This window comes from Clostridium sp. CF012, from assembly GCF_018861755.1.
In the GTDB taxonomy this organism is placed as follows: Bacteria; Bacillota; Clostridia; order Clostridiales; family Clostridiaceae; genus Clostridium_AD.
Genome location: NZ_JAHLEF010000001.1, coordinates 115,344 through 230,686 on the forward strand (window position 1 = coordinate 115,344; position 115,343 = coordinate 230,686).

Here is a 115,343-nt window from a genome sequence, read left to right on the forward strand (position 1 = left end):
TCAATAACTTTAAGCAAGCTATGTACATGTTCATTTCCTTCTGTAACTGCAAGTTTCGTAAGGTAGTCTCTATATTCTTCATCCTTAATAGTCTCAGCAAAGCTATAATTATATATTAGTGAATTAATATAAAAACCAGTTCCACCAACTAACATTGGGAGTTTATTTTTATTAGTTATTAGTTCAATGGCAGTTTCAGCCTTTTCTTTAAATTCAGCCACACTAAAATTCTCACTTGGCTCTATTATATCTAGTAGATGATGAGGAACTCCATTCATATCCTCTTTCGATATCTTACCAGAACCAATATCCATAGATTTGTATATTTGCATTGAATCAGCTGATATAATCTCTCCATTTAGTCTTTGTGCAAGCTTTATAGAAATTTCTGTTTTCCCTATAGCTGTTGGACCTGCTAAAATAAATAAGTCTTTCATCTTTTCACCTTTTTTCTATTGTATTCTTTTAAATTTTTTTTCTAGTTCATTTAGTGTTATTTTTACTATTGTAGGTCTTCCATGTGGACACGTAAAAGGTTCGTCAATATATCTTAAATCATTAATCAGTTTATTTGTTTCCAATTCTGACAACTGATTATTTGCTTTTACAGCTGCTTTACAAGCCATTGACGCAATACGATTATACTTAATTTCTACAGTTTTACCCGTGCCCATATTTTTTAAATTATCCAAAATCTCATTAAAGAGATTTTTAATATCTGGTATGCCAAGTATAATAGGAACTTCCTTTATACTTATTGTGTTTTCACCAAATTCTATAATATCAAAACCAGAATTCTTAAACACCGCTTCATTTTCAATGTAGTGTGCATAATCATCTTGGCTAAGTTCTATTACTGTTGGAGTAAGCAAAATCTGGGATACCACTTCTGTTTTCATGATATCAATTTTATATTTCTCAAATAGTACTTTCTCATGAGCTGCATGTTGGTCAATTAAATAAAGCTCATTGTATGCTTCACCAATGATATAGGTTTTATTAAATTGCCCTATAATTCGCAGCTCAGGAAACTTTGAGATTTCAGGAATTTCATTTACTGAGGGAACCTTATGAGTATCATAATTAATACCATAGTTCTCTTTAATATTTTCACACGCATCTTCATTGGCTAATCCATTAGTAGTTACACTATGTGAATTATCCCACTCATTGTTTACTGTTTTATAATTAAAATCTAATGGGATTTGAACTTGTTTTTCTATTTCCTGCTTATCTCTTTCATCTATGACTATCCTGTTAAAATCATAAATTTGACTTCTCAAGGTATTTTTTTCTACTTCCTTTTCAACATAATTTTCATTTTCCTCTTCTGCTATAGTGAAATTACCTCGCAGGCTATCAGCAATTGCTGTATGCACTGCATCAAAAACAATTTTAAATACAGCTTTATCCTCTTGAAATTTAATTTCAGTTTTCTGTGGGTGAACATTTATATCTATATACTCAGGAAAAATGTCCAAAAATATAATAAAAAAAGGAAACTTATTTATAGTCAAAAAAGATTTAAAAGCCTGCTCTACCGCTGCGGTAATTAGACTGCTTTTAACATACCTTTTATTAACAAAAACACTTTGCCTATTTCTACTTCCACGACTTATTTCTGCATTACCGATGTATCCATGAACGGACATTATATCATTGAACTTTTCAAAACTTGTAATGTTATCTACAACCTCTTTGCCATATATATATCTAATGGTATCACAAAGATTTGTAGAGCTATAGGTTGCTATCCCCTTTTTACCATTATTCATTAGCTTAAAAGAAATTTCATTGTTGGCAAGTGCTAGTCTTCCCAAAATATCTGAAATTAAAGCTGCTTCTCTTTGTGGTGTTTTTAAGAACTTTTGTCTTGCAGGAACGTTAAAAAATAGATCCTTAACCTCTATAGTTGTACCAATATTACATCCTATTTCTTTAACGTATAGTATGTCCCCTGAGGACTGAGATATTTCTTTGCCCACCGTTGATTCCTTAGTTCTACTATTTAGTGTAGTTCTAGATACAGAGGCAATACTTGCTAATGCCTCTCCTCTAAAACCTAAGGTGTGTATATTATAGATGTCTTCAACATATTTTATTTTACTAGTGGCATGAGGTAAAAAGGCCTTTTCTATATCATCTATATGAATTCCAGCACCGTCATCAATTATTTTTATATTTTTTTGACCACCCTCGAAAATCTCCACGATAATATTTTTAGCACCAGCATCTATGCTATTTTCCACTAATTCCTTTACTACTGATGAAGGGCGCTCTACCACTTCACCTGCAGCAATTTTATTAGAAGTTTCAACTTCTAATATATTGATTCTCATGATAACTCACATCCTTCGCTATTTTATAGCATTTGCCATTATTATAGCAGCTTAGCTCTATTAACTAACTCATATAGCTTATTAAAGCCATCCATTGGTGTTAGATTAAGGATATTTATGTTTTTAATTTCCTTTAATATATTATCTTTCTCTATGTCCGTAAAATTAATTTGAATGACCTCACCTTCCAGTGTTTTAGGTGCATAAGCTATAGCCACTTCTTTCTGAGCAGTTTCGATAAGATTTTTATCATTCTTTTTATTGCTTTTTTTACTTGAAGTTTTCTTGTCAATTAAATCAATTTCCGTATTATTAAGATTCTCTAGTACTTCTAATATTTCATTTGCTCTGCTAATTACATCCTTTGGAAGCCCTGCCAGCTTTGCCACCTCTATACCATAGGATTTGTCAGCTCCCCCAGGTACGATTTTTCTTATGAACACAATTTCATTTTGGATTTTCTTTACAGCTACAGAATAATTTTTAACTCCTTTAATCATACCCTCAAGTTTTGTTAACTCGTGATAGTGAGTAGCAAATAAGGTTTTACTCCTCAAATTAGAATTCTTACAAATATATTCAATTACAGACCAAGCGATACTTAGTCCATCATAAGTACTAGTGCCCCTACCTACCTCATCAAGTAAAACCAAGCTTTTATTAGTTGCGTTTTGTAGTATATTGGATACTTCCCACATTTCTACCATAAAGGTACTTTTACCAGCAGCAAGATCATCTGAAGCTCCTATCCTAGTAAATATCTTATCACATATAGATATATCAGCTGATGCGCAAGGAACAAAGCTTCCTATTTGAGCCATAATAGTTATTAAGGCTACTTGACGCATATAAGTGGATTTACCAGCCATATTAGGTCCAGTTATTAATAATAGTTGATTATCCACAGTATCCATAATTGTGTCATTTTCAATAAAAGTATTGGTGGGCATCATTTTCTCAACTACAGGATGCCTTCCCCCTTTAATATTAAAAATACCCTTTGTATTTATTTCCGGTTTTGTATAATTATTTTCAAGGGCAATTGTAGCAAGGGAGCTTAAACAATCAATTTCTGATATTAACATCGCAGTATTTTTCATTCTTTCAACATGCTTTTCAATATCTTCCCGAATACCCGTAAATACCTCATATTCAATATTTACCAATTTTTCTTCTGCACCTAAAATCTTTTCTTCCATTTCCTTAAGCTCTGGAGTAATATATCTTTCTGCATTTGATAGTGTTTGTTTTCGTATATACCTGCCCTCAGGGATTAATGAAATATTTGCTTTTGTTATTTCTATATAATAGCCAAACACTCTGTTATACCCTACTTTTAAGGATCTTATTCCAGTTATGGTCTTCTCATCATTTTCTAAGGTAGCTATCCATTCCTTACCATTAGCCTTAGCAAGCCTTAACTCATCTATTTCAGCATTTAAGCCGCCTTTAATAATATTTCCTTCTTTAATAGAAATAGCCGGATTTTCTATAATGGACTTATCTAAAGTATCATATATATCTTTTAAGTCATCTAAGCCTAAAAATATTTTCCTCATTAATTTGCTATTAAGCCCTGCTAAGATGGATTTAACCTTTGGTATTTTTTCTATAGAATTTTTAAGAGAAATCAATTCTTTCGCATTAACATTTTTGGAAGAAATTTTTCCTACAAGTCTTTCTATATCATATATATCCGTAAGCACCTCTTTTAAATCTTCATGGGTGGATATATTACTTTTTAGTTCCGAAACAGTTTCTAATCTTTCTTCTATTAAATTTTTATTTATTAGTGGTTGATCTAGCCATTTACGTAGCCTTCTAGCCCCCATGGCAGTATTCGTTCTATCTAATACCCAAAGCAGAGAGCCTTTCTTAGTTTTATCTCTTAGTGTTTCCGTGAGTTCCAAATTCCTTCTAGAATTTGCATCCAGACTTACATAATCTAAAATATCATAATATTCTAAATTATCTATGTGTGACAGTGAATTCCTTTGAGTATCCATAATATAGCTGAGAAGTCCTGTAATACTCCTAAGTAATGCTTCTGACAGGGTGCTTTCACAAAAATTATGAAACTGGTTTTTTATTAAAGTATAGTCTTTGGTTATAAAATAATCATTTGGATAAGATGAATAGGATACACTAAATCTTTCTTTGATAGCACCCAGCATCTCTCCTGACATATCCTCTGATACAATAATTTCTTTCGGACTAAATTTTGAAATTTCATCTAATATATTAACAAGATTTAGTTTAGTATCTGTGCAACTAAATTCCCCCGTTGATACATCACAAAAACAGAGTCCACAGAAATTAGTTTTTTTATCAATGTAAATACTCATAACGTAATTATTTTTACTCTCTTCTAAAAAACCAGAATCAGTGTAAGTTCCTGGAGTAATTATTTTAATAATATCTCTTTTAACTATTCCCTTTGCCACCGCCGGATCTTCTACTTGTTCACATATAGCTACCTTATATCCTTTTGCAATTAGCCTACCCACATAGGTATTGGCTGCATGGTATGGAATTCCGCACATAGGTGCTCTCTTTTCTAGTCCACAGTCACGACCTGTAAGCACCAACTCTAATTCTTTTGCTGCAACTTCAGCATCGGTAAAAAACATTTCATAAAAGTCACCTAATCTAAAAAACAGTATACAGTCCTTGCAGGTTTCTTTTATGTCAAAATATTGTATCATCATTGGAGTTAATGCCAATTGAAATGCCCCCTTGCTTGTCTATGCGCCTAATATTTCTTCACCCATAAGTGAAAAAGAATGTGCATTGGTTATTTGAACTGATACCAGCTCTCCAATAGCTTTGTAATTACCTTCAAAGTTAACTAATTTTCCTGTTCTTGTTCTTCCAGTTAATTTACTTTTATCATTTTTACTAAAACCTTCAACTAGTACTTCTACAATTTTTCCTACATATTCTATATTTCTTTCTTTAGAAGTTCTATTAACAACTTCGATTAATCTATTAAATCTCTCATGCTTAATTTTATCCGGTACTTGCTCGAGCATTTCATCTGCTGGAGTTCCTTTTCTTTTAGAATAAAGGTACATAAATGCTAAATCAAATTTCACCTCTTCCATAAGACTTAAGGTCTCAGCAAAGTCTTCCTCTGTCTCTCCTGGAAATCCAACAATAATATCTGTACTTAGTCCAACACTCGGTAGTATATTTTTAATGTTTTTAACTAATTCCAAGTATTGCTCTCTATCGTAGTGTCTATTCATTTTATTTAGAAGATTAGTTGAACCAGATTGTACTGGCAAATGAACTTGTTCACAAATTTTATCACACTCAGCTATTACTTCTATTACTTCAATAGATAAATCCTTTGGATGAGATGTCATAAATCTTATTCTCTCTAAATCCTCAATATTGTTAATCCTTCTAAGTAACTCTGCAAAATTTATTTCAGGTATTAATCCCTTGCCATAAGAATTAACATTTTGACCAAGTACGGTTATTTCTTTATACCCATCTGAAACCAAAGTTTTTATTTCATTTATAATATCTTCTGGATTTCTACTTCTCTCTCTTCCTCTTACATAAGGAACTATGCAATAAGTGCAGAAATTATTGCAACCATACATAATAGTAACAAATCCTTTTATACTGCTTTCCCTGTCTATAGGCATTCCTTCTATGATATCTTGTTCTTTATCCCAAATTTCCACAATAGACGGTTCGCCGCCTTGTATTCTTTTTAAGTACTCAGGAAACTTATAAGCATTATGTGTTCCGATTATAATATCTACAAATGGAAATTTAGTGATTATATGTTTAGCCATGCCCTTTTGCTGCATCATACATCCAGTAACTGCTATTATAAGGTTTGGCTTTTGTTTTTTCATATTCTTTAAAGCTCCTATGTTTCCATCAACCTTTTGCTCTGCGTTTTCTCTAACACAGCAGGTATTAAATATAATTATATCAGCAGCTTCCTTATCCGTAGTTTTTTTATATCCCATAGGTATTAGCATTCCGGATAATTTTTCGGAGTCCTCATCATTCATTTGACAACCCCATGTTTCTATATAATAATTAAGTGTTTTATTCATTAGTTGATTCTCCTTTATAAAAAAAGTATTACCATCTTCCTATTATATATAATTTGTAGCTTTTTTAAAAGTCATTTTTAATAATTCAGAATATTTAATTATTAAAATAATTTACTTGAAATATATGTTTAAATAAGATTATAATAAAATTAGCTACTTTTGTATCATAATTCAATAAAATGTCACAATGTGGTTTTTTATATTCTATATATCTCCACCATTCGTTTTTTACTTCTACATTAAATTTCTATTCCTTGGGTAAACTACCTAAAAGGAGTGATTTTATATGTATGATGCAAAAAAAGATGAGTATTCTAGAGATAAACAATTACAATATGATTGTATATGTGACAGGAGTTATTTTTATATGTGCGCCCATAGCAATATGGTAAATATAAAAGTACCCTATGTACCTGTTGAAAACATAATAAGAGAATTTAAGTAGTTTTTAAATTTAGGACGGCAGGGTTGTGACCACATTTCGCTAGCTATTAAGCATTTTAATATGATACAATATTACAAAAGTTTAAATAGATTATATTTTTAGGGGGTATTTTTTATGAACAAACCAATACTATCAGAACATTTCAAGAAAAGGATGCCATCAGACGTCAGACTTGGGCAGATAAAATTTGGTGAGCGTATAATTAAGCCTGCGTTAGTCAATGTAGCAATTGGAAACGTTTCACTTCCAACAAATCCTGCTATGCAGAAAAGGATGTTTTCATTGGATTCACCCGAAAGTCCATTTTCAGAGGGTGTTGTAAGATATTCAGGTACTGCCGGTGTAGCTGAGGCTCAGGATGCATTTAAAAACATTCTTAAGTGTCAAGGTTTTGATACTAGTAAATTATTCGTTCAGGTAACCGATGGTGGATCCTCTGGTATGGAACTGTTATTACTGGGTGTTTGCGGAGCTGCTGGAACTGATGATAAACCTCTTATGATGATTGACCCAGCCTATACAAATTATATTTCTTTTGCAGAAAGGATCGGCCGTAAAACTATTACAGTAAAACGTCATTTAGGCGATGATGGCAAGTTCAGCCTTCCAGAGCTTGACAAAATTGAAGAGACCATTAAAAAGCACAATCCTTCAGCACTTCTTGTTATACCTTACGACAATCCTACAGGACAGCTCTACGACTATGCAACCCTTAAGGAGCTTGCTAAAATATGCGTAAAATATAATATGTGGATGATCAGCGATGAAGCTTATCGTGGACTGTTTTATGTTGATGGTGACCTGGTAAGCATCTGGGGAATCACTGATGCAGATGTACCTGGCATAGAAGGCAGAAGAATAAGCCTGGATACCGCATCAAAGGTATGGAGTGCCTGTGGTTTAAGGATAGGAGCTTTAATCACTGATAATGAAGAGTTCCATACTCAGTCAGTAGCTGAATATACTGCTAACCTTTGCGCCAATGTAATCGGTCAGTATATCTTCGGAGCACTGGCTCATGAAAGCAAGCAGCAGATTGATGATTGGTGCAAAGGCATTCGTGAGTATTACAAAAATATCATGTTTAAATTCTATAACGGCGTGAAGGAACTTGCCCCTGGCCTGATTGTTTCTAGCCCTGATTCAGCTATATATTCAGTAGTTGATGTCAGAAACATTGTAAAACCAGGATTTGATTCAATCGACTTTGTTATGTATTGTGCCCAGGAAGGCTCAGTGGACTTAAACGGAGTGGAAACAACTCTTCTGGTAGCACCTATGAAAGGCTTCTATGACATTAGACCAGGCGAGTCTAATCCTGGAAACACTCAGATGCGTATCGCATTCGTAGAAACTCCAGAAAACATGGAAAAGGTTCCTGAGTTATTCATTAAGCTTCTAAGTAAGTATGAGGAAGCACGCTAAATATGTATTAAAAAGGAGGTATCATTACCTCCTTTACTTTATTGAAATTTAGTTTTTTGCCAAGTATATAATTCCCTTTTAATATTAAATCCTAATGAACGATACAATTTAAACGCATCAACATTATTAGAATCTACCTTGAGGGATACTTTAGAAAATTCATTATCTCTAGCTATATTAAGCAAATAGCACAAAAGCACCTTTCCATAGCCCTCTTTTCTATACTTTCTTACGATTCCAAAATTTACTATGATTGCCACCTTATCTTCAACTATAATTTGACCATATCCAATGGGTATTCCGCCTAGTTCAATAAATATTGCACCCTTATCAAAATAATATTCCTGCGCTTCATCATAATAAATATCCTCTATATTTATTGGAATTCTATTATCGTTGTTAAATATCTCATTTTGTAATAGGCAACGTGCTTTTTCATCTTTATCCTTTTCTACTATAGAAAAAGTAATATTATTAGGAGCAGATGCAGTAACATATTCTGTACACTGCGTTTCTAGTTCTATAAACCCTTTAGCTCTTTTAAACCCTAGCTTACTTAAAATATCTATATTTACTTCATTATCTTCACATTCATAAGTTATTAAACTATCATTTTTCAGTGGATTAATTAAAGTTTCATAATAATAAATTAAATTGTTATCCTGGATTACATTTATTGAATTAATGGAACTATGATGTTTATTATGTTTTTCAAACCATATATAACCTATATAGTTATTCTTTTCTTTTTCTTTTTCTATTAGAAGGTTTACATTTTTCCTTAAAAATATTCTTTGTATAATATTACTATTATCATACAACTGAAAGAAATCTTTATTCGACAAACTAAAGTTAGTATTAAATTGAAAAATTTTTCTAAATTTATTAATGTTTTTTAAAGTTAGACTTATTGATTTATACATTTATCTTACTCCATTAAATTTTATTTTTTTGATTACCAATAAATTATAATACATTTCTAATTATAAATCTATTAATAATATTTTTACAATAAATTTATTATAATTTATAATTTATAAATATTCTTCTAAAAAAATCAAATAATCACCAAAAAATTTCTGTTGATTTTCATTATAACTTACTATCCTGTTTAATTTATGCAAATATTTACTCTCTGACCATTTTTTTTGATTTATATATCTTCTGTATCCAAGCTTCCAGAATTTTTGCGGAAAAATTATTAATGCAAACATTATCTCTAACTCTTCTTTACACAATCTATTTATGGAATTATAGGCTTCAATTAAAACTTTAGCAAAATTAAAATCCCATCCATAAGATTTTTTGAACATCAATCTCCTAATAAGCGTTCCTAAATCATTTATTTGCAAGTCAATCATAATATTATCAAAATCAGTTATGAAGTATTCTCCCTCCTTTTTAATTATATTCTGATTATTAAAACTATTAAGGCATATTGTCTTTTGATCATTTACTACTTTTGATAATTTATAATATTGTGACTCGTATAACATATTAATGGCTGACAACCCTCTACTATAGAAGTTATCAATTCCCTCTAGAAAAAGTACATCAAAATCATTCTTTATCCTTTTGCTAATAATTATTTTTTTAAATTTTTCAAGATTATTTAAATTACTAGAGAAAATCTTTGGCCAATTTTTTAAGTTTTTTTCTATGTGAATTTTGTTATGGTCAATCTTATTTGTTGTATTATGAAATTGCGCTAAGAGTTTTATACAATTTACAGCTTCATCAATATCAGTTAAATCACATTCATAGCCTTCTAGCCATTCTGTTAAGTAAAATATATTGCTTTTATAACTTACATAAAAAGATCCCTCTTTTGTTCTATAATACTTAGCTATATTTGAAAACTTATGAAATAAAAGCTCTTCTGTTAAAATACAACTGTTTTTAGCTTTATTTCTTCCATGTTTCATTTTCTTTAAACAGAAATTGCCAATATCTGTTGTAACTTTGTATTCCCCTCTAATTTTTTCAGCACTTACTAACTGGATATTATACTTATGCATTACAGTTCTTAATATTTGCATCTCTTTATTTGCAATTATTTTAATGCCCTCAGTTTTCCTTGTATTCCCTTTCAATTTTTTCTCTCCCTAATAATAGTGCTATTAAATTATATTAATTAAATTTATTTAGTATTCAATAATTTGCAAATAAGATATTTACTTATATTTTTTTACCTTCACAGCTCTACTAACACAATAAACTACAAAAAAATGTGTAGCATAATTTTATACTACACGTTTTTCGAGATTTTATTTTTATAAAAAATGTTATACTCTTATAAATCTATTTATCAGAATTCATTTTTATAATTGCTTCCTTAATAACCCAATCCGGTGTAGACGCTCCTGCTGTAACCCCTATATTTTTAAAATTTGCATCTTTTATAAATGCATCCGGGATACCTAACAAATTTTCTACATGTACTGTGTTTTCGCAATTTTTTTTACATATTTCATAAAGTTTTGTAGTGTTTGAACTATTAAACCCACCAATAACTACCATAGCATCAACTTTTGTTGAAAGTTCCTCTGCAGATTTTTGACGCACTTCTGTTGCACTACAAATAGTATTAAATGCAACTATTTCCTTACTGGTTTTTATAACCAAAGTTAATATCTCTTCCCAAGTAGCTTGCCTTTCAGTTGTCTGAGCTACAACACATACTTTATTGGGCATATTAAAATTTGGATCACCACTCTTAAGTATTAAAGCCGAATCATTACACCATCCATTAATTCCAATAACTTCTGGATGATTTTTATCTCCTACAATAATAATACTATATCCCAAATCGTAGTATTTCTTTACCTTCTTGTGAATATTTTCTACATAGGGACATGTTGCATCTATTATATTAAGCTTGTGCTTCTTTAAAATATTTAACGCTTCTTCAGATACTCCGTGTGATCTAATAATGATTGTATCATTTTCTTCTAAGCTATGAATATTATCAAGCTCTATAGGAAATATTAGATTTTCTTTTAAAAAATCTACAACATCATTATTATGAATAAGCGGTCCCAGTGTGTATATTACACTTTTGTACTTGTCTTTCATTTTTAAGGCTGTATCTACTGCTCGTTTAACTCCAAAGCAAAAGCCAGCTGAATCTGCAAGTGTTATTTTTTTCATTCTGACTCCTCCTTCTATAAGCTATTTCACAAAATACTAATCAATATTTTTAATATTTGAATTAATATAATGTATCATTTTTTGCGCTACACCATCAATGTCTAAATCATTAGAATCAATTTCTATAGCATCTATGGCTTTTTTAAGTGGACTAACTTCTCTATGGGTATCAATATAATCTCTTTTCATAATATCGCTTAAAATAGTGTTATAATCAACCTCTATATCCTTTGAAATTAATTCTTCATATCTTCTCTTAGCCCTTTCTTCACTACTAGCAGTTAAGTAAAATTTAAAAGTAGCGTCCACAAGCACAACAGTACCAATATCGCGGCCATCCATAATAACATTGAATTTTTTAGCTATATCTTGTTGTAATTTTACAAGAATCTCTCTAACTTTGGGAACCGCTGCATACTTTGAAACATTGTTACTTATAATCGGAAGATTTATCATATCTGTCAAATCTTCATTGTTAACAATTAAATGATCCCTCTCAAAATGCATTTCTAAGGATTCCACTATTTTAACTAATTCATCTATATTATTTTCTGATATATTTGCATTCATAGCTTTTACTGTAACTGCTCTATACATTGATCCTGTGTTAATATACATAAGATTGAATTTTTCACCTATTATTTTAGCAATAGTACTTTTCCCTGCACCTGCTGGTCCATCTATTGCAACTGAAATTCTCATTATATTCCACCCACCCTTTATAAACATGATAATATTAGTCCTTTCCTACATTATTTCCAGCCAAATATCCCGTGGACAATGCTATTTGAAGGTTATAACCTCCTGTATATGCATCTACATCTATCATTTCGCCTGCAAAATAAAGATTATCAATTACTTTTGATTTCATAGTAGACGCATCTATTTGCAGAGTGTCTACTCCACCACTAGTTATAATTGCTTCTTCAATTGGACGAAGACCCTTTATGTTAAGAGGCAAATTCTGAAGTAAATTCACTAAGACTTTTCTTTCTTCTTTAGTAATAGAATTCACCTTTTTATTTTCATCAATGTTAGATAATTGAATTATTGTATTAATTAATTTACTAGGAAGTAAATCATTTAATGAGTTCTTAAAAGCTTTGTTTGCATATTTTATGAAATCACTTTGAATTCGCTTATCAAGTTCAACTTCACTTAAAGCTGGTTTTAGATTTATGAAAGCTTTTAATTTTACTCCGTCTTTCACAAAACTACTGGCACTTAAAACAATAGGGCCTGAAATACCATAATGAGTAAAAAGCATTTCTCCAAACTCTTTATATACACACTTATTTTTACTATCAGTAATCCTTAATTCTACATTCTTTAGAGAAAGACCCTGTACCTCTGGAATCCAAGCCTCCTGAAGCTCTATTGGTACAAGAGATGGTCTAGGTTTAATTATATTATGCCCTAAAACGCGAGCATAAGATAATCCTTCACCAGATGAACCTGTTTGTGGATATGATAAACCACCAGTACATAAAATAAAGTAATCCCCTAATACAATACTTCCATCACCGAGCTCAACTCCAGCAATTTTTTGATTATCTCTAATTAACTTTTTCACTTTTGTGTTTAATAGTATTTCAACCTTTTTATTTTTTAATTCCATATTAAAAGCTTTTATAATATCTGAAGACTTATCTGACTGCGGGAATACTCTATCTCCTCTTTCAACTTTAAGGTTAACTCCCAATTCTTCGAAGAACTTCATTGTATCTTCGTTAGTAAAGGAATATAGTGAACTATATAAAAAATGAGGATTACATGGTATATTTTCAAAAAAATCACCGATATCCTTCGCATTTGTAATATTGCATCTACCCTTACCTGTTATATAAAGTTTCCTTCCTAATTTTTCATTCTTTTCAATGAGTACCACTTCGTGTTCTGATGAAGCTGTAACAGCTGCCATCATACCTGCTGGTCCTCCTCCAATAATAATTATTTTTGACACTTAATCACTCCCTTATAATACTTTCATTATAACTTAATATAATATATTAATCTATTAGCCACATTCAAAATAAATAAAATAATTTAAATAAATGCATAGATTTATGTAGTAAGTTTTCTTATAAAGGTAAAAACGTGGGAAAAGCAAAAGAGAATCCCAATAAAGGAATTCTCTTTTGCTTAATTATGAATTAATAGTTTCCTTGTGCATGCATTGCTTCTGCAACCCTTACAAATCCTGCAATGTTAGCGCCTTTAACTAGGTTATAACCAAATCCGAATTTTTCAGCAGAATCTCTACAATTTTTGTATATATTCAACATAATTGCATGTAATTTTGCATCAACTTCTTCATCTGTCCATGATAATCTCATACTATTTTGACTCATTTCAAGTGCTGATGTAGCTACACCGCCTGCATTTGCAGCCTTAGATGGTCCTACTTTAACTCCCATTTCTAAGAAGTAATCAACAGCTTCGTTAGTACATGGCATATTAGCACCTTCACAAACCATTGTTATTCCGTTTGCTACTATTTGTTTAGCATGCTGAATATGAATATCGTTTTGTGTTGCACATGGTATTACTATATCAACTTTTACTCCCCATGGCTTTTCTCCAGCGAAGAATTCACAACCATACTTGTCAGCATAGTCTTTAACTCTTGCGCCTTTGTTTACACGTAACATTTCAACCATGTAATCTACTTTTTCTCCTAGTACTCCAGCTGGGTCATATATGTATCCGTCTGGTCCAGAAAGTGTTACTACTTTACCACCTAATTGTTCAACTTTTTTACAAAGACCCCAAGCAACGTTTCCAAAACCTGAAGTAGCTACTGTTTTGCCTTTGAAATCTGTTCCTTCATGTTTAAGCATTTCTTCACAGAAATAAGCTATACCGAAACCTGTAGCACTTGGTCTTCCTAAACTTCCACCATAGGATAAACCTTTTCCTGTAAGAACTCCATTTTCGAAATTCCCTTTAATTCTTCTATATTGTCCAAATAAGTAACCGATTTCTCTTCCGCCAACACCAATGTCTCCAGCTGGAACGTCCACATCTGGTCCTATGTGTCTATAAAGCTCAGTCATAAAGCTTTGGCAGAATCTCATTATCTCATCATCTGATTTTCCTTTTGGATCGAAATCAGAACCACCTTTACCTCCACCTATTGGAAGTCCAGTTAATGAATTCTTTAATATTTGTTCAAATCCAAGGAATTTAATTATTCCTATGTAAACTGATGGATGAAATCTTAAGCCACCTTTAAAAGGTCCTATACATCCATTAAATTGTACTCTAAAACCACGATTGACCTGATTAACACCTGCATCATCTACCCATGGTACTCTAAACATAATTTGTCTTTCTGGTTCACAAAATCTTTCTAAAAGGTTTGCTTCAATATACTCTGGGTGTTTTTCTAAAACTGGCCCTAAAGATCCCAATACCTCTTCTACTGTTTGTATAAATTCAGGCTCATTAGAATTTCTCTTTTTAACATTGTCTATTACCTGTTGAATATAAGCTTTTGTCTCCATAACTTAATCCCTCCTAAAAATGAATGTTTAATTTCAGTTTAATATTTATTTTGCATATTAAACTGCTTTATAATTAGTATATTCTATATGTTTTTCGATAATCCTTCTTTATTTCTTAAAAAAAAATATTATTTCTAAAAAAAGAGTAAACATTTACATATACTTAGTCTAAAGGAATATTCTAGATAATTTATCTTTCATTTTTGTCTTTATATGAATAAACTTGATATTCTTCCCATATGCTCTCCAAAGTAGAAAATGTTCTTGAAATTTTTTCTTTTTCTCGAAGTCCTACAGCAATAATTAATGCATTTATTACACTAAGTGGTGCAACTAAAGAATCAACAAAAGAAGCCATATTACTTTGGGCTATTAATGTATAGTCAGCTTTAGCCGCAAGTGGAGATAATAAACTATCTGTAATTGCTACAACATCCGCATTTCTACTTTTAGCAAAGGCTAAAGCTTCAATTGTTCTTGTAGCGTACCTTGGAAATCCTATTCCAATCAATACGTCTTCTTCTGAAACATTAATTATTTGTTCAAATATATCACTAACACCATAGGCAACGACTTTAACATTATCTAAAATAAGATTTAGATAAAAAGCCAAAAACTCAGCTAGGGCAGAAGAACTTCTAAGTCCAATTATGTATATTTTTTTTGCTTTAAATAATGAATTTACTACATCCTCAAAGGTTTTATGATTAATCTTTTCAAGGGTAGCCCGAATATTTTCCATGTCAGCTTTTAATACACCTTTTAATGCATTTTCTTGTGTAATGAAGTCATTAGATAGCTCAATTCTTTGCACTGTTGTTAATTTATTTTTAATCAATTCTTGAAGAGATTTTTGCAGTTTTGGATAACCACTAAATCCTAACTCATTAGCAAATCTTACAACTGTAGACTCACTTACCCCTACACTAGATCCTAATTTTGCAGCCGTCATAAAGGCAGCCTTATCATAGTGCTTTAAAATGTATTCCGCTATTAATTTTTGTCCTTTGCTTAAACGCGGAAATTTTACTTGAATAGACCTCATTAAATCTTGTTTATTATTTTCCATAATAACCCCCAACCCTTCTATGTTAACTTCAAATAAATGAAGTAAATATTTCATTTGTTTATTTAATGAAATATTTACTTCATTTTATCATTTATTGAACATAGTTTCAACGAATTATTCATTTTTATAATATTTTAGCTGTCTTTTTATTTTAAACATCCGAAATTTCCTTGATATTACCTTGATTTCTTCAAATCACTACTGACATTTAATAATTATAGATTCTTCAAATATCTTATTTCTTCTTCAGTCAAGTTTCTCCATTCACCTTTTTCCATATTTCCAAGTGTAATCTCACCAACTGAAACCCTTTTTAATGCAATAACTGGATGCTCTATAGCCTCACACATTTTTCTAATTTGACGATTCTTACCTTCATGAATAGTAATTGTAACCTTGCTGTTAAATCCAATTCTCTTATTCGTTTCAAAGTTTGCTCCTGCTGTAATATATCCGTCAATATCTATACCATTACAGAACTTAAATATTTCTTCCTCTGTTGCGCAACCTTCTAATAAAGCTATATATACTTTATTAATTGCTTGTTTTGGATGAATTACCCTATTATAGATATCCCCATCATTGGTTAATATAATTAAACCGGATGTATCATAGTCTAAACGCCCTATAGGGTATATCCTTTCTTTTGTCTTCACTAAGTCTAAAATAGTTTTTCTTTCTTTTTCATCTTTTACAGTAGATACTATTCCCTCTGGTTTATTTAATGCAATGTAAACCTTATTTTCTTCTATATTGATAATTTTATTATCTACATATACAGTATCTTTATCAGGATCAACCTTTTGTCCAAGTTCTGTAACTACAAAATCATTTACTTTTACTCTCCCGCCTGTAATTATTTCCTCACATTTTCTTCTTGAAGCAACCCCACATCTAGCCATGAATTTTTGCAAACGTTCTTCCACTATACCACTTCCTAATATTATTTTAATTACTATATAAATAAGTCTTCATAAAGAAGTATATAAGTATATTAGTAAAAAATCAATTGTCGAAATATTTTTTCATTTTATTACCACCTCTAAAGTAGAAATTTGTAATATATTCAACTCCTATTTCTTTTAATTTGCCTAATGCTATAATATATACATAATACAATATTTAAATTGCAGAATAAGAGGAGGATATATTATGGATTTTATGAATTACTACATGCCAACAAAAATATTACTAGGTGAAGAGTTAGTATTAAAAAATAGCAGCTTATTTAACAATTATGGACAAAAGGCTTTAATTGTAACGGGTAAAACATCTTCAAGCATAAATGGTTCATTAAAAGATGTAACGAGTGCTTTAAAGAAGGAAGGCATTGTATATGATATTTTTAATAGTGTAGAAGAAAATCCCTCTTTAGAAACTGTAGAAAAAATTGCAGACCTGGGAAGAGCGCAAAACTCTGATTTCATTATCGGGATTGGAGGTGGCTCTCCCATTGATGCCTCAAAAGCAGCAGGCGTGCTAATAAATAATCCAGCTGCTACAAGATATAATTTGTTTGATAGTCCAAATTTAAAATCTATACCGATAATTGCCCTGCCAACCACAGCTGGAACTGGAAGTGAAACAACTCCTTATTCTATAGTTACAGATAATGAGATGCAAACAAAGCGTGGTATATGTCAAAGAGTATTCCCTGAATATGCTCTGCTAGATGTAAAATATCTAATGTACTTACCAGAGCAAATAACTATAAATACTTCAATAGATGCACTATCCCATTTAATAGAAGGATATCTGTCTTCAAATGCAAATGTATTAAGTGATGCCCTAGCCGAAAAGGGATTAAAATTGTTTGGAGAATGCTTAAATATGATAAAAGAAAAAGATTTTACTTATATAGTGAGAGAAAAGTTAATGCTCGCGTCTTCCATAGCTGGTATGGTAATAGCTCAAGCTGGAACATCTCTTCCTCATGGCATGGGTTATGCACTTACATATTTTCATAATATACCCCATGGAAAAGCAAATGGAGTACTTTTAAAATCCTATTTAGAATTTTGCTTGGATGAAAATAAGGTTCGAAAAATTTTATATCTATTAACCCTAGAAAATTTAGACGACCTGGGTAATTTCTTAAATGCTATGCTTGGGTATATAAATACTGTAAGTTTTGAAGAAATGTGTTCTTATGCAGTCATAATGGCTTTAAACAAGGATAAATTAAAAAATCACCCTGCACATGTGAAAAGAGAAGATATACTTAACATATATAAGGAAAGTTTAAAATATAAATAGTAAAAGCTTATATTACTAGATTCTTAAAAAAGCATTAGTAATCCTAAAGTAAATTAGAATTACTAATGCTTTTTTACTGGAATTTACACAGTATCCCTTTTTATTCAAGGTCCCTTTTTTAAGACATTAAAAATAATAGACACACTATCAGTACAATTCCAAATATAAATAATGAATAAGTTAAACTATTCATGTTATACCCTATTTCTTCTATTTTCCTTTTGATATTTATTAATTCTGACTTTTCCCCTTCAATATCAATTTTACATATGTTAGCTTTAGTACTAAATAACACAATAAATCTGCTTATCATTCTTCTTATAATAGATTTTCTATGATCAATTTCTATTTTACTAATTGAATCAATACCACTACCTATAAAAGTAACACTATTAACTACTGCACCGTCAATTAAATGAAATATAATTGAACTAACAAAAATGAAACTTTTCCCTAAAGGCACATATATATGTTTCTCTAAGCTGATCCAATTTAAAGAAGGGTTCACATAGTACCAATTAGTACCTTCACCTTTTTTTAACATTCTTCTTATAAATCCCATATAAATTATGATTCCAATTAATATTATAATCATGGAACTTTTAGTATTATCAAAAGTGTAGAAATTTACTACTAGTGGTTGTGCATTTCCAAAGGGCTTCAAGGCTTTATCTAACACGTGTAATATTACATTCGGGTTAAGTCCAATATAGATACTCATTAAACTAAGTATAACCATTGGAACTAGCGCCCTTTTGCTTATCCTTGCCTTTACCTTTTCAAAATCATGATTACTCTTTTCTATAAATACAGCTACAAATATCTTCAGCAAATAGGCTACAGTAAAACTACTACTTATTATAAACACAATTTCACATATTTTAAAAAATGCCCCACTATACATATGCTGCGCTTCTATAATTGCCTCATGTAACATAGTTTTACTGGTGAACCCATTGAAGCCTGGCATTCCTATAACTGATAAAACACCAATAAAAAATAATATCTTTAGTACATGTTTATGAATTCCAAAGCCACCAATTTTGTTTATGCTAACTTCATTTAGTATCAGATATATGGTTCCTGTACCCATAAATAGTAGAGCTTTAAAAATTCCATGGTTTATAACGTGATACAAGGTACCATAAATAGCTATAGTTCTATGCTCTTTCAAAATCCCTATGAGTCCTATTCCAACAAGAATATATCCAATTTGGCTCATGCTGCTATATGCAAGGATTCTTTTAATGTTTCTCTGCATCATGGCGAGAAAACCACCAATGAACATATTTAGAAAACCTAACACTAAAATAATAATAGAAATTATAAAATCTCCACTCATAATTACTTCAATAGTTACTATAATTCCAAATATACCGGTTTTAGCTAAAACTGCAGATAACACAATTGTTGCTGGTGTTGGTGCTGCAGTATATGCCTTTGTTAACCATATATGTAATGGTACCATTCCTGCTTTTACGCCGAAGCCTATAATAATTAAAGATACAATAAGATACTTTATATCGCCGAGGCTACTTACTAAAAGTCTCAATTCACTAATATCTAATGTCTGAGTATAATTATACAGTAAAAATAATCCCATAAGCAGAATAAGCCCGCCCGTCACCGCCATTACAATATATGTATTGCCTGCATCATGGGAATAGTCGTCTTCATCGTTAATTATTAATGCATAAGATGTAAAAGACATAATTTCAAAGAAAGTGAATAAGTTTAAAAAATTTTCTGATATGAAAATTCCAATAGTGCTTGCTAAAGTTAGCATAAAAAACAAATAATATCTATTTCTGTTTTTATGATTCACTAAATACTGCGTTGAATACAGTGTAGTTAAAAACCATATCATAGCTGTTAGCCAAACAAAAACATATCTAAACATATCTAATTTCAAATGAAGCCCTGTACCCATAACATAAGGTATAGATATTTCTATTTGTTGTACTACAACATATTTATATAATATAGTGGTAACCACAAACACAATAGTTGTCATTAGAACATTAAAAACATCCCTATATTTTTCATTTTTCCGGCCTATAGTAAAACCTATAAAAGAGCCGATCAATGGAAATAGCAAAATAAAAAGTAAATACATAGTTGGGTTCAATATAATACCCTCCTTTCTTAAATTACCTCACTAGCAATTTTCTGTATAAATGAGATAATCATATTCGGAAATAGTCCAAGTAAAATTACTAGGATGGTTATGGCAACTATAGGTACTAACATTTTCATTGGTGGTTCCTTAACTATAGTGTCCTCTCCTTTTTTGAAAAAAGCTTCAGTTATAACTGGTAAAAGGTATAGCGCCGTTAATAATGCACTTAAAAGCAAAATTGCGGGGAAAATCATTTTCCCAGCTGTAAGACCACCTTGAGCCAAATACCACTTACTAACAAACCCGTTTGTTGGTGGAATTCCGATTAATGATATAGCAGCTATACCAAAACACGCCATTGTGATTGGCATCTGTTTGCCAATACCTCTAATTTGACTAATATCCGTTTTGCCCGTGGTGTACATTATCGCTCCCACACAGAAAAAAAGTACAATTTTAATTAGTGCATGATTAATTAAATGAAGGAGACTTCCAACAAATGCATCTTCATTTAAAAGAACTATACCGAGTAAAACATATCCTAATTGGCTAATAGTTGAGTAAGCCAATCTCTTTTTTAGATTTTCTTGATGCAAGGCTAAGAAAGAGCCCAATAAAATTGAAAGTACTATTAAAATACTTAAAAATATATTTACATGAAGCGCCTTAATTATTTCCGTTCCAAAGATAAAATAGCTCAAACGCACAATAGCAAAAACCCCTGATTTTACAACTGCAACTGCATGAAGCAGGGCACTAACTGGTGTTGGTGCCACCATTGCTGCAGGTAGCCATGAATGAAAGGGTACCAGAGCTGCTTTAACTCCAAACCCTAAAAACATAACAACATAGCTTATTACGTATAGATTCCTATTATCATTTGTTATTGCTGGCAGAATGCCCCCAGCACTAAATGTGGTATCCTTTGTAATACTGAATAATAAAATCATTCCAAGCAAAACTAATGTAGCTCCTACAAAGGAATATATCAGATATTTTTTTCCGCTTTTTAGTGCTTCTTTAGAATCTGTATGTATTACAAGGGGAAACGTTGACAGGGTAAGCAGTTCATAAAAAGTGTAAAGTGTTATAAGATTTCCTGAAAAAGCAATTCCCATGGTTACCCCAAGTGTTGCAAGAAAAAAAGTAAAGAATCTTCTTTCCTTTCCTTCGTGCTTCATATATTCCATAGCATAAAAGGCAGTGAAAATCCATAAGATTGCTACTAATAAAGAAAACAAAATACTTAACTTATCTATTCTAAAATAAATATCTAAAAATTCATTTAATTTAAATAGATGAACTCTACTTTCCCCATATAAATAAAATATAGTAACTAGAAAAACAAAATTTAATGTAACACCTATACTGACAAAAATATTTCTTTGCTTTTCATCAAATTTTATAGTTGCCATAATTATTGCCAATATAAATGGAAATAAAATTGGTATTATTATTGTAATATTATTCAAACTATAAGTACCTCCTCTACTGAAGCCCTAGACTAATTAGATTTATAATACCTTTGGATGCTGCTCCCACGTAAATCATGGAAATCACTAGAAAAATTACGGGCATCAATTCTTTTAAAGGTTTACTTTTAGATTTATATACTTTACCTTGCAAATTTTCTTCTCCAAAAAATGCATTTATAACAATTGGAAAATAATATACTGCGTTTAATAAACTACTAAGCAAGATAACAGCAATTAAAATCGTATTACCAGCTGCTATGGTGGCCAGTGATAAGTGCCACTTACTTATAAATCCAGGCAATATTGGAATTCCTATCATAGATAGTGCACCTATAGAAAATAATCCTAGGGTTAAGGGCATTTCCCTACCTATCCCCTTTAAATGTTCTAAGGTTTTATGCCCTGTTTGTTCTATCATTGCTCCAACTAGTAAAAACAGTGCTGATTTAGTTACCGCATGCCCAATAATATGAAATATAGCAATGGAAATTCCTAAATCTGTTCCAATACCTATACCTAAAAATATATACCCCATTTGTGCCACAGTAGAATAGGCTATAACTCTTTTTATATTCTTTTGAAAGATAGCAAAAACTGAGCCCATTATCATACCTAAACTCCCTAATATAAGTATAATATTTAAAACTGAATAATGATTAAGTATTTCCATTCCAAAGACTCTATATAATACCTTAATCAAAAGTAATACAAAGGCCTTTAATACTAATGAAGATAAAATTGCACTTGAGGAAGTAGGTGCACTTGAATGAGCATCTGGAAGCCAATTGTGAAGTGGAAACATGGCACTCTTAACTCCCAGACCAATAATAAATAAAACTATAGCAATTAGCACTGCATTTGGGTAGTTTAAGTAGCCTTTAATTAATTCTCTATGAATGTAGTCTATATTCAAATGTCCAGTCATTGAGTACAAATATGCAATTCCCATAAGTACAAGACCAGATCCGAGGCAGCTCATAATTAAATATTTCATAGTTGCTTTCATGTTCTCCTTTTCATCTTTGACAATAATAGTGCCACAAGACGCTAGAGTTCCTACTTCTATAAATACAAAACAGTTAAACAAATCATTAGAATATACTACGCCCAGTAAAGAACCAATTAAAATGTTTATAAGCAAATAATATAAACCTACCTTGGACTCTTTTATTTCTTTTTCTATACTATAGATTGAATACCAAATTATCATAAGTGCGACAAAGGTAAATAGTAGTCCCATCATGGCCTCTATTATTCCAATGCGAAATTCAATTCCATAGGGTGCATTAAAATGTCCGATTCTATACAAATACCCGCCTTTATCAATAACAAAATTTAAATTTATAAGAGCGAGTATCATGACTATTGTCATTGATACTAAACTAATACCTTTAGCAATTTTTGTTTTTTTAATTAAAGGCATTATAAACGCTGTAATAAACAAAATCAATATAATAGTAAGTGGAAAACTTTCAATGAATCTCATTTTAATCACTCCTCTTCTTAATAATTTCATCTAGCTCAATGCTACCGTATCCCTCATATAACTTTACTGTTAGCGCAAGAGCAAATGCTGTTGTACTAACTGCTACAACTATCCCCGTAAGCATAAGTGCAGAAGGAACAGGATTGATGTATCCTTGAACTCCTTTATGTGCTCCTATAATAATGGGGGCATCGCGTCCGACAATATATCCTTTTGCAATAAAAAATAAGAAAATTGCTGTATCCATTATGTTCATGCCAATTATTTTTTTTATTAAATTATTATTTAATAACAATATTGCAAACCCAACCCCAAACAGTATAATTGCTCCAGTCTCATAATAATTATTTATTAGTCCTTCCATAATTAAATTTCTCCTCCGTCAAATAAAGTGAAAAAAAAGTATATAGTTATTGCTACAATAAGTCCTACTAATATGTTTAATGGTAATAAAAACCCACCACTAAGTATGTTACCTGGTGTTCCCAAACCTGGTTGTGGCAAGTTTAAATGATTTCCACCAGTTATAAAGCTATATCCTTTTAATAGTCCATAAAATATAATAGACCCACAGAGAAAGGTTATTAATTTTGAGTAGGGTAATAAGTTATCTGTAAACTCCCCACCATAAATTATTCTATATAAGATGAAACTAGTACCTATAATTGTTCCACCTGCAAATCCGCCACCGGGGCTTAAATGTCCATATATAATTATATAAATTCCAAAAATCTGAATACAAGGTATTAGAACTTTACTCACTTCTTTTAAAATAGTACTTTTAAAAACAGTTTCATAAGTTTCTGTATCCTGAGCTTTCTTTTCCTTCTTTAAAAGTAATAAAACTACAATTGAAGCGGTAAACAATACACTTGCCTCAACAAAAGTGTCAAAAGCACGGTAATCTAAAATAATACCTGTAACAATATTCATTGCACCAGTTTCTTTTGTTGTTTTCTCTATATAATAATTTGAAACTTCATTTTTAGCAGGATTATCGGCTTGTCCAAATTTCGGAAGTTCATTAACCCCCAAAAGTAAAATCATAATTAAAGTTATTGTAATTCCAATAGATAAAAGTTTTTTCATTTTCTTACTCCTTTAATCCTCTTTAGTGTAAGTATAAATAGAATTGTAGTAATACCTGCTCCTACTGCGGCTTCTGTTATTGCCAAATCTGGTGCATTTAACTGTTGCCATAGTATTGTCATTATAAGGCTATAAACCATAAATACTATTATTGCACCAAGCAAACTTTTTATAGTGGAAACGGCTACAGCAGAGCCTATTAAAAATATCAGCATTATCACACTAAACATCTTCATGTTTTTTCACCCCATTTATTTTTCTAAGGGAAGCTTGCCTTGCATACTCGCCTTTAGCAATTAAGTGTGTAGCTGTTGGGTTTGCGATCCACACAAAAACAAGAATTAATATAATTTTTAAGCTAACTAAACTTACCCCCTCCAATACTACTAATGAAGATAGGCATAATATAGCCCCTAAAGTATCACATTTAGCCGCGCTGTGGGCTCTTGTAAAAACATCTGGAAATCTTATAATACCCAGTGTTCCAACCATGAAAAAGAATAACCCCCCAAAGAGGAATATAGTTACTATAATATCCTTCATATATTTTCCCCTCCTGTATTTCCAATAAATTTAGCAATTATTATAGAAGATAAGAAACTAATCAAAGCATATACTATTGCTACATCTACAAAATAAGTTTCTTTTAGTAAAATTGAAACTATGAGAATAAGTACAATAGTTTTAGTACCTATGACATTAATAGCAATAAGTCTATCTGCTGCACTTGGTCCCTTGATTGCTCGCAGCATACAAATAAAAATTGTAGCTGATAAAAATAAAATAGAAAAAATTAATATTCTACTCATAAATACCCTCCTCTACTTTCAAAATTACATTTTCAAAATCTGAATTAGTTAGGCCGAGAGCAAACTCATCTTTCAAACAATGTACCACAATTTTATCCCTATCTAGTGATATAGTTAAGGTTCCCGGAGTTAATGTTATTGAATTCGCAAAAATTGTTTTATGAAAATCGGATTTTATTTTTGTTCTAATTATTACTACCTGTGGTGATATTACTATTTGAGGGCTCAGAACTATTTTTGCTACATTAAAATTGGATACCAATATTTCCTTTATCAACTTAATTGTGTAGGATATCCACAGTAAAATATTTCTTTTAAAGTTTAACTGTCTGTTACTATGAACTAAATTCACATTTAAACTTGTAACTAATAAACTTATTATTATGCCAATACAAAGAGTTTCTGCTCTTACGTTTTCTGATAAAACAATCCAAAATAATAGATATAAAATTACAGTTCTATAATACATTTTAGACCCCCTCTATAACATTTTAAATTACTTTACTAATAATTAGCAATAACCATGCCATAAATTCAACTACAAAAAAATCAAGCTTACAAGCCATTGATTGTCAACGGTTTATAAACTTGATTTTTTTTATATTTAAAATAGTGGTTTATGAAAAATATAATTTTTTATTTAAAAATGCTCTAAAACGATACACTATATTATTATCACTTATCATTTTCTGTACCTTTTTGGAACACTTGTATCGTATCGATACAGAATTCATTATTATATAAACCAGTATTGCATACTGTATTTTGCGTTAATCAATATTTAAGTAGAAAGTTATCTTATTTATTAATAATCTTATATTTTTCCATCTTTCTATACAGTGTGTTTCTCCCTATACCTAATATTCTAGAAGCTGCTGCTATATTATCATTTACATCAATCAGCGTTTGCATAACAGCATTTTTTTCCATCTGTTCTAAGGTAAACAATTGCTTTGCACTACTTATTTCACCAATGTTTTCCTTTTCTTTTACATAGCTTGGTAAATTCTTTCCTGTAAGTGCACTATTATTCTCAGCTACATTTAATACAAGTTGCATAACATTTTGTAATTCGCGAACATTGCCGGGCCAATCATAATTTATCATACCTTCATAAAAGCTTGCACTAACTTTTTTTATATGCTTTTTATTGGTTTCGCTGAATTTCTCATAAAAATAATCAATAAATATCTTGATATCCTCTTTTCTTTCTCTAAGAGGCGAAATATAAATTGGCATAACATTTATTCTATAAAATAAATCACTTCGGAATTTTTCTAGTTCAACTTCTTTTTTTAAATCTTTGTTTGAGGCCGCTATAACTCTAACATTTATTGGTATAACATCATTTCCTCCAACTCTTACTACTTTATGATCCTCTAAAACCCTAAGCAAACTTATTTGAGCATCTAGTGGCATATCTCCTATTTCATCAAGAAATATTGTTCCTCCATCTGCAAGTTCAAATTTCCCTGGATGTCCACCCCTTTTAGCTCCAGTAAAAGCACCCTCAACATAACCAAAAAGTTCACTAGAAACTAAATCGCGAGGAATAGCACCACAATTTAAAAATACAAAGGGTCTACCTTTTCTTCTACTTGCATTGTGAATTGCTTGTGCAAACATTTCTTTTCCTGTACCACTCTCACCTTGAAGTAGTATAGTAGCATCAGTCTTCGCCGCAATTGATGCAAGTTTGGTTGAACGAGATATATTTTCGCTTTTTCCTAATATATCATCAAATGTAAATCTTGCATTAGCTCCAACTATTTTATTAATCATACTTAGAACCGCTTTATTTTCTTTAAAAGTAATTACCCCTCCACCTAAATCCGTAGAAGTAAAAAGCTTTATAGGGGTAACATTAACTATACAAGTTTTATTTCTACCCATTTTCGTAGTAAAATTTATTTCTTCCTCCTTATATCCTTTTCGCTTATTTATAGCGTTTATAATATCCTTTTGATTATTAGCAGATAAGACATCACTTATGTGCATATTATGAATGCCTTTTTCACTATATCCTAACAGTTTTCTTGCAAATCTATTCATACTAGTTATATTGCCTTGATTATCTATTCTAATAATGCCCTCAGAGATTGATTCTGTAATTTGATAAAATTGTTCATTTACTATTTTCAGCTTTTTATTGGAATACTCTAGTTTCATTTCTTTTTCTATGGCCTTTGCTGCAGCTACTACCATACCTAAAGTATGCGGATGAACAAATTCGCAGTTGCCTGTTATGCTTAACACCCCTAAAATCTCGCTGTTTTCATCTTTTATAGGACACGCAGAAGAAGTCCACTTATGATACTTATGTAAATAATGTTCTCCACCAAGTACTTGCATTGGCTCACCGGATATTAATGAAAGTCCAATAGCATTAGTGCCTATTACTTCTTCTTTTATATTATATCCATCTTGTAATAACAGAAATTTTTGCTGCCGTATTAAGCTATCTTCTCCAATATGCTCTAATACATATCCATCTCTATCAGTTAAGCGAATCATAAAATCCGAATTTTGTATCAAGTTATAGAGTGTCTGCATTAGTGGTTTAGCAGTTTCCAATAGGGGGAGGAATTCCTTATACTTCTTTTTTAAGTCATCTTCAGTAAGTTCAATGGGAAAACTCTTTTTAAAGGGATCTATACCATATAGTTTACTTCTTTCCCAAGAATGTGAAATAATGTCCCTAAGTCCTCCTTTGCTTAGAACACCTCCTGAAACAAATAATTTCCATTTTTTTATAATATCTTCATCATTGTCAAGTAGTATTTTAGTTGGCAAATATATACTCCTCCCTCATAAGGATCATGATATAATTCTATTATTTTATTATACATATTACTATTTATTTTGTCTAATAGTTAAAATAGTTATTTGAAATTAATTCCAGTTTACTCAGCACTAAAATTTTAAAAAAATTTAAATAAAAAAAACTCCTTGGAAAACCAAGAAGTCTCTAAAGTTAATTTAAACTTATAGTTTAATAATTTTAACTTAAATATCATTTAAATTAATGTGGCAATACCCTCCAGGATTCTTTTGTAGATACTTTTGATGATACTCTTCAGCATCATAAAAACAAGATAAAGGTTGTATTTCTGTAACTATGGGTTTATTATATCTACTTTGGACTTCATTTTTTGTTTTTAATATAATGTCTAAATCCAACTTATCAGTATAATAAACACCACTTCTATATTGACTTCCTATATCAGGTCCTTGTCTATTTGAAACTGTAGGATCTATTATACCCCAAAATTTATCTAATATTTTTTCAAGGGATATTAGGTTTTCATCGTAACTTATTAAACATGCTTCTGCATGACCTGTGTTTCCAAGACAAACCTCATTATATGTAGGGTCCACCTTTAAACCATTAGCATATCCAACCACAGTTTCAATAATACCATTTATTCTTATCATATAAGCTTCTACACCCCAAAAGCATCCTCCTGCTACAACAATAGTCTTCATAAACGCACCTCCATATTATATAAACTAGTACATATATATATTACTACAAATGCATTTTCTTTTCTAACTAATTGTATAAAATTATTACTAATAATAAATTTATACTACTGTTAGTTTTAATAGAAGAATTATACTATCTCTTTCTTTTTATCTAGAAATTTAAAATCCTCTGCTACAACTTCTGTACTATATCTTTTGTTCCCATCTTTATCTGTGTAGCTATTACTACAGAGTCTACCAGTTAGGCCAATTTGGCTTCCTTTACCTAAATATTTGCACATGGTTTCAGCTAGTGCATTCCAAACCAAAACACTTATAAAATCTGCTTCCTGTTGTGAGTCCTTACGTGGTGTTCTATTAATTGCTAACGTAAATTTAGTATAAAAACCTTTCCCATCGTTAAACTCTTTTAGTTCCAAATCTTTTGTTATCCTGCCTATTAATGATACGTTATTCATAATATCTCTCCTTTTTATTTAATAACTTTTAAAATTATTGACAACAAAAATAAATTTTATACAAACAAATGTTTGCTTATAAATTTATTATTTTTGGGCAACAAAAAACTTTCGCTTTCCTAAAATGCATCTAGAAAAGCGAAAGTATATTTTCTGGCAAAAATTTATTTACTGTAGTAAGTGTCTTTAATATGTTTTTCAATCTTCACTTTATCTCTCTTATCAAATGGGTTATTTGATATTGCTGTAACAAATAAATATGGAAAATTATTTTTTAAATGCTTCATATACATAACCCATTGGCTTACGCTTGCTCCATATACTCTTTTTATATCAATTGCTAAGTGTTCTTTTTCATCATCCCGTAGTTCTGATAAATTCCTTGAAGATAACTCATCTTCTAAATGAAAAACTGCCGTTAACAAATGAGTGAAAGTTTCATGTTCCAATAAATTCGGATTTTCTAATAACCTAAGTAAAAATCCTCTTTTGCTTAATAGAAACTCATTCATTTTCTCTAAATCGATTTTGTGAAATAGTATATCATAATTATAACTTTTGCACTTTTCTAATGCTTTTTTAAAATCTCTTTCTTCCCAACTTGGTTCAACTATAAAGGAACTTGCTATTTCATTAACATTTGGATCAATGGATGTGCAATATTTTAAAATAGTAGTTCCTACTTCATTAAAATATACACCTATTATTAAATTGAGCTTTTCTATTAAGGCTTCTCTCTCTCTTATTTTAATAACTCCATCTATAACTAATGATACAAATAAAATCTCAATAGGTATAAATGCTACGTCCCCTACAATATATAAGAATATATGATGTGCATCTCTAAAAATAAAATAGTGAAAACAATATAATAATGCTGATAAAAGTATCAATAATATAGAAAGCTTTAAACGCCAATTCGATTTCTTCATGTTTGTCTCCCTTTGAAAGTAAGAATATATGTATAATACTTTATTTATAGTTATTTATCAAATAATCTAAACTTTTATGATTATTTACAATGAAATATTGAAGCTTTTATGATTTTAGTTTCTCCTTGGTAGCTACTATGAATTTTAACATCTGAAGTGATCTCTTGCACTGTTCTAGTTACTAATGCTAAGTCACCACTATTGAGACTTATTTTTTTATTTATCCCTGTATCTATTTCTATAGCACCTTTCACTACGTAAAACGCTTCTGTGATTCCAGAGAATTTTTCATCATCATCATTCACATTAACGTCTTTAAACTCTCCTGCATTAACTGAAATCGCCTCTAATTTTCCATTGTAACCTTGCGCCAACATTAAATTAAAATCTGTAACCTTGCCAAAACTTGTTGTTATCCAGTCTCCGCTAAAGCTATCCTGCTGAAATGCTTTTAACACGGCATTGTGATGATCTTCATGTTCAAGAAGTAGCTCCCCTTCAATAACCATAATAAGCCTAGATATTCCCTGCAAGGGAGTAAATGTAGAAGATTCTACTTCAACCTTCGCAGAACTCAGCCTCCATTTAAAATTACGTTGTTCATATAGTGAAGTCTCAGGATAAATATAAAGCTGGGTTGTTGTACCACCAGACCATTCACTTGTTTTATGTTGATTCTTTCTAATTATTTCAATATTATAAGACATTTATATTGCCTCCCTGTATAATCTATTTATGCTTTATTTAGAAATTCAAAAGCAAAAATGGTTATCTTCAATTTATCAAAAATCATTTGAAGACAACCATCTTTAAATCCCAAGAAACATTAATAAAAAAAATAATAAGAGCTAAGAATATATTCAGAATTATACTTATCACATAATTTTTTCAAATAAAGCTTAACCTTTTCTTTATGTTCTAGATCCATTAGAAGTTTTTTAAAATGCGCTTGCTCTTTATCAGAAGCACTATCTTTTATATACCCCCAAACATGTTCGCAAGTATTTATAAAACTTCCATCCTCTACATCTAAATTTATTATTTCATCTGTATATTCATAGAATTCTTGAATACTACAATTATCTTTTACAAGGTGGCTACACTCTTTATAATATTTATAATTTCTTTCCATTAGCAGATATTTATATTTCGCCCACTGCTTTTCTATAACTACATGTTTTAATTTCTTATTCATATTACTGACTACAAGGTTGCATTTTATAGCTGAAATATCCTTATCTTTTACTTCTAGCATAATATCAATATTAAATTCTTTAACTTCTTCAAAGTATTCTAAAAATTCTTTAACCATTATTGTCTTTGAATGAGCTCCTACATGTTTATATAAATCTTGTTGACTATAGTGGACTTTTGGATTGCCATCTTCTTCTTTCCATGTTTTAGCTACTTTATCCATTATTTCTTTTATAGGCATCTCTATTTCATGGTTACACTTATGGTGAAGATTATCAAATATCACTGGTATATTAATTTCACCACTTACGAAAAGTAAATCAACAATATTGAATGTTCTATCATCGTTTTCAATTACAAGCCTTTTCTTTACTGATGGTGATAACCTTCTAAAATTTTCTATAAACCTATTCATAGCTAAAGCCTTATCTCCATAACCCCCACCAATATGAAGTATTATCTTATTGCTCCCGTCTACACCTAAAGCATCAAGGAATCTTGCATGGTATTCCAAATCTTTAATTGCTTTTGCTACAATGTCTTCTTTTTCGGCATTGAGCACGGTATACTGACCTGGATGCATAGAAACCCTCATGCCACATTTTTTTACATATTCACCTATTTCATTTAATTCATTTTTAAAATATTTATGCCAAGCCATTTCATTAACACTATGGCTTCCGAGTGGCACTATATCTGAGCTTATTCTAAATAACTTTATGTTATACTTTTCATTATTCTCTAATATTTCTCTCAAATCTATTAGATTTTGCTCTAATATCTCTAAAAGCATCGTTTCCGAAAAGTTTTTTAGAGTTAATCTTCTATTTGTTCTTGCATCTATTGTAAGTGGTATGCATGCATATCCTATTTTCATATTTTCCTCCTGCCCTAGTTTTATACTTATAAAAGCTACATTCATTGTCCACTTAAACGGCTGCTACGTATTCTCAAACGCATGAAGTTATCCTAAAGGTATATGAATGACCTAATGTTATTGTCCGTCCATATAGACCTATTTTCCACTTATTTAAATTTTATAATCTAAAACAATTTTTAAAATAGATCAATTAGATCTCCTGCGTTATTTTTCAACTTATCTATAGAGTGAATATACCTATTAGTAGTGGCTAAATTCTTATGTGCCGCAAAGTCCCGAACTTTTTCTACAGTAGCCCCTGCGAGTATCGCCAGTGTAATAGCTGTATGCCTAGTAGAGTGAACTTGCAAATTTTTATCTATACCTGCATTTTTACATACTTTTTTTATCATGTAATTTAAAGTGCTTGCATCTAATTTTTCTTTATTCTTGCCATTAGTTGAGTGACCAATAAATAAATACTCCTCCCCACAAGATAATTTATTTCTTTTAGTAATCAGAATATACTCATTAATCATAGCAAGGACGTTTGGTTGAAGTTTCACTATGTCCTCTTTACCACCCTTTCTCCTCACTTTAACTATATCATAACCGGTGTAAGTGGTAATATGCTTTATTTTAATATTTATAATCTCAGATTTTCTTAGTGCAGTGGTTAATGCAAGTACTAATATAGTTTTATTTCTATGACCTAAGATATTAGTTGTATCTATACTATCTAATAAAACCACACACTCATCTTTTGTTAAAAACTCAGTTTCCTTGTTATTTATAACTGGTTTTTCTTCTTTTAGACTTCCAAAGGGATTATATTTAATTATATGAATATCAGTGGAATTATCTTGGTATTTTAATAACCATTTATATAGTGCACTCAACGATGATATTTTTCTGTTTATAGTAGCGGAGGACATGCTTTTATCCATTAATTTTATTATATAATTTTGTGTATTTAATATAGACACCTTTTTAATATCTTCTAAGGTGATATCAGAAATAGAGTCCGCGCTGAAAAAATCTTTTATATCTCGCTCATAGCTTTTAGCAGTATATTTACTTTTTCTAGATTTAATCTCAAGAAAATACCATATAAAATGTTTATTGTCTAAAAATATTTTAGAATTAAAATTGTATTCTATAAGCTTATTTATCATATATATTCTCCCTTAATATTTTCCTTTTTCTATACAATTTAAAAAGCTACCAACAGTAAGTTAGCAGCTTTTTAAAGTATACGGACTACAAGGCATCTTTGACTTATTATCTTTTAGATGCCTAATTACTCTTCTAAGGAGCTAATTAGGTTTATTATTTCTTCTAAGGCTAACTTTTCATCAGCACCATTAGCTATAACGTTTACAAGGTTGTTAGGACCAACCCCTAGAGATAAAATACCTATTAGACTCTTAATATTAGCTTTTTTACCCATATATTCTAAACCTATATCTGATTTGAACGAAGCGGCTTTTCTTACTAATAATGTAGCTGGCCTTGCATGCAAGCCTTTTGGATTACTAACCATAACTTCTCTTGTTACCAATTCACTTCACCCCAATACTTTAATAATAGCATGAGCTTATATTAAAAAGTTTATCATTAACTCATACCATTATAATATCATTAAAAAGTACGTAAATCAATTTTAAATATTCAGAGGTTTAATTATTATCAATATTAATGTTATCGACAAATCTTTCTATTCTATCAATTCCATTTTTTATGTTTTCCATTGAAGTAGCATAGGATAGTCTAATAAAACTATCTGCTCCAAATGCTATACCTGGTATAACCGCAACTTTTTCTTTTTTAAGTAAAAGGTCTGAAAAATCCAGTGAATCTTTTATAATTTTCCCATCTACGGATTTATTTAAAACTTTGCATAAATTGACCATAACATAGAAAGCACCTTCTGGTTTCATGCAAGACAAATTATTAATACTATTAATTCTTTCTACCATATAATCTCGTCTTAGCTTAAATTGATCAACCATAATGCGAACATCACCTTGCTTACCGTTTATTGCTTCAACTGATGCATATTGAGAAATGGAGCTTGGATTAGAGGTAGTATGACTTTGTATGTTGGACATTAATGCGATTATTTCTGTGCTAGCAGCAGCATACCCTATTCTCCAGCCTGTCATAGCATAAGCCTTAGAAACACCATTGATTACAATAGTTCTATTATAAGCATCCTCAGAAAGACTTGCTATACTAATATGACCATTATCTCCATATACTAATTTCTCATAAATTTCATCTGATATTATGATTAAATCATTTGTTTTTGCAAAATCAGCAATTTCTATAAGTTCTTCCTTTGAATATACTGTTCCTGTAGGATTATTAGGACTATTTATTACTATTGCTTTAGATTTAGGAGTTATTGCTCTATTTAGGTTTTTGATTGTTAATTTAAATTTATGTATTTCTTCTGTTTGTACATATACAGGTTCTCCATCTGCTAATTTAACGAGTTCTGGATAACTTACCCAATATGGAACTCCAATTAAAACTTCGTCTCCTGGATTTAGAATAGTTTGAAAAACATTAGCTAAACATTGTTTTGCTCCAGTTGAAACTATAATTTGAGATGGTATGTAATTTAAATTGTTATCGATCTTTAATTTATTAATTATTGCCTGCTTTAGCTCAATAATACCTGATGTAGCTGTATATTTAGTCTTACCTTCTTGAATTGCTTTTATCGCAGCGTCTTGAATATTTTTTGGTGTATTAAAATCAGGTTCACCAGCACCAAAACCTATGACATCTATACCCTCTGCCTTCATCTTTTTTGCCTTTGCAGTTATATCCAATGTTAAAGATGGTGATATTTGTTTAGCTTTTTTAGATAATACCATTTTTTTACCCCCAACGCTTATATTATTTGTATATTTTTACATAAATTTGACTTAAATTAGATAATTGAATTATTGCCTTCATTTATAATTAAAATGAAGGATATAATTCATCTACTACTAATATATCATCTTTTTTTTGTATTGTAAATAGTACAGATCTACTCTAAATAGTGTGCACATTTCTATAAAAAAATAAAGAGCTTGTACTACAAGCCCTTTAAATATCTATTATCTAGGTTGTACTATTAATTTAATTGCAGTTTTTTCTTCGCCATCTATTATTACATCCGTAAATGCAGGTATACAAACTAAATCAACACCACTAGGTGCAACAAAACCTCTTGCTATAGCAATAGCCTTGACTGCTTGATTAATTGCACCAGCACCTATTGCTTGAATTTCTGCTGCTCCTTTTTCTCTCAGTACTCCTGCTAAGGCTCCTGCTACTGAATTTGGGCTCGATTTTGCTGAAACTTTTAATACTTCCATAATAAACCTCCTATTAGCCAATTTAATTGCTACATTTGTACTATTCTACAAACAGAAAAAAAATCCTCTTAAAATTCAGAGTTTTCCTAAATTTTAAGAGGGTTTAATATTATGTTGGTTTATTTAGCATAATCAATAGCCCTTGTTTCTCTGATTACATTTACTTTAATTTGGCCCGGGTATTCTAATTCATTTTCAATTCTTTTAACTAGATTTCTTGCTAATTCAATAGCTCCTGCATCATCAATTATTTCTGGTTTGATCATAATTCGAACTTCTCTTCCAGCTTGAATAGCAAAGGACTTTTCTACGCCTTCATAGGAATTTGCAATTTCTTCTAATTTTTCTAGCCTTTTAATATATGCTTCCAGTGTTTCTCTTCTTGCACCTGGTCTTGCAGCTGATATAGCATCTGCTGCTTGAACTAGTATTGCTTCAAGAGATTGCAGTTCAACGTCACCATGATGCGCTGCAATAGCATTTACTACTATAGCTGATTCATGATGTTTCTTTGCTATCTCTGCACCAATAAGCGCATGCGGTCCTTCAACTTCATGGTCTACAGCTTTACCTATATCATGAAGTAGTCCACACCTTTTAGCGAGTGTTGGATCAATTCCAAGTTCAGAGGCCATAAGTCCAGCTAAATATGAAACTTCTATAGAATGCTTTAATACATTTTGTCCATAACTAGTTCTGTATTTAAGCCTTCCAAGTAACCTAATAATTTCTGCATGAAGACCATGTACTCCTGTTTCAAAAGTAGCTTGTTCTCCTTCTTCCCTTATATCGCTTTCAACCTCTTTTTTAGCTTTTTCTACCATTTCTTCAATTCTAGCAGGATGAATTCTTCCATCCACTATTAGCTTCTCAAGTGCTATTCTAGCAACTTCACGTCGTATAGGATCAAATGCTGAAAGAATTACTGCTTCAGGTGTATCATCTATTATTAAATCAACGCCTGTAAGTGTTTCTAGAGTTCGAATATTTCTACCCTCTCTACCTATTATTCTCCCTTTCATTTCATCATTCGGAAGAGAAACCACATGAACTGTCGTTTCTGCAACGTGATCAGCTGCACATCTTTGAATAGCATAAGTAATAATTTCTCGTGCTTTTTTATCGGCTTCTTCTTTTGCCTTAGTTTCAATTTCTTTAATCATAATTGCAGCATCATGTTTAATTTCTTTTTTAATTTCATCTAACAATACTTGTTTTGCTTCCTCAGATGTTAATCCTGATAGTCTTTCTAATTCTTCCCTTTGTTTAGTGTGTAAATCTTGAACACTTTCTTCTAACATCTCAATTTCCTGTTGCTTTTTAGTAAGATTTTCTTCTTTTCTCTCTAGCACATCACTTTTTTTATCTAAAGATTCTTCTCTTTGGATATTTCTTCTTTCCAACCTTTGAACTTCATTACGTCTTTCTCTTGATTCTTTTTCTAAATCAGTTCTAAGTCTGTGAACCTCTTCTTTGGCCTCTAAAATAGCTTCTTTCTTTTTTGATTCAGCATTTTTTTCACTTTCGTCAAGAATTCTTTTAGCTTCTTTTTCTGCCTTAGAAATATTTGCTTGAGATCTATTTTTTCTACTATAAATTACAACAAAAATACCTACGAAAACAACAACCAAAATAGCACAAACTATTAAAATCATTGCAATAGTTTTATCATCCATTGATTATCAACACCTCCTTTGCTTATTTTCCAGTCTATTTAAGAGTAAACATGAAAGCTAGAGAAGATGTAATATTTATTCAATTGGTAGCAATTTGAATATGCTAAACCAGTATTTGTATTTATTTTATATTACTTTTCAATTAATGTCAAGATTTTAACATTGAAATAAGTTATTTTACTTTTTTTTTAATCATAATTATCTAAACCATAATATTGTACACCTTAAAAAGCATAGACTACGCACCATAATAATAATAATAATAATAATAATAATATTCCACAGTTATATTTAAAATATACCAATTTAATTAAAATAGTAAATATAATTTAATAATGGAACAAATAGTTAATCGTAATTAAAGAAAAAAGCAAGTAAAAACTTGCTTTTATGCTTCTTTTTTATTTACTTCTTTTTCACTAACTTCTTTTGTTTCTTTTGCTTGTTTTGCTTCTTTTTTATCAATTATTGGAGCTTTTGATAAGGGTAGATTATATTTTTCCCTGATTTTATTTTCTATTTCGAACATTACCAGAGCATTATCTTTAAAGTATTGTTTTGCATTTTCTCTTCCCTGTCCAAGACGAATATCTCCATAGGCAAACCATGCTCCGCTCTTTTGTACAATTTCTTCTTTAACTCCTATATCTAAAACATCTCCCTCGCGAGATATGCCTTCACCGTACATAATATCAAATTCAGCTTGTTTAAATGGAGGGGCAACTTTATTTTTAACTATTTTTATTCTTGTTCTATTACCCATAAATTGATCACCTTGTTTAATTGTATCTATTCTTCTGATATCTATTCTAACAGAAGCATAGAACTTTAATGCTCTACCGCCAGGAGTTACTTCTGGATTTCCAAACATTACTCCAACTTTTTCTCTTAATTGGTTTATAAACACAAGAACACATTTTGATTTATTTATAGATCCAGCAAGTTTTCTTAGTGCTTGAGACATGAGTCTTGCTTGCAGTCCTATATGAGAGTCTCCCATTTCCCCTTCAATTTCGGCTTTAGGCACCAATGCGGCTACTGAATCCACAACAATAACATCTATAGCCCCTGAACGAACTAAGGCCTCTGTAATCTCTAAAGCCTGCTCACCGGTATCTGGTTGAGAAACTATTAAATCATCTATATTAATTCCTAGTGATTTAGCGTATATAGGATCTAGTGCATGTTCTACGTCAATAAATGCAGCTGTGCCTCCTTCTTTTTGCGCTTCTGCAACTATATGTAGTGCAACTGTAGTTTTACCTGAAGATTCTGGCCCGAAAATTTCAATCATTCTTCCTCTAGGCACGCCACCTATACCAAGCCCTATGTCTAGTCCTAAACAGCCAGTAGATATAGCATCTAAATTTAAAGTACTATGGTCTCCAAGTTTCATTATTGAACCTTTACCGAATTGTTTCTCTATTTGACCCATAGCTGCTTCTAGTGCTTTTAATTTTTCATTATTCATACATTTCCCCTCAGGGTTCACCATCCTTTTAATTGCGAACGTTTGTTCTAAATTAAGTATACACCATTTGTTTTGCATGGTCAATATGCAAAATAGAAGTTCCCACTTTTTACTCCTCTTGGAATGTTTTTGGAATATTATCGCTGGAACCCTTTTATTTGTATTATTAACAAACTATAATAAATTAATCACTTATCAATTCTAATTGAATCTTTATTTTTAACAAAATAGTCAACGCCTGATATTATTGTAATAATCACTGCAGCAGCCATAAATATATCTGTTAACACATTTAAAATTGGATGTACATAAGACAAATTTAATAATGCTGCAATTATAGCAACTATTTGAATAACAGTTTTTATTTTACCCCACCAGCTAGCTGCAATTACTTTTCCTTCTGAGGCAGCTATTGTTCTAAGTCCTGAAACCGCAAATTCTCTAGCAATTATAATCATAGCTACCCAGCTAGATACAATCTGAAGTTCCACCAATGAAACAAGAGCGGCTGTCACTAAAAGTTTATCCGCTAGTGGATCCATAAATTTTCCAAAATTAGTTATTTGGTTTCTACTTCTAGCTATATAGCCATCTAATTTATCTGTAAGAGAAGCTACTATGAAAATAATAGTAGCCACTTCTCTCCCATAAGGTATGTCTTTAACTGCCATAAATATTAAAAATATAGGTACTAGAAAAATTCTAAGCATTGTAAGTTTATTCGCCAGATTCATAGCACACAACTCCTATTAAATCGTATTCTAAAGCTTTTGTAACCTTCACCAAAGCAAATTCGCCCTTATTATAAACCACATCAGATTCAAAGAAAATAGTTCCATCAACTTCTGGTGCCATTTCATAACTCCTACCAAAATATGTTTTATTATTAACTCCTTCTACTAGAACCTTATATGTTTTTCCTATTTTTTTGCTATTTAGTCCTTTTGATATACTTTGTTGCATTAACATCAATTCTTCTTCACGTTTTACTTTTACATCTTCAGAAATTTGATTCTTCATTTCTGCAGCTAAAGTACCATCTTCCATTGAGTACTTAAATACCCCTAATTTATCAAATTTAATTTCTCTAATAAATTCTTTTAGCTGATCAAAATCCTCCTGCGTTTCACCTGGGAATCCAACAATAAGTGAAGTTCTAAGATTTACGAAAGGGATGCTTTTTCTCATCTTATTTATATTTTCTGTTATAACATTCTTTCTTCCTTTTCTTCTCATGGATTTAAGAATATCATCACTTATATGTTGGATAGGTATATCTACATATTTGCATACTTTATCGTTTATTGCTATTTCATTTATAATTTCATCCGTCATTTCTTCTGCATAACAGTAAAGTACTCTAATCCATTCAATTCCACTTATTTTAGAAATTTCCCTTATCAACTTGTGCAAGGTTTTTTCACCATATAAATCAATTCCATATCTAGTTGTATCTTGAGCAACTAAAATAATTTCTTTGCAACCATGCTGGCTTAATTCCTTAGACTCTTGTACTATGTTTTCCATCTTTCTACTTCTATACCTACCTCTAATATTTGGTATTGCGCAATATGCACAAGCATTATCACAGCCCTCTGATATTCTAACATAAGCAGTATAGGTTCCTGTAGTTAATACTCTCTGACCTTCATTAATATTTTCATCACTATAACTAGTATGTTGCACTTTAATATTTTTAGAAAGCACCTCTTCTATACTACTTAATAACTTATTATAATCATTGACACCAAGCATTATATCAAGTTCTGGCATAAGCTCTATAAGTTCCGCTCCATAACGCTGCGTAAGGCACCCCGTTGCAATCAAAACCGTACAATTGTATTTGTCTTTGTATTTTGACATTTCTAAAATAGTGTCTATTGATTCTTGTTTTGAAGATTCTATAAATCCACAAGTATTCACTAAAATTATATTTGCAAGTTTAGGATCGTTTGTCATATCAAACTTTTCGCTTAAACTACTTATTATAATCTCACTATCAATCCTATTTTTATCACAACCTAAATTTATAACTCCAACTTTTAATTTTTCCACCGGTCATCCTCCTTGTTTGTCTATCTTTTTATATAACATTTGTTAACTCTTATCTTCCTTGTTTGGTTTTATAAGTAAATAATAGTTATTAACCATTATCCTACTACATTTGCATACATAAATTATTGTAAATGTGATTTACAAATTAAACAAGGGTATTTGCAATTTTTCTTACATAAATTTATATTATTAATCTTTTAATTCACTTTGGGTTAATAATATTTCTCTAGGTTTACTTCCATTTCTACCTGAAATAATTCCACGTTCCTCCATTTGCTCTATAATTCTCGCTGCTCTATTATACCCTATTTTTAGCTTTCGTTGCAATAAGGAAGTGGAAGCTTGATCATTTTCAACTACTATTTTAATTGCTTCATTTAATAATTCATCAATATCATCAACCTCATCTTTATTGTGAGAGTTACCTTCTATTTCGTCTATTATTTCTTTTTCATAGCTTAATTCTGTTTTCTGACTTTTTATAAAATCTACCACTCGTTCAACTTCTTCTTCTGATACAAATGCACCTTGAATTCTAACTGGCTTAGCCTCTCCTACGGGATAAAAAAGCATATCACCTTTACCTAATAATTTCTCAGCACCAGCAGAATCTAAAATTGTTCTTGAATCTATTTGACTTGAAACTGCAAAGGATATCCTTGATGGTATATTGGCCTTTATCACCCCTGTAATAACATCAACTGATGGTCTTTGCGTGGCAATTACTAAATGCATGCCTGCCGCCCTTGCCATTTGTGCCAGCCTTCCAATGTATTCTTCTACATCATTGGCACAAACCGTCATGAGGTCTGCTAACTCATCAATTATAATTACTATCCAAGGCAATTTATTTTCCGCAACACCTTTATTAACTAATTCATTGTATCCTTCAATATTACGCACATTATTTTCAGCGAAAAGTTTGTACCTTCTTGTCATTTCATTTACAGCCCAATTTAAAGCACCTGCAGATTTTTTGGGATCTGTTACAACTGGTATTAATAGATGAGGTATTCCATTATAAATATTTAATTCAACCACCTTGGGGTCAATTAATAAGAGCTTAACCTCCTCTGGGGAATATTTATAAAGCAAACTAATTATTAATGAATTTATACAAACACTCTTTCCAGACCCTGTAGCTCCTGCTACCAACAAATGAGGCATTTTCGTTAAATCTGAAACAACACAATTACCTCCTATATCTTTGCCTAGACTAAATGATAAATTTTTATTTGCAGCTGAAAATTCATTAGATTCTATTACCTCTCGAAGGTATACTGCGCTTAACTCTTTGTTTGGCACTTCAATGCCTACGGCTGCCTTACCAGGTATTGGTGCTTCAATTCTTACACCAGATGAAGCTAAATTCAATGCAATATCATCTGCAAGATTTACAATTTTGCTGACCTTAACACCAGCATTCGGTTGAAGTTCAAATCTTGTCACTGAAGGTCCTTTTGTGACTTGAATAACTTTTGCTTCAACTCCGAAGCTACTTAATGTCTCTTGCAGTTTACTCGCACTACTAAGCAATTCTTTTTTGTCGTTCTTATTCATTTTGGAAGTAGTATTTTCATTTAATAAATCTACAGTTGGAAAATCATATTTATTGTTTGACTTTGCATGTGTACTATTTAATTGAATTTCTTGTTCTAATTCTTGTTTAATAGAATTATCTATGTGATTCCCTTTAGAGGCACGTGCATCGCCCTGTTTAATACTATTAACAGTTTCTTCTTTATCTACGATTTCCACTTCTGAGGCAACTTCATTTGACCTTAAGAAATCAAATATTTTAATTTTATTGTTAATGCCTTTTATAAAATCATTTTTATCTTCATTTGGAACTATCTGTTCTTCTTGCTTATCACTATTCTCTATATATAACTCCTTATTATCATTATTCTTGTTCTTACTCTTTTTAATCATAAATTTATCCTTTAGATTAAAACAGATGTCATGCCAAGATATTTTTAATATTAGAGTCAAACATATAACATAAATACCAATAAAAATTATAAAACTTCCCACAGCACCAAATAATGTATGAAGTGGTACATCAATTGAATAACTAATAATTCCACCATGCAGCACATGCTCTGAATTGTACATTTTATTTATTCCCTGCCAAAACTCTCCTTTAGTATAATATTTACTAAAGGATAGCATTTGTATAAATAGCAATGTATTTATTATAAAAAGTATTATTCCATAAAACTTCTTACTGAAGTTTATCTTACCTTTCTTAACAATGTAGCATATACCAATAAATATTATTAAAAAAGGCGAAAGGTATGCGCCCACCCCAAGTATTGCAAAAAGTAAATGGTTAATAAAATTACCTATGGTTCCTGATATTGAATCAGAACTTGAAAACATAGTAGAGAAGATACTAAATAAAATTAATATTCCTACTGTTATTAAAATAATTCCAAAAATTTCACTATCAAAGTTTACATTACTGACGACTTTAGATTTAGTTTTTTTTCTAGCCAAAGTATCACCTCCATTCTTAATATTTCTACAAATTTTAGAAATCTCCTTTAACTTTATATAGCTTTATAGATGAATTTTAAACTATATCCATAAAAAATACAATTAATTCTATCAGTTATGATAAAAAAACCAATAAAATAGATATAAATAGGCCCTTAGAACCTATTTATATCTATTTTTAAGCTTTGTCTATCATTTCATTTAATTTTGATAAGGCTTCACTAATTCCACCAACCTCATCTATCAATCCATTATCAACCGCTTGTTTTCCGATAAGTATAGTACCCATATCATTTAAAAGTTCATCAGTTTGATGCATTAATCTATTTACGGTTTCCTTATCAATTTTGGAAGTCCTAATAATAAACTCAGTTATTCGTTCTTGCATTTTATTAAAGTATTCAAAAGTTTGAGATACCCCTATTATCAAACCATTCATTCTTATAGGATGAATTATCATAGTTGCAGAGGGGGAAATAAATGAATACGCAGCAGCTGTTGCAAGCGGGATACCTATTGAATGGCCTCCTCCAACTACTAGTGATACAGTTGGTTTGCTAACACTTCTAATCATCTCAGCTATTGCAAGACCTGCTTCCACGTCTCCTCCTACAGTATTTAGAACTATAAGAATACCCTTTACTTTTTCATCTCTTTCCATAGCAATTAACTCTGGAATAACATGTTCATACTTAGTAGTTTTAGTCTGGGGCGATAACATCATGTGTCCTTCTATTTGACCAATAATAGACAAAATTTGAATTTTATCATTTTGAGTCGGAAGATTAGTTACTCCCAGTTCTTTGATATTTTCAACCTGTTGATTTGAATTTTCCACAATAATTTCTTTTTTCTTAGCTTCTTTATTTTTTTCAACTTTTGGCATTTGCATTCCTCCTAATCCATCTTTATTTTGTGCATTAAGAGAAACTATATACATTTATTATCCTAATTTAAATTCCCTATGCAAGGCATTTATTGCTGCCTCAACATATCCCGTCTCTACAAGACACCAAATAGTCATATGAGAATCTGCTGTTTGAAGAACTTCAATCTTTTCTCTAGTTAATGCCTTAAGTATTCTAGCCATAACACCCGGAATACCTCTCATTTTTGAACCTATAATTGAAATTTTGCTACACTCCTTAACAAAAGAGCAGGACATATTAATCTCTTTAATTAAATTTTGAAATTTAATAAAGTCTTTTTCATCAATAGTAAATATTTTCTCTTTAGGAAAAACGTTTATAAGATCTATGCTTATAAGATTTTCAGCTAAGATATCAAAGAGATCATCGTAAATAACATTTAAATTTTTGCATATTTTTATTTGAACTCTATTATTCATATGTGTAATGCCAGTAATTATATTATCATAACTTTCGCTTCCCAAATTACTAATTACCGTTCCATCACAATCGTTCATAGTGTTCTTTATTACTAATGGTATATTATATTTTCTAGATATTTCCACGGCCCTAGGGTGTATGACCTTGGCTCCTTGATCTGCAAATTGAAAAATTTCATCATAACTTATTTTCTTTATTAAAGTTGCTTCAGAAACTATTCGTGGATCTGCTGTCATAATACCATCTACATCGGTGTATATTTGCGTCTCTACTGCATTAAGCGCTGCGCCTAGTATTGCAGCAGTAACATCACTTCCGCCTCTACCGATAGTTGTAATATAATTATTTTCATCCTTACCTTGAAATCCTGCTACTACAGGAATTTTTCCCTTTTGCAGTATACTAAGTATTTGTTTTGTGTCCACATTAAGTATTGCTGCATTGTTATAATTGCAATCTGTAATTATACCTGCTTGTCCCCCGGTTAAGGGCACTGTATCAATACCATTATTATTTAATTCATTGCACATTATTACAGTACTTATAGTTTCACCACAGCTCATTAGCAAATCTATTGCTAATGGATTTACAGCTTTAAAATTATCATCTACAAGGGATAGTAGCGTATCTGTAGCATAAGGCGCCCCTTTTCTCCCCATGGCAGATACTACTACCACAGGAAAATAACCTTCTGCCTTTGCGTTTATTACTTTACACGCTACAAGCTTTCTTTTTTCATCCGTTGAAACAGATGTGCCTCCAAACTTTTGCACTATTATCTTCATCTATGTCCTCCATAATTAAATATGAGATTTTTTTAAAAATTCATTATCAACATCAATTATTATAGTTCTCGAGCCTATCTTTTTAACATATTCCCAAGGTATTTCAATGATATCGTTACTTTTAAAAAAACTAAATTTAGCACTGCCCTCATTAATAATTAAAAATTTAAGAAGACCATTCTCATCGATAACTACATCATTACTACCTAAATTGTTATATTTATCACCATCATTAATATTGATAATTTCATATCTTTCCATTTCGCTGTACAGCTTTATATTATCTTCCATATAAACATCCTCCTTAACATTTCTCTCAAGGTGCATGAAAATAAATAACAAGTACTTTCATTTATTTTCATGCCCCTAAAATAGTATGGAATATTTTCTGGAGTTATGCCTAATTTCTATATAATTATAAATAAATTTACTTATCCATAGAAATAATATTACCTTTAAAAAGTTTCTTAACCATTTCTCTTTCTTTTCCTACATATGCAGAATTTATTATACCTTTTTTAAAAGTCTTTTCCATTACTGAGTTCACCCTTGTCATATCTATCTCGTTTATTTTTCTAAGTACGTCTTTTGGAGTATTAATCCTATTCAAAAACATGACAGACTTGCCATTGCTAAACATTCTACTGCTGGTGCTTTCAAGCCCTAAAATATAACTACCCTTTAACTGCTCTTTAGCCTTTAGTAATCTTTCATTATCAATTCCTGATTTTGCAAATTTGCTAACCTCTTCTTTTATTGCACCAATAGCAACTTCCGCATACAGTGGATTAAGTCCAGCATAAATACTTACAATACCAGTATTTTTAAAGGCTGATATATAAGAATAGATTGAATAACACAGGCCTAACTCTTCACGAACCTTTTGAAATAACCTAGATGAGGCTCCTCCTCCTAATATATTACTTAGAAGTATTAGTGTATAAGTGTCCTCATTCCCAATCTCCACTCCAGGTATTCCCAGGCTTATGTGGAGTTGCTCAATATCTTTTTTTCTAAAATAATGGTGATTTAATAGCTGCGGACTACTATATTTAGTAATAGTTTTATTTTTAGTACTCCATTTTCCGAAATACACTTCTAAAAGCTTTTCTATATTTTTCATGTCAAATTTACCAGAAATTGATATAACTGAGTTTTCTGGTATATAATATGAGTCAATATAATCTAGCATCATTTTTCTACTAAAAGATTTTACAGTATCCATAGTTCCTAAAATAGGTAAGGATATAGAATCCTTGTGCCATATTGCTTTTGTGTGTAAATCCATTAATACATCTTCTGGTGAATCTTCGCTCATATTTATCTCTTCGAAAATTACCCCTTTTTCCTTTTCAATTTCCTCTTCTGAAAAATTACTATTGAAAAGCATATCTGACAAAATGTCCAAGGATAATTCTAAATGTGTATCTAAGGCTTTTATATAATAACAGGTGGCTTCTTTTCCTGTAAATGCATTTATTTGTCCGCCCACGTCTTCAATAGCTTCAGCAATTTGTTTTGCAGTTCTACTCGGCGTTCCTTTAAAAAGCATATGCTCAATGAAATGTGATATTCCACTGCTCACTTCATTTTCATTTCTTGAACCATTTTCTATCCATAAGCCTACACTTACAGAATTTACATATTCAATATTTTCAACTACAACTCTTAATCCATTATTCAACTTAAACAAATTATACATATGCGCCTCTCCTTAATGAGAATTTATATTTACTATGTGCATATTAAGGCAATATTATTAAAAAAAATAAAAAGGCATCTAAGCCCTTCTATTATTCAGCATCTTTTTTTTCATTTTCACTATCTTTAATAGCGTCTCTTCTTGAAAGATTTACTCTTCCTTGATTATCTATTTCCATTACTTTTACTAATATTTCATCACCAACAGAAACAATATCTTCAACTTTATTTACTCTAGCAAAATCAAGTTTAGAAATATGCACTAATCCTTCTTTATTAGGAAGTATTTCAACAAATGCTCCAAAAGCAGCAATTTTTGTTACTTTTCCTAAATATATTTCGCCTACCTTAACAGATTTAGTTAGATCTTCAATAATTTTTACTGCCCTATTTGCACAAACACTATCACTAGACATAATTACAACTTTTCCATCATCATAAGTGTCTATTTTAACACCAGTTTCTGCTATGATTTTCTTTATCATTTTTCCACCAGGTCCAATTATGTCTCTAATCTTATCAGGTGCTATGTTTAGTGTGTAAATTCTAGGAGCATATATCGATATTTCACTTCTCGCCTCTGAAATACACTCATTCATTTTCTCTAATATATGAAGTCTAGCCTTTTTAGCATCCATAATTGCAGTTCTAATGCAATTATTAGATAAGCCATGAAGCTTTGTATCAACTTGTATAGCTGTGATACCTTGCACAGTTCCAGCTACTTTAAAGTCCATATCACCAAAGAAATCTTCTATACCTTGAATATCCGTTAATACTTTTTCTTTAGTTAAATCAGCATTTGTAATTAGTCCCATTGCGATACCCGCTGCAGGTCTCTTAAGTGGAACTCCTGCATCTAATAGTGCTAAAATACTTGCACTAACACTTGCTTGAGATGTTGAACCATTAGAACTTAGTACTTCTGATACAACACGAATAGCATATGGAAAATCTTCTACAGATGGTAAAAGTGGTTCTACTGCTTTTTCGGCTAAAGCACCATGACCAATTTCTCGTCTTCCAGGTCCACGCATTGGTTTAACTTCTCCTACGCTATAAGCTGGAAAATTATAATGATGCATGTATCTTTTAGAATCTTCATTTCCTATTCCATCTAAATTCTGTGCTTCTCCCAGTGCTCCAAGAGTTGCAACTCCCATTACTTGAGTTAATCCTCTTGTAAATAGGCCAGTTCCATGAGTTCTAGGAAGTATCCCTACTTCGCAGCTTATTGGTCTAACTTGATCAAAAGCTCTTCCATCAGGTCTTCTATCTTCATTTAGCATCATATTTCTAACTATTTCCTTTTGAATGCCATATGCAACTTCACCTATGTCTGATTTTTTATCAGCATATTTTTCATTAAATTCAAGACTTATTTTTTGCTTTATTTCATCTACTTTTGTGTTTCTCTCATCTTTATCCATTATGTACATTGCTGTCTTAAACATATCAAATGAGAATTCTCTAACTTCGCTTTGAAGAGTTTCATCTATTTTACTTATTACAGGTGTTATTTTTTCTTTTCCAAATTTAGCCACAGCTTCTTCTTGGAAAGCTACAATTTTTTTACATGCTTCAAAAGCGAAATCAATTGCATCTATCATAACATCTTCTGGTATTTCATTTCCACTTGCTTCTATCATTGTTACATTGTCTTTTGTTGCGCAAACTGTAAGATTCATAGAACTAGCGCTTCTCTCTTCTACAGTTGGACTCAATATAAATTTATCGTCAACAAGGCCCACTGAAACAGTTGCAACAGCATCTGTAAAAGGTATACTTGATATGCATAATGCCATTGATGCTGCGTTCATAGCAAGTATCTCAGGTGAATTATCTTGTTCAACTGATAATACAGTACATACGATTTGCACATCATTTTTATAGCCTTTCGGGAATAGTGGTCTTAGAGGCCTGTCAATACCCCTTGCTGTTAAAATTGCTCTTTCTGATGGTCTTGCTTCTCTCTTTATGAATCCACCAGGAATTTTACCAACGGCATAAAGTCTTTCTTCATATTCTACACTTAGTGGAAAGAAATCAATACCTTCCTTTGGTTTTTCTGATGCATTTGCATTAACCATAACTACTGTTTCGCCATAGCTCATGAATATTGAACAGTTTGACAGCATTCCAACCCTACCATATTCAACTTTAAGAGTCCTACCTGCAACAGTAGTTTCTATAACATGAATCATATATTTGCCTCCCTTCAATTTACACTAATATTATTTTCTAATATAAATGTTTTATTAATCAAATTTATATTTATTTACTAATAATTAAAATAATAGAGCGGCTAAGCCGCTCTTAATTACTTTCTTAGTCCAAGTTCTGCAAGAATTGCACGATATCTTTCAATATCTTGGTTCTTTAAGTAACCTAACATACCTTTTCTTTGTCCAACCATCATTAATAGACCTCTTCTTGAATGGTGATCTTTTTTATGAATTTTTAAGTGTTCAGTTAACTCTAAAATTCTTTCAGTAAGTAGTGCGATTTGTACTTCTGGAGAACCAGTATCTCCTTCATGTCTCGCATGTTTTACCATTATTTCTTGTTTTTTAGCCTTTTGCATTTTACAACACCTCCGAAAATAATCCCCATATTCCAAGTACACCGTTGGCGATTCGGTGAACTTAGCATAAGGTTCAAATCAATTATAACAAACTAAGATTAGATTGTAAATTAATTTTTACATTTAAATTTACATTTCTCTATTAATTTTGATTAAAAGCATATTCTTTATCTTTAATAAGTTGTTGTCTTAGTTCCTCAATGGTATCAAATTTCACTTCATCTCTTATTCTGTTTATAAAGTAAATTTTAACTTTTTCACCATAGATTTGTTTATTAAAGTTTAAAATATACGTTTCAACTGATAGTTTACCACCTTCTACAGTAGGATTATACCCTATATTGGTTATAGCTTTATACATATTATTATCATACTCAGCTAGTGTATAATATACCCCTCCCTTAGGAAGAATATATTGTTTTTTGTAATTTAAATTTACAGTTGGAAATCCAATAGTTCTACCAAGTTGTTTTCCTTTAATTACTTCGCCAGCAATAGTGTGTGGTCTTCCTAAAAGTTCATTAGCTTTAATTATGTCTCCCTCAGCAATAAGGTGTCGAATGCTAGAACTACTTACTACTTCATTATTAACACTAATAGCCTCACAAACATATAGCTTATATCCTAGAATACTACTGTATTTTTGAAGCATTTCTACATCGCCTAAATTTTTATATCCAAATCTATAATTAAAACCAACAACTATTCCCTTTGCATTATAGAATTTCACCATGTTTTTTATGAACTCTTCTGGAGTTATCTTCATAAATTCCTTATCAAAATGAACCAAATTAACTATATCAATGCCAGTATTCTCTAATAATTCTATTTTAGTGTCATTATCCATTATGAGCTTTGGACAAATTTCCTTGTTGATAACAGACAATGGGTGATTTTTAAAAGTACAAATCATACTTTTAGCATTATTCTCTTTTGATAATTCCACTGCTTTATTTATAAGATGCATATGCCCTAAATGAAGTCCATCAAAACTCCCCAGTGCAATGTATGTTGGATATTTAAATTTTGTTTTAAAATCATCTTTTATAATTTCCATTTTTAATATACTCCTATATAAATGATTTTATTAGCCTAACACCCTCATTACTTTTATCTGCAATCCCAATAAAATCATTTTCATTATTATAGATACTATATACACTTTCGCATTCAAACATGCAAGCTAATGCCTTATCCTTTACTACAACTCCATTTAATAAAAACTTAACAAATCTATCTTCAATGGTAATTTTAGTGTTATTTTGAAAAATACTTTCTATTGGCATAATATGTCCATTTATATTTTCTTCATTTAAATCCACAATATTTATAGCATCCTCAATATGAAATTGCCCTGTAGCAGTTCTTTGTAGGTTCCACATCATACCACCACATTTTAATAATTCTCCAATATCATAACATAGACTCCTGATATATGTACCCTTAGAGCATTTAACCCTAAACTTTACATAAGGCAATTCAATTGCACTAATCTCTATGTCATAAATTGTTATAGCTCTAGCTTCTCTCTCTATTTCTATCCCAGCCCTTGCCAGTTCATAAAGTTTTTTTCCATTAACCTTGAGTGCTGAGTACATAGGAGGAACTTGTTTTATTTCTCCTATAAATGAATTAATTACTTGTGTAATTTCCTCAGTGCTTGCATTAACTTCTCTTTCACTTAATATCTTACCTTCTCTATCATAAGTATCAGTGATAACCCCTAGCTTTAGTTCAGCTTCATAAATTTTAAAGTCTCCCATTATATAGTCAATAGCCTTTGTTGCTTTCCCTATACAAACAGGTAAAACCCCGCTAGCTTCAGGATCTAGAGTGCCAGCGTGGCCTACTTTTTTTACATGACTGATTTTTTTTATTATGCGAACTACATCAAAGGAGGTCATTCCTGTAGGTTTAAATACATTTAATATACCATTCATTTTATCAACTCTTTTTCTAGAATTTCCATCAATTTTGCTTTAGTATCATGAAAATTGCCTTCTGTGAAAAAACCTGCAGCTCTAATATGTCCGCCACCGTTAAACTCTTCTGCAATTTTACTAACATCTACTAGTGATTTAGATCTTAAACTCACTTTAACCCCATTTTCAGCATCTTTTATAAGAATAGTAACTTCAACGGTATCTATGGAAGCCCCAAAAGTAATAACATCTGATGTGTCTTCTGAAACGGTCTCATAATTTTCAAGCATGTCTTTAGATATATACATGATACACACTTTAGAATTGTGCTCCACAGTCATGTTGTTAATAACTTCTCCATAGAATTTTATTTTTTCAAATTTTTTATTTTCAAAAATCATTCTATGTATGTTGCTAAAATCTATACCTGTCTTAATAAGTTCCCCTGCTATATTATGAGTTACTGCTGTAGTACTCGAATGTCTAAATGATCCCGTATCTGTAAGTAGTGAAGTGTACAAGCAAGTACTTATTTCACTGTCTATTTCTACATGAAGAAGTCTAAGCACTTCATACACAATTTCTCCAACTGCAGAAGCGCTTGTATCAACAAAATTAAAATCTCCATATAAATCATTAGATAAATGGTGATCCATATTAATTAATTCAAACTTCTTATTTTGCATAAATAAATTTGCATTAATTCTTTTGAAATCACCACAATCTAGTACTATGACACACTCCGTATCTACTAATGGTTCAGTTGTTTCACCATTAATTTCATTTGAGCATGGCAAAAATAGAAAAGCTTGTGGTATAACTTCTTTCGAGATTATATAGACTTCCTTTTTAAATTTTCTAAGTCCAATAAGTAAAGCCAGTGCACTACCTAATGAATCACCATCTGGTGAAGTATGAAAAGTTATAGCAATTTTTTTAAATAGCTTTATTCTATCAACAATATCATTAATTTTCATCGCTATCGTCGTCGCTATTATCTTCTTCATTTATGGTTTCTTCATTATCTTTTTCATCAAGTTTTTCTTTTGCCTTTATTTTGTTGAAAATACCCTCTAAGTGTATTGCTTTTTCTATAGTTTCATCTACCTCAATGATAACTTGAGGAACATGTCTTAACTTAACATGAGCCCCTATTTCTTTTCTCATAAGGCCAGTTGAACTTTTAAGCGCCTCAATTGTTTCTTTTTTAGAGTTTTCACTACCAAATATACTAACGTAAACCTTTGTATATGTTAGGTCTTTTGTTGTCTCTACTTTTGTTACACTTACCATAGCACTTTTTCTTGGATCCTTTATTTTGTTTTGAATTGTATTGCTTACTTCTTTTTTGATTTCTTCATTTATTCTACCATTTCTATAATTAACCATACAACCCACTACTCCTTATATTAAACTAATTTTGGTTTTACTTCTTCCATTATGAATGCTTCGATAATGTCGCCTTCTTTAAGGTCATTGAATTTTTCTACACTTAATCCACACTCATATCCTGCAGCAACCTCTTTTGCATCATCTTTAAATCTCTTCAATGACGCCAGCGTTGATTCAGTTATTACTATTCCATTTCTAAGCACACGTACACTACTATTTCTTGTAACCTTACCTGTTAATACATAAGACCCCGCTATTGTTCCTACACTTGAAACTTTATATATTTGTCTTATTTCAACTCTACCTAAAACAACTTCTTTAAATACAGGATCTAGCATGCCGACCATTGCAGCTTTTATATCATCAAGCGCATCGTAAATTATTCTATAAGTTTTAATTTCTACCTTCTCTTTTTCACCAACTATCACAGCATTATTATCTGGTCTTACATTAAACCCTATAATTATTGCATTTGAAGCCGCTGCAAGTGTAACATCTGTTTCTGTAATAGCTCCAACTCCAGAATGTATAACTCTTACTTTAACATTATCAGTAGATAGTTTTTCAAGAGATTGGCGTACAGCTTCTACAGATCCTTGAACGTCAGCTTTTACAATAACGCCAAGCTCTTTAACAGATCCCTCTTGTATTTGACTATATAGATTTTCCATTGAAACTCTATTACTAGATTGAAAATGTTCTTCTCTTGATTTTGCTTTTCTAGTTTCAGCCATATTTCTTGCAGTTTTCTCATCTTTAACTACATTAAATCTGTCTCCAGCTGCTGGCACTTCAGATAATCCGAGTATTTCTACTGGTATAGAAGGCCCTGCAGTTTTTATTTTGTTACCCTTATCATCAAACATTGCTCTTATTCTTCCATAAGTTGAACCAACTATTATAGAGTCCCCAGTATTTAGCGTACCATTCTGTACGAGAAGAGTAGCAAGTGGTCCTCTACCTTTATCAAGTTTTGCCTCAATTACAGTTCCTTTTGCACTTCTGTCTGGGTTTGCTTTTAGTTCTAACATTTCTGCTGTAATAAGTACCATTTCAAGAAGTGTATCTATACCCTCTTTAGTATGAGCTGAAACTGGAACGCAAATTGTGTCTCCACCCCAATCTTCAGATACAAGACCATATTCTGTTAATTCTTGCTTAACTTTATCAATATTAGCTCCTGGTCTATCTATCTTGTTTATAGCTACTATCATTGGTACCTTAGCAGCCTTACAGTGATTTATAGCTTCTGCCGTTTGTGGCATAATACCATCATCTGCAGCTACAACAAGTATAACTATATCTGTTATTTGGGCACCTCTAGCTCTCATTGCAGTGAAAGCTTCATGTCCTGGTGTATCTAAAAATGTGATTTTTTCTCCATTAATATTAACTGTGTAGGCACCAATGTGCTGCGTGATTCCGCCCGCCTCTGTTTCAGTTACCTTAGCTTTTCTAATACAATCAAGTAGTGATGTCTTACCATGATCAACGTGGCCCATAACTGTTACAACAGCTGGTTTTTTAGCTGTTGCTAAATCAGCTTCAATAACTTCCACTTCTTCAACGTCAGCAAGTTTGCCTTCTTCTGCGTCTTTGAGTACTGCAAGTGCACCATATTTTTCAATTACTTTTTCTGCTGTAGCAAAATCAATTTCTTGGTTCATTCCAGCCATAACGCCTATGAAAATAAGTTGTTTTATTACTTCAACATAAGGTCTCTTTAGCGTGTCAGCTAAGTCTTTAACTGTAATTGACGCTTCAATTACTACAACCTCATCATCTATTGCTTCAACACCATTGTTACCATTTCCAAGCTCATCTCTACCTTTTCTACCTCTTTTTCTAATAACAACTTTGTTAGCATCTTCATTAGCTATATTTTCATAATGCTCTACTGTTTCATTTTTTTCATCTTTAAGTCCTGAATTTTCGTCACTATACAGTTCCTTTATTAACTCAGCATCCTCTTCCTCAATCACACTCATATGATTTTTCGCTTTTATACTAAACTCCTCGAATAGTACATTAATTAATTCTTTGCTTGACACCTCTAACTCTTTTGCTAATTCATATATTCTGACTTTTGCCAAATCATTCACCCCCGAAATTTAATTTAATCATTTTCTTCATTTTCTTCATTTTTTTCATTGTTTTTAATTTCTTCATTGTTTTTATTTTCTTCGTATTCATTCCATAAACTTAGTAGCTTATCGCTCATTTTTTTATCACTTACACACAAAACATTAATTTCTGCTCTGCCTAAACACTTACCTAAAACCTCATTGGATACACCTTCTATAAAGGGTATATTATTTTTAACACTAAATCTTTTAAATTTATCTTTAGTATTTGTGGAACTTTCCTCAGACAGTATTATAAGAGTTCCTCTTCTATGTGACAGCGCATCTTCACATTGATTGTAACCTTCAATAAGTTTACCTGCCTTTTTAGTTAAACCTAAAAATTGAAAAAATTTATTATTCATGATTTATCTCGCCTTCAGGATTTATTTCGTCCTTAAGCCTGCCATAAATTTCTTCACTTATTTTTCCGCCTAAGTTTCGCTCTAATCTTTTTGTCTTAAAGGATTTTTCAAAGCATTCTATATTTTTACAAATATATGCACCTCTACCTGGCTTTTTCCCGGATAAATCTATAGAAATTTCTCCTTCTTTGCTTCGAACTATACGTAATAACTCTTTTTTACATTTCATTTCCATACAACCTGTACACATGCGCTGAGGTATTTTTTTAACTTTCATAAAGCTATCACCTACTCCTCAGTAATGGTTTGGATTACTTTATTTTCAATAGTTTCCACTGTTTCCACTGTTTCCATCATATATTGGGCTTGAGTTCTACTTTTAATGTCAATTTTCCAGCCTGTGAGTCTTGCTGCCAACCTAACATTTTGGCCTTCTTTTCCAATAGCTAGTGATAATTGATTATCTTCCACAATGACCTTTGCAGATTTAGAAGCTTCTTCAACTACTACATTCAATACCTTTGCAGGGCTTAAGGCATTTGAAATATACTCTTCAGATTTCTTGCTCCATTTTATAATATCAATTTTTTCATTTCTTAATTCATTAACTATATTTTGAACTCTAATACCCTTTGGTCCAACACAAGCTCCCATAGCATCAACATTTTCATCATTTGAATATACTGCGATTTTAGTTCTTGAACCTGCTTCTCTTGATATGCTTTTTATTTCAACAACTCCACCAAAAACTTCTGGCACCTCGAGTTCAAATAAACGTTTTACAAGACCTGGATGAGTTCTTGATACTCCTACTTGAGCACCTTTAGTAGTATTTTTAACTTCAACAATATATAGTTTTAGTTTTTCGTTAAAATTATATTCCTCACCTGGCATTTGCTCATTAGCTCCAAGAACAGCTTCAATCTTACCCAAATCTATAAATACATTGCCTCTATCTTTTCTTATAACACTTCCTGTAATAATGTCAAATTCCTTGGTAATAAATTCATTGTAGATAATATTTCTTTCTGCTTCTTTAATTCTCTGAATAACTACTTGCTTTGCAGATTGTGCAGCTATTCTTCCAAATTTTCTTGGAGTAACTTCAATATCAACAATGTCATCAATTTGATATCTAGGACTATATTCTTTAGCTTCTTCGAGTGATATTTCATTAACTTCTTCAACCACTTCTTCTACAACTACTTTTTGGCCATAGACATGTATTTCACCTGTTTCTCTATTCATTGATACTTTTACATTTTGGCTATTGCTGGATAGAGTAGCATAATTTTTCTTATATGCCGCAACTAATGCATCTTCAATAGTTTGAAATAGTAAATCTTCACTGATTCCCTTTTGATCTACAATTTCTCTCAATGCTTCAATAAATTCCTGATTCATTTTAACATCCTCCTTACAGCACTGGTTTCAAATTCACAATGGAAATCTTTTCTTTAGGAATAGATATATTATTCCCCTCATATTGAATTTCTATTTGCATATCAGAAAATCCTAATAAATTGCCCTCATATTTTTTCTTGCCCTCATATAGACTATTTAAATTAACCAATACATTCTGGCCAATGTATTTTTCCAGATGATTATCATTATATAGTGTTCTCTCTATTCCTGGAGAGGAGACTTCTAAACAGTAACTATCAGTTATTGGGTCTTCTACATCTAATATTTCACTTGTGGCTCTGCTGACTTTTTCGCAATCTTCTAAAGATATTCCATTTTCACTATCTATATAAATTCTCAGAAAATTTTCTCCTGCTTCTTTTATGAACTCTATATGATATAATTCAACATTATTTTTTTCTGCTATTGGCTCAGTTATTTTTCTGAGCTTTTGTATCAAGGTATCATTTTTCATTTTAGCACCCTCCTTTTATTTATATTTTCTACATTTATTAACATAATTAATCATAATATTATAATTAAAACGCAACCATGAGTTGCGTTTCAATAAATAGAGAGTAGGCGGGCCTACTCTCTTACAATAAAATTATCAGCGATAACCAATATATATTATTCTATCATATAAAATTTGCTATTTCAAGAGCTAATTATATTTCGCTAAAAAAACGACAACTGATTTGTCTCAGGTAGCCCCTTTAAGCATCCATGATTCGCTAATGCTTCAACTACTGTTTTGGAAATTTTGCAACGTGTTCTCAAATCTTCTTTTGAAATGAACTCACCTTGATCTCTTAAGGCAACTATGCTTTTAGCAGCATTTTCACCTACACCCTCAAGTCCGTTTAGTGGTGGTCTTATTGCATCCTCTTCAATTTTAAATTTAACCGCATCAGATTTGTAAAGATCCACATTTAATAGTTTAATTCCTCTTTTAAACATTTCATAAGATAACTCAAGGGTTGTTAGAAGTCCTTTTTCTTTCGTTCCTATATCATTACCCAGAGCCGTTAGTTCACCCATTTTAAGTTTTATAGCACTCTCACCTTTAGAAATCAAATCAGCATCAAAGTCATCTGCTCTTATTGTAAAGTAAGTCGCATAGTATTCCTTAGGATAATATACCTTATGGTAGGCTATTCTTACCGCCATCATTACATAGGCTACTGCATGACCTTTAGGAAACATATACTTTATTTTTTTACAGGATTCTATATACCAATCAGGCACATCGTGTTCTCTCATTATCTTCTCGTCATCTTCCTTTAGGCCCTTACCTTTTCTTACACTTTCCATTATAGTAAAAGCAGTTTTAGGCGGAAGTTCCTTTTGCATTAGATATACCATTATATCATCTCTTGTAGAAATACAATCTTTTAATGTGGTAAATCCTTCTTTAATATAATATTGTGCATTATTAATCCATACATCCGTACCATGAGATAAACCTGAGATTCTAACAAGGTCTGCAAATGATTTGGGCTGAGTATCGAGTAGCATCTGTCTAACGAATTTTGTGCCAAACTCCGGAAGACCATAACTTCCTACTTCACAACCCAGTTCTTTAATGGTGAGACCCAATGCTTTGGGTGACGTAAATAAACTTATAACCTTAGGATCTGATAATGGTATAGTTTTTGGGTCAAGGCCAGTTAAGTCTTGAAGCATCCTAAGTACTGTAGGGTCATCATGACCAAGTATATCAAGTTTGAGTAGCCTACCACTTATGGAATGGTAATCAAAATGTGTTGTAATAATATCTGATGTTGGATCGTCAGCCGGGTGTTGTACTGGACAAAAGTTATATATCTCATTGTCGCTTGGTACAACCATAATTCCACCTGGATGTTGACCTGAGGTCCTCTTAACACCAGTGCATCCCATGACTAGCCGTTCTATTTCGGCTTGAGGCACCATAGCGTCTTTTTCACCCAAATATTTTTTTACATATCCATAAGCCGTCTTGTCGGCAATTGTTCCAATGGTTCCAGCCTTAAAAGTATGCCCTTTTCCAAATAGCACCTCTGTATACCTATGGATATCTGCTTGATTATCTCCTGAAAAATTCAAATCTATATCTGGCTCTTTATCTCCTTCAAAGCCTAAAAATGTTTCAAAGGGTATATCATGCCCATCTTTCATATACTGTGCGCCGCAACTCGGACACACTTTTTCAGGCAAATCAGCACCTGAACCAATAGATCCATCTAAAAAGAATTCACTCTTTTTACAACTCGGACATACATAATGAGGTGGAAGACCGTTTACTTCTGTTATATTAGACATATTGGCTACAAAGGAAGATCCAACTGAGCCCCTCGAGCCTACTAAATAACCGTCAGCAAGGGACTTGGCTACTAATTTCTCAGCTATTAGATAGAGTACAGCATATCCATTATTTATAATAGAGTTTAATTCCTTGTCCAATCTTTTTTGGACTACTTCTGGTAAGTTATCCCCATATATTGAATGGACCTTATCCAAGGTCATCTTGCGAATTTCCTCTTCTGCACCTGGTATTTTAGGTGGAAAAGTTCCATCTGGTATTGGTTTTATAACTTCTATAAGTTCAGCAATTTTGTTTGGACTTACAATTACCACTTCCCTGCATTTTTTCTCTCCTAAATATGCAAATTCCTTTAACATCTCATTAGTTGTTTTAAAATATAGAGGTGGTTGGTCATCTGCATCTGAAAAACCTTTACCAGCCATCAAAATTCTTCTAAACACTTCATCAGAGGCGTCTAAAAAGTGCACATCTCCAGTGGCAACTACCGGTAAATTATTTTTTTCTCCTAAGGCACATATTTTTTTATTAATATCCATTAATTCATTTTCATCTTTTACCATGCCATTTTTAATCAAGAATTTATTATTTAGGAGAGGTTGTATTTCTAAATAGTCATAAAACTTTACAATACTTGTAATTTCCTCTTCCGATTTTCCTTGAAGTACTTCTTTGTATACTTGCCCAGCTTCACAGGCGGACCCAACTATAAGACCCTCCCTGTACTTTTCAATTAATGTTTTAGGAAGTCTAGGTCTTCTATGAAAATATTCTAAATTTGAAATTGAAATAAGTTTATAAAGATTTTTAAGACCTATTAGATTTTTCACCAAAATAATCACATGATAAGTATTTGCCTTTTTTATATCGAAATCGCCTAAATATTTCTTATTTAATGTATCTAAATCTAAGATATCTTTTTCTTTTAACAAACCAAAGCAATGTAACAGTATATCTGCGGTAGCTTTTGCATCGTCTACAGCTCTATGATGATTTTCTAGTGAAATACCTAGATGCTTAGCCACTGTGCTGAGCTTAAAGCGTTTAAGATTTGGGAGTAAAAACTTTGCTAGTGGAATTGTATCCATAATTGCATTTTCAAACACGAGCCCTAACCTCTGTGAATTTTTTATAATAAAAGCTGTATCAAAAGCAGCATTATGAGCTACCACAACGCTACCGTGCACAAAGTCTAAAAACCTAGGAAGTATTTCATCAATAGGGTCTGCATCTTCCACCATTTCGTTTGTTATTCCAGTAAGTTCTGTAATCTTATAAGGTATGTCTATTCCCGGATTTACAAATTCATTAAATCGGTCTACTATTTTCCCATTTTCAATTTTAACTGCCCCAATTTCAGTAATTCTATCATTTTCACTGGATAGCCCAGTGGTTTCTATATCAAAGACTACAAAACAATCATCTAAATTTTCATTTTTATTATTAATAACAATAGGAATTCCATCATCTACCAGGTAACCCTCTACCCCATATATAATCTTAATATTATTCTTTTTAGCAGCATCCATTGCTTCAGGAAAAGCTTGCACTACACCATGATCAGTTATTGCTACTGCGCTGTGTCCCCATTTAGCTGCTCTTTCAATAAGTTTAGAAGTCGGAGTCATGCCATCCATAGCACTCATTTGGGTGTGCATATGAAGTTCAACTCTTTTCTCCTGAGCATTATCCATTCTTTCTATTTTCTTTAGTTTGACTATATCTCTTGCCATTACAACAACTTCTTTTGCATAGGTATCGTAACTTGCTTCTCCTCGCACCTTACAATAAAGTCCTACTTTAATTTCTTCCATAATCTTTTCTACATCTTTAGGCTTTGGAAAACATTTTACTGTAATGGAACTTGAGTAATCCGTAATAAAAAACGTTATAATTATTCTACCAGTTTTTGTCTCTATTATATTTACTTTAAAAATATCACCACAAGCACATACTATACCTGATGTTTCATTTATATCTTTTATTTCTATACTTTCTCCGTTTATATTTCTTCCCATTATGGTGTTTTCATCTGGCATCTCATCTTTTTTATAACCTGGTCTACTATACTTATTTGATTTATTACCATTTCCATAATCTTTATTTTGACTATTTCCCTGGCTATTACCCTGAGGCTTATCTTTCTTTTCTACGGTTATGTTTTTAATAATTTCATTTATTACAGTTTGATTTTCTTTTTCCTTTTCCCCAAAATCCGCTTCCTTAGAAAGTTCACTATTATGTTCTAACTTAACAAGTGAATTAACTCCGAACATATCATTTATGGTGTTTTTTAAAAGAAGTTCTATATTTTTATCTCTTAGAATTTTGCACATAAAGTCATTACCACACTGAATTTTCAGTACGCCATGCTCAATTGTCCTAGAAGATTTTAATAAACTATCCTTGCTTGATGGTTGCGTGGTAGCTATTACATTGACAACATCTAACCAAAACTTATCTTTTACATCTTCTATCGTGGCATTTGATACATCTTGGTAACAAATTAACTGTATATCTTCAAAACTACTTAACCGTTTTGAAATAATATTTTTGATTAGTAGTGTTTTATAATCATCTATATTCTCAAAAGATTTGATTATCACCCTTAATTTGTTGCTTTTTTTAAGGTATTGAACTCGGAGTATCTTAATATCATCTACTAATGTTTGTTCGTTTGAATCAAAATCGTTTTTTAACATTTCAGCTAGACCTACATTCATTAGTATTCCTCCTGATGTGACATTTTATAGTTTATCTATCTCGAGGAGAAGTTCCTCCACTAAATCTTCTTCCTTAACAGTTTTAATTATTTCCCCTTTTTTAAATATAAGACCAATTCCCTTGCCTCCAGCGATGCCAATATCTGCTTCTCTTGCTTCACCAGGGCCATTTACGGCGCATCCCATTATGGCAATCTTTATATTCTTATGGCAATTTGCGAGTCTTTGCTCTACCTCATTTGCAATTTTTATAAGATTAATTTGAGTTCTGCCACAAGTAGGGCATGATATAAATTTGATTCCATCATCAATATATCCTAGTGATTTTAAAATTTCTATGCCAACTTTAACCTCGTCTACTACCTCACCAGTTAGTGATACTCTTACAGTGTCTCCAATTCCCTGAGCTAGTAGTGCTCCAATGCCTACACTTGATTTTATTGTTCCTCTCCATGTAGTTCCAGCCTCAGTAACACCTATGTGCAGTGGATAGTCCACCTTGCCTGATATTAATTTATAGCTTTCAATCATCATGACTACATCAGAAGATTTTATAGAAATAACTATATCATAGAAATTTAAACTCTCTAATATTTCAACATGCCTTAAGGCACTTTCCACTAGTGCCTGAGCGCATACATGGCCATATTTTTCAAGAATATCACTTTCTAGTGATCCTGAATTCACGCCAATTCTAATGGGAATACCCTTATCACTGGCTGCCTTTGCAACTAATTTTATTTTATCAATACTTCCAATATTACCTGGATTAATTCTTAATTTGGATACCCCATTCTCAATAGATTTTAGTGCTAGTCTATAGTCAAAATGAATATCTGCAACTAAGGGTATATGGATCCTTTTTACAATCTCTTTAATAGCCTCCGCAGCTTCCATATCCGGAACTGCACATCGTACAATGTCACAACCAGCCTCTTCTAACTGAAGAATTTGATTTACAGTAGCCTCTACATCTCTTGTATCGGTGTTTGTCATAGACTGCACCGACACCAATGAATCTCCACCTATATATATATTTCCTACTTTAATCTTTCTAGTTTTTCTAACTCTTTTATCTTTCATAGTCTCCATCTCCTAAAATTTTAGTGGACTAATTATATCCTTTAAGACTACAAACACCATTAATGCCATTAAAAGGATAAATCCAATATAATTTACAGCTCCAACTTTCTTATCATCTAATTTTTTACCTGTTATTATTTCAAATAACAGTATAAAAATCCACCCTCCATCCAAAGCTGGGAAAGGTATTATGTTTAATATTCCTAGTTGCACACTGAGCATTGCAGTTAACACCATTAAGTTTGTTATTCCAGTTTGTGCAACCATTGTTGAAATTCTTATTATGCTTATAGGCCCTCCTACATCATTTACTGAAACTTTCCCATGAAATAGGGTTCCCAAAAATACAAAAATTTGTTTTGATGTACTAATAGTTTGACTAAATCCATAACTTACAGTTTCGCCAAAATTCATCTTTTTTTGTGTACCACCGATTCCTATCATAAATCTATTTTCTTTCTCATTTTTAATGGGCTTCAAGGAAAATGTTTTCACTTTTGAATCTCTCACTATTTCAACATTTACATTTCCCCCTTTAGAAATAGAAATTTCATTTATAAATTGATCCCATTTGTTTATACTAACATTATTAACCTTAGTAATCTTGTCTCCAACTTGCATTCCAGCCTTCATGGCTGCACCATTCGGGACTATTTCCCCTATTATGGGTATTATATATCCTTGTGAGGCCCCTACAATAGCAAATAAAACCACTGCTAAGATAAAATTCATAATGGCTCCTGCGGAAACTATGCTTAGTTTTTGAAGGGCAGTTTTATTGTTGAAAGCTCGCGGATCATTGCTTCCTGAATCTTCCCCTTCCATCTTAACATAACCGCCAATAGGAAATGCTTTAATTAAATATTCCGTTTCTTTTCCTTTTATTCCAAAAAGTTTTGGACCCATTCCTAGTGAAAATTCATGCACTTTTACTCCATTTAGCTTAGCTAGAGCAAAATGACCCAATTCATGTATTATAATCAAAAGACTAAATGCTAATATAGCCATAATAAAATATGGTATGTTTGCTATAATATTACTCATTATAATTCCCCTTCCTACCCTTTATCGTAATTATTTCTTACATATTCCCTTACCTTTAAGTCAATTTCTAAAATTTCTTCTAGACTCGGACTCCTGTGGTGCTCAAATTTATTCATACATTTTTCTATAATATATTCTATTTGGAGATATTTTATTTTATAATCTAAAAACAATTCAACAGCTACTTCATTTGCAGCATTCATGATAGCAGGCATATTTCCACCCATTTTGCCTGCACTATAAGCCAATTTAAGGCATTTGAAAGTATCCATATCTGGCTTTTCAAAAGTTAAATTACCCATATTGTAAAAATCTAATTTATCAATAACCGCGTCATTTCGCTCTGGGTAGTTAATGGCATATTGAATAGGTAATCTCATATCCGTAGCACTTAGTTGCGCTATTACACTTCCATCTATATATTCTACCATAGAATGTATTATACTTTGAGGATGAACTACTACTTGTATATCTTCATAATCTACACCAAATAGCCAGTGTGCCTCTATAACCTCTAGTCCTTTATTCATAAGTGTTGAGGAATCAATAGATATTTTTTTGCCCATATTCCATTTAGGGTGTTTTAGAGCTTCTTCCGGTTTTATTTCTATTAATTGTTGTTTATTTTTACCTCTAAATGGACCGCCTGATGCAGTTAGTATTATTTTATTAACATCTTTTAAACTATTTCCTTGAAGACATTGAAAAATCGCACCATGTTCTGAATCAACTGGTAAAATATTTACATGATTTTTTTTAGCAGCCTCCATTACAAGGCTTCCTGCTGCCACTAGTGTTTCTTTATTAGCTAAAGCGATATCTTTTCCAGCATATATAGCTTTTATAGTAGGAACCAGGCCTATCATACCTACAACCGAGGTTACTACAAGATCAACTTCTGCTAGTGTACTTATATAGTTTAGGCCTTCCAGTCCCTGCAAAATTTCTGTTGAATAATTTTTATCTCTGCAATGTTTTTTAAGTTTTAATGAAGCTTCCATGTCCATCATGGCAACATATTTAGGTTTAAATTCTTCTATGATGGGCATAATTTTTTCGCAATTTGTATTAGCTGATATTCCTATAATGTCAAAATTATGAATATCATTTCGAATAACATCTAGTGTTTGAGTTCCTATTGACCCCGTAACTCCTAAAATAGTAACCTTCTTCATGCAAATCTCTCCATTCGTGTATAGCTATAATTAAATCAGCACCTGAGGTGCTGCAATATTAGTTATTAATTCTTCTACAGCATTTAATATAACATATTTATCTGCTAAAATAAAGTAAGTAGCAATATTCCCTATCATATAGAATATTACCACATATGTAGTATAATTCCATAATCAATGCAAATATTACTATGAAATACAAAATCATATATTGTGGCCAATGCCAATTCACCAATTGAGTTAACAATAGCTAGGAATTGCTTTTTGCATTCTGCTCAATATATGATTTCTTTAATTGTTATAAAATTTATATTGCTAATACAAACGTAATATAATAAAATGCTACCACTGACACAAATAGGATACTGTCAAACCGATCCAAAATCCCACCATGGCCAGGTATAAGACTACTATAATCTTTAGCTCCTACAAATCTTTTTATAGATGAAGCGATCAAATCTCCAAATTGTCCAAAAATACCACAAAGAACACCAATTATAGTATAATGATATAATTCTATAGGTACCCCAAATTTTGAAATAGCATAACCATAAATTGTGCATCCTATCGCACTTCCGAGAAGACCTCCGATTGAACCCTCAATTGTTTTATTAGGGCTAACTTTAGGGCATAGCTTATGAATACCGCCTTTACCTAAAAACCTTCCGCAATAGTAAGCTGAGGTATCACAGACCCATGAACAAATGAATATAATCCATACTAAATATCCACCGTAAAGTTTATTATTTGTAAACACTATAAAGCTAAAAAATACTGCCACATACAAAAAACCGAATATAGTAAGAGCCACATCTACAAAATTATAGTTTGTATTAATTACAGGAATACATAATAGCAAGAAAATTGTCCCAATCAAAATATATATATTAAAACTACTTGAAAAATCATTCCCCATATTTAAGTAATATATTATGCATAAAATATATCCTATAAATCCCATCGGCTTATAGTGTTTTTTTCTAGAAACTTTATAGAACTCGTACATACCCAAAAGTGAAAGTACCATTACAAGATATTTTAGGTAATCTCCCCCTAAAAATAAAAATATTATTAATGGTGCTAGAACAAGTGCCCCAATATATCTATTATTCATAATTCTCTCCCTTATTTAACCTTTCCAAATCTTCTATCTCTTTTTTGATAATCCCCTATAGCAAGTTTTAGATGCTCCTCATTAAAATCTGGCCAATTAATATCTGAAAACCAAAATTCTGAATATGCGCTTTGCCACAGCAAAAAGTTACTTAATCTAAGCTCCCCACTTGGCCTTATTATAAGGTCTGGATCTGGCATTTCCCTGGTATACATGTATTTTGAAAATAACTCTTCAGTTATTTCATCTCTTAATATTTTTTTACTAATTAAGTCTAAATAAATTTCTTTTACAGCATCCACTATTTCATTTCTTCCACCGTAATTTAAAGCTAAATTTAAAATTAAACCCTTATTATTCTTTGTTTTTTCATATGCATTATCTAGTTCAACTCTACATATCCTTGGTAACTTCGATATGTTACCAATAGAGTTAATAACTACATCATTAGCGTTTAATTCCTCAAACTCATTTTTTAAATATTCTACTAATAATTTCATTAGCGAATCTATTTCTTGCATTGGCCTATTCCAATTTTCTGTAGAAAATGCATACAATGTCAAGTATTTAACCCCTAAGTTGTCACACTCTTTTACGATTTTTCTTATGGTTTCTACACCCGCCTTGTGCCCAAGTGCTCTAGGCAGATTATGATCCTTTGCCCATCTCCCATTTCCGTCCATAATAATTGCAATATGCTTTGGAATTGTTGTCATATCTAAATCAATATTATTTGATATATTTTTATTTTTTTTAAAAAAAGCGAATAAATTTTTCAATAAAATTCTCTCCTTTTTATAGTTATAGTATAATTTTAAATAGAACCTGCATAACTGCAGGTTCTATTTAAAATTATATACTAAACTACCATTATTTGTTTTTCTTTAGTATCTATCATTCTATCTACTTCTTTGATGAATTTATCTGTTTCTTTTTGAATGATATCCTCAGATTTTTTCACTTCATCTTCACTAATTTCACTGTTTTTTTTCAAAACCTTAATTTTATCATTAGCATCTCGCCTTATAGACCTTATGGCTATTTTAGCATCTTCCCCTGTTTTCTTAACAGTTTTAAGAAGTGCTTTTCTTGTTTCCTGCGTAAGCTCAGAAATAATCAATCTAATGGCTGAACCATCATTCGATGGGTTTAATCCTAAATCAGATTTTAATATAGCTTTTTCTATATCTTTCATAGATGATTTATCCCAAGGCTGAATAAGCAATACTCTAGGCTCCGGCGCAGAAATGTTTGCTAGTTGACTTAGTGGCACAAAACTACCATAACATTCAACCTGAACCCTATCTAGCATTTTGGGATTTGCTCTTCCCGCTTTCATACTTTCAAGCTCATGTTTTAAAACAGCAATAGTTTTATTCATTTTTTCATCAGCAATACTAATAATTCCTTTAATCATACAATTCCCTCCATATTATTGATATTCTTTAATAGAAGCAGTTACTAAAGTACCAATTTTCTCTCCTAAAACTGCTTTTTTTATATTTTCTGGTTTATCAAGCCCAAAAACTAATATAGGTATGTTGTTGTCCATACATAATGATGTGGCAGTAGAATCCATAACTTGAAGCCCTTTTTCAAGAACATTGATATAACTAAGTTCATCAAACTTCACTGCATCATTATATTTATGTGGATCTTTATCGTAAACCCCATCAACTTTTTTAGCAAGCAGAATTACTTCAGCTTCTATTTCTGCCGCCCTGAGTGCTGCTGTTGTATCAGTTGAAAAATATGGATTACCTGTGCCAGCTGCGAATATAACAACTCTACCTTTTTCCAAATGTCTCATTGCTCTTCTTCTTATAAATGGTTCTGCTACTTCCTTCATTTCAATGGCAGTTTGTACTCTAGTATTAACACCTAGATTTTCCAGTGAATCTTGAAGTGCTAATGCATTAATGCAAGTTGCCATCATTCCCATATAATCTGCAGTAGTTCTATCCATTCCCTCACCAGCTCTACCACGCCATATATTTCCACCACCAACAACTATTCCTATTTCAACACCTAGAATTATCAATTCTTTTATTTGAAGTGCTATTTCATTTGTAGTATCAAAGTCTATTCCAAATCCTTTTTCACCAGCCAGTGCTTCTCCGGAAATCTTTAACATAATTCTTTTATATTTAGCAACCTCCATAAACATTATACCTCCAAATTTAAAGTATTACTTATTTTAAAAAAGAGAACACGCAGTGTTCCCTTTAATTATTATTTACCCTGCACTTGTCTTTGAACTTCTTCAGCAAAGTTTTCTACTTTCTTTTCTATACCTTCTCCTCTTTCGAATCTTACAAATCTTGTTATCTTTATTTCAGCACCAAGTTTTGCAGATTCTTCTTGAAGATATTTCGTAATAGTATAGTCAGCGTTTTTAACCCAAACTTGTTCAAGTAAACAAACTTCTTTATAATATTTATTTACTCTACCCATAACCATTTTATCAACAATTTTTTCTGGTTTTCCTTCATTTAAAGCTTGAACCCTGTATATTTCTTTTTCTTTTTCTAAAGTTTCATGATCAACGCATGTATTATCTAAGAACAGTGGACTAGCAGCTGCAATTTGCATTGCAACATCTTTAGCAATCTGAATTAACGCATCATCTTGTTTTTCACAAGCCAGTTCTACTAAAACGCCTATCCTTCCACCACCGTGGACATAGCTTTGAACCACACCGTTTTCAATTGTAAACTTTTGAAATCTTCTTACAGACATGTTCTCGCCTAGTTTTGCGATTAGTTCTGTAACAGCATCATTAATAGTAATTGCTTCATTAGCTATGTATTTTTCAGAAGTGAACTCCTCAATAGTAGTTGAAGTAGTTTGCGCTCCTTGAATTGCTACATTTTTAGCTAGTGTAACAAAGTCTTCATTATCAGCAACGAAGTCTGTTTCACAGTTAACTTCTACAACAGCTCCAACCTTCATATCTTCTGAAATATATGTGCAAACTAAACCTTCTGCAGCTATTCTTCCAGCTTTTTTAGCAGCAGCAGCTAATCCTTTTTCTCTTAAAAGTTCAATTGCTTTGTCCATATCACCATCTGTTTCACTTAGAGCTCTTTTACAATCCATCATTCCAGCCCCAGTTCTTTCTCTTAACTCTTTAACCATACTTGCAGTAATCATTATTTTTTCCTCCTATTCCTATCTAACTTAAAAGGTAAATGAAAGAATTAACTTCCACCTACCCCTCAACTTTTATTCCATAATTATGTTTTAGATAAATATAGTTACTATTCTTATTAAATAAATATAGTTACTATTATTCAGCTAATTGTTCACCTTGTCTTCCTTCTAAAATTGCATCAGCTAATCTTTCAGTTATTAATTTAACTGCTCTTATAGCATCATCATTACCTGGAATTACATAATCAACTTCATCTGGATCACAGTTAGTGTCAACTATAGCAACTACAGGAATTCCAAGAATTTTAGCTTCAGAAATTGCATTCTTTTCTTTTCTTGGATCTACTATAAATAGAGCTCCAATTTTGTTTGCATCCATGCTTCTGATTCCGCCTAAATTCTTTTCTAGTTTTTCTCTTTCATTTAAAAGTTTACTAACTTCTTTTTTTGGAAGAACTTCAAATATTCCATCTTCTTCCATTTTATATAATTCTTCTAATCTTTGTATTCTTGTTTTGATTGTTTTGAAGTTTGTTAACATTCCGCCTAACCATCTATTGTTTACAAAATGCATTCCTGATCTTATTGCTTCAAATTTAATAGCTTCTTGAGCTTGTTTTTTTGTTCCTACAAATAGAATATCCTTGCCTTCTTCAGATACAGATTTAATAAAGTCATATGCCTCATCGATTTTTCTAACTGTTTTTTGTAAATCGATAATGTATATTCCGTTTCTTTCTGTAAATATGTATGGAGCCATCTTAGGGTTCCACCTTCTAGTTTGATGTCCAAAATGAACACCTGCTTCTAATAATTGTTTCATTGATATAACTGCCATTAATAGTAACCTCCTTGGTTTTTACCTCCATTGCCATCATCTTATAGAAGACCAAATATTGGCACCCTTCCATAATTAAGCAATGTGTGTATTTTCTCACGGACTTATTGTATCACATGATAAATATGTATTCAATAAGAATTTTAAAAAAAGCTAAAAACTTTTAATAGTATTAAAAAAATAATGTATTTTATAAAATTTTCATTTGCTACATATCTATACTCTACGAAGAAAAAAAATTGAGTCAGAGCCGCATTGCCCTGACTCAATTTATTTTATTTTTTTAAGTTCATCCATAAGTTTCTCATTTAAAATCTTAATATGAGTACCTTTCATTCCAAGCGATCTTGATTCTATTACTCCTGCACTTTCAAATTTTCTAAGCGCATTAACTATAACAGATCTTGTTATTCCAACTTTGTCTGCTATTCTAGATGCTACGAGTAACCCTTCACTACCATCTAACTCATTAAAAATATGTTGTACAGCTTCCAATTCTGAATAGGATAATGTTCCAATAGCAAGTTGTACTACAGCTTTCTTTCTTGCTTCTTCTTCTATCAAATCATTTTTGGATCTTAAAATTTCAAGACCAACTATAGTAGCACTATACTCAACTAAAACTAAATCATCATCTGTAAAGTCTTTATCAAATCTTGCAAGTAAAAGAGTACCTAGTCTTTCTCTGTTTCCATTTATCGGTACAATTGTAGTTATTTTATTGTCTATTGTACATTCCTTGCTATCTTCGAATACACAGATGTCTTTGTTAGTAAGATTAGCCTTTGTTTCATTAATATTAAGCAAATTACTATTATAATATTCTGGAAACCTCATATTTTTTATAATTTCATCTTTCATAATATCACATTCAAATCCACTTGATAAATCATAACCCAGTATTTTACCTCTTCTGCTAATAATATACACACTGCACTGTAATACATCGCTTAGTAAATTACAAATATCATCAAAAACTACAGGCTCTGTTCCTGATTTTTGCAATATTTTATTTAACATTCTTGTTTTAGCTAATAGTGACACAATATTCCTCCTCGTTTATGTTCTAAACACAATCTATTTTATTTAACCCAACTCATAAAGCAACTTTTTTTCAAGAACTACTTCAGAATAGATAAAATTCAAAATATTTAAAATTTTTAGAATCGTTCCGTCTCTATTTAATAATATCACAGTATTCACGCTATATCAACAGTGTTTTTATAAATTTCGACATAATATTTATGAAGTTTTGGTGAATTGGTTAAATAATCATAGAAATTTTACCTTTATTTTACTTTTTCTCAGCATTTTCTTCAGTATTTTCCTCTGCTTTGTACTCCTTGTGTTTGCATTCTTTATTAGAACACTCCATATATTCGCCTTTAGTTTTACTATATCTTTTTAACATATATTCACTACACTCAGGGCATTTTATGTCCGTAGGCTCAAACCAACTTACAAAATCACACTCTGGATAATTGCTACATCCGTAAAACTTAGTTCCCTTCTTACTTCTTCGTTCTAAAATTTTTCCTCCACATTTAGGACAGGGAACTTCTAACTCTTTAGTAATCGCTTTTGTATTTTTGCACTCTGGATATCCAGGACACGCCAAGAAATCACCAAATCTACCATGTTTTATTACCATAAACTTACCGCATTTATCACATTCTACCTCTGTAACTTCATCTTCAATAGTAATTTTGGCTATCTCTTTTTCAGCAATTTCAATATCCTTTTTTAGTGGTGTAAAAAACTCATTAACTACATTTTCCCATTTTTCTTGTCCTTCTTCTATAATATCTAAATTATTTTCCATTTGTGCTGTAAATTCAATGTCTACAATCTGTTTAAAGTATTCACTTACAATATTATTTACAATATTTCCAAGTTCTGTTACTTCTAATGTTTTTTTGTCTTTTTCTACATATTTTCTACCAAGAAGAGTTGAAATAATTGGTGCATAAGTACTGGGTCTTCCTATTCCATTTTCTTCTAATGTTTTTACAAGGGATGCCTCAGAATACCTTGCAGGTGGCTGCGTAAAATGTTGTTTTCCTTCAGTTTTTTCACTGCTTAAAATATCTTCTTCATGTAATTCTGGAAGTTTTAAAGTATTTTCCTCTTCGTCCAGCTCTTCATTATATATTTTTCTAAACCCATCGAAGGCCACTTTAGACCCTGATGCCTTAAGCATATAATCTCCATTTACAATATCTATAGAAATAGTATCCAGCAAGCAGGATTCCATTTGACTTGCCACATATCTATTCCAAATCAAGGTATATAGTTTGTATTGTGGATCTTTAAGGTTTTTCTTTGCTATTTCTGGTGTTATTTCAACATAAGATGGCCTAACAGCTTCATGAGCATCTTGTATGTTCTTTTTGCTTTTAAATATTCTAGGAGTGTTAGGACTATATTGCTGACCATATTTATTATTAATAAACTCTTTTGTATTTTTTTGAGCTTCTTCAGATATTCTAGTAGAATCAGTTCTCATATATGTGATTAAACCTACTGTTCCATATCCCTCTACCTCTATGCCTTCATATAATTGTTGGGCAATAGACATAGTTTTTTTAGTGGGGAAATTAAGTTTTCTATACGCATCTTGCTGAAGCGTACTTGTTGTAAATGGCGGTAGTGGATTTTTACTTTTAGATAATCTCTTTATTTTACTTACAATAAACTCTTTTTCATTAAGTGAATTAATAATAATTTCACTTTCTTCTTTAGAATTTATTTCAATTTTTTCTCCACCCTTAGAATTTAATTTAACATTTAATTTCTGTTTATCTCCTTCTTTGTATAACAGGCATTCTATACTCCAATACTCTTTAGTGATGAATTTTTCTATTTCCTTTTGTCTATCGCAGATTATTTTAAGCGTAACTGATTGAACTCTTCCAGCACTAAGTCCCCATTTAACTTTTCTCCAAAGTATAGGACTAATTTCATATCCAACTAATCTATCGAGTATACGCCTTGCTTGTTGTGCATCTACAAGAGTTGCATTTATTACTCTTGGAGTTTTTATGGCATTTTTAACAGCAGTTTTTGTTATCTCATTAAATTCTATCCTGCATTTTTCTTTGTCATCTATTTTCAAGGCTTTTGCTAAATGCCAGGCTATAGCTTCACCTTCTCTATCAGGGTCAGTCGCCAAGTAAATTTTGTCGCTTTTTTTTGCTTCTTTTCTTAATTTATCAAGTAGTTCACCTTTACCACGAATAGTTATATATTTAGGTTGATAATTATTTTCTATATCAACCCCCAATTGACTCTTCGGTAAATCTCTAACGTGTCCCATGGACGCTTCAACTACATAATTACTACCTAAATATTTTTTTATAGTTTTAGCTTTTGCTGGTGACTCAACTATAACAAGTTTTTGTCCCATCTTATCCCCTCCATCAATGTATTATATCTTTTAATTATATTTTGTTGTTTACTCGTACATAATAGTTTCCTGATAAACATAATATTTCATTTTTTACCTGCATTTCAAATAATACCTCATATAATTGTTTTATGTCAATGTTAGTTATTCTAATAATATCGTTAATATGTAGTGGACTATCATTTATAATGCTATATATTCCACTGTGAATTTCATTATTAAAAGACCTTACAATGTCATCCTTTTGATTTTTCATTTCTATTCCAATTAAACTAAATATATCATTTGCGCAGGTCAATGGGAATGCTCCATCTTTAATTAATTTATTTGTTCCTTTACTTTCCTCTGAAAATATAGACCCTGGAACAGCCATAACATCCTTGCCTTGCTCAAGAGCTAAATTTGCTGTAATTAGGGATCCACTTTTTTCACCAGCCTCAATTACTATAATAATATCACTTAAAGCGCTTATTATTCTATTCCTTAGTGGAAAATTATAGGCATATGGCGGTGTGCCAGGTAAAAATTCTGAAATAACGCAGCCCTTTTGAACTATTTCATTGAAAATTTTGTGGTTTTCCTTAGGATACACAATATCCAGGCCTGAACCTAAAACTGCACAAGTATAGCCTTCATTATTGAGACAACTCTCATGAGCAAAAGTATCAATTCCCTTAGCCATTCCACTAACAATATTAATATTATTAGCACATAAATCTTTGCATATAATTTTAGTAACATCCTTTCCGTAATTGGAATACTTCCTTGATCCCACTATAGAAATATTATACCCCTGATTTATAGGCCTTATGTTCCCTTTATAAAATAATGTAAATGGTGCATCATCATAATTTTTTAATTTCTTAGGATAATCATCATCTACATAAGATATTGATTTTATTTCATTAATTTCTAAGTTTCTTTTTACATTTACAATTTCACTTTCATTCCAAGCATTGTTTAGTAAGTCTATTAAATTATTTTTAAAATATTCTGTTTTTTTGTTATGTACACTATAATACCATATTTTTTCTGTGTCATGGAAATCATTTATTAATTTAAGCTTAGTTTTAGGGGATAATTTCACTAGTGAAAACCATATATCATAATCATTCATTATATCACTATACCTCCGTAGATTAAATTTCTATAAATTAAATCATCTTCTTCGAAGCTGAAATGTCATTAAACTATTCTTTCATCTATAAATTTTCTATATTGCATTGCTTCAATGATATGTATATCTAAAATATTTTTACTGCTATCTAAATCCGCAATAGTCCTAGCTACCTTAAGAATCCGGGAATACGCTCTTGAACTTAGATTAAGTTTTTCATACATGAATTCCATAATCTTACTAACATTATTTTCTAAATGGCAGTATTTTTTAATATGCTTTTGACTCATCTCCGCATTACAATGAATTCTATCTTTGCTGAATCTTTTTTCCTGAATTTTTCTTGCTGCCTCTACTCTTTTTCTAATAATCACAGATTTTTCGCTATTCGCTGCATTAGCTATTTTATTATAGGGCAGAAGATTCACTGCAGTAAAAACATCAATGCGGTCGAGTAATGGTCCTGATAGTTTACTCAGATACCTTCGTCTTTCATAGTCGCTACAGCTACATTGCTTTTCATAAGAGCCATAATATCCACAGGGGCATGGATTTAAAGCACTTACAAACATAAAATTAGAGGGATATTCAACAGTTCCGTTATGCCTTGAAATATTGATTTTTCTCTCCTCTAAAGGCTGCCTTAATATTTCTATTACATTCTTTTTAAACTCTAATATTTCATCTAGAAACAATACCCCTTTATGTGCTAAAGAGATTTCTCCAGGTATTATTTTATTTCCGCCACCAACAAAAGCAATCCGAGATATAGTATGATGTGGACTTCTAAAAGGTCTCTGCAGTATAATTCCTCCATTACCCTCAAGCTTTCCAGAAACACTGTAAATCTTAGTAACCTCTAGTGATTCCTCTTGACTTAAGGGGGGCAAAATAGTGGGAATCCTCTTAGCCATCATTGATTTTCCAGAACCTGGTGGGCCATACATAAGTAAATTATGACCACCAGCTGCTGCTACTTCAATGGCACGTTTTGAACTTTCTTGCCCCATAACATCCTCATAATCTAGCTCTTCGTTGATTAATATCTCCACATCGTTGCACTGCCTATATGGCATTAAGTCCTTATAATTCAAAAAATCCACTACTTGATTTAAATTATCTAGTGGAAATATCTTTGCAGTTTTAACAAGACTACATTCTTTTGCATTGTACGTCGGAACAATAAACTTTTCAATTTTATTTTCTATTCCCTCCATGACCACCGGCAGCGAGCCTCTTACTTTCTTAAGTCCACCAGATAGTGATAACTCCCCGATAAAAAGATACTCGTCAATATCATTAACAATTATTTGCTTAGTTGCTAGTAGGATACCTATAGCTATGGGTAAATCAAAAAGAGAGCCTTCCTTTTTCAAATCCGCTGGAGCTAAATTTATAGTTATTCTATGTACTGGAAAATCGAAACCTGAATTTAGTATTGCAGAGCGTACTCGCTCTTTTGATTCTTTAACTGAGATGTCTGCAAGACCAACAATGTTTAGCGCAGGAAGTCCGCGAGTTATATCAATTTCAACTGTGACTAGAACCCCTTTAATTCCTGTAAAAGCAGCAGACATAATTTGTATCGCCATAATATCACCTTACCTTATTATTTCTTATCATAATTATTGACAAAATAACATTCGGTAAACTTAATATTAAATTATATTTGCATTTACTTTTTAATTAATATATATAATTACTAGAACGTAAGCTAAAAAGATATTTTTTTTGCTTATTTATTAACATTTTGTTGATTTATATTTTCTTTTAATTTATTATTAAATTCATATAAATTATTGAACTTATAGAAGGGTGGTTTATTCATGAAGGCTTTCAATAAAGATATTGGAACACTTGGTGAAGATATATCAGAAAATTATTTAAAAAGTTTAGGATATAGGATTTTAGAAAAAAATTTCAGATGTAAATGTGGAGAAATCGACCTTATAGCAACAAATAAAGGTTACATATGCTTTATAGAAGTGAAAACTAGATATGGAACAAAGTTTGGTGCACCCGCCGAATCAGTAATACTTTCAAAACAACATAAAATTCATAAAACAGCCCAGGTATATATTTTGTTAAAAAATATTATTGATTCTAATTTTAGATTTGATGTTATTGAAATCCTTCTTAACCATGATAATAACGGTTTTTTAGTTAACCATATCCAGGATGCTTTTCAATTATGATTTTAGGCAAAATAACAAAAAAACAAATGCACTTTTATAATTTCAGAGTGCATTTGTAAATTTTTCGTTAATTATTATTGTTATTTTGCAGAATATTTTTCAAAAAACTTTTTCTATGTATTGGAGTAGTTCCATATTTTTTTATTGCAAGTACATGTTCCTCCGTACCGTATCCAACGTTTCTGTCAAAGCCATAATTCGGGTATTCCTCATTATACTTTAACATCAGTTCATCTCTATATACTTTTGCAATTATAGAGGCGCAAGCAATACTTATACTTTTTGTATCTCCTTTTATTACGCCCTCATTCAAATTCGAAAAGTTTTTTATTTTGTATCCATCAGATAAAACTAAATCTGGCACAATAGAAATCTCCTCACAGCAATCTAAAAATACTTGATTATTGCAAAATCCAACACCCTTTTCATCAATTAGGTTATTGTCCATAGCAATAATTTTATATGCTAGGGCTTTTTCCTTAATAATATAAGATAATTCTTTTCTGCAAGCTATTGATAATTTTTTAGAATCGTTTGCTCCTAAGATTAAATCTTTCTCCTCATTTGCTTTTAAATCTAATATTACAGCTGCGGCTACTATGGGTCCCGCTAGAGGACCTCGACCTACTTCATCAACCCCAGCAATGTATTTATAGTTTCCAAAGCTTCTATCAAATTCATACATTTTTTTTACTCTCTGAATTTCCTTTTCTTTTAATTCAGTGCTTTTACACATTTTATCACCTAATTTTTGAACTGTTTTCCTACCGTCTTGTAAAAGCATTTTCATTATACTTTCTCTATTGCTATTTTTGATATCGTTTTCAATTTCCAACATATAATTACATATTTCTTTGTAGCTCATCTTTGAAAAATCAATATTAAACTCCATGCATATCCTCCTTTAATACTTTACTAAATTATCACTATTATTTTCAAAAAAAGACAACCTTCCGTTATTTAAACAAGTAGATAACAATTAGTAATTGTAATTTACTTTTAAACAGAAAGTTGTGTATTCAATAAATCTAAAATTTAAAATGATTATCCTAATATAATATTTAAAACTTATTCTACTCTTTCTAAAGATATAGGTCCTAATTTTCCACCTCTAAATTCATCTAAAAGCATAACTGCCACTCTATTATAGTCAATATTACCCCTAGATATTACAGATCCCCTTTTTTTAGCTATGTTATCTAGATTGTCTATAGGATTCTCCATAATTTCTGTAAGTTTATATCTTTCCATTAATCGCTCAGCATTATTAGTTTGAAGTCTTTCTACCAATCTAAGTGCTAATTCCTCTATATCTATGACTTCATCTTTTACCGCACCTGTAAATGCCAAATTAAGTCCAACTGTCTCGTCTTCAAATCTAGGCCATAATACACCTGGAGTATCCATTAGCTCTATTCCTAAGCTAGTTTTTACCCATTGCTTGCTTTTAGTAACTCCTGGCCTATCTCCCGTTTTAGTAATGTTATTTTTTCCTAGTTTGTTTATAAAAGAAGATTTACCAACATTCGGTATCCCAACTACCATAACTCTAGTAACTATATTAACTAAGCCTTTTTTTCTTTGTCTATCATGCTTTTCTTTCAATAATTCATCAAGAGTAATCTTTATCATTTTTAGCCCTTGACCAGTAATGCAATTCACAGCGAGTGGCTTTACATTATCAGTTGTTAGTTTTTCTATCCATTCTTTAGTTACTTTATCTTCAGCTAAATCACATTTGTTTAATAATATGACTCTAGGCTTATCTTTGCAAATCTCATCAATTTGTGGATTGGCACTTGATTTAACTATTCTTGCATCTCTAATTTCTATTACAGCGTCAACAAGTTTTAAACTCTCTTGAATTTGTCTTCTAGTTTTCGCCATATGACCTGGAAACCAATTTATGGTCATGCTCATACTTATCGAATCCTTTCCGTACTATTTAATGGATAAAGCCCTATAAAGGCTCTTCCTGCTTAAAGCTACTTAAAAATAAAAAGGGACTCTGCAGCCCCCAATTTTATCTCATTCTTTCTTTAACTTTTGCAGCCTTACCAACTCTATCTCTTAAGTAGAATAGTTTAGCTCTTCTAACTTTACCTAATCTTACGATTTCAATTTTCTCAATAACTGGAGCGTTTACTGGGAATGTTTTTTCAACACCAACACCAGATGTTACTCTTCTTACTGTGAAAGTTTCTCTTAAACCGCCGTTTTGTCTCTTAAGAACGGTTCCTTCGAATACTTGAACTCTCTCTTTGTTACCTTCACTAATTTTAATGTGAACCTTAACAGTATCACCTACACTAAAGTTTGGTAAGTCTGTTCTAATTTGTTCTGCTTCTATTTCTCTTATAATTTCTAACATGTGCATTCCCTCCTAAAATTTTATTGTGACGTTCATGCTCATTATAATATAACAGAGGACCGTCCGTACTAGCACAAGCTACATTTTATCATATATATTTATATATATCAACATAAAAATATATTTTGTGCATATATATAAGGTATTTTTTATTTTTCTTCAGAATTTTTACTTAATAGCTTTTTATCTTCCTTGGTGAGTCTAAGTTTTTCAAACATATCCGGTCTTTTTTCTTTTGTTATTAAAAGTGACTGCAATCTTCTCCACTTTCGTACATTTTCATGATGTCCCGAGGTCAATACTTCTGGAACCATTCTACCCTCAAAACATTCTGGTCTTGTATATTGAGGATATTCTAATACCCCATCATAAAAAGATTCTTCAGTGTAGCTCTCACTAGAAGATAATACCCCCGGGACTAACCTACAAATACTGTCCACTATAGGAATACACGCCATTTCTCCACCTGTCAAAACATAATCCCCTAAGGAAAGTTCCATATCTATATAATCATAAGTTCTCTCATCAATACCTTCGTAATGACCACATATAAATATCAATTCACTTTCTGTGCATAGCTGCTTTGCAATTTCTTGAGTAAACGTATTCCCTCTCGGTCCCAAAAATATTACCTTTCCGGAATTATGCAATTTAACATCCTTAATACTATCAACTAGTGGTTGAGCAAGCATGACCATACCCGCTCCACCACCATAAGGATAATCATCTACTTTTTTGTGCTTATTTAAGGCATAATCCCGAATATTACGAGGTGAAATATCCAGTATATTTTTTTCTATGGCTCTTCCAATAATACTATGATTAAAAATTTCAAACATTTCAGGAAATAGAGTTAAAATATCTATTTTCATTCTTGCCATTCATTCACTGGTCTAATTATTATTACACGCTTCTCAACATCTATACTAACCACAATATCCTTAAGTACTGGAATAAGCACTTCTTTCTTTCCCTTAACCCAATATACATCGTTACCTGGTGTATGAAGAACATCAAATACTTTTCCAAGTTCTTCTTCCCCACCTTCTTCATAAACACTGCAATCTATCAAATCAGCTACATAATAGCTACCCTCTGGCAATTTAACTGCATCTTGGCGACTAACCATCAAATACTTGTTTCTATATACTTCTGCCTGTTCTATACTGTCTATACCTTCAATTTTAAGTATTGCATTATCTGCTTGAAGTTTACACCCTTCAATTTTTCTAATTTCCCCATCAATGTACACACTTTTTAATTCTTTAAATCTTTCAAGTGAATCTGTTAGTGAAAAAACTTTAACTTCACCTTTTAATCCGTGTGTTTTACCGATCTGGCCTACGCTCATAAAATCTTTCATTTAAAACCCTCCTTTCACTCTTGCTTATATGCATAACTATAATTCAAACGCCCTTGTAGATAAACCCCGATATTTAATTAAAATAAGAGCTAGGCAGAACCTAACTCTTACTTTATTTCAACAACCACTTTTTTGTTTTCTTTAACAGCAGCTGCTTTTACAACAGTTCTGATAGCTTTAGCTATTCTACCCTGTTTTCCTATAACTTTTCCCATATCCTCATGGGCAACAGATAATTCAAGAACTACTGTATGCTCATGGGCTACTTCATTTACTACTACCATTTCGGGTTTATCAACTAAAGACTTTGCCAATACTTCAAGTAACTGTTTCATGGAAAACTCCTCCATTCATTACTTACAAATTTTTCTAGTTGACTGCTATTTTTTTAAGTAATCTCTTAACTGTATCAGAAGGTTGTGCACCATTCTTAATCCAACTAGCTGCTTTTTCAACATCAATTTTAATAGTTGTTGGCTCTGTTGTTGGGTTGTAGTATCCTATTTCTTCGATAAATCTTCCATCTCTAGGTGCTCTTGAATCTGCAACTACTACTCTATAAAATGGAGCATGTTTAGCACCCATTCTTTTTAATCTTATTTTAACTGCCATGTATATCACCTCCTTAAATTTATTTAATACAATTTTTTTTTATTAAAAAGGCATTTTACCAAACAACCCTTTTTTACCTGGTTTTTGGAATCCTTTTGCTTGCTTCATGAATTTCTTCGCCATTTCAAAATCTTTTAAAAGCTTATTTACCTGTTGTACCAAAGTGCCAGATCCATTAGCAATTCTCTTTTTTCTAGAAGAAGAGCTACTAATCATACCAGGATGTTTTCTTTCTGATGTAGTCATTGATTTTATAATAGCTTCAACTTTTCCCATATCTTTTTCACTTTTAGAAAAATCTACGCCTTGCAATTCTTTTTTATTAGCCCCTGGCATCATTTCAACTAATTTATCCAATGGTCCCAGTTTTTTCATTTGTTGTATCATTGCTAAATAGTCTTCTAGATTAAATTCTTGAGAAAGCATTCTGCTACCAAGTTCTTTTGCTTCACTTTCATCAAAAGACTGCTGCGCTTTTTCTATTAATGAAAGCACATCACCCATACCAAGTATTCTTGATGCCATCCTATCTGGGTAAAAAACTTCTAGATCATTCATTTTTTCGCCAACACCAACAAATTTTATGGATTTGCCAGTTACCGCTTTAATAGATAGTGCTGCTCCACCTCTTGTATCGCCATCTAATTTAGTTAAGATTATTCCAGTTATATCTAGCTGCGAATTAAAACTTTCAGCTACATTAACTGCATCTTGTCCCGTCATAGAATCTACAACAAGCATTATTTCACTGGGCTCTACACTCAATTTTATATTTTGAAGTTCTTCCATTAAATTTTCATCTATATGAAGTCTTCCTGCTGTATCTATTATAACTACATTATTACCATTCTCTTTGGCAAAAGCTAAAGATGCTTTTGCTATATCAACAGGACTAACCTTGTCTCCCATAGTAAATACTGGAATATCAATTTGTTTACCTACTACTTGCAATTGCTTAATTGCAGCTGGTCTATATACATCACATGCAACTAATAGTGGTTTTTTGTTCTTCTTTTTTAGTGAAAGGGCAAGTTTCCCTCCCATTGTAGTTTTACCAGCACCTTGAAGACCCACTAGCATTATTACGGTTAACCCATTTGGAGAAAACTCTAATTTACTTTCTGAATTACCCATTAAATTAGTTAACTCATCATTAACAATTTTGATAACCTGTTGCCCTGGAGTTAAGCTTTCTAATACTCCATTACCTAAACACTTCTCACTAACATTTTTCACAAAATCCTTAACTACTTTGTAATTAACATCTGCTTCTAGCAATGCTAATTTTACTTCTCTCATAGCGTCTTTAATATCTTTTTCAGAAAGCTTACCCTTACCTTTTAATTTTTTTATGGTATTCTGTAACTTAGAAGATAATCCTTCAAAAGCCATAATAACCCTCCTAAATATTTTCACTAATCTGGGCTTTTATATCATATATAAGCTGATTCATTTTTTCATCTTTTATATCAATTTGTAAATTATCCAATTCTGATATAATTAACCTTAAGGTTTCTTTTAGTTTATGATCTTTATTTGATAATTTTAATTTTTCTTCATATACTAAAAGCATCTTTTCACATGTTTTAATCGTATCATGCGTAGCTTGCCTACTAGTATTATTTATCTCTGCTATTTCTGAAAGCGACAAATCATTATTAAAATACAAGTCCATTATATTTTTTTGCTTTTCAGTAAGCAATTCACCATAAAAATCAAATAATAGGGAAATCTCAAATCTTTTTTCCATTTAATCACCCTGCTCACAAGTCATATAATATCAGAATTTAAATACCCTGTCAAGTAGTTTTACTTAACAGTGCAATATTTTTATAAAATTAAATTTGAAACATACATTTTAAAATAGTGCCTCTACAAAATCTCTTGAATTAAACTCTTGTAAATCATCTATACCTTCGCCAATGCCTATGTATTTTACAGGTATATTGAGTTGGTTTTTTATTGATATTACAACCCCACCTTTAGCAGTGCCATCCAATTTAGTTAGTATTATGCCATCTATAGGGCATATCGCCATAAATTGCTTAGCTTGCTCTACACCGTTTTGGCCAGTTGTAGCATCAAGTACTAGTAGGGTTTCCATATTAGCCTCACTATACTCCCGCTTAATCACCCTATTTATTTTTGAAAGTTCATCCATAAGATTTTTTTTATTATGAAGTCTACCTGCAGTATCACAAATTAATACATCAACTTTTCTTGCTTTGGCTGCTTGAACAGCATCAAAAACTACAGCAGCAGGATCCGAACCCTCCTTTTGTTTTATGAGTTCCACACCGGCTCTATTGCTCCAAACCTCTAATTGGTCAATTGCTGCCGCTCTGAATGTGTCCGCTGCGGCAATGAGAACTTTGTATTTTTCTACTTTTAACCTTATAGCTATTTTCCCAATGGAAGTGGTTTTTCCAACTCCATTAACACCAATTATCAAAAGCACTTTTGGTAGGTCTTTAGGCTCTATTAAATTTTCATCGTTACCTAATATGTCAATTAAAACTTCTTTTAAACATGGTCTAATTTCTGTTGGATCTTTTATTTTATTTTCTTTTACCTTTTTTTTAAGTTTATCAATGACATAAATAGAAGTCTCTACACCTATATCTGCTGTTATTAATATTTCTTCTAGTTCCTCGTATAAATCATCATCAATTGTAATAGCTAAGTTTAATACTTCACTAACTTTTTCTGTAATACTATTTCTAGTTTTTGTTAAACCATCTTTTAATTTATCAAAAAATCCTCGCAGCATTTCTACTCCTCCTTGTTTTGCAGTTTGTGTCACTACCTACTTATTGCTTTTTTATTTGTTGAAATCTACAGACACTATTTTGGATACTCCCTTTTCTTCCATGGTAACCCCATATAGTACATCGCTAGCTTCCATAGTTCCTTTTCTGTGCGTTATTATAATGAACTGAACATTATCAGAGAATTTCGTTAAAAATTCTGCATACCTAACTACGTTTGCATCGTCCAGGGCTGCCTCAATTTCATCTAATATACAAAATGGTGTTGGTTTCATCTTTAAAATAGCAAATAATAATGCAATTGCAGATAAAACTTTTTCTCCACCAGACATTAAACTTATGTTTTGGAGTTTTTTTCCTGGTGGCTGTACGTTAATATCAATCTTACCTGTAAGTTCATCTCCTTGCGTAAGTATTAAATCTGCACTTCCGCCTTTAAATAATTCAATGAAGGTTTCATGAAAATTTTGCCTTAATATATCAAAGTTCTCTGCAAATATTTCTTTCATTTTTTTAGTCATTTCACATATTACAGTTAATAATTCATCTTTAGATAACACTAGGTCTTGTTTTTGATCATCCATAAATGTAAATTTTTCTTTCACTTCTTTGTACTCTTCAATAGCGCCTACATTAACTTTCCCAAGCATAGATATAGCTTCTTTTAGTGTTAAAATTTCACTTTTGAGCTTATCAATGTCATCAATTTCATTTTTAAATTCTAGCGCTTCTGCATAGGTTAGCTCAAAGTCTTCGTTCAGTTTCTGGTAATAATTCTCCTTTTCCATTCCTACTTTTTCAAATGTTAATTCATATTTATATAAATCTTTCTCACTCTTTTCTAGCGCACGCGAAACATTATCTAGCTGTTCTACACTTATTTTTATTTTCTCTTTTATTTTAATTCTTTGAATTTCACTGGCTTCAAAGTTTTTTTCCATCTTTACTAATGTGGTCATTATTCCACTAGCCTTTTCTTCACCAATTTGGATTGAATCTTTACTTATATTCTTATTTTTAATTGCTTCTTGTATTTCTTCAGAGCATATGAGTGCTTTTTTATTATATACTAGCATTTCTTCATTTAGCCTTTGAATTTCAGAAACTTTATTACGTATAGTTTCGTCAATTCCAGCTTTTTTTATTTTAGCATCAATAATGGAAGCTTTTATATTTTCAATTTCTTGTAATTTATCTTTTAATTTTAATCCTACTACATCTTGCTTTTGTAGTATTTCATCTTTTGCACGTGTCAATTTACAAATAGTCATATTCTTTTCTTCTACTTCACTATTGTCAATTTTCAGCTTACTCTCTTCTGACATTTTTTCAGTGTTTAAAGTCATAATATTAGTTTTTAGCCTATTTGTTTCATCTTCTACAGTATTTATTTTAGCTTCCATTTTAGTTTTTTCAATGTTTTCTGAATGAGCCTCATCCTTTGCGTTTGTATTTTCTTGCTCTAATTTTAAAATCTCAGTTCTATTTTGTTTTATTTTTTCCAAATAAATAAGTGATTCACTTCTCAATGTACTTAAATCTTTAGCCAGTTCTTGTATCTCCCTTTTTCGACCAATTATACTTGAGGTTTTTGAATATACACTACCACCAGTTAACGATCCACCAAGGTTTATAACCTCTCCTGATAATGTAACAATTTTATATCTAAAATTATTTATTTTAGATATACACAAGGCTGAGTCCATATCTTTACATATAATTGTTCTGCCAAGTATAAAAGAAATAACTTCACTAAACTTCTCATCATATCCTATTAGCTGGTTTGCAATTCCAACAAAGCCTGGATTATTTCTAGTTTCGTTATCAATTGTGAGCATTTTTCCTTTAATAATGTTCAAAGGCAAAAATGTCGCACGTCCAAGATTATTTGCCTTCAAATAACTAATTAACAGTTTTGCTACAGTTTCATCTTTAGTTATCATGTGTGATATAGTACCGCCTAAAGCAATTTCTATAGCTACTTCCAAGTTTTTTTCAACCTTTATAACTTCTCCAAGTACAAAGCATTCATCAACGTTACCTACTTTACCTTCATTGATATGTTGCATTAAATTTTTTACTGATTTATTGTAACCCTCATGCTTTTTTTCTAAAGTTGTTAAGACATTAAAATTAGCTTCATTTTTATTAATTTTAAAATTATAATTTTTCATAGTTATCTCATCATTAATCAAATTGTCATTAAGTTTACTAATTTCTTGCTTATTTTTCAACAACAGATTTTCACAATGGAGTATTTTTTCTTTAAATTTTTCCATTTCTTTTATAAACATTATTTTTGATGTAGCATTAATTTCTACTGAATTATCAAAGTCTTCAATATTATCTTTCAAAAGTTCTATTCTTTTTTTAGCACTATATATATTGTTATTTAAAATTAACAACCTATTAGTAAGTAGATTAGTTTTTTCAATGCTGCTTTTCTCTTCTTCCTTAAGGTATTTAGCTTCAGCGGTTTCAACTGCAATATTTTCTTGGATAATTCTAATTTTTATTTCCTCAGACTGAATCTTTTCTTCTATTTCTATCTGAGTGTTTTTTACATTACTTAAAGAATTATCTATTCCATGTAAGCTCCGTTTAAAATCTGATAATTTTTCATGAATGCCATCGCTATCCTTTGATGCTTTATCTATAATTTTTACCAAATTTTCTATTCTTTCATTTAAAATATTTATTTCAGAAATACTATTTTGATAAATTAGCTTATTATTATAGTATAATTGCTTTTCTTCTTGATTCTTATTTTCAAATTTTTCAAACTCACTATTCCAATATTCAGCATCCTTCTTTAACTGGTCTTTTTCCTCTGTAATATTTATAACTTCTAACTTTAACCTAGAACATTCACCTTGTGTGCTTTTAATTTTTTCTTCAACTTTATTTATAGCATCAATAATTACGCTAACTTCTTTACTTTTTAATTGTTCGAAAAACTTTAAAAATTTCTTTGCCTTTTCACTCTCATTCATTAATGGTTCTAATCTTTCTTCGTAGGTACTTAATATATCTTCTATTCTAATAATATTCTGCTGAGTGATATCTAATCTCTTTTCTGCTTCTTCTTTTCTAGTCTTAAACTTGACAATTCCTGCAGCCTCTTCAAACAGCTTTCTTCTTTCTTCAGTTTTTCCACTTAATATAGCATCAATTTTACCTTGACCAATAATTGAGTATCCTTCTTTTCCAATGCCTGTATCCATAAAAAGCTGTTGAACATCTTTTAATCTACAAGATGTATTGTTTATTAAATATTCACTTTCTCCAGAACGATATAATCTTCTAGATATGGTGACATTAGAATAATCAATATCCAGTTCGCTATCACTATTATCCAAAGTCAAGGCAACCTGTGCAAGGCTAACCGGTTTCCTAAATTGTGTACCTGCGAATATAACGTCCTCCATCTTATCGCCTCTTAGATTTCTTACACTTTGTTCTCCAAGCACCCATCTAACAGCATCAGAAATATTGCTTTTACCACTACCATTAGGTCCTACTACCGCTGTAATGCCTTTCTTAAATGTTAACTCTGTTTTATCTGCAAAGGATTTAAATCCTCTTATTTCAATAGATTTTAAAAACATGATAACACTCTCCTATTTTACTGGAATAACATGGGTAATACAAAACTCAATGTAAAAATTATAATCATGCCATAAATCAATATCTTTGTATATTTGTCTCTTTGTTTCTTCTTCATACTTCACCTCATATTTTGATTTTATACTTTTCTTTAATAAAAAAAGAAAAGTATATATTACTATAAATTCATTCAATGTAATATATACTTTATTTAATGTGCTAAACGTACAACTTATACGTCTAATTTAAAAATTTATTCTATTATCTAGTTTATAGCATTTAGATGAAAATATCAATTGCTAGACTAACAATAAATCAAGAAAACCGTGCATGCACGGTTTTTTTATCTTGGCTCAACTATGAATTTTATAGCTGTTTTCTTTTCTCCCTCTATAGTTATTTCCACAAAAGCGGGAATTACTACTAAGTCAATACCATTGGGTGCAACAAACCCTCTAGTAATTGCAATAGCTTTCACAGCTTGATTAACTGCCCCTGCACCTACCGCTTGTAACTGCGCGATTGAATTTCCTCTGAGTGCTGCTGCTAATGCTCCTGCTACTGATTTAGGTTGTGAATTTGCTGATACTTTTAATACTTCCATCATATATTACCCCCTACCGAATTCCTTGTTAGAACTACTATAGACAATATATTCTATACAATAAATTAAAATCCTTCTTTATATCTTGTCTCAGAATATTCATATACACTCATATTAATACATTTTTCTCCTATACATACAGCAATATTTCCACGTTCTATAGTAGTATCTTGAAATACTTCTATTAAAATTGTAGATATTTGTTTCTTTATGTCATAAAAAAAGCTTTTACCATTAGCGTAAAGTTTTGAAATGTCTTTTGGATTTATTTTAACTAAAGCTTTAGTAACAGTACAATCATTTTTAATACTGTTCATAATGATATCATACATTATATCATTGTATATATTGCCTTCAACGAGCTCTCTAAATGCAGGATGAAATGGTCCTGCAACTAAATCATTCCCCTCTGAAATTTCCTCAGTGGGCTGTAATCCTATTCTAATAACATTTATTTTATTTGCCATCATCATGAGGTAAATTAGTTTACTTATATTTACTGCTTCACTTAATGAATAAGGTTTGAATGTTTGATTTTTATACATTCTTTCCATAGGTGTATCTTTAATTACAAGGGCAGGATATATTCTACAAATATCCGGTTTAAGGGCAATAACTCTTTTAGCTGTATCCGTATCTTTTTTTATATTATCTCCTGGCAGACCTATCATAATTTGGTGCCCTAAGATAAAACCATATTGCTTTATAAGCTTTGAAGCATATTCTACATCTTCTGATGTATGCCCTCTGCCTGACTTTAATAGCACTTCCTCGTCCATGGACTGAACTCCTAGTTCTATAATATCTACAGTGTATTTTCTAAGAACACGCAATATACTATCGTCAATATAATCTGGTCTTGTAGATAATCTAATGAATTTTATTTTATTGCTATCTTTAAACATCTTCGCAACAGTTAAAAGTTCTATCTGCTTTTCTGTTTTTATAGCCGTAAAGGTTCCTCCAAAGAATGATACCTCAATAATAGCTTCATCATTGTTTATTGTTCTTAAGTATTCATTTACTGTTCTCTCCACATATGCTGCATCAACTTTTGTACTCGTGCCTGTTATGCTATTTTGATTGCAAAACACACAATCATGCGGACACCCTTCATGCGGAACGAAAATCGGAATAATGTAATGCAAATTACTCATGCATCTCCTCCTGACGTGCCGTAACTTCTTTGGCCGCATTTTGCTCTGCTTCTTTTTTACTAAGTCCTTGACCCGAGCCACTTATAGAACCATTTATCAATACGTCAACAAAAAATTTCCTTTTATGTGGTGGCCCCTCGAATTTTACAAGTTCATAGTTGATATGAACTTCTCCATTTTGTTGTAGTATTTCCTGAAGCTTTGTCTTGTAGTCCAAAACTATCTCATTACCAATTGCTTTATCAATAGTTGCTTTAAAGTTATTAAGTATAAAGGACTTTGAATATTCTATCCCTTTATCTAAATATATAGCAGCAATCACAGCCTCAACACAATCTGCCAATATTGAAACTCTATTTCTACCACCAGTAATTTCTTCACCTTTGCTCATGTTCATGTACATTCCGAGTTTCCAACCGCTTGCAATATCACACAGTGAATTTTCACACACAATTAGTGACCTAATTTTAGTTAAATACCCTTCATACTTTTCAGTAAAATTGGTATATAAATACTCAGATATAATAAGTTGTAGCACAGAATCCCCTAGGAACTCAAGTCTTTCGTTAAATTCAACCTTTTTTTTCTGATTTGCAAAGGAGCTATGGGTTATTGCAGTTTTTAATAGCCCCTTATCCGTAAAATTCAATCCCAATTGGTTCTCAAGGTCCTGTAATTTTATATCACACTTCATAAATCATTGCTCCTTTTAGGAAGTTTATTTAAATATTTTTTATTTACATTTACCTTAGCCATGTTTTTCAAGTTTATTATTCAATTTACTCCATCACACCTAATGAAATAACTAGATTTGATTTTTATAATAAATTCAAAAATAAGTTTGAAAAAACTAAAGGCCCGCAATACTGCGGAGCCTTATATTATTCTTCGGTGTGGGCTTTAATATATTCTACTACATCGCCGACAGTAGCGATTTTCTCAACATCTTCATCAGGAATTTCTATCTCATACTCTTCTTCCAGGGCCATGATTAATTCAACAATATCAAGAGAGTCAGCGCCTAAATTATTCATAAAAGATGATTCCATTTTTATTTCTTCTTCATCTATACTTAATTGTGATGCTATAGTAGCTCTAATTTTTTCAAACATAATATTTTCACCTCCTTAACTTTTTCTTTAATATATTTATAACAAATTGTTATTTATATTCTTTTCTTGCTCTGATAATTTTTCAATCTCTAATTTTAATTTTTCTACAACATTATTTTCATAAAATATTGTTGCCTGTTTAATTGCATTTTTAAAAGCTTTGGCATCTGAACTTCCATGAGCTTTTATACAAATTCCATTTACCCCTAGAAAAGCTGCCCCACCATATTCTTTATAATCAAAATCTTTTTTAAACTTTTTAAATACTGGTTTTAATAACATTCCTCCAAGTTTGGTTCTAAAAGAACTCATTATACCCGTTTTTAATATATCAAATATATTAGCAACTGCGCCTTCATATAATTTCAAAATTACATTTCCTACAAATCCATCACATACCAAAATATTAATGTCACCAGTTGGTATTTCTCTTGCTTCCACATTGCCTACAAAATTTAAATCGGCTTCTTTAAGTAGTTTATGAGCTGATTTAGAGAGTTCGTTACCTTTTTCCTCCTCAGTCCCTATATTTACAAGGCCTACAGATGGATTTGATATTTTTAAAATATTTTCAAAATATGTTTTACCCATAAGTCCAAATTGCACTAAGTAATGAGGCTTACATTCTGCGTTGGCTCCACAGTCAATTATCATAAAAGGACCACTCTTACCTGGCATTATAGGTGCCAGCGCCGGTCTATCTATACCTTTTATTCTTCCCACTATAAGCGTACAGCCAGCTAAAAAAGCACCAGTGCTTCCTGCTGAAATTATAGCATCTGCATCTCCACTTTTTACAAGATTCAAAGCTTTTACGAGACTTGAATCTTTTTTGCGCTTAATGGCCATTACTGGATGTTCACTTGTACTAATAACTTCTTTGGCATCAATAATTTTTATTCTATTACTATCATAAGTATATTTACCTAGCTCACCACGAATTAATTCCTCAGATCCAGTTATTAAGATATCTATCTTGTACTCTTTTATAGCTGCAACGCAACCTTCAACCACAGCACTTGGAGAAAAATCTCCACCCATTCCATCTACAACAACTACCATATTAAACCCTCACTTTGAATTTTCCTTATAAATAAGTATTTATTTATATTATATACTATACAGTACAAATATTTCTACTATTATTAGTATGAGAATGGAATATAATTATATTTTATTTCCCATAATTATATTAAAATAATAAAAAGAAAGTCTTTCGACTTTCTTTTTATTTTGGTTCCATAACAATAACTTCTCTATTTTTGTAATAACCACAGTTTTTACATACTCTGTGAGAAAGTTTCATATCGTGGCACTGAGGACACTCAACTATTCCTGGTAAACCAAGTTTAAATGTTTGAGCTCTTCGAGAATCTCTTCTACCTTTAGAAAATTTTCTAGCTGGATTTCCCATTGTAACACCTCCTTAATCAGTTAAAAACAATTCTTTTAATTTTGCCAACCTTGGATCAACATCGTCAATAGCACATTTACATGTACTCTGATTTAGATTAATACCACACTGATGGCATAAGCCTTTACAATCTTTGTTACAAAGCCTTTTTATAGGCAACATAGAAATGATATTATTTTCCACAATTTCATCTAAATCTAATCTATCATTATTAATAAAAATAATATCCTCATCTTCACTCTTTAGAGTTTTCGACAATTTTTCATTTAATTCAATATGTATTGAATGTGAAAAGGTCTCAAGACACCTAGAACAAGCAAGTAATAGTTCTGTCTCTATACTTCCAGATAAATCTATTTCATCACCTATAGGTTTTAAAATTAAATCTAATTTAACTGGTTTAGAAAATTGTATAAATTCATGTTCATAGAAAAACTTATCTTTTTCTAAATCTAATTGAATTTTTTTCCTTGTGTTTTTATTGCTAAATAATTCTGAAACATCTATTACCATACTATTCACTCTGAAAAACTAAATACTATTTAGTTTTTTCTCATATAAAGAAAATCTTTATACCTTGTATAAGAAAATATACAGCTCGAGCAAAGCTTCGCGTCCCTCCTAACTAAATTGTTTTTTACTTACATCAAACACAGACTATTATATAAACAATACAGTAAAAAGTCAAGATTTATTTATCATAGAAATTAACAATAATTTTAGGAAAGCCACTATTTTATTAGTGATTCAGTATCTCTTGCTATTACTAATTCTTCATTTGTTGGTATAACAAATATTTTAGTTTTAGAATCTTCTGTATTTAATTCCACAGCTTTTCCACGAACCTTATTTTTTGATTTATCTAAAACTGCTCCTAAAAACTCTAACCCAGTACATATATCTTCTCTTGTTTCTGGAGAGTTCTCACCAAGTCCAGCTGTGAATATAATTGCATCTACTCCACCCATTATTGCAGCATAAGAACCTATATACTGTTTAACTTTATAGGTAAATATATCAAGTGCCAACTGTGCTCTATGATTTCCCTCTTCCCAAGCAGCTGTTTCTATGTCTCTAAAGTCACTACTTACTCCAGAAATTCCCAGAACCCCTGATTTTTTGTTCATCAAATCATTTGTTTCATCAATTGTTAATTTCAATTCCTGCATAATATAAGTAATTATAGCTGGATCTATACTTCCGCATCTAGTTCCCATAGCTATTCCTTCAAGTGGTGTGAATCCCATACTTGTATCTATAGATTTACCATTTTTTATAGCACAAACACTCGCTCCATTTCCTAAGTGACAAGTGATTAATTTTAGATCTTTTATGTCCTTACCCATCATTTCTGCAGCCTTTGCTGAAACATAGTTGTGAGATGTTCCATGGAATCCATATTTTCTAACAGCATACTGAGTATAAAGTTCATATGGAAGTGGGTATATGTATGCAACTTCTGGCATTGTTTGGTGGAACGCAGTATCAAATACAGCTACCATAGGTGTCTTTGACATTAATGCACTACAAGCATTTATTCCAATTATATTAGCTGGATTATGAAGTGGTGCAAGTTTTGCACATTCTTGAAGGTTCCTCATCACATCATCTGTAATTATAACAGAATGTGCATATTTTTCTCCACCATGAACGATTCTATGACCTACAGCACCTATTTCTGATAGCTCTACAATAACACCATGTTCTCCATCTATTAAAGCACCAAGAACTAATCTAATAGCATCTGTATGGTCTTTCATTTGTTCTTCAAGAATATATTTCACTCCATTAGCCTTTTGAGTTAACTTTGATCCTTCTATCCCTATTCTTTCTACGAGCCCTAGCGCTAAGCATTCTTCATTTTCCATGTTTATTAATTGATACTTTAATGATGAACTTCCACAGTTTATAACTAAAATTTTCATTAAATCCGCCTCCTAATCCATATTTTCTTCGAATGTTTATTATATATATAAAATTATTTTTGAATTTGAGCTTGAACTGCTGTTACGGCAACAACATTAACTATATCTTGCACACTGCAACCTCTTGATAAATCATTTATTGGTTTCGCAAATCCTTGACAAACTGGTCCTATAGCCTCAGCTTTTGCAAATCTTTGTACTAATTTGTACCCAATATTTCCAGATTGTAAATCTGGGAAGACTAATACATTTGCATTTCCAGCTACAGTGCTATTTGGTGCTTTTTGTTTTGCTACACTAGGGTCTATTGCTGCATCTAATTGAAGTTCTCCATCAATTTGCAAATCAGGTCTAGCATTTTTTGCAATTTCAGTAGCTTTTGCAACTTTATCAACTAATTCATGCTTTGCACTTCCCATAGTTGAAAAAGATAACATTGCAACCTTAGGTTCAAAATTGCATAAACATTTTGCATTATCTGCAGTACTTATAGCAATAGACGCTAATTCCTCTGCATTGGGACTTGGATTAACGGCACAATCTGCAAATAAAAGTAGGCCTTCTTCGCCATATTCACCACTAGGTAATTCCATTATAAAGAAACTTGAAACAACTTTAATTCCTGGTGCAGTTTTAATAATTTGCATTCCAGGTCTAAGTAAATCTCCGGTAGTATGTACTGCTCCTGATACTAATCCATCAGCATCGTTCATTTTAACCATCATGGTTCCAAAATACAGAGGATCTTGCAATGTCTCTGCCGCTTTTTCTAGTGTCATTCCTTTATTTTTTCTTAGTTCATAAAATGCCTTTGCATAGCTCTCAGTTTTTTTAGAGGTTTTTGGATCTACAATTTCTATACCCGCAAGGTTAACTCCAAACTGGGTTGCTTTTGCTTTTATTACAGTTAAATCGCCTATTAATATTACCTCAGCTATTGAATTGTTTTTGATGATTTCACTAGCTCTTATAGTTCTTTCTTCCTCACCTTCTGGAAGTGCTATTATTTTCACATCTGCTTTTGCCATTTTACATATTTTCTCTATAAATGCCATTCTTATTTCTCCTCTCAGTTATTATCAACTTATATACATTAATAATATACTACTTTTGTGGTATACATTTCAACCTAAAATATCAAAATCCCCTACATATATTGTATTTTATATATTCTTAATTTTCTCATTTTTTATTTTCCCCTTGAATAAATATGCTTTTATTAATTTATATTATATAATATAGCTAAATAAATAAAAGTTTTCAACCGCTTCAAAAAGAAAACTATTATAATGTTTTTATCAGCTTTTATTTATGCATAAATTTTTAGCTTATAATTAATATAGTTGTAATTTATCTAATTATATTTAAATGAGCTTTCATGAGGTGATTAAATGAATATTTCAGGTATAATTGTTGAATATAATCCACTGCATAACGGTCACGTGTATCATATTAATAAAACCAAGGAACTTACAAATTGTGATGCACTAATTTGCGTTATGAGTGGAAATTTTGCTCAACGCGGAATTCCATCTACTATAGATAAATGGACAAAAACTAAAATGGCTTTAAATAACGGAGTAGATTTAGTATTAGAGCTACCAGCTATTTACAGTGTTTCTTCAGCAGATTTTTTTTCCTATGGTTCTGTGAGTCTTCTAAATAGCCTGGGCATAGTGGATAATATTTGTTTTGGTAGCGAGCAGGGGAATATAAAAGACCTATATGATATTTCTAATATACTACTTAAAGAGCCTATTGAATTTAAATCATTATTAAAAACTTATTTATCCAAAGGTATTGTTTACCCACTGGCCAGATCTAATGCACTTTATGATTATTTAATAAATTCAAAAAATAACATATCAAATTTACTATTAGATGATTTTTTCAAATCTCCAAATAATATACTTGGTATTGAGTATTGTAAAAGCTTAATAAAGTTAAATAGTTCAATTACTCCCTATACCCTAAAAAGAGAAGGTGCAGCCTATAACAGTAATACCTTGCATAATGAATTCTCAAGTGCCACAGCTATAAGAAAGTTCATTAAAGAAAATGGTTCGCTACAAGCGTTAGAAGGTCATGTTCCAAATTCAGTATTAGCTGAAATCCTAAATTTATACTCGAAAAATTATGAGTTCACCTTTGAAGATTCTATGTTTCCGTACATAAAACATAAATCCGCCACATCAAAAAACTCATTAGTAAACTTACCTGATGTGTCAGAGGGTCTCGATAATAAGATTATTAAATCCTTACAAAATAATTTAAGCTACTCAAGTACATTGGAAGATATAAAAAGCAAACGGTACACATATACCCGAATTAGCAGGATATTATGTCAATATTTTATAGGATTTGATAGCTTTGATTCAAAAAAATTAAGATCATTGCCTTGCCCTTATGCTCGTGTTTTAGGATTTAATTCAAATGGAAAATCAATTTTAAAATCTATAAAATCAAACAGTAGTATTCCACTTTATACTAAACTTCCTAAAGATCACAGCGCTACCTTAAAGCTAGATATTCAGTCTACAAGAGCTTATAGCATAATAAATAGCTCTATAAATCCTAATAGTGATTATTTGATATCACCTATAATTGTGGATTAAAAATAAATGCTGCTATTATAAAATACTATAGCAGCATTTATTTTATTTTATATTATTTACTTAATACATAAGTTTATTAAAATTTAAATATATTTAATACAGAAATACTTTAAAAGGGGTTTAATATTGAAGTTACTATTAGTTATAATATTACTTCTCATAATATTCTTATTGTTTAAACTATTTAAAACTTTGAATATAAATATTTTAATAACAATAATTTGTTCACTTATTATTCTTCAAATAATACTAGCACCAAATATTTGCATAAAGTATACTATATCTGGTGCAAAACTGTTTTTCAACGCTGTTTTTCCTTCTCTTTTCCCATTTTTAGTTGTAATAAATATTATAATAAGCTACGATGGCATTCATATCTATTCTAAATTATTAGGCAATATAATTTGTAGACCCTTAAAACTACCAAAAGAATGTAACTTTGCACTGTTAATTAGTGCATTATGCGGTTATCCTTTGGGCGCCAGGTATACTTGTGATTTGTACGAAAAAAATTTAATTGATTTGAACACCTGTGAAAGATTGCTAAACATAGCTTCTAATTCCAGTCCTCTTTTTATTGTAGGTTCAGTTGGTGCTTCTATGATGTTAAGTGCTAAAATTGGATACATATTATTACTTTCTAATCTTCTATCCTGCATTTTTATGGGGTTTATTATCCCCTCAAAAAATTCTCTTTATAAAGTTAAAAATAAAAATAATGCTTTTACAAAAAAAACACACGCCCCTATAAATATTGGTATAATATTTAAAAACAGTATTGAAGATTCCTTAAAGAATTCCTTTAATATAGGTGGTTTTATCGTAGTATTCTCTGTAATAACTGGAATAATTAAAGACAATGCGATATTTCACATTGTCATTAATAAGCTTTCTTTAATTATTGGTCTTTCTTCGAATTTTATAGAAGGGTTATTATTAGGGTTACTGGAGGTAACTAATGGATGCTACTTAATAGCTTCTAGCAATTCAAATTTATATGTAAAACTTCCAATTTTGAGTTTTTTAATAGCTTTCAGTGGTTTATCTATCATTTCTCAAGTTTATAGCTATACCTATAAACTCAATGTGTCTATGAAAAAATACATCCTTCGAAAATTTATTCAAGGCATAATTTCTTCAACTTTAACAATAATTATATATTATGTTTTCCCTTTGACCTCATCTGTTTTTGCCTTTAATACTAGGAGTTTGCATAATAGTAGTAACCTATACTTTTTTATACTGTTAACTTTGTTTATCCCACTACTGTTTATAAATATAATTAAACTATTTCATACTTCTTAATTCTTTAACGTTTTCTCTTATTGAAGTAGTTGTACCCGTAACTTCTTCTTGCAGAGATATTAAAAATGTTTGAACATCTGATTTTATTTTATGAAGCATTTGTTGACCTTTTAAATCAATCTCTTTATCTAATTGAGATAATATTTCATCAGCATAGTCTTTAGCCCCTAGCCTCATGATTTTAGCATCTCTTTGGGCTGCAGCTATTATTTCTTCAGCCCTTGTTTGTGCTTCTTTAACTAAGTCTTGCTTTTCAACTCTTCTTCTTATTTTGTCAATGGTCTCTTCCTCAAAAAGTTTAGCTTGTTCCTTTGCTTCAACAATAATTCGTTCTTTTTCATCACAGATCCACTGGGACTTCTTAAACTCATCTGGCATGTGATTTACAATTTGATCAATTATATCAAGTATTTCTTTTTTGTTTATTACTGACTTACCTGTAACAGGAATCTTAGATGAACTCTCAATAATTTCTTGAAGATATTCTAAAAGCTTTATAACATCCATATTTTCCCCCCTATTTAGAATTAATTTTTCTCATAATATCTGGAATAATGTCATCAGGTACTAATCCCTTAATACATCCTCCAAACATTGCAACCTGTTTAACTGAGGTGGAACTTAAATAACAATACTCTGCCTTTGTCATCATAAACATAGTTTCTTTAGTTGGATCCAATTTATTATTAATTGATGCCATTTGAAACTCATATTCAAAATCCGAAGTAGCTCTCAGGCCTTTCACAATAACCCCCGCTTCCTCTTTATTCATTAGGTCAACAAGTAACCCACTAAACTTCTTCACACGTACATTAGGTAGATTTCTAACTAAGTTTTTTATTTGTTCTACTCTCTCATCTACAGAAAACAGACTTTTTTTCTCAGGATTAACAAGTACTCCCACAATTAATTCATCAAAAACTCTAGCAGCCCTCTCAATAATGTCTAAATGTCCGTTAGTTATTGGATCAAAACTTCCAGGGCAAATTGCTTTTTTCATGTTATTCCTCCATGTATTCCTCTGGTATACTAATAATTTTTAACTATTAGCTACCTTATATTTGTAAAATAATACAGTTGTATTCCCATATTTTCTCAAATCAGAAAGATGAATAGTAGAGTTCCCATCATATACTTCTTCTGAAGAATCTATTTTACAAACAACCAATCCGTCATTACTTAAAAGTCTATTTGCTGCAATAATCTCAATAGCAGGCGGAATCATATCTTTAGCATAGGGGGGGTCTATAAATATTAAATCAAACACAATTTTTTCCTGCGCAAATTGTTGCATATATTTATACGTGTCACCTTTTAAGCAGATGCATTTATCATTAAATTTTAAATTGTCTACATTCTTCTCTAACATCTCAAAGGTAGTATCACCCATGTCAATTAGATAGCATTTTTCAGCTCCCCTGCTTGCTGCCTCAAGACCTAAGCTACCGGTACCTGAAAACATATCTACCACTACCGCATTTCTTGTTCTGTCTTGAATTATATTAAATATAGCTTCTTTTATTCTATCTAATGTAGGCCGCGTTCCCATCCCAACCGGGGATAATATCTTTCTTCCTCTTGCACTTCCAGAAATTATTCTCATATGTTTATTCCTCCATCTAGCCAGTTTCGATAATATTTTAACATATATATGTAAGATTTACAAAGATATTTTTTCCTAATTAAAACAAATATAATTAGAACTTTGCTCGATTTTTTCTATTATTTCATTCTTCACCTTAATATCTTCAATATTATCACTTCTTATTAATTGTTTTGCTTCACTATTTGCTATTTTCAAAATACTAATATCTTCAATTACATCGGCTAAAATTAAGCCCGATTCTCCATGCTGCTTAAAGCCAAATAACTCTCCCCCGCCTCGAGTTTTTAAATCCTCCTCAGCAATAAAAAAGCCATCATTGCTTTTTATCATTACTTCCAATCTTTTTTTCACAATTTTGTTTGTGATGTTAGCAAGTAAAATACAATAGGACTTATGCGCCCCTCTTCCAACTCTTCCTCTAAGTTGGTGAAGTTGTGCAAGTCCAAACCTTTCTGAGTTTTCAATTATCATAACAGTAGCATTGGGTACATTCACTCCAACTTCAATTACTGTGGTGGAAATCAATGCTTTAATTTCTCCGCTTTTAAATTTATCCATGATATCATTTTTTTGTTTACTAGGCATTTTACCATATACCATTGCCATTTCTATAGAACTGAAATATTCACCTTTTAATTTTTCATAAATCATCTGTACTGAACTTAAATTCATTTCTTCATTTTCTTCTACTAGTGGGCAGACTATGTAAACTTGTCTTCCCTTAGTAATTTCACTTAGTGCAAATTCATATACGTGTCTACTAGAGGCCATACTTTCATAAGAAGTATCGATATTCTGTCTTCCTGGGGGCAATTCATCTATAATAGATACGTCTAAATCACCATATAAATATAGTGATAGTGTTCTCGGAATAGGGGTAGCTGTCATTACAAGAATATCTATATTTTTACCTTTATTAGAAAACCTATTTCTTTGCGTAACTCCAAATCGATGCTGCTCATCAGTAACAATCATACCTAAATTTTTAAATTCTACATTATCTTCAATAAGTGCATGGGTTCCAATAATAATATCAATGGTTCCACTTTTTAGTTCCTGTTTTACTAATTCCTTGTTTTTAGGTGTAATACTTCCCGTTAATAGCTTTATTGTTAACGGAAAATCTTTTAACACCTTTTGAATTTCCTCATAATGTTGATTTGCTAAAATTTCAGTTGGTGCCATCATAGCTGCTTGATAACCATTTTTCACCACATTAAACATAGTAATTATAGCAACTATCGTTTTACCACTTCCAACGTCACCTTGTAGTAACCTATTCATGCCTATATCCTTTTTTTGATCTATTAGGATTTCCCGTACAACCTTACTTTGTGCTTTGGTAAGGGTATATGGAAGGCACTCTTTTAATGTTGTAAGCTCCGGTGCTATTTTAAATTTGATACCCTCATTATGAGATTTTATAAACTCTTTTAACATTAATATTTTCAATGAATATGTAAATAACTCTTGAAATTTAAGTCTTTTCTTTGATGCATTAAGCAGTTCTAAACTTTTAGGGCTATGAATATTTCGAGTAGCCTCATCTAAAGAGCAAAAACCATATTTATCCACAAGCCATTTAGGCAAATTCTCTGTTATCTCAATATTACAGAGCACGTCAGATATAATTTTATTGAAAAAATTATTTGTTATATTGTTTTTAAGTGGATATGTTGCTATAATTTTATTTGTATCTTTTGCTAAATTTGCACCTAATAATGAAATTTCATCCATTTCTGAATTTATATCCATTGATGTATTTTTTACTATTTTGGGATTCATCATTGTGATTTCGCCATTGAACTTATTAACTTTGCCGGTGATAATATATTTGCTTGAAATTTTAAAACTATTTTTTGCATAAGTTTGATTAAACCATTTACCTTTAAATTTATTTTCACCTTGGCAAAAGACTACCGTAGATAGAGTTTTATTATTTTTTAACCTAAGATCTTTTAATATATTTAAAACAGTACACTCTACAATGATTTTTTCACTGTTCGCAGAGTCTAGAATACTTTTACCAGCAGACACATTCTCATAATCTCGTGGAAAATATAATAAAAGATCTAACACATTAAAAATTCCACATTTATTCAGAGTTTCTGCCATTTTAGGTCCAACACCCTTTATATATTTTATATTACTATAAATATCCACAAATACCACTCCAAATATTAGATTTTAATAAATTTACCTAAGAAAAAAAGCCCTAGGGCTTTTATTCAACTGAAGCAATAAAATAATAAAGTGGCTGTTTCCCATTATAATGTTGAATGTCTATATTCGGATATTTATCCTCTAAATCAGAAATAAACTCTTCTACTTCGTTTGTTACGCAATCCTCACCATAGAAAATTGTAATAAGCTCGCTATCTTCTGTTATCATACTATCTATAACATCCGCGCAAACCTTGTAAATATCTGTACCAACTTCTTTAATTTTGTTCTCAACCAAGCCTAATATATTGCCTTGTTTTATTATGTTACCATCAGTTTCAGTGTCTTTAACTGCATAGGTTATAGAGGCGGTAGCAACCTTTTTTATTGCCTCTTTTAATGTATTTTCATTTTCTTCTACACTAACTTCTGTATTGAACATTGTTACAGCAGTTATTCCTTGAGGTATAGTTTTAGAGGGAATAACTATTACATTTTTGTCTGTGAGTTCCACAGCTTGCAAAGCTGCCATAAGTATATTCTTATTATTAGGTAATACAAATATGTTTTCTGCATTAATTTTATTAATACTATCTAATATATCTTGTGTACTTGGATTCATAGTTTGGCCACCCTCAATTATAACATCCACACCTAAATCCTGAAAAATGTTTTTAATGCCCTCGCCAAGTGCAACGGATACAAATCCATATTTTTTAATTTCAGGTGTATTTTCTTTTACCGATTCGCCAGCTACTTCCTCTTGAATTCCTAATAAATTTCTATGTTGCTCTCTCATATTTTCAATTTTTATCTTAGAAAGTTCACCGAGTGTTACTGCTTTTGAAAGCACTAACCCTGGATCATTTGTGTGTATATGAATTTTAAGGAATTCATCTTGAGTCACCACAACCATTGAGTCTCCATGCTTTTCTAAGTAATTTTTTAATTCATTAGTATCAACGTTTTCAGCGATAACTAGCAATTCAGTACAGTATCCAAACTTTATGTTTACTGGCATATCAGTAGCTGCAGGTGGTACGCTATCTGATTTAGTACTTTGCTTGTCTGATTTGTTAATGGTAGCTTCCATATTAGTTTTTAGAGCTTCATACATTCCTTTAAATATTATTAGAAGCCCCATACCACCTGCATCAACAACTTTTGCTTCTTTTAACGCCGGAAGCATATCTGGGGTTTTATCTAGCATAATTTTACTGTGCTTGCAAACCTCTTCCATAAGCGTAAGAACGTTGGTTGCTTCGCTATTAACTGCACTTTCGCCAGCAGCTTTAATTATAGTTAAAATTGTTCCTTCAGTAGGTCTCATAACAGCCTTATATGCATAAGTGGCACCTTCTAAAATGCTTTTAGCGAGTTCTTCGGAAGTAACTTCGTCGTGCCCTTCTAGCCCTTTTCCAATGCCTCTAAATATTTGTGATAGTATAACGCCTGAATTACCTCTTGCGCCCATTAGCGCGCCTCTAGCTATCTTTTGCGATATCTCACTAATAGATGCAGTTGACATATTTTCAATTTCACACACTGCAGCCTTAAATGTCATTGACATATTAGTACCTGTATCACCATCTGGAACTGGAAATACATTAAGCGCGTTTACGTATTCTTTTTCTTCTTCTAATCTATTAGAAGCATTAATTACCATATTACGGAAATGTTGTCCGTTAATTTTTAAATAATCCAATGTCGTTACCCCCTTAAACCCTTACACCTTGTACGTTTACTGTTATTGCTGCCACTTTTAGACCTGTATAATTTTCAACATTATATCTTATTTTTTGAATTATATTATTTGCAATTACAGAGATTTTTGTGCCATATTCAACTATTATATACAATTCAATAAATAGCTGATTTTCTTTTGAATGAATTTTAACTCCTTTATTTAAACCATCACTTTTAATTAATTGCCAAAATCCATCCTTTGCATCTTTTAATGCCATGCCCACAACTCCATAACACTCCATTGTAGAAATGCCAACTATATTAGCTAACGATTCTTCTGAATAATATATAATACCATTCTCGCTTGTAATGTTACCTTTCATTGTAATTCCTCCTTATAACGCTATATAGATTATTTTATATTATAAAGCAACTTTATTCAAGAAAATTAATTATTTAATTACTTTAGTTACTAATAATTTTGTATTCTACTTGCAAGAGTAGTCATATCTATGTTACAATAATGCGTGTTTCAATTGAGAAGATTTTTTTTCTTATTAGTCTTAAGGAGGTGTTTTCATTGTCAAGAAAATGCGAAATATGTGATAAAGGTGTTATTTCAGGTGTTCAATATAGTCACTCACACCGTCAATCAAAAAGGAAATGGGCTCCAAATATCCAAAAAGTTAAAGCTATAGTTAGCGGAACGCCTAAATCTATACATGTATGTACTAGATGTCTTCGTTCAGGTAAAGTACAACGTGCTATATAATTAGTAAATAAAAAATGCAGCTCTGATAGCTGCATTTTTTATTTTAACAATATTTGTAAAAGTGTTAATCTCATTATGAGATTTCTATGTTATTTTCTAAAGAAAAATTTAATTATTCGAGATATAAACCTTGGTAATTTGATAGCCACAATATTCATCTCTTATCCCTCCCAGTCCTGAACTACGAAGCACCTATCTATCTTCATATCACTAGCAATGATTGTTGTGATTCATTATAGTAAAGCCACAATATACAATTCCTCCTCCCGCAGCAATTAGCCACCACCAAAATGGAAATATTACTACTGATAAAATCCCTATGCCTATACATGCAACAATTACTCCAAGTTGATTTCCCAAATGCTTATAATACTTTTTCATAAGTTATTCCCCCCCAAAGTATTCCAATAACATTATATGATTTACTGTCACTAATGTTGCAAAAATAAAAAAACTATTTTTTTATTGAGGTTATCAATAAAAAAATAGTTTTTTTATCTATATTAATCTGATGCTAATATTACCATTAGCGTTCCAGTTTTAAATTTAATTAAAACATTAGGCACTGCAAACTCATTTGAAACAGTTATACTCTCACCAATTTTCAAGTTATAATTATTAAGTGGATATTTTGCGCCCTCAATGGTTAATCCATTTATTTCATCACCATAAGCTTGCACCGAGAATATCTGCCCCACAGTGCCACTTAATGATGTCGAGGCATCAATTAACCTAATATTATTGTTTTCATCTTTTATGTAGGCATTAACGCTATTTTGCATGCAAATTTTCAGCATTCCAATGTTTCCGAGTAAATGATCAATTCTACTTCCGATGCAGCCGAGGAATACTATTTCACTTGGTTTCATGCAGAGAGCCTTTTGGGTTGCAATTTCAGTATCAGTAAAATCTTTTTCTGTAGGATAAATATCTATAATACATTTACCTTTTTTAAAATAATCAAATGCCACTTTATCAATGGAGTCAAAATCTCCTACTAATAAATCGGGCTCTATATTATAGTCATATAGACAATTAGCCCCACTATCAGCTCCAATTAAAAATGTATCCTCTGTAATTTCCTTCAAGAGAAATTCAAGAGATGGTGGATTCCCACCTGATATTATTATGACCTTCATGTTAAATCATCACCTTCGGTGCTGTATTTTTAACGACTACCTGCTCTTAATGCTTTTATATTTTTCTCAATTTCATCATTCACAAATATTGCGGACCCAGCTACAACTACATTAGCACCACTACTCACAACTTCTGAAATATTAACTGCATCAATGCCACCATCCACTTGAATCATAAGGTCTTTATTATATTTATCTGCAAGAGCTCTAACTTCTTTAATTTTATCTGAGCAGTATTTAATATATTTTTGCCCACCAAAACCAGGGTTTACGGACATAATAAGTACCATATCTAGATTGCTTATTAAATGCTTAATACAGTCTACAGGTGTAGCAGGATTTAATGCAACTCCTGCTTTAACCCCAAAACTTTTTATGTAATTAATAGTTCTATCAATATGCCTATCAGCTTCATAATGAACCGTTATAATATCAGCTCCCGCGTGTGCAAAATCTTCTACGTATCTAGAGGGCTCTTCTATCATAAGATGCACATCAAATGGTAATTTTGTTAGTTTGCGAACACTTTTAATAATTGGAATTCCAAAAGAAATGTTAGGCACGAACATACCATCCATTACATCAATATGAATCATATCAGCCCCATATGTTTCTAGCTTCACAATATGTTCTCCTAGCCTTGAAAAATCCGCCGACAATATGGATGGCGCTATTTTTATCATTTTCTATTCCCCCTAGCAATAATTTCTTCTAATGTTTTTATATAAAATTTATACCTATCTTCATAGATTTCATTATCTTCCACCGCTTCCTTAACCTTGCAGTTAGGTTCCTTATAATGCATACAATTAGAAAACCTACATTCACATCTATGTTTTTCAAACTCTGGGAAACAATGTTGTAATTGTTCTTTCTCTATGAAATCTAAACTTAAAGATGAAAATCCTGGTGTATCTAGCAAGAATCCTTCTTCGTATTCGATAAGTTCACTATGCCGTGTAGTGTGCTTACCCTTTTGGGATTTCTTACTTATATCCCCAGTTATCATAGCTTCTCTTCCAACTATATTATTAAGTATAGTTGACTTTCCAACTCCGGAAGGTCCACAAAAAACACTAATATTATCTTTTATTTTTGTTTTAAGTTCGCCTAGCCCATCACCCTCTTTTGCTTTTAAAAATACTATATCGCATCCCACACTTCTTAACTCTTTTATAAGGTCCTCATCAACTCCATCAACTAAATCCAACTTGTTTAAACAAAGGACTATCTTTAACTTATAAAATTCACAAAGCACTAGGAATTTATTGAGTAAATCCATATTTAAATCAGGTTGTTTAAAAGCAAAAACTACAAAAGCTTGAGTAACATTAGCAACTACAGGGCGTATCATCTCGTTATCTCTTGTAAAAATTTTTTCAATTACGCCTTTGCTAACATCTGTCTCAAGCATTATTTCCACTTTGTCACCAATAACAGGGGAAAGTCCAGCATACCTGAACTTCCCTCTTGCCTTACATTCAATAACTTTATCTTCAACTTTTACAAAATATAATCCGCCTATACCTTTTATGATTACTCCTTGCATATATCCTCCATGGTTTAACTTTTATTTAATTTTTTTATTGAGTAGCTGGTGGCGTTACTGGAGCCGCAGCCTTTGATGTTAGTGTAATAGTATCCCCAACATTGGCCTTAGTTCCCGGCCCCTTATCTTGAGTATCAATGATATCTTCATCCTTACCAGGAGCATTTATAGTTATATCGGATGCTGCAGCTAAATCTCTTGCATCTTTAACGGTTTTCCCTATAAAGTTTGGAACAACAAACTGCTCTTTTTGGGGCTCTTTATAGGTATAATAACTATAACCTACTGAATTTCCTTGCTCAACTCTTGTAGTTGGAGCGATTGTTTGACTGAAAATTTTACCATCCTGTGATTTATCATTGGTTATTAATTGTTTTGTACTACCTACTTTCAAGTATGAACTTTCCAATAGTTTTTGTGCTTCATCTTGAGATTTATCACTTAAATCTGGAACCACTGCCCATTTAACTGCTGGTCCCTTACTTATGACTAAATTTACTTTATCACCCTTTTGAGCTAAGCTGTCTACATTTGGATCTTGACTTATTACTATACCGATTGCAATGGTATCATTGAATTCCTCAGTAACTGTCCCTAAGGCTAAACCATTTCCTTCAATCATATCTTTAGCGGAAATTTTATCAAGTCCTTTAACGTAAGGAACTGATAAACTCTCCAGCCCTTTACTTACCCTAACTCTTACTTCTCCATTAGGTTTTATTTCTGTTCCTTCCTCAGGAGAACACGCTAGTACTGTACCTTTAGGCTTTTCACTATATTCTTCTCCAATTTCTGTAAAAACTAAATCCTTTGCTTCAACTAAGGTTTTTGCTTCGCCCTTATCTAAGCCTATAATTTTAGGCACAACTAGTTTATCTACAAGCTTGCCTTTATTATTACCGCCCAAAACGCCACTATATACTATGCCGAAAACACTGAGCAGTACCATTAATAAAATTACAACAGATAGTATTAGCTTTTTTTTATTTTTTTTATCAATTTTATTGCTTTTATTTTTGGAAACCTCTGCACTTTCATAATCTGCTACATTTACAGGTGCCATAACTCTAGTGTATTCATTTTCATTATTATTCGTTGTGATAGTATACGCACTATTCTTTTGTATCCTTTGTAAATCTAAAAGCATTTCATTTGCAGTTTGGTATCTTTTTATAGGTTCCTTCTCTATTGCTTTTAATATTAATTTATTTAAATTTTCAGGAACATTGCCGTTTATGTCTATAGGTGGCACAACCGGTTCTTGTATATGTTTTAAAGCCACAGATACAGGACTTTCTGCATCATAAGGCACTCTCCCTGTAACCATCTCATAAAGCACTATTCCAAAAGAATATATATCTGTTCGGAAGTCTACAAAGCTTCCTTTAGCTTGTTCTGGTGAAAAATAATGAGCCGATCCCATTACTGTACTAGTATTAGTTATAGTTACTGAACTTGAAGCTTTAGCTATACCAAAATCTGTAACTTTAACTGTTCCATCTTCAGTTACTAATATATTATGGGGTTTTATGTCCCTATGTATAATGTTGTTCTTATGAGCACACTCAAGTGCTTTTGCAATTTGAATACCATAGTCTATTACTTGACTATTATTCATGCTACCATTTTGAAGTATAACTTGCTTTAATGTTTTACCCTTTATATATTCCATTACAATATAGTTAATATCTCTTTCATGTCCAACATCGTAAATATTAACTATATAATTTGATGAAAGACTTGCTGCAGAGGCAGCTTCTTTTTTAAACTTATCCATAAAATCTATATTATTTGAAAATTCTTCTTTTAGTATTTTTACAGCAACATTACGATTGAGTAAATGGCACTTAGCTTTATAAACTATTGCCATGCCACCTTCTCCAATTTTTTCTAGGAGTTCATATCTACTCCCTAATATGGTTCCTATCATCTCTGCACTCTCCTTCAAATACAATAACTGATATGTTATCGCGTCCACCCTTAGATTTACTTAAATCAACTAACCTTTTGCAGCTAGATTCATTGTCATTTTCCATAATAATATCATACATTTCAGCATAAGTCACATCATTAGTAAGACCATCTGTACATAAAATACCTTTAATAATATTATTCAAATCCACATCAAATAAATCAACTTCTACTTCCTCATTTGTTCCAAGTGCTCTTGTAATAATATTTTTATTTGGATGATTTCTAGCTTTTTCTTCAGTTATAGTACCATTATCTAAAAGCTGTTGTACCAGTGAATGGTCTTTTGTGATTTTTATTAATTTTCTTTTACTATCGATAACATAACAACTGCTGTCACCAACATTTGCAACAACCATTTTATCTCTTTTTCTAAAACAAATTGTTATAGTTGTGCCCATGCCTTTAAGTGCATCACTCTCACTCGCCACATCATAAATTTTCTTATTTGCAACTTTTATTCCTTCAGAAAGGACTTCTTTTAAATCGGAGCCATGCTGATTTTCCTTTAAATATTCTATTATAACTTTAATAGCCAGCTGACTTGCAACCTCTCCTGCATTGTGTCCTCCCATACCATCTGCTACAGCATAAATGCCAAAATCACTGCCTTCTAAATAACCTACAGAGTCTTCATTTGTTTTTCTAACATTTCCAACATCAGATAAAACCCCCAGCATTTCTACACCCCCTCATTTATGTTATTCTCATTAATGTAGCTTCGCCTAAGTTGCCCACATGCCGCATTAATATCTAGACCCATTTCGCGCCTTATTGTTGTCTGAATATTATTAGCTTCAAGTACACTCTTAAACTTAGAAACAGCATCATTTGAAGCTCTTTTTAACTCATTCTCTTTTATCTCATTAACTGGGATTAAATTAACATGGCATAACATACCCTGGAGTAATATACTTAACTTTTCCGCATCTTGAGTACTATCATTAAGGTCTGCTACAAGAGCATATTCAAAGGTTATTCTTCTATTGGTCTTATTTATATAGTACTCACAGGCATCAATAATTTCTGCAATAGAATACTTATTTGCAATTGGCATGCTTTTCATTCTAATTTCATCTGTTGCTGCGTGAAGTGAAATAGCCAGTGTTGTTTGCAAATCAATATCCGCAAACTCTTTGATTCTTGGTACAATACCACAGGTAGAAATAGTTATATGTCTTTGACCAATATTAAGTCCATTTTCTGAATTTACAAGTTCAAGAAACTTAATAACATTTTCAAAGTTGTCAAAAGGTTCCCCACTTCCCATTAGTACAACATTAGAAATTCTCTCGCCAATTAGTTGCTGCGATTTCATTATTTGAGACAGCATTTCTCCTGGTGTTAAATTTCTGATCATCCCACCGATGGTAGAAGCACAAAATTTACATCCCATCCTACATCCAACTTGAGTAGATATGCATATAGAATTTCCATGTTTATACTTCATAACAACGCACTCAATTAAATTACCATCATTTAATGCAAAAAGGTATTTTCTTGTATCGTTTATTTTTGAAGTGTATTCTTCCACGGGTTCTGGCATTCCTATATAAAAATCACTTTGAAGCTTTTCTCGCGTGGCTTTTGGAATGTTATTCATATTTTCAAATTTACAAATCCCCTTATAAATCCAGTCCGATATTTGTTTAGCTCTAAATTCACTCTCGGAATTACTTTTCATCCATTGTTTTAGCTCTACTAAATTTAAGTCTAATATATTTGTCATTAAAAACACCTACCACCATTTTATAATTTTATGATTTTGGCTATAAAAAACCCATCCATGTACTCATTTGGCAATATAGTTGCATACCCTCTCTCACTATAGTTTATATTCCTCAGATCGCCATAAAATACTGGTTGAATCTTAAAATCTGGATGATTTTCTATAAACCAATCAATATTGCCTTCATTTTCTTCCTTATTAAGGGTGCATGTTGAGTATACAAGCGCTCCGCCTTTTTTTACGTATTTAGAAGCATTCTCCATTATTTCTCTTTGTGTATGGACTATATTTTCTATGTTTTTTATGTGCTTACTCCATTTTATCTCAGGTTTTTTTCTAATAATCCCAAGTCCAGAGCAAGGTACATCCATAAGTACTCTATCTGCGGATTCCAAAAGATTTGGGTCATAAATCGTAGCGTCCATAACATCACAAGTTGTATTTGTAATTCCTATTCTATCTAAATTTTCTTTTATTAAGGACAACTTGTTTTTATGGATATCAAATGCAGAAATGTGCCCTGTATTTCTCATAATTTCTGCAATGTGTGTTGTCTTTCCACCTGGTGCACTGCAAAGGTCTAATACTTCTAGATGAGGAGCAAGATCCATAGAAGATGCTGTAAGCATTGCACTTTCATCCTGAACTGTTATGTTGCCTTGGTTAAATAAAAGGTTATTCTCTATATTTTTCCCTTTAATAATTCGTATTGCCTCAGGCGCCGCATAGCCTTTTTCTATATTATACCCATTTTCTATAAGTTTTTCCCATATTTCTTCATAAGTTAATTTCAGAGTGTTAACTCTAACTGTAACATCTGGTTTATGATTTAATCCACTTAGAATTTCCTCAGCGGTAACCAGTCCATATTGCTTTATAAAGAGTTTCACTAAAGCCTTAGTGAATGAATACTCAAAGCATAATCTTTCAACATCATTTTTTTCATTATAATATACTTTGGTGCTGTCTCTTAGATAGTTTCTAAGTACTCCATTGACAAATTGTGCGGCTCCCGCATTACTCATCTTTTTTGTTAAGTTTACAGCCTCATTAACCACAGCAAAGCTTGGAATTTTATCTAAAAACCTAATTTGATAAATGGATATTCGGAGTATATTTAAAACAAAGCTATCTAAGGATTCGAAGCCTTTTTTTATAAAGCTACTTAATATTTTATCTATAGTATATTTATATTTTAACGTACCATAAACTATCTCTGTAACTAGTGCTTTATCTTTATCGTTTAAATCGGACTTATTAAGTTCCAGGCCTAAAACTATATTAGAATATGCATTTTCATTTATTACTTTTTCAACAACTATGATTGCTACTAACCTACTATTATTCATGTTATTACCTCAATTTTCTATTTGATTTTATCTATCGCGACTTAATAAAAGGAGACGTATAAGCTGGGAAATTGCCATAAGTGTTGCAGCTACGTATGTCATTGCCGCCGCACTGAGCACTGATTTGGCTCCTTTTATTTCATTCCCATAAAGTATACTTTTAGATTCTAAAATATTTAGTGCTCTACTTGATGCATTAAATTCAACTGGTAAAGTTATTAACTGAAATACTACCACGGCTGAAAATAACACAATACCAATATTTACTAATATTGGAACACTTAAAATTATTCCTATTAAAAACAGTAACCAGGATGCATTTGAACTAAAATTAACTGCTGGCACTATAGCGTTCCTTATTTTTAATGGTGCATAACGTTCTTTATCCTGCAGTGCATGCCCTGTCTCATGAGCAGCGACCCCTATAGCTGCTACAGAGGTCCCATTATAAACCTCGCCTGAGAGCCTCATAATTCGTTTAGAAGGGTCGTAATGGTCAGTAAGCTTTCCACGTACTAACTCTACCGGTATATCAAAAAGGCCAGCATCATCCAGTAGCATTCTAGCTACCTGTGCTCCTGTATAACCATTTGCACTATTTACCTTTGAGTATTTACTAAAGGATGCCTTAATTTTAAACTGTGCTAAGGCCGATATAATTATAGCTGGTAATAATATAATCATAGTACTATCAAAAAAGAACATATTGCCTCACCTCTCTTTATTTTAAAACCACACCTTCGCAAATCTTATTTCCTATTATATAATCTTTAACTTTTAGTGGTTTTTTACCTGGGAATTGTATCTCTTCAATAAGTAGAACACCACTACCCGTTGATACCTTTAACCCCTCTTTTGAAACCTCTATAATACTTCCAATACTTTTATTTGACTGCTCGTTTATTACCCTTGATTTATATATTTTCATTACCTTATCCTCATAATGAGTATAAGCAATAGGCCATGGATTTAACCCTCTTATGAAATTGTGAATGTTCTCGCTACTATGCTCCCAATTTATCACAGCCATTTCCTTGCCTAGCATGGTTGCATAGGAGCTAAGCTCATTTTCTTGTTTAACTGGCTCTATATCATTATTTACTATACCATTTATTGTTTTAATTAAAAGTTGCCCACCACTATTCATAAGAATATCATGCAATTCACCGGCTGTAATAGTATTTGTGAGTTCTATTTCCTCAGTTAAAAGTATATCCCCTGTGTCAAGTCCAACGTCCATAAGCATAGTTGTATTTCCACTTTTAAACTCACCATCAATTATACACCAATTTATAGGAGCGGCGCCTCTATATTTTGGTAATAGCGATGCATGTAAGTTTATGCATCCATATTTAGGGATATCCAATACTTCTTTTGGAAGGATTTGACCAAAAGCTACTACTATAATAAAATCTGGTTCTAAGTATTTTATTAGCTCTATCATTTCCTCATTTTTTTTAAGCTTTAAAGGCTGATATACAGGTATATCATAGGCATTAGCTAACAGTTTAACTGCAGACATTGCTAGATTTTTGCCCCTACCCTTAGGTCTATCCGGCTGAGTAAAAACTGCTGAAACCTCAAACTCATTTATAAGTTCTTGAAGGGAAGTCGCAGAAAATTCTGGTGTACCCATAAAAATTATCTTCATATTATTTCTCCTCGTCATCTATTGCTTTGTCTACAAACAAAACACCATCTAAATGGTCAATCTCATGGCAGATAGCTCTTGCAAGCAGTCCTTCTCCAGGTATTACTATCTCTTCCCCATTCTCATTTAAAGCCTTAACTGTTACTTTTTCAGGTCTTTCTACATTTTTTTGTACCCCTGGTATACTAAGGCAACCTTCATGAGATATGTTTGAACCTTGCATTTCTACTATCTCTGGATTAATAAGTGCCATAGGTCCATTTCCAACATCAATAACTACTATTCTTTTTAAAATGCCAACCTGTGGTGCCGCAAGGCCTAGCCCCTTAGAATTGTACATAGTTTCTTTCATATCTTTAATTAATAATAAGATCCTTGGGGTAATTTCATCTACCACTCTGCTTTTTTTTCTTAATAATTCATCGCCATATATTCTAATCGTTCTTATAGCCATACAAAAAACCTCCTTGAAATTAAATTGTACTATTTTTAAATGTCCTTAAATCATCTTCTTCGAAGCTGAAATGTCATTAAAACATGCTGCTTGGATTAATATCTATACTAACCCTTATACTATTATAAACATTTTTAACTAATTCATAAACTAAATTCTTTATATCTCCAGCAATAGTTTCATCAATATTTCCTTTAATGATAATTTGCCACCTGTAGAAATTTTTAATTCTAGAAACTCCACAAGGACAGGGTCCGAGTAATGTAATTTTATCATTATTTTCAATCACATATTTTAAATTTACAGAAACATTCTGTATATTTTCTATTAACAATTTCTCATCTTCAGAACTCATATTTATGACTAGGATTCTCGTAAAAGGTGGATAGTCCATAGCTTTTCTCATCATGATTTCATTTTTATAAAAACTATCATAATCATTAGCTGCAGCATATTGTATAGTGGGATTATCTGCACTGTATGTCTGAATAACCACGCTGCCTTCTTTTTTACCTCTACCTGCTCTTCCGGAAACTTGAGTTAGAAGTTGAAATGTACGCTCGAAGGCCCTAAAGTCCGGCAAATTTAATGATAAGTCTGCAGCGATTACGCCTACCAACGTAACGTTTTCAAAATCTAAGCCTTTAGCCACCATTTGAGTTCCAATTAAAATATCCGCCTGCCTGTTTTTAAAGGTATTGTATATATATTCATAAGAATTTTTCTTCCGTGTTGTGTCAAAATCCATTCTCAGAGTTTTTGCACTTGGAAAAATTCTATTAATTTCTTGTTCAATTTTTTCTGTTCCAACCCCAAAATATTTCACATAAGTACTTCCACAACTAGGACAGGTTTTACTAATTCTCTCTTTCTCTCCACAGTAATGGCAAGTTAAATAATCACTTGAATTATGGTATGTTAATGATATATCGCATCTTTTACATTTAAAAACATATCCACATTTTCTACAGGACACAAAGGTTGAAAACCCTCTTCTATTTAAAAATAGTATCACCTGCTCATGTTTTTCTAGAGCTTCAACTATACCTTCGTGTAATGACTTACTAAAGATTGAGCGATTGTTATTCATGAGCTCTTCACGCATGTCAACAATTTCTACTTTGGGCATGGCTGCACCATCCGCCCTCTCGTTAATAGTAATCAATTCTAATTCATTTATGGAAGCCCTATAATAGCTTTCGATAGATGGTGTAGCTGAGCCGAGTAACAATTTACAATTATCTAGTTCACATTTCATATAGGCTATTTCACGAGCATCAAATTTGGGGTCCATGTCTGATTTATAACTTAATTCGTGTTCCTCATCTATAACAATTAATCCTAAGTTTTCAAAAGGTAGAAATATAGCTGATCTTGCACCAATGGCAATTTT

At 31.4% G+C, this 115,343-nt stretch carries 108 protein-coding genes and 2 pseudogenes (2 of these 110 cut by a window edge); 7 read left to right on the forward strand and 103 right to left on the reverse strand.

Annotated features, from left to right (window positions below; genetic code table 11):
* The 4 genes in view from miaA to miaB are tightly spaced (at most 41 nt apart) and all read right to left on the reverse strand, a layout consistent with a single transcriptional unit that may run on beyond the window.
* Positions 1–437 carry the 5' portion of a tRNA (adenosine(37)-N6)-dimethylallyltransferase MiaA gene (miaA, locus tag KPL50_RS00590; RefSeq protein WP_216296497.1) on the reverse strand. 502 nt of this gene lie to the left of the window's left edge, so 437 of the gene's 939 nt are visible here — the first part of the coding sequence; it begins with the start codon at positions 435–437; its stop codon lies off the left edge, out of view.
* A gap of 15 nt (positions 438–452) precedes the next feature.
* A complete protein-coding gene (mutL, locus tag KPL50_RS00595; RefSeq protein ID WP_216296498.1) occupies positions 453–2,339 on the reverse strand; it encodes a DNA mismatch repair endonuclease MutL in 1,887 nt (628 codons plus the stop codon).
* A gap of 41 nt (positions 2,340–2,380) precedes the next feature.
* Positions 2,381–5,062, reverse strand: a complete 2,682-nt coding sequence (gene mutS / locus KPL50_RS00600) for a DNA mismatch repair protein MutS (protein WP_216296499.1) — start codon at positions 5,060–5,062, stop codon at positions 2,381–2,383.
* Between the two features lie 21 nt (positions 5,063–5,083).
* Entirely contained in the window at positions 5,084–6,418 is a 1,335-nt protein-coding gene (miaB, locus tag KPL50_RS00605; RefSeq protein WP_216296500.1) for a tRNA (N6-isopentenyl adenosine(37)-C2)-methylthiotransferase MiaB, read from the reverse strand.
* Positions 6,419–6,704: 286 nt separating this feature from the next.
* Here miaB and KPL50_RS00610 point away from each other — a divergent pair, with 286 nt between their 5' ends.
* Both KPL50_RS00610 and KPL50_RS00615 read left to right on the forward strand, forming a co-directional pair.
* Positions 6,705–6,863: a hypothetical protein gene (locus KPL50_RS00610; protein WP_216296501.1), complete on the forward strand. Its 159-nt coding sequence runs from the start codon at positions 6,705–6,707 to the stop codon at positions 6,861–6,863.
* A 114-nt stretch (positions 6,864–6,977) separates the two neighbouring features.
* The gene (locus KPL50_RS00615; protein WP_216296502.1) at positions 6,978–8,288 is read left to right on the forward strand and encodes a pyridoxal phosphate-dependent aminotransferase; all 1,311 of its coding nucleotides are present in this window, start codon (positions 6,978–6,980) and stop codon (positions 8,286–8,288) included.
* Positions 8,289–8,326: 38 nt separating this feature from the next.
* On the opposite strand, the gene KPL50_RS00620 is transcribed toward KPL50_RS00615, so the two are convergent.
* From KPL50_RS00620 to KPL50_RS00655, 8 genes and pseudogenes are all read right to left on the reverse strand, one after another.
* Complete coding sequence (locus KPL50_RS00620; protein ID WP_216296503.1) at positions 8,327–9,211, reverse strand: GNAT family N-acetyltransferase; 885 nt, start codon at positions 9,209–9,211, stop codon at positions 8,327–8,329.
* A gap of 111 nt (positions 9,212–9,322) precedes the next feature.
* Entirely contained in the window at positions 9,323–10,381 is a 1,059-nt protein-coding gene (locus tag KPL50_RS00625; protein WP_253200394.1) for a CotS family spore coat protein, read from the reverse strand.
* Positions 10,382–10,595: 214 nt separating this feature from the next.
* Positions 10,596–11,438, reverse strand: a pseudogene (locus KPL50_RS00630) (4-hydroxy-3-methylbut-2-enyl diphosphate reductase); the annotation flags it as partial.
* A 36-nt stretch (positions 11,439–11,474) separates the two neighbouring features.
* Positions 11,475–12,140 carry a (d)CMP kinase gene (gene cmk / locus KPL50_RS00635; protein WP_216296505.1) on the reverse strand — a complete coding sequence of 222 codons (666 nt, stop codon included), beginning with the start codon at positions 12,138–12,140 and terminating at the stop codon, positions 11,475–11,477.
* A 34-nt stretch (positions 12,141–12,174) separates the two neighbouring features.
* Positions 12,175–13,401: an NAD(P)/FAD-dependent oxidoreductase gene (locus tag KPL50_RS00640; RefSeq protein ID WP_216296506.1), complete on the reverse strand. Its 1,227-nt coding sequence runs from the start codon at positions 13,399–13,401 to the stop codon at positions 12,175–12,177.
* Positions 13,402–13,591: 190 nt separating this feature from the next.
* On the reverse strand, positions 13,592–14,944 hold the full coding sequence (gdhA, locus tag KPL50_RS00645) for an NADP-specific glutamate dehydrogenase (protein ID WP_216296507.1): 1,353 nt from the start codon (positions 14,942–14,944) through the stop codon (positions 13,592–13,594).
* 190 nt (positions 14,945–15,134) lie between these two features.
* Positions 15,135–16,013, reverse strand: a complete 879-nt coding sequence (locus KPL50_RS00650; protein ID WP_216296508.1) for a MurR/RpiR family transcriptional regulator — start codon at positions 16,011–16,013, stop codon at positions 15,135–15,137.
* Between the two features lie 215 nt (positions 16,014–16,228).
* On the reverse strand, positions 16,229–16,939 hold the full coding sequence (locus tag KPL50_RS00655) for a pseudouridine synthase (RefSeq protein WP_216296509.1): 711 nt from the start codon (positions 16,937–16,939) through the stop codon (positions 16,229–16,231).
* Positions 16,940–17,165: 226 nt separating this feature from the next.
* Between KPL50_RS00655 and KPL50_RS00660 the strand changes: the two genes are divergently transcribed.
* Positions 17,166–18,269: an iron-containing alcohol dehydrogenase family protein gene (locus KPL50_RS00660; protein WP_216296510.1), complete on the forward strand. Its 1,104-nt coding sequence runs from the start codon at positions 17,166–17,168 to the stop codon at positions 18,267–18,269.
* Between the two features lie 118 nt (positions 18,270–18,387).
* Here KPL50_RS00660 and KPL50_RS00665 read toward each other — a convergent pair whose 3' ends face one another.
* The 53 genes and pseudogenes from KPL50_RS00665 to KPL50_RS00925 form a co-directional block, all read right to left on the reverse strand.
* On the reverse strand, positions 18,388–20,397 hold the full coding sequence (locus KPL50_RS00665; RefSeq protein ID WP_216296511.1) for a complex I subunit 5 family protein: 2,010 nt from the start codon (positions 20,395–20,397) through the stop codon (positions 18,388–18,390).
* Between the two features lie 17 nt (positions 20,398–20,414).
* The gene (locus tag KPL50_RS00670; RefSeq protein WP_216296512.1) at positions 20,415–21,860 is read right to left on the reverse strand and encodes a complex I subunit 5 family protein; all 1,446 of its coding nucleotides are present in this window, start codon (positions 21,858–21,860) and stop codon (positions 20,415–20,417) included.
* 16 nt (positions 21,861–21,876) lie between these two features.
* On the reverse strand, positions 21,877–23,349 hold the full coding sequence (locus KPL50_RS00675; RefSeq protein WP_216296513.1) for a complex I subunit 5 family protein: 1,473 nt from the start codon (positions 23,347–23,349) through the stop codon (positions 21,877–21,879).
* A 1-nt stretch (position 23,350) separates the two neighbouring features.
* Positions 23,351–23,713, reverse strand: coding sequence for a sodium:proton antiporter (locus KPL50_RS00680; RefSeq protein WP_216296514.1), 363 nt, complete (start codon positions 23,711–23,713; stop codon positions 23,351–23,353).
* A 2-nt stretch (positions 23,714–23,715) separates the two neighbouring features.
* A complete protein-coding gene (gene mbhE / locus KPL50_RS00685; protein ID WP_216296515.1) occupies positions 23,716–24,438 on the reverse strand; it encodes a hydrogen gas-evolving membrane-bound hydrogenase subunit E in 723 nt (240 codons plus the stop codon).
* Positions 24,435–24,674, reverse strand: a complete 240-nt coding sequence (locus KPL50_RS00690) for a hydrogenase subunit MbhD domain-containing protein (RefSeq protein ID WP_216296516.1) — start codon at positions 24,672–24,674, stop codon at positions 24,435–24,437. The genes mbhE and KPL50_RS00690 overlap by 4 nt, the downstream gene beginning before the upstream one ends.
* Complete coding sequence (gene mnhG / locus KPL50_RS00695; protein ID WP_216296517.1) at positions 24,661–24,981, reverse strand: monovalent cation/H(+) antiporter subunit G; 321 nt, start codon at positions 24,979–24,981, stop codon at positions 24,661–24,663. Before mnhG ends, KPL50_RS00690 begins: the two co-directional genes overlap by 14 nt.
* Positions 24,978–25,247 carry a monovalent cation/H+ antiporter complex subunit F gene (locus KPL50_RS00700; protein ID WP_216296518.1) on the reverse strand — a complete coding sequence of 90 codons (270 nt, stop codon included), beginning with the start codon at positions 25,245–25,247 and terminating at the stop codon, positions 24,978–24,980. Before KPL50_RS00700 ends, mnhG begins: the two co-directional genes overlap by 4 nt.
* Entirely contained in the window at positions 25,240–25,716 is a 477-nt protein-coding gene (locus KPL50_RS00705; protein ID WP_216296519.1) for a Na+/H+ antiporter subunit E, read from the reverse strand. The genes KPL50_RS00700 and KPL50_RS00705 overlap by 8 nt, the downstream gene beginning before the upstream one ends.
* A 329-nt stretch (positions 25,717–26,045) precedes the next feature.
* Positions 26,046–28,040, reverse strand: coding sequence for a sigma-54-dependent Fis family transcriptional regulator (locus tag KPL50_RS00710; protein ID WP_216296520.1), 1,995 nt, complete (start codon positions 28,038–28,040; stop codon positions 26,046–26,048).
* Between the two features lie 213 nt (positions 28,041–28,253).
* Positions 28,254–28,733 (reverse strand): peptide-methionine (S)-S-oxide reductase MsrA, encoded by a 480-nt coding sequence (msrA, locus tag KPL50_RS00715; protein WP_216296521.1) that lies wholly within the window; start codon positions 28,731–28,733, stop codon positions 28,254–28,256.
* Between the two features lie 128 nt (positions 28,734–28,861).
* A complete protein-coding gene (locus KPL50_RS00720; protein WP_216296522.1) occupies positions 28,862–29,191 on the reverse strand; it encodes a single-stranded DNA-binding protein in 330 nt (109 codons plus the stop codon).
* A 164-nt stretch (positions 29,192–29,355) separates the two neighbouring features.
* Complete coding sequence (locus tag KPL50_RS00725) at positions 29,356–30,123, reverse strand: hypothetical protein (protein ID WP_216296523.1); 768 nt, start codon at positions 30,121–30,123, stop codon at positions 29,356–29,358.
* A gap of 80 nt (positions 30,124–30,203) precedes the next feature.
* Positions 30,204–30,830: a HutD family protein gene (locus KPL50_RS00730; protein WP_216296524.1), complete on the reverse strand. Its 627-nt coding sequence runs from the start codon at positions 30,828–30,830 to the stop codon at positions 30,204–30,206.
* 119 nt (positions 30,831–30,949) lie between these two features.
* A complete protein-coding gene (gene uvsE / locus KPL50_RS00735; RefSeq protein WP_216296525.1) occupies positions 30,950–32,194 on the reverse strand; it encodes a UV DNA damage repair endonuclease UvsE in 1,245 nt (414 codons plus the stop codon).
* 179 nt (positions 32,195–32,373) lie between these two features.
* Positions 32,374–33,351 carry a tyrosine-type recombinase/integrase gene (locus KPL50_RS00740; RefSeq protein ID WP_216296526.1) on the reverse strand — a complete coding sequence of 326 codons (978 nt, stop codon included), beginning with the start codon at positions 33,349–33,351 and terminating at the stop codon, positions 32,374–32,376.
* Positions 33,352–33,476: 125 nt separating this feature from the next.
* The gene (locus KPL50_RS00745; protein WP_253200395.1) at positions 33,477–33,737 is read right to left on the reverse strand and encodes an HPr family phosphocarrier protein; all 261 of its coding nucleotides are present in this window, start codon (positions 33,735–33,737) and stop codon (positions 33,477–33,479) included.
* Between the two features lie 118 nt (positions 33,738–33,855).
* Positions 33,856–35,061 (reverse strand): pyridoxal phosphate-dependent aminotransferase, encoded by a 1,206-nt coding sequence (locus tag KPL50_RS00750; protein ID WP_216296527.1) that lies wholly within the window; start codon positions 35,059–35,061, stop codon positions 33,856–33,858.
* A 228-nt stretch (positions 35,062–35,289) separates the two neighbouring features.
* Positions 35,290–35,550: a stage V sporulation protein S gene (locus KPL50_RS00755; protein WP_216296528.1), complete on the reverse strand. Its 261-nt coding sequence runs from the start codon at positions 35,548–35,550 to the stop codon at positions 35,290–35,292.
* A 119-nt stretch (positions 35,551–35,669) separates the two neighbouring features.
* On the reverse strand, positions 35,670–37,205 hold the full coding sequence (gene rny, locus KPL50_RS00760; protein ID WP_216296879.1) for a ribonuclease Y: 1,536 nt from the start codon (positions 37,203–37,205) through the stop codon (positions 35,670–35,672).
* Between the two features lie 409 nt (positions 37,206–37,614).
* Positions 37,615–38,697, reverse strand: a complete 1,083-nt coding sequence (recA, locus tag KPL50_RS00765; protein ID WP_216296529.1) for a recombinase RecA — start codon at positions 38,695–38,697, stop codon at positions 37,615–37,617.
* Positions 38,698–38,885: 188 nt separating this feature from the next.
* A complete protein-coding gene (gene pgsA / locus KPL50_RS00770) occupies positions 38,886–39,431 on the reverse strand; it encodes a CDP-diacylglycerol--glycerol-3-phosphate 3-phosphatidyltransferase (protein WP_216296530.1) in 546 nt (181 codons plus the stop codon).
* Positions 39,415–40,752: a 30S ribosomal protein S12 methylthiotransferase RimO gene (rimO, locus tag KPL50_RS00775; RefSeq protein WP_216296531.1), complete on the reverse strand. Its 1,338-nt coding sequence runs from the start codon at positions 40,750–40,752 to the stop codon at positions 39,415–39,417. The genes pgsA and rimO overlap by 17 nt, the downstream gene beginning before the upstream one ends.
* 189 nt (positions 40,753–40,941) lie before the next feature.
* Positions 40,942–43,251, reverse strand: coding sequence for a DNA translocase FtsK (locus KPL50_RS00780; protein WP_216296532.1), 2,310 nt, complete (start codon positions 43,249–43,251; stop codon positions 40,942–40,944).
* Between the two features lie 178 nt (positions 43,252–43,429).
* On the reverse strand, positions 43,430–44,143 hold the full coding sequence (locus KPL50_RS00785) for a ClpP family protease (RefSeq protein ID WP_375372898.1): 714 nt from the start codon (positions 44,141–44,143) through the stop codon (positions 43,430–43,432).
* Positions 44,144–44,194: 51 nt separating this feature from the next.
* Entirely contained in the window at positions 44,195–45,385 is a 1,191-nt protein-coding gene (gene dapG, locus KPL50_RS00790; RefSeq protein ID WP_216296534.1) for an aspartate kinase, read from the reverse strand.
* Between the two features lie 15 nt (positions 45,386–45,400).
* Positions 45,401–45,676 (reverse strand): YlmC/YmxH family sporulation protein, encoded by a 276-nt coding sequence (locus KPL50_RS00795; RefSeq protein WP_216296535.1) that lies wholly within the window; start codon positions 45,674–45,676, stop codon positions 45,401–45,403.
* Between the two features lie 136 nt (positions 45,677–45,812).
* Positions 45,813–47,087 (reverse strand): pitrilysin family protein, encoded by a 1,275-nt coding sequence (locus KPL50_RS00800; RefSeq protein ID WP_216296536.1) that lies wholly within the window; start codon positions 47,085–47,087, stop codon positions 45,813–45,815.
* Positions 47,088–47,178: 91 nt separating this feature from the next.
* Positions 47,179–49,290 carry a polyribonucleotide nucleotidyltransferase gene (locus KPL50_RS00805; protein WP_216296537.1) on the reverse strand — a complete coding sequence of 704 codons (2,112 nt, stop codon included), beginning with the start codon at positions 49,288–49,290 and terminating at the stop codon, positions 47,179–47,181.
* Positions 49,291–49,406: 116 nt separating this feature from the next.
* Entirely contained in the window at positions 49,407–49,670 is a 264-nt protein-coding gene (gene rpsO / locus KPL50_RS00810) for a 30S ribosomal protein S15 (protein ID WP_216296538.1), read from the reverse strand.
* A gap of 142 nt (positions 49,671–49,812) precedes the next feature.
* Entirely contained in the window at positions 49,813–50,727 is a 915-nt protein-coding gene (locus KPL50_RS00815) for a bifunctional riboflavin kinase/FAD synthetase (RefSeq protein WP_216296539.1), read from the reverse strand.
* A 13-nt stretch (positions 50,728–50,740) separates the two neighbouring features.
* Positions 50,741–51,610, reverse strand: a complete 870-nt coding sequence (gene truB / locus KPL50_RS00820; protein WP_216296540.1) for a tRNA pseudouridine(55) synthase TruB — start codon at positions 51,608–51,610, stop codon at positions 50,741–50,743.
* Positions 51,607–52,569: a bifunctional oligoribonuclease/PAP phosphatase NrnA gene (locus tag KPL50_RS00825; protein ID WP_216296880.1), complete on the reverse strand. Its 963-nt coding sequence runs from the start codon at positions 52,567–52,569 to the stop codon at positions 51,607–51,609. The genes truB and KPL50_RS00825 overlap by 4 nt, the downstream gene beginning before the upstream one ends.
* A gap of 55 nt (positions 52,570–52,624) precedes the next feature.
* Positions 52,625–52,981 (reverse strand): annotated as a pseudogene (gene rbfA / locus KPL50_RS00830) (30S ribosome-binding factor RbfA); the annotation flags it as partial.
* 20 nt (positions 52,982–53,001) lie between these two features.
* On the reverse strand, positions 53,002–55,077 hold the full coding sequence (infB, locus tag KPL50_RS00835) for a translation initiation factor IF-2 (protein ID WP_216296542.1): 2,076 nt from the start codon (positions 55,075–55,077) through the stop codon (positions 53,002–53,004).
* A 23-nt stretch (positions 55,078–55,100) separates the two neighbouring features.
* Positions 55,101–55,472: a ribosomal L7Ae/L30e/S12e/Gadd45 family protein gene (locus KPL50_RS00840; protein ID WP_216296543.1), complete on the reverse strand. Its 372-nt coding sequence runs from the start codon at positions 55,470–55,472 to the stop codon at positions 55,101–55,103.
* Positions 55,465–55,749 (reverse strand): RNase P modulator RnpM, encoded by a 285-nt coding sequence (gene rnpM, locus KPL50_RS00845; protein ID WP_216296544.1) that lies wholly within the window; start codon positions 55,747–55,749, stop codon positions 55,465–55,467. The genes KPL50_RS00840 and rnpM overlap by 8 nt, the downstream gene beginning before the upstream one ends.
* 11 nt (positions 55,750–55,760) lie before the next feature.
* Entirely contained in the window at positions 55,761–56,876 is a 1,116-nt protein-coding gene (nusA, locus tag KPL50_RS00850; RefSeq protein WP_216296545.1) for a transcription termination factor NusA, read from the reverse strand.
* Positions 56,877–56,889: 13 nt separating this feature from the next.
* Positions 56,890–57,351 (reverse strand): ribosome maturation factor RimP, encoded by a 462-nt coding sequence (gene rimP / locus KPL50_RS00855; RefSeq protein ID WP_216296546.1) that lies wholly within the window; start codon positions 57,349–57,351, stop codon positions 56,890–56,892.
* Between the two features lie 203 nt (positions 57,352–57,554).
* Positions 57,555–61,904: a PolC-type DNA polymerase III gene (locus KPL50_RS00860; protein WP_216296547.1), complete on the reverse strand. Its 4,350-nt coding sequence runs from the start codon at positions 61,902–61,904 to the stop codon at positions 57,555–57,557.
* A 24-nt stretch (positions 61,905–61,928) separates the two neighbouring features.
* The gene (ispG, locus tag KPL50_RS00865; protein ID WP_216296548.1) at positions 61,929–62,987 is read right to left on the reverse strand and encodes a flavodoxin-dependent (E)-4-hydroxy-3-methylbut-2-enyl-diphosphate synthase; all 1,059 of its coding nucleotides are present in this window, start codon (positions 62,985–62,987) and stop codon (positions 61,929–61,931) included.
* 12 nt (positions 62,988–62,999) lie between these two features.
* On the reverse strand, positions 63,000–64,031 hold the full coding sequence (gene rseP / locus KPL50_RS00870; RefSeq protein WP_216296549.1) for an RIP metalloprotease RseP: 1,032 nt from the start codon (positions 64,029–64,031) through the stop codon (positions 63,000–63,002).
* Positions 64,032–64,045: 14 nt separating this feature from the next.
* Positions 64,046–65,206: a 1-deoxy-D-xylulose-5-phosphate reductoisomerase gene (gene dxr, locus KPL50_RS00875; protein ID WP_216296550.1), complete on the reverse strand. Its 1,161-nt coding sequence runs from the start codon at positions 65,204–65,206 to the stop codon at positions 64,046–64,048.
* Positions 65,207–65,513: 307 nt separating this feature from the next.
* On the reverse strand, positions 65,514–66,320 hold the full coding sequence (locus KPL50_RS00880) for a phosphatidate cytidylyltransferase (RefSeq protein WP_216296551.1): 807 nt from the start codon (positions 66,318–66,320) through the stop codon (positions 65,514–65,516).
* Between the two features lie 11 nt (positions 66,321–66,331).
* The gene (locus KPL50_RS00885) at positions 66,332–67,036 is read right to left on the reverse strand and encodes an isoprenyl transferase (protein WP_375372899.1); all 705 of its coding nucleotides are present in this window, start codon (positions 67,034–67,036) and stop codon (positions 66,332–66,334) included.
* A 143-nt stretch (positions 67,037–67,179) separates the two neighbouring features.
* The gene (gene frr / locus KPL50_RS00890; protein ID WP_216296552.1) at positions 67,180–67,737 is read right to left on the reverse strand and encodes a ribosome recycling factor; all 558 of its coding nucleotides are present in this window, start codon (positions 67,735–67,737) and stop codon (positions 67,180–67,182) included.
* A 15-nt stretch (positions 67,738–67,752) separates the two neighbouring features.
* A complete protein-coding gene (gene pyrH / locus KPL50_RS00895; RefSeq protein ID WP_216296553.1) occupies positions 67,753–68,481 on the reverse strand; it encodes a UMP kinase in 729 nt (242 codons plus the stop codon).
* A 71-nt stretch (positions 68,482–68,552) separates the two neighbouring features.
* The gene (gene tsf, locus KPL50_RS00900; RefSeq protein ID WP_216296554.1) at positions 68,553–69,473 is read right to left on the reverse strand and encodes a translation elongation factor Ts; all 921 of its coding nucleotides are present in this window, start codon (positions 69,471–69,473) and stop codon (positions 68,553–68,555) included.
* Between the two features lie 136 nt (positions 69,474–69,609).
* The gene (gene rpsB, locus KPL50_RS00905) at positions 69,610–70,311 is read right to left on the reverse strand and encodes a 30S ribosomal protein S2 (RefSeq protein ID WP_216296555.1); all 702 of its coding nucleotides are present in this window, start codon (positions 70,309–70,311) and stop codon (positions 69,610–69,612) included.
* Positions 70,312–70,581: 270 nt separating this feature from the next.
* On the reverse strand, positions 70,582–71,358 hold the full coding sequence (gene codY / locus KPL50_RS00910; protein WP_216296882.1) for a GTP-sensing pleiotropic transcriptional regulator CodY: 777 nt from the start codon (positions 71,356–71,358) through the stop codon (positions 70,582–70,584).
* Between the two features lie 247 nt (positions 71,359–71,605).
* Positions 71,606–73,717 (reverse strand): type I DNA topoisomerase, encoded by a 2,112-nt coding sequence (topA, locus tag KPL50_RS00915; protein ID WP_216296556.1) that lies wholly within the window; start codon positions 73,715–73,717, stop codon positions 71,606–71,608.
* 34 nt (positions 73,718–73,751) lie between these two features.
* Positions 73,752–74,834 (reverse strand): DNA-processing protein DprA, encoded by a 1,083-nt coding sequence (gene dprA, locus KPL50_RS00920; protein ID WP_216296557.1) that lies wholly within the window; start codon positions 74,832–74,834, stop codon positions 73,752–73,754.
* A 68-nt stretch (positions 74,835–74,902) separates the two neighbouring features.
* On the reverse strand, positions 74,903–76,426 hold the full coding sequence (locus tag KPL50_RS00925) for a YifB family Mg chelatase-like AAA ATPase (RefSeq protein ID WP_216296558.1): 1,524 nt from the start codon (positions 76,424–76,426) through the stop codon (positions 74,903–74,905).
* A gap of 234 nt (positions 76,427–76,660) precedes the next feature.
* Between KPL50_RS00925 and KPL50_RS00930 the strand changes: the two genes are divergently transcribed.
* Positions 76,661–77,029, forward strand: a complete 369-nt coding sequence (locus tag KPL50_RS00930; protein ID WP_216296559.1) for a YraN family protein — start codon at positions 76,661–76,663, stop codon at positions 77,027–77,029.
* Between the two features lie 67 nt (positions 77,030–77,096).
* On the opposite strand, the gene KPL50_RS00935 is transcribed toward KPL50_RS00930, so the two are convergent.
* The 20 genes from KPL50_RS00935 to pta all read right to left on the reverse strand — a co-directional run bounded on the left by KPL50_RS00935 (position 77,097) and on the right by pta (position 95,016).
* Positions 77,097–77,894 (reverse strand): ribonuclease HII, encoded by a 798-nt coding sequence (locus KPL50_RS00935; RefSeq protein ID WP_216296883.1) that lies wholly within the window; start codon positions 77,892–77,894, stop codon positions 77,097–77,099.
* A gap of 203 nt (positions 77,895–78,097) precedes the next feature.
* Positions 78,098–78,943 carry a ribosome biogenesis GTPase YlqF gene (gene ylqF / locus KPL50_RS00940; protein ID WP_216296884.1) on the reverse strand — a complete coding sequence of 282 codons (846 nt, stop codon included), beginning with the start codon at positions 78,941–78,943 and terminating at the stop codon, positions 78,098–78,100.
* Positions 78,944–79,052: 109 nt separating this feature from the next.
* A complete protein-coding gene (gene rplS / locus KPL50_RS00945; protein WP_216296885.1) occupies positions 79,053–79,400 on the reverse strand; it encodes a 50S ribosomal protein L19 in 348 nt (115 codons plus the stop codon).
* Positions 79,401–79,549: 149 nt separating this feature from the next.
* Positions 79,550–80,272 (reverse strand): tRNA (guanosine(37)-N1)-methyltransferase TrmD, encoded by a 723-nt coding sequence (gene trmD / locus KPL50_RS00950; RefSeq protein WP_216296886.1) that lies wholly within the window; start codon positions 80,270–80,272, stop codon positions 79,550–79,552.
* Positions 80,269–80,763: a ribosome maturation factor RimM gene (gene rimM, locus KPL50_RS00955; protein WP_216296560.1), complete on the reverse strand. Its 495-nt coding sequence runs from the start codon at positions 80,761–80,763 to the stop codon at positions 80,269–80,271. The genes trmD and rimM overlap by 4 nt, the downstream gene beginning before the upstream one ends.
* Positions 80,764–80,870: 107 nt before the next feature.
* Positions 80,871–81,098 (reverse strand): KH domain-containing protein, encoded by a 228-nt coding sequence (locus tag KPL50_RS00960; protein WP_124999039.1) that lies wholly within the window; start codon positions 81,096–81,098, stop codon positions 80,871–80,873.
* 34 nt (positions 81,099–81,132) lie between these two features.
* On the reverse strand, positions 81,133–81,375 hold the full coding sequence (rpsP, locus tag KPL50_RS00965; RefSeq protein ID WP_124999037.1) for a 30S ribosomal protein S16: 243 nt from the start codon (positions 81,373–81,375) through the stop codon (positions 81,133–81,135).
* Positions 81,376–81,417: 42 nt separating this feature from the next.
* Positions 81,418–82,767 carry a signal recognition particle protein gene (ffh, locus tag KPL50_RS00970; protein ID WP_216296561.1) on the reverse strand — a complete coding sequence of 450 codons (1,350 nt, stop codon included), beginning with the start codon at positions 82,765–82,767 and terminating at the stop codon, positions 81,418–81,420.
* 10 nt (positions 82,768–82,777) lie between these two features.
* Positions 82,778–83,125, reverse strand: a complete 348-nt coding sequence (locus tag KPL50_RS00975; protein WP_216296562.1) for a putative DNA-binding protein — start codon at positions 83,123–83,125, stop codon at positions 82,778–82,780.
* Between the two features lie 108 nt (positions 83,126–83,233).
* Positions 83,234–84,145, reverse strand: coding sequence for a signal recognition particle-docking protein FtsY (gene ftsY, locus KPL50_RS00980; RefSeq protein WP_216296563.1), 912 nt, complete (start codon positions 84,143–84,145; stop codon positions 83,234–83,236).
* 51 nt (positions 84,146–84,196) lie between these two features.
* Positions 84,197–87,751 (reverse strand): chromosome segregation protein SMC, encoded by a 3,555-nt coding sequence (smc, locus tag KPL50_RS00985; RefSeq protein ID WP_216296564.1) that lies wholly within the window; start codon positions 87,749–87,751, stop codon positions 84,197–84,199.
* Positions 87,752–88,092: 341 nt separating this feature from the next.
* Positions 88,093–88,353 (reverse strand): stage V sporulation protein S, encoded by a 261-nt coding sequence (locus KPL50_RS00990; RefSeq protein WP_216296887.1) that lies wholly within the window; start codon positions 88,351–88,353, stop codon positions 88,093–88,095.
* A gap of 65 nt (positions 88,354–88,418) precedes the next feature.
* Positions 88,419–89,510 (reverse strand): elongator complex protein 3, encoded by a 1,092-nt coding sequence (locus KPL50_RS00995; RefSeq protein WP_216296565.1) that lies wholly within the window; start codon positions 89,508–89,510, stop codon positions 88,419–88,421.
* Positions 89,503–90,204: a ribonuclease III gene (gene rnc, locus KPL50_RS01000; protein WP_216296566.1), complete on the reverse strand. Its 702-nt coding sequence runs from the start codon at positions 90,202–90,204 to the stop codon at positions 89,503–89,505. Before rnc ends, KPL50_RS00995 begins: the two co-directional genes overlap by 8 nt.
* A gap of 187 nt (positions 90,205–90,391) precedes the next feature.
* Entirely contained in the window at positions 90,392–90,625 is a 234-nt protein-coding gene (gene acpP / locus KPL50_RS01005; RefSeq protein ID WP_124999023.1) for an acyl carrier protein, read from the reverse strand.
* Positions 90,626–90,658: 33 nt separating this feature from the next.
* Entirely contained in the window at positions 90,659–91,684 is a 1,026-nt protein-coding gene (gene plsX, locus KPL50_RS01010) for a phosphate acyltransferase PlsX (RefSeq protein WP_216296567.1), read from the reverse strand.
* A 166-nt stretch (positions 91,685–91,850) separates the two neighbouring features.
* Entirely contained in the window at positions 91,851–92,036 is a 186-nt protein-coding gene (gene rpmF / locus KPL50_RS01015) for a 50S ribosomal protein L32 (RefSeq protein WP_124999019.1), read from the reverse strand.
* Between the two features lie 12 nt (positions 92,037–92,048).
* Entirely contained in the window at positions 92,049–92,549 is a 501-nt protein-coding gene (locus KPL50_RS01020) for a DUF177 domain-containing protein (RefSeq protein WP_216296888.1), read from the reverse strand.
* 218 nt (positions 92,550–92,767) lie between these two features.
* Complete coding sequence (locus tag KPL50_RS01025; protein ID WP_216296568.1) at positions 92,768–93,961, reverse strand: acetate kinase; 1,194 nt, start codon at positions 93,959–93,961, stop codon at positions 92,768–92,770.
* 53 nt (positions 93,962–94,014) lie between these two features.
* Positions 94,015–95,016 carry a phosphate acetyltransferase gene (gene pta / locus KPL50_RS01030; protein ID WP_216296569.1) on the reverse strand — a complete coding sequence of 334 codons (1,002 nt, stop codon included), beginning with the start codon at positions 95,014–95,016 and terminating at the stop codon, positions 94,015–94,017.
* Between the two features lie 336 nt (positions 95,017–95,352).
* On the opposite strand from pta, the gene KPL50_RS01035 reads away from it, so the two are divergent.
* Positions 95,353–96,576, forward strand: a complete 1,224-nt coding sequence (locus KPL50_RS01035; RefSeq protein WP_216296570.1) for a nucleotidyltransferase — start codon at positions 95,353–95,355, stop codon at positions 96,574–96,576.
* Between the two features lie 126 nt (positions 96,577–96,702).
* Positions 96,703–97,881: a sporulation integral membrane protein YlbJ gene (gene ylbJ, locus KPL50_RS01040; RefSeq protein WP_253200397.1), complete on the forward strand. Its 1,179-nt coding sequence runs from the start codon at positions 96,703–96,705 to the stop codon at positions 97,879–97,881.
* Here ylbJ and KPL50_RS01045 read toward each other — a convergent pair.
* From KPL50_RS01045 to KPL50_RS01070, 6 genes are all read right to left on the reverse strand, one after another.
* Positions 97,864–98,388 (reverse strand): ATPase, encoded by a 525-nt coding sequence (locus KPL50_RS01045; protein WP_216296571.1) that lies wholly within the window; start codon positions 98,386–98,388, stop codon positions 97,864–97,866. The two genes, ylbJ and KPL50_RS01045, sit on opposite strands and share 18 nt — an antisense overlap.
* A gap of 10 nt (positions 98,389–98,398) precedes the next feature.
* Entirely contained in the window at positions 98,399–98,881 is a 483-nt protein-coding gene (coaD, locus tag KPL50_RS01050; protein ID WP_216296572.1) for a pantetheine-phosphate adenylyltransferase, read from the reverse strand.
* Positions 98,882–98,920: 39 nt separating this feature from the next.
* Positions 98,921–99,484 carry a 16S rRNA (guanine(966)-N(2))-methyltransferase RsmD gene (gene rsmD, locus KPL50_RS01055; protein WP_216296573.1) on the reverse strand — a complete coding sequence of 188 codons (564 nt, stop codon included), beginning with the start codon at positions 99,482–99,484 and terminating at the stop codon, positions 98,921–98,923.
* 75 nt (positions 99,485–99,559) lie between these two features.
* Positions 99,560–101,650, reverse strand: a complete 2,091-nt coding sequence (gene recG, locus KPL50_RS01060) for an ATP-dependent DNA helicase RecG (RefSeq protein ID WP_216296574.1) — start codon at positions 101,648–101,650, stop codon at positions 99,560–99,562.
* Between the two features lie 61 nt (positions 101,651–101,711).
* The gene (locus tag KPL50_RS01065; protein WP_216296575.1) at positions 101,712–103,355 is read right to left on the reverse strand and encodes a DAK2 domain-containing protein; all 1,644 of its coding nucleotides are present in this window, start codon (positions 103,353–103,355) and stop codon (positions 101,712–101,714) included.
* Positions 103,356–103,368: 13 nt separating this feature from the next.
* Positions 103,369–103,719 (reverse strand): Asp23/Gls24 family envelope stress response protein, encoded by a 351-nt coding sequence (locus KPL50_RS01070; protein WP_124998997.1) that lies wholly within the window; start codon positions 103,717–103,719, stop codon positions 103,369–103,371.
* 197 nt (positions 103,720–103,916) lie between these two features.
* Between KPL50_RS01070 and rpmB the strand changes: the two genes are divergently transcribed.
* The gene (gene rpmB / locus KPL50_RS01075; RefSeq protein ID WP_164955744.1) at positions 103,917–104,108 is read left to right on the forward strand and encodes a 50S ribosomal protein L28; all 192 of its coding nucleotides are present in this window, start codon (positions 103,917–103,919) and stop codon (positions 104,106–104,108) included.
* A 210-nt stretch (positions 104,109–104,318) separates the two neighbouring features.
* On the opposite strand, the gene KPL50_RS01080 is transcribed toward rpmB, so the two are convergent.
* The 12 genes from KPL50_RS01080 to priA all read right to left on the reverse strand — a co-directional run.
* Positions 104,319–104,489 (reverse strand): hypothetical protein, encoded by a 171-nt coding sequence (locus tag KPL50_RS01080; protein WP_216296576.1) that lies wholly within the window; start codon positions 104,487–104,489, stop codon positions 104,319–104,321.
* 122 nt (positions 104,490–104,611) lie between these two features.
* On the reverse strand, positions 104,612–105,247 hold the full coding sequence (locus KPL50_RS01085) for a thiamine diphosphokinase (RefSeq protein WP_216296577.1): 636 nt from the start codon (positions 105,245–105,247) through the stop codon (positions 104,612–104,614).
* 29 nt (positions 105,248–105,276) lie between these two features.
* A complete protein-coding gene (gene rpe, locus KPL50_RS01090; protein ID WP_216296578.1) occupies positions 105,277–105,930 on the reverse strand; it encodes a ribulose-phosphate 3-epimerase in 654 nt (217 codons plus the stop codon).
* Complete coding sequence (gene rsgA, locus KPL50_RS01095) at positions 105,927–106,796, reverse strand: ribosome small subunit-dependent GTPase A (RefSeq protein ID WP_216296579.1); 870 nt, start codon at positions 106,794–106,796, stop codon at positions 105,927–105,929. Before rsgA ends, rpe begins: the two co-directional genes overlap by 4 nt.
* A 34-nt stretch (positions 106,797–106,830) precedes the next feature.
* Positions 106,831–108,726: a Stk1 family PASTA domain-containing Ser/Thr kinase gene (gene pknB / locus KPL50_RS01100; RefSeq protein WP_216296580.1), complete on the reverse strand. Its 1,896-nt coding sequence runs from the start codon at positions 108,724–108,726 to the stop codon at positions 106,831–106,833.
* Positions 108,701–109,447 (reverse strand): Stp1/IreP family PP2C-type Ser/Thr phosphatase, encoded by a 747-nt coding sequence (locus tag KPL50_RS01105; protein WP_216296581.1) that lies wholly within the window; start codon positions 109,445–109,447, stop codon positions 108,701–108,703. The genes pknB and KPL50_RS01105 overlap by 26 nt, the downstream gene beginning before the upstream one ends.
* Before the next feature lie 2 nt (positions 109,448–109,449).
* A complete protein-coding gene (gene rlmN / locus KPL50_RS01110; RefSeq protein WP_216296582.1) occupies positions 109,450–110,496 on the reverse strand; it encodes a 23S rRNA (adenine(2503)-C(2))-methyltransferase RlmN in 1,047 nt (348 codons plus the stop codon).
* A gap of 20 nt (positions 110,497–110,516) precedes the next feature.
* Positions 110,517–111,845: a 16S rRNA (cytosine(967)-C(5))-methyltransferase RsmB gene (gene rsmB, locus KPL50_RS01115; RefSeq protein WP_216296583.1), complete on the reverse strand. Its 1,329-nt coding sequence runs from the start codon at positions 111,843–111,845 to the stop codon at positions 110,517–110,519.
* A gap of 27 nt (positions 111,846–111,872) precedes the next feature.
* The gene (locus tag KPL50_RS01120) at positions 111,873–112,550 is read right to left on the reverse strand and encodes a zinc metallopeptidase (RefSeq protein WP_216296584.1); all 678 of its coding nucleotides are present in this window, start codon (positions 112,548–112,550) and stop codon (positions 111,873–111,875) included.
* Between the two features lie 16 nt (positions 112,551–112,566).
* Positions 112,567–113,496 carry a methionyl-tRNA formyltransferase gene (fmt, locus tag KPL50_RS01125; RefSeq protein WP_216296585.1) on the reverse strand — a complete coding sequence of 310 codons (930 nt, stop codon included), beginning with the start codon at positions 113,494–113,496 and terminating at the stop codon, positions 112,567–112,569.
* A gap of 1 nt (position 113,497) precedes the next feature.
* Positions 113,498–113,950, reverse strand: a complete 453-nt coding sequence (gene def / locus KPL50_RS01130; protein WP_216296586.1) for a peptide deformylase — start codon at positions 113,948–113,950, stop codon at positions 113,498–113,500.
* Positions 113,951–114,026: 76 nt separating this feature from the next.
* Positions 114,027–115,343 carry the 3' portion of a primosomal protein N' gene (gene priA, locus KPL50_RS01135; protein ID WP_216296587.1) on the reverse strand. It continues 885 nt past the right edge of the window, so the window shows 1,317 of its 2,202 coding nt (coding positions 886–2,202); its start codon lies off the right edge, out of view — the gene reads right to left on this strand; its stop codon occupies positions 114,027–114,029.

Coding starts and splice junctions, on each gene's coding strand:
- KPL50_RS00755 (WP_216296528.1), bottom strand. CDS start 35,550: ATGGAAGTATTAAAAGTTTCAGCAAAATCGAGCCCAAATTCAGTAGCA.
- rpsP (WP_124999037.1), bottom strand. CDS start 81,375: ATGGCAGTTAAAATAAGATTAAAAAGAATGGGTGCTAAACATGCTCCA.
- KPL50_RS00730 (WP_216296524.1), bottom strand. CDS start 30,830: ATGTCTTATAATATTGAAATAATTAGAAAGAATCAACATAAAACAAGT.
- KPL50_RS00840 (WP_216296543.1), bottom strand. CDS start 55,472: ATGAATAATAAATTTTTTCAATTTTTAGGTTTAACTAAAAAGGCAGGT.
- cmk (WP_216296505.1), bottom strand. CDS start 12,140: ATGAGAATTTCAGTTGCAATAGATGGACCAGCAGGTGCAGGGAAAAGT.
- pyrH (WP_216296553.1), bottom strand. CDS start 68,481: ATGGAGGTTGCTAAATATAAAAGAATTATGTTAAAGATTTCCGGAGAA.
- KPL50_RS00825 (WP_216296880.1), bottom strand. CDS start 52,569: ATGAAAATTAATGATATTGTTGATAGAATAAAGCTATTTAAAAAAATT.
- KPL50_RS00930 (WP_216296559.1), top strand. CDS start 76,661: ATGAAGGCTTTCAATAAAGATATTGGAACACTTGGTGAAGATATATCA.
- KPL50_RS00610 (WP_216296501.1), top strand. CDS start 6,705: ATGTATGATGCAAAAAAAGATGAGTATTCTAGAGATAAACAATTACAA.
- rpe (WP_216296578.1), bottom strand. CDS start 105,930: ATGATAAAAATAGCGCCATCCATATTGTCGGCGGATTTTTCAAGGCTA.
- KPL50_RS01020 (WP_216296888.1), bottom strand. CDS start 92,549: ATGGTAATAGATGTTTCAGAATTATTTAGCAATAAAAACACAAGGAAA.
- ylqF (WP_216296884.1), bottom strand. CDS start 78,943: ATGACCATAAATTGGTTTCCAGGTCATATGGCGAAAACTAGAAGACAA.
- KPL50_RS00795 (WP_216296535.1), bottom strand. CDS start 45,676: ATGGAAGATAATATAAAGCTGTACAGCGAAATGGAAAGATATGAAATT.
- truB (WP_216296540.1), bottom strand. CDS start 51,610: ATGAATGGTATATTAAATGTATTTAAACCTACAGGAATGACCTCCTTT.
- mnhG (WP_216296517.1), bottom strand. CDS start 24,981: ATGAAGGATATTATAGTAACTATATTCCTCTTTGGGGGGTTATTCTTT.
- KPL50_RS00680 (WP_216296514.1), bottom strand. CDS start 23,713: ATGGAAGGACTAATAAATAATTATTATGAGACTGGAGCAATTATACTG.
- mutL (WP_216296498.1), bottom strand. CDS start 2,339: ATGAGAATCAATATATTAGAAGTTGAAACTTCTAATAAAATTGCTGCA.
- rnc (WP_216296566.1), bottom strand. CDS start 90,204: ATGAAGTGTGATATAAAATTACAGGACCTTGAGAACCAATTGGGATTG.
- KPL50_RS00800 (WP_216296536.1), bottom strand. CDS start 47,087: ATGTATAATTTGTTTAAGTTGAATAATGGATTAAGAGTTGTAGTTGAA.
- KPL50_RS00805 (WP_216296537.1), bottom strand. CDS start 49,290: ATGATTCATGTTATAGAAACTACTGTTGCAGGTAGGACTCTTAAAGTT.
- gdhA (WP_216296507.1), bottom strand. CDS start 14,944: ATGGAGACAAAAGCTTATATTCAACAGGTAATAGACAATGTTAAAAAG.
- msrA (WP_216296521.1), bottom strand. CDS start 28,733: ATGAAGACTATTGTTGTAGCAGGAGGATGCTTTTGGGGTGTAGAAGCT.
- KPL50_RS00660 (WP_216296510.1), top strand. CDS start 17,166: ATGGATTTTATGAATTACTACATGCCAACAAAAATATTACTAGGTGAA.
- dapG (WP_216296534.1), bottom strand. CDS start 45,385: ATGAAGATAATAGTGCAAAAGTTTGGAGGCACATCTGTTTCAACGGAT.
- KPL50_RS00880 (WP_216296551.1), bottom strand. CDS start 66,320: ATGAATAATAGATATATTGGGGCACTTGTTCTAGCACCATTAATAATA.
- KPL50_RS00705 (WP_216296519.1), bottom strand. CDS start 25,716: ATGTATTATAGAACTGTAATTTTATATCTATTATTTTGGATTGTTTTA.
- trmD (WP_216296886.1), bottom strand. CDS start 80,272: ATGAAAATAGATATTTTAACTCTATTTCCTGAAATGTTTGAAATTTTT.
- rpsB (WP_216296555.1), bottom strand. CDS start 70,311: ATGGCAGTTATATCAATGAAACAATTATTAGAAGCAGGTGTTCATTTT.
- tsf (WP_216296554.1), bottom strand. CDS start 69,473: ATGATTACTGCAAGTATGGTTAAAGAGTTAAGAGAAAGAACTGGGGCT.
- KPL50_RS00960 (WP_124999039.1), bottom strand. CDS start 81,098: ATGAAACAGTTACTTGAAGTATTGGCAAAGTCTTTAGTTGATAAACCC.
- rpmF (WP_124999019.1), bottom strand. CDS start 92,036: ATGGGAAATCCAGCTAGAAAATTTTCTAAAGGTAGAAGAGATTCTCGA.
- rpsO (WP_216296538.1), bottom strand. CDS start 49,670: ATGCAAAAGGCTAAAAAACAAGAAATAATGGTAAAACATGCGAGACAT.
- dprA (WP_216296557.1), bottom strand. CDS start 74,834: ATGAATGATTATGATATATGGTTTTCACTAGTGAAATTATCCCCTAAA.
- KPL50_RS00860 (WP_216296547.1), bottom strand. CDS start 61,904: ATGAATGTAGGTCTAGCTGAAATGTTAAAAAACGATTTTGATTCAAAC.
- rsmB (WP_216296583.1), bottom strand. CDS start 111,845: ATGAATAATAGTAGGTTAGTAGCAATCATAGTTGTTGAAAAAGTAATA.
- KPL50_RS01025 (WP_216296568.1), bottom strand. CDS start 93,961: ATGAAAATTTTAGTTATAAACTGTGGAAGTTCATCATTAAAGTATCAA.
- mbhE (WP_216296515.1), bottom strand. CDS start 24,438: ATGAAAAAACTTTTATCTATTGGAATTACAATAACTTTAATTATGATT.
- KPL50_RS00990 (WP_216296887.1), bottom strand. CDS start 88,353: ATGGAAGTATTAAAAGTATCAGCAAATTCACAACCTAAATCAGTAGCA.
- KPL50_RS00675 (WP_216296513.1), bottom strand. CDS start 23,349: ATGAGATTCATTGAAAGTTTTCCACTTACTATTATATTGATTTTGTTT.
- rsmD (WP_216296573.1), bottom strand. CDS start 99,484: ATGAGAATAATTTCTGGAAGTGCAAGAGGAAGAAAGATATTATCCCCG.
- KPL50_RS01070 (WP_124998997.1), bottom strand. CDS start 103,719: ATGAAAGGTAACATTACAAGCGAGAATGGTATTATATATTATTCAGAA.
- KPL50_RS01120 (WP_216296584.1), bottom strand. CDS start 112,550: ATGTTCTTTTTTGATAGTACTATGATTATATTATTACCAGCTATAATT.
- nusA (WP_216296545.1), bottom strand. CDS start 56,876: ATGAATCAGGAATTTATTGAAGCATTGAGAGAAATTGTAGATCAAAAG.
- KPL50_RS00785 (WP_375372898.1), bottom strand. CDS start 44,143: ATGCAAATGCCAAAAGTTGAAAAAAATAAAGAAGCTAAGAAAAAAGAA.
- rlmN (WP_216296582.1), bottom strand. CDS start 110,496: ATGACAAATATATTAGACTTAAATTTAGTAGAGCTAAAACAATGGATG.
- rny (WP_216296879.1), bottom strand. CDS start 37,205: ATGATTTTAATAGTTTGTGCTATTTTGGTTGTTGTTTTCGTAGGTATT.
- def (WP_216296586.1), bottom strand. CDS start 113,950: ATGGCTATAAGAACGATTAGAATATATGGCGATGAATTATTAAGAAAA.
- KPL50_RS00750 (WP_216296527.1), bottom strand. CDS start 35,061: ATGGTATTATCTAAAAAAGCTAAACAAATATCACCATCTTTAACATTG.
- KPL50_RS00975 (WP_216296562.1), bottom strand. CDS start 83,125: ATGGAAAAAAGATTTGAGATTTCCCTATTATTTGATTTTTATGGTGAA.
- KPL50_RS00925 (WP_216296558.1), bottom strand. CDS start 76,426: ATGGCGATACAAATTATGTCTGCTGCTTTTACAGGAATTAAAGGGGTT.
- rplS (WP_216296885.1), bottom strand. CDS start 79,400: ATGTTAGAAATTATAAGAGAAATAGAAGCAGAACAAATTAGAACAGAC.
- KPL50_RS01035 (WP_216296570.1), top strand. CDS start 95,353: ATGAATATTTCAGGTATAATTGTTGAATATAATCCACTGCATAACGGT.
- rseP (WP_216296549.1), bottom strand. CDS start 64,031: ATGAGTAATATTATAGCAAACATACCATATTTTATTATGGCTATATTA.
- KPL50_RS00620 (WP_216296503.1), bottom strand. CDS start 9,211: ATGTATAAATCAATAAGTCTAACTTTAAAAAACATTAATAAATTTAGA.
- smc (WP_216296564.1), bottom strand. CDS start 87,751: ATGTTTTTAAAATCTATTGAAATAAGAGGATTTAAATCCTTTGCAGAT.
- pta (WP_216296569.1), bottom strand. CDS start 95,016: ATGGCATTTATAGAGAAAATATGTAAAATGGCAAAAGCAGATGTGAAA.
- KPL50_RS00815 (WP_216296539.1), bottom strand. CDS start 50,727: ATGGAAATTATAAAAGATGATTTTAAAACAAAATTTAAATATCCAACA.
- KPL50_RS00650 (WP_216296508.1), bottom strand. CDS start 16,013: ATGGAAAATAATAAACAAGATTTAATGAGGTCTATTCAAGTAAAATTT.
- rimM (WP_216296560.1), bottom strand. CDS start 80,763: ATGAAAGATTTTATGAGCGTAGGCCAGATCGGTAAAACACACGGATTA.
- frr (WP_216296552.1), bottom strand. CDS start 67,737: ATGATTAAAGGAATTATTAGTATTGCTGATGAAAAAATGAATAAAACT.
- KPL50_RS00615 (WP_216296502.1), top strand. CDS start 6,978: ATGAACAAACCAATACTATCAGAACATTTCAAGAAAAGGATGCCATCA.
- KPL50_RS00935 (WP_216296883.1), bottom strand. CDS start 77,894: ATGAGCTACAAAGAAATATGTAATTATATGTTGGAAATTGAAAACGAT.
- KPL50_RS01085 (WP_216296577.1), bottom strand. CDS start 105,247: ATGAAGGTCATAATAATATCAGGTGGGAATCCACCATCTCTTGAATTT.
- uvsE (WP_216296525.1), bottom strand. CDS start 32,194: ATGAAAATAGGATATGCATGCATACCACTTACAATAGATGCAAGAACA.
- KPL50_RS00720 (WP_216296522.1), bottom strand. CDS start 29,191: ATGAATAACGTATCATTAATAGGCAGGATAACAAAAGATTTGGAACTA.
- KPL50_RS00740 (WP_216296526.1), bottom strand. CDS start 33,351: ATGATAAATAAGCTTATAGAATACAATTTTAATTCTAAAATATTTTTA.
- KPL50_RS00700 (WP_216296518.1), bottom strand. CDS start 25,247: ATGAGTAGAATATTAATTTTTTCTATTTTATTTTTATCAGCTACAATT.
- dxr (WP_216296550.1), bottom strand. CDS start 65,206: ATGAAGAAGGTTACTATTTTAGGAGTTACGGGGTCAATAGGAACTCAA.
- coaD (WP_216296572.1), bottom strand. CDS start 98,881: ATGAAAAAAGCAATTTGCCCTGGAAGTTTTGATCCAATAACTAACGGA.
- rnpM (WP_216296544.1), bottom strand. CDS start 55,749: ATGAAAGTTAAAAAAATACCTCAGCGCATGTGTACAGGTTGTATGGAA.
- topA (WP_216296556.1), bottom strand. CDS start 73,717: ATGGGACAAAAACTTGTTATAGTTGAGTCACCAGCAAAAGCTAAAACT.
- miaB (WP_216296500.1), bottom strand. CDS start 6,418: ATGAATAAAACACTTAATTATTATATAGAAACATGGGGTTGTCAAATG.
- ispG (WP_216296548.1), bottom strand. CDS start 62,987: ATGAAAGATAAAAGAGTTAGAAAAACTAGAAAGATTAAAGTAGGAAAT.
- KPL50_RS00690 (WP_216296516.1), bottom strand. CDS start 24,674: ATGAAGATGTTTAGTGTGATAATGCTGATATTTTTAATAGGCTCTGCT.
- pgsA (WP_216296530.1), bottom strand. CDS start 39,431: ATGAATCTGGCGAATAAACTTACAATGCTTAGAATTTTTCTAGTACCT.
- ffh (WP_216296561.1), bottom strand. CDS start 82,767: ATGGCTTTTGAAGGATTATCTTCTAAGTTACAGAATACCATAAAAAAA.
- KPL50_RS01080 (WP_216296576.1), bottom strand. CDS start 104,489: ATGAAAAAGTATTATAAGCATTTGGGAAATCAACTTGGAGTAATTGTT.
- ftsY (WP_216296563.1), bottom strand. CDS start 84,145: ATGCTGCGAGGATTTTTTGATAAATTAAAAGATGGTTTAACAAAAACT.
- KPL50_RS01105 (WP_216296581.1), bottom strand. CDS start 109,447: ATGCTGGGGGTTTTATCTGATGTTGGAAATGTTAGAAAAACAAATGAA.
- KPL50_RS00995 (WP_216296565.1), bottom strand. CDS start 89,510: ATGAGTAATTTGCATTACATTATTCCGATTTTCGTTCCGCATGAAGGG.
- plsX (WP_216296567.1), bottom strand. CDS start 91,684: ATGGTAGTTGTTGTAGATGGAATGGGTGGAGATTTTTCTCCAAGTGCT.
- pknB (WP_216296580.1), bottom strand. CDS start 108,726: ATGATAGGAACCATATTAGGGAGTAGATATGAACTCCTAGAAAAAATT.
- recA (WP_216296529.1), bottom strand. CDS start 38,697: ATGAATAATGAAAAATTAAAAGCACTAGAAGCAGCTATGGGTCAAATA.
- KPL50_RS00725 (WP_216296523.1), bottom strand. CDS start 30,123: ATGAAGAAATCGAATTGGCGTTTAAAGCTTTCTATATTATTGATACTT.
- fmt (WP_216296585.1), bottom strand. CDS start 113,496: ATGAAGATAATTTTTATGGGTACACCAGAATTTTCTGCGACTTCCCTT.
- KPL50_RS00885 (WP_375372899.1), bottom strand. CDS start 67,036: ATGACAACAATTCCAAAGCATATTGCAATTATTATGGACGGAAATGGG.
- rimP (WP_216296546.1), bottom strand. CDS start 57,351: ATGAAAAATGATACCTTGATACAAAAGCTCAGAAAAATAACTGAGCCA.
- rsgA (WP_216296579.1), bottom strand. CDS start 106,796: ATGCAAGGAGTAATCATAAAAGGTATAGGCGGATTATATTTTGTAAAA.
- KPL50_RS01045 (WP_216296571.1), bottom strand. CDS start 98,388: ATGGATGTTATAAAGCTTTTAGAATATCTTCAAGAAATTATTGAGAGT.